A 112701-nucleotide genomic window follows, 5' to 3' on the forward strand; every position below is an offset into this window, starting at 1 on the left:
GGCCGAACGCTGAGGCTGACGTTGTCAAGCGCGTGAACGACAGGCGCGGGTTTGGCCAGCTTGAGCTTGAGCGCGATCTTGGCGGCGAGGTCCGGTTTGGCTCCGAAGCGCTGCGACACGTTCCTCGCTTCGATCAGGGGCGTGGCGATCGCCGTCATCATGCTATCTCTTTCGTAACGGGATGAATGCAGCGGAAAGAGCGGTCGCCTTCCGGCATGAGCGCCGGCATGACCAGACAGCCGTCGGTTGCTCGATCACAGCGCGTACGAAAACTGCATCCCTGCGGGAGGCGGTTGATGGCAGGTGTCATGCCGCGGATCTGGTGAAGGGGCTCTCCGCGTCTGTTTTGCGAAGGCACCGACGCGATCAGACCGGCAGTGTAGGGATGGTGAGGATCAGTCAGAACCTTGCCCACCGGTCCGGTCTCGACGAGGCGGCCGGCATACATGACGGCGATCTCGTCGGCCAATCTTGAAACGATCGCCAGATCGTGGGTGATCCAGATCACCGCCGTATTTCCCTCTTCGGTGAGTTTCTGGAATTCGGAAATGATCTGGCTCTGGATCGTCACATCAAGCGCCGTTGTCGGTTCATCGGCGATGATAAGGTCCGGCTTGTGAAGAAGCGCGATGGCAATCGCCACGCGCTGGCGCATTCCGCCGGAAAATTGATGCGGATAGGCGGCAAGCCTCTCTTCAGGGCTTGGTATTCCGACCTGCGCCAAAGCATCCCGCGCCCGCTGCCGGGCGGCATCCTTCGGGACTCGCTCGTGTGCCTGAACGGCTTCCACCATCTGCGTCCCGACCGTCAGGACCGGGTTGAGCGTCATCGTCGGATCCTGGAATACCATGGCGATCCGCTTGCCGCGCAGCTGCCGCATCTCTTCGTCCGAATATTTCGCGATGTCGGCGCCATCGAAGATGATCCGGCCGCCGGCAACCCGGCCGGGTTTATCGAGGAGCCGCATGATCGAGAAGCCGGTCACCGACTTTCCGGATCCGGATTCTCCCACGAGACCCAGGACCTTGCCGCGTTCAACCGTGAACGACACATCATTGACGGCGCAAAGGCTGGGGCGTCCCCTGCCGCCGCCGAATTCGGTGACAAGATTACTCACTTGCAGCAATGGGATCATGACATGTTCCTCGGGTTGAGCACATCGCGCAGCCGGTCACCGACGAGATTGATCGCCGCGATCGTGACCAGAAGGGCAATGCCGGGAAAGAAGCTGATCCAGTAGAGGCCCGTCAGAAGATACTGGTAGCCCGTCGAGATCAGCATGCCGAGCGAGGGTTCGGTCACAGATGCACCGAGACCGAGGAAGGACAAGGTTGCTTCGAGACCGATTGCCCGGGCGATCTGCATCGTGGCGATGACGATGACCGGCGCAAGACAGTTCGGTAGTAGGTGCCTGAAGAGGATGCGCCATCCGGGCAGGCGCAGCATCCGGGCCGCCTCGATATATTCCTTCTCGCGCTCGACCAGAGCGGTGCCGCGGACGGTTCGGGCATAGGTCGCCCACTCGGCAATGATGAGTGCGATCACGACATTCGGCACGCCCTTGCCAAGCACGGCAAGCATCATGAGCGCCATCAATATTGTGGGAAACGACAGTTGCAGGTCGACGAGCCGCATCATCGCGGTTTCCGTGCGCCCTCCCATGTAAGCAGCGAACAGGCCGGCTGAGGTTCCGATGATGGCAGCGGCGAACGCCGACAGAACGCCCACCAGCAAAGAGGTGCGCAGCCCATAGAGGATGCCGGACAGGATATCGCGGCCCTGGCTGTCGGTACCGAGGTGATAGACGAGCCCGGTCATGGATTCGGACCCCGGCGGCAGTCGTCCATCCATGATGTCGAGCTGCATCAAATCATAGGGATTTTGCGGAGAGATCCATGGCGCAAACAGCGCCAGGCAACAGATGATCAGCAGCGTGAGGAAGGCGATCGCGGCTGCCGGAGAGCTGAAGAAATCCGCGATCCCCTTCGACAGACGACTGGGTTCGGGCGTTGGAGCGCTTGTGTCTTGCGTATGTGGTTCGGCCATGGGGTCAAGCCTTTCCTTCCAGCCGGACCCGCGGATCCAGAAGGGTATAACAGATGTCGATGATGAAATTGAGGACGACGAAGAGCAGCACCATCATCATCAGGTAGGCAACGATGACGGGGCGATCGAGAAGGTTGATCGAGTCGATGATCAACTTGCCCATGCCCGGCCACGCAAAGATGCTTTCGGTGACGACCGAAAAGGCGATGAGTGACCCGAACTCGAGACCGATAATCGTCACCACCGGGATCATCAGGTTCTTCAGAACGTGCACGGAAATGATCCGCCGCTCTCGCAATCCCTTGGCGCGGGCAAACTTCACATAGTCCTGGGGGAGGACCTCCTGCACGCCGGCACGGGTCAGCCGAAGAATGAGCGACGTCTTGAACAGAGCCAGGTTGAAGGCCGGCAATAAAAGGTGCCGGATGCCGTCTGCCGTCAGAAACGACCATTGTGCGCCGAGCAGTTCCTGCGTCGGGCCGCGGCCATTCGTCGGCAACCAGCCGAGCTCGACGGAAAACACCATGATCAGCATCAGACCGACCCAGAAGGTCGGAAGCGAGAAGCCCAGAATCGAGCCGCTCATGATCAGCTTGGAGGAGATCCGATTGGGGTAGAGCCCTGCATACAGCCCAAGCGGCAAGCCGAACAGCAGTGCAATGACAAGAGCCGTGATCGCCAGTTCGAGCGTCGCCGGGAGACGTTCGAGGATCAGACCCAGCGCCGGCCGCCCATAAACGAAGCTGTTGCCGAAGTCCCCGTGCAGAAGCCCTTGGAGAAACAGCAGATACTGTTTCCACAGCGGCTGATCCAGACCGTAATGCGCAATGACGAGTGCCCGCTCCGCCTGATTGGCGTCCGGGTTGATGAGGATGTCGACCGGGTTGCCGATCACATTGACGCCGATAAAGACAATGATCGTCATCGCGACAATGACGAACAGCGCCTGTATCAACCGCCTGATAATGGATGTGACCATTGAACCTCTCCCTACAGCGCAGCGCGTCTTTTCGAGAGCCGCAAAGGACGCTGTAACATTTTTGAATTTAGGCGACAGAGATCGCCATCCCGTCGCGCTGCGGATCGGCCGCGCCTTTCGAGATGCCGCCGTCAATCTTGATCGCGTGGACTGCGGCGAACGCATATGTCTGCGGCGACCGCGCCACCTGATAGCCTTGCGCCCGCAGTTCGTCTTCGACAGAGTGTCGAATGCGATTGCAGATGTCGATCGTGTTTGACACCCCTACGATCCTCGGCGCCGAGACGGCTTCGAGCACCGACATGTCGAAATCGATCATGTTCATCAGGCATTGCGCAACGGCGGGCGCGATATAGCTGCCGCCTGGCGCTCCGATGACGATGCTGGGCTCATCGCCCTTGAAGACGATCGTCGGTGCCGCCGAGCTGGGACGCCGCTTGCCGGGCGCGATGGAGCCGGGCTTGCCCGGAAGCGGATTAAAGCGGCTCATCGTGCCATTGTACATGAAGCCGAGGCCGTCAGTGATCGCGCCCGAGGGACTGCCGAGGGTGTGGGTCATCGCGACGGCATTGCCGTCCTTGTCGATCACCGAGATATGCGTGGTGTCGCGCTGCGACCTATCAAGACGCGAAACACTGGCGATCTCGCGGGCCTTGATCGCGCTGGCATGCGCCTTTGCATGTTCTTTCGACAGCAGCTTCTCATAGGGCACGTCGACATAGACTGGATCGCCCATATGCGCGTCCTTGTCGATCGTCATCCGCTTCATGGCTTCGAACAGGATGCGGACATGATCGGCGCTGCCATGCTGCAGCGAGCCGACGTCGAACTGCTCCATGATATGCAGGAGTTCCAGCATCGGGAAGCCTGAGCCTGGCGGAGGTGAGGTGGCGATGCGGTTGTCGCGGTAGTCGCCCCAAACCGGCTCTACCTTCGACAATTCGTAACGCGCCAGATCCTCCCGATCGATCAAGCCGCCATTTGCCTTGAAATCGTTGGCGATCTGCTCGGCCAGTTCGCCATGATAGAAGATGTCCGAGCCGCCGCTTCGCGCGATGCGTTCGAGGGTCTCTGCCATGTCCTTGTTGACGAGCAGGTCGCCGACATTCTTGAGCGTGCCGTCGTCGTGGAAATAGACTTTCCGGCCGGTTGCAGAAAAGCGCAGCTTGTCGAGCGTGTTGGCAAAACCGTCGTTCGACTGGTCCTTGGCCCAATACCAGTGCATGTGGTTTCGGATCATGAAACCGTCACGGGCAAGTCGGATAGCCGGCTTGATGAGATCGGCCCAATCGAAGGTGCCGTAGTCGCGCAGCGCGGTCTCATAGCCCTTGAGCGAGCCGGGGGTGCAGACGGCAAGATAGCCGATATCGGAAATATTGCCTTCAAGCACATAGCCGAAACCGTCGCGGCTCTGGTGCTTGATCTTGTCGAGCCACATGTCCGGCGCGGCCTTCAACGGCGCGCGCGCATAAAATTCGAGGACCTCGTGCACGCCCTTTTTCGGCATGTAGACATGCATGGAGCCGAAGCCGCCGATGCCAGCCATCTGCGGGTCGACCACACCTTGGACGAAGGCACAGGCGAGTGCTGCGTCGATGGCATTGCCGCCGCGTTCGAGAACTTCCGCACCGGCTTCGACTGCCTCCGGCTGAGGCGCTACGATCGTTGCATTTCTCATTTCGCGCGACGCTCCTCGAGCACCTTTGCCAGGAAGGCTTTGACGTGGCCGAGAACTTTCATCCGGTCGTGAGAGACGCCTGGAACACGATCGAACGTCACATCGACACCCGCTTCGCGGAATGAACTCGCCAGGGCGGCGAGGCGCTCCGGCCGCGTCTTGCCGGCGTCGTTGGCGCCATCCATGTAGTATTTGCCGCCCGGCTTGTGGGTGATTTCCCAGGTCTCCAGATCGGCATCGCCGACGATCATATGCACCGGAACCTTGGCGAGATCTTCGAGCCGGAAGGACTTGCCGAAGCGCGCCTCCAGATCCCGAATGCCGACCCACCAGTCACGCGTCGGATCCAGAAGGGTGACGGAACCAGGTGCGCCGATGGATGCCGCCCAGAGCTTTTCCGGATGCAGGATTGCGAAACGGTGCACGAAATGCCCGCCGCCGGAGAAGCCGAACATGGCGAATTTTGACCAGTCCTGGCGGTATTTGTCGGCCATCTCCTCAACCATGGCGAGGACGACTTGATCGTAGCGGATGTCACCTTCCTCAAGGAACTTGTAGCCGGAACGCGCACCGTCACCGAGAACGCCGACCGGGAATATCGGGCAAAGGATGGCACAGTCGTTGTAGAGCCCGAATTCGGCAAAACCGTCGCGGAAGTCGATGGCCGACGTGCGCCCGGTGCCATGGACCGCGACCAGGAGGTCGAGCTTGCGGCCGTCTGCCGCCGTCGGTGGCACATAAAGCACCATATGGAGGCGGGGATCGGCCTGAGAGGCGAAGATGGCCGTCTGGCCATAGTCATAGATGGCCTTCGCCCGGGCGACGGCTTCGCCCGTTCCAAGTTCCTGCATGAATGACTCCTGGGAGATGAAGAAAGGGACGGCCTTGGTGCGACCCCATGCTGCTGTTTTAAACCGCGTCGCATCGAATGGATCGACGCGACGCACTTCAAATCTTTATTTGTCCCAAAACTGCGGCACGCTTTTGGACGGCATGCATTAGTCCGCCGGCTTCACGTCGTAAGCAAGCGTATATTTGTCGCCGCGCGGGGTGTAGGACACGGTCTTCTTTGCGCCCAGCACGACGTTTTCGTAGTGCATCGGCAGGAGCCAGAGGTTGTTGAAGGTCTCGGTCGACAGTTCCTCGAGAAGGGGCGCGCGTTGGGCTTCATCGAGCGTCGAACTGGCCTTGGCCAGCACCTCGTCGATCTTCGGATCGGACACGCCGCCGCCATTATATCTGCCGGTCCCTTTTTTCTCGTCGCGCGTGGCGACCAGCGCAACAGTCGGATTGGTGGTTTCGCCGGTGTTCACACCCCAGGAGCCGAAATAGGTGCTGTAGGTACCTTTTGAATAGGCTTCCGAATACATCGACCAGGGCAGCACCTCGACTTTCGATTTGATGCCGATGCGCGTGAACATCTGGCCGACCGCCTGCAGAACTTCGGCGTCCTTGACGTAACGGCCAGAGGGGCCATGCAGGGTCAGGCTGAAGCCATCGGGATAACCGGCCTCGGCCAGAAGCGCCTTGGCGGCGGCGGGATCATAACCCACCTTCTCGACTTTTTCGGAATAGCCCGCATAGCCTTGGGCGACGAACTGGTCGGCCACCGTGCCGTTCTTCTGCATGACGCGGTCGACGATTGCCGGCCGGTTGATCGACATCAGCATTGCGCGACGCACCCGTTCATCCTTGAGCGGGTTCTTGTCGAGATCGGAGCCATCCGCAGCCTTCACGAAAGGCGAAACATCGCGGCTGACATCGAGGCCAAGATAAACGAAGCGGGAAGACAGGCCGTTGATGACTTGCAGATTATCGCTCGCTTCCACGCGTGCCATTCCATCGGCAGGAAGGGTTTCGACAATGTCGATCTCGTTGGAAAGAAGCGATGCCAGACGGGCGCCGTCATCGGGCAGGAAGCGCAGCGTGACGTTCGACCAGTGCGAGGGGCCAGCGAAATAGCTGTCATTGCGCTTCAAGGTCAGGTTGCTGCCTGGCGAATAGGAGACGAAGGAATAGGCCCCGGTTCCGATTGCACACTTGCCGTTGTCGAAATCCTGGACTGGCGCCTCCTTGCAATCGGCGCTGATAATGCGAATTCGGCTGACGGAATTCAGCAGGATCGGATCCGGAACCTTTGTCTCGACGACGATGGTATAGGGATCCGTTGCCGTGACATTGACAATATTGCGGGTGTAGGAAGCAAAGCTCTGGCTGGGCTTGTCGCGGGCACGCAGAAGCGAAGCAATGACGTCATCGGCGTTGAACTCGCTGCCGTCATGGAATTTCACGCCCTTCCGCAGCTTGAATTCCCAGTGGGTGGGGTCGACGACCTTCCATTCGGTGGCGAGTTCCGGCGCATTTGCCGACGTTCCCGTGAGGTTTATCAGGCTGTCCCAGATATGGCGCGAGGTCGCATTGTTGGGAGCCGAACTGTCTTCATGGGGATCCAGCGTCGTCGGCGTCGTCGACATCCCGATCGTCAGCGGGGTTTCCTGTGCGACGACCATTGCAGGAATAGCAATCGTTCCAAGCAGCCCGATCGCTGCCCGCGTTAATGTTTTTGCGGCCATTTCTTCCATCCCGGTTTAGCGTTTTTAGGCCGACCCTGCTTGGTCGGTACGAGCAGGTTCCCGTCCACTCTTGACACAAATTGGTAAGGGGCGCTCAAGGGGGCTGTCAAACGGAAAACAAGTGCGTTACGATAAGCGTAACCCGAATCTATGCCAATCCTTCGGCTCTGGTCGCGGAGAAAATTCTGGTCCCATGGACAAAAGACAACCATCAAAAAGCAATATCGTGCAATCTGTTGATGTCTGCATCGAGGTATTGCTGAATGTCGCCAAAAACCCAGATATCAGACTGACCGAGGTGGCGCAGAACCTCGGGGAAACCAAGCCGAGAATTTTGCGCATGTTACGCACACTGGAACGGCGCGGCCTGGTGCGGAAGAGCGAGACGGGCACTTACCGGCTGGGGACGACTGCGATCATTCTCGGGACCGCTGCATCGACACAGGTTGATCTGGTGCGAATAGCCAATCCTATCCTTGAAGAAGTCGGCCAGAAGGCGAACGAAACGACCCAGCTCAGGATCATCGACAATGGGGAATCCCTGTGCATCGCAAAGTTCGAACCGATGCGCGACTTGCGGGTGCAGGCGATGATCGGTCGAAGACGGCCGCTCACGGCGGGCTCGTACAAGGTGCTTCTCGCCTATCTTCAGCCCCAGGTGCAGTTGCAAATGATCCCCGAGACTTTACCGCGGCTGACCAAGCGCACGATCACGGATCGTGGCAAGCTGGTTGCTGAATTGGATAAAATCCGCCGCCAGGGATTTTGTGTGAGTTATGGTGAAGTCAGCGAGCAACTCGTCTCCGTCTCGGTGCCGGTTCTGGCATTCGATGGATCCGTGATCGCCGCGGTGAATGTCGGCGCCCCGGCCTTTCGCACGCAAAAAAGCGATGTCGACCGCTTCATCGTTCTGCTGAAGGAGGCCTCCAGCAAGATATCGGCCCGCCTGGGATGGTAGAGCTTTTCGTTCCGCGCCATATCGGAAAGCCCCTTCTTTAAGCAAACTCAGAGGAAAAGGTCGGGAAGTTCGGAGCGGGCGATGTGTCGCAACCTGACCGCTTCTTCCGTGTCTATCGAACGGTAAGGAAAACGCAGACGGGTGCCTACGGGTCCCCAATTGCCGATGCAGCTCAAAAGCTTGTCGAGAGCGGCGTTCGAATAGCCGAATTGCTGGCGAAAGGGGACGATATGGGCGTCCATGAACATGCAGATGCGTCGTTCCAGATCGAGGGCGGCGTCGAGTTCGTTTCGCATCGACACCGTCCAGGCCTGAGCACCGTGAGGACTAAGGCAGGCCACATTGGAAAAGGAGCCGGCAGCGATCGCTTCCTTGATGCCGGTGGCGAGATGATGGCCGGGGACGAAGAGCGAAATCCCGGATAGATGCCGGCGTGCTTCGGCATACCAGGAAGCGTCTCCATCGGCGAGCTTGATGCCGATAAGCTCAGGCACTGCCGCGCAGAGCATGCTCAGCTCTTTTGGCGCCAGCACCCGTTTTGCATGCGGCGGATTGTAGAGGATGAGCGCAATTCCGCCGGCCGCCTCGGCGGCTCGTTTCAGGAAGTCGACCGCCTCGGCATCGGTGAGCGGCCACCAGTCAGGCAATATGACCTGAATGGCGCGGGGATCGAGTACCGCGGCGCGACGGAGGCGATCGAGCATGATCCGTGGGTCGGGCTGGCAGGCGCCGATCACGAATGGCGTGGAGGAAGCCTTGCAGCGTTCGGCCAGCATCGCCTGGATCCTGTCGAATTCCTCCTCCGTCTGATTGTGGAATTCGCCGGCGGTGCCGTTCGAATAGATGCCGTCGACGCCGGCATCGATGAGTATGTCGATCTCTTCGCCGAGCTTATCGAATTCGATGCTGTCGTCGGCTGCGATCGGCAGAAGCAGGCTCGCCCAGTTTCCGCCGATGGCCGGATGCGGCGTCTTCGCATTCATCTGTTTTCCCCCAGAACAGGATGGTTTTAGGCCCGGTTGGTCTAGGATCTGAATCCTGTTCTAAATTAGAGAGTTAGAGCATGATTTCGCCCGAAAACCGCTCACACTTTTCGGCATCATGCTCTAGATGACGGATCAGTTGAGGTCGTCGCGGATGCAGGCCTTGAAATGGCCGGGCGCGATTTCCCGCAATGGCGGAACGGCGGCGGCACAGGCATCGAGCGCACTCGGACAGCGCGTGCGAAAGACGCATCCGCTCGGCGGATCGGCCGGGCTTGGAATATCGCCTTTCAGGATCTGCCTGTCACGGCGGGCATCCGGATCGGGTGAAGGGATCGCCGAGAGAAGCGCGCGCGTATAGGGATGCTGCGGTCTCGCATAGAGATCGGCACTTGCGGCGATCTCCATGATGCGGCCGAGATAGAGCACGATCACCCGGTCGCAAATATATTCGACGACGGCGAGGTCATGCGAGATGAACAGCATGGTAAGCCCAAGCCGCTGCTGCAGCTCGCGCAAGAGGTTGATCACCTGCGCCTGGATCGAGACGTCGAGGGCCGAGACCGGCTCGTCGGCGACGATGAATTCCGGCGACAAGGTCAATGCCCGGGCGATGCCGATGCGCTGGCGCTGGCCGCCGGAAAATTCATGCGCGTAGCGATGGATCGCATCGGCAGGCAGATCGACCTGGGCCAACGCGGCTTGCGCTCGTTCAAGCCTGTCGCGTGTCGATCCGATCCCCTGGATCTTCAGGCCCTCCGTCAGGATCTCGCCGATCGTCATGCGCGGCGACAAACTGGCGAAAGGGTCCTGGAAAACATACTGCATGCGCGGCCGTTGCCGCCTCAACGCCGAGGCGGAAAGTCCGGTGAGCTCCTGCCCGTCGAAGCGGACACTGCCTGAGGAAGGTTCGACCAGCCGAAGGACGGAACGCCCGATCGTGGTCTTTCCGCTGCCGGATTCGCCGACAAGCCCGACGACCTCCCCCTTGCCGATGTCGAAGGAGATGCCCTCAAGAATGTTCAGCCGCGTGCCGCGGGACGTATAATGTTTCGAGAGGTCGCGGACGGAGAGCAGCGGTGCGCTCATCTAGATCTCCTGCCATCTGATGCAGCGGCTGCGGTGTTGCGGATTGACCTGTTCGAGTACCGGAATCGCGGCGCGACAGGCATCGATGGCGAATTTGCAGCGCGGGGAAAAGGCGCAGCCGCTCGGCATGCTCATCAGGCTCGGGACCATGCCGGGAATGGCAGAGAGTTTTTCGCCCGCCTGTTTCATCCGCGATGCGTCGCCGAGGCGCGGCATGGAGGCAAGAAGGCCCATCGTGTAGGGGTGCTTCGGATTGCGGAAAACCTCGCCGACTGGCCCTTCTTCGACAATCCTTCCGGCATACATCACCGCGACGCGATGGGCGATTTCGGCGACCACGCCGAGATTGTGGGTGACGAAGAGCATGGCCATGCCGCGCTCGCGTTGCAGCTTGAGCAGCAGATCGAGGATCTGGGCCTGGATCGTCACGTCGAGCGCCGTGGTCGGCTCATCGGCGATCAGCAGCGCCGGATCGCAGGCAAGTGCCATGGCGATGGTGGCGCGCTGGCGCATGCCGCCCGACAATTCGTGCGGATATTGGCCGGCGCGGCGCCGGGCGTCCGGTATGCCGACGCTTTCAAGCAGCGTAACGGCTGCGTTCAATGCCGCCTTCCGGTTCGCGCCGCGATGGATGCGGATCGGCTCGGCGATCTGGTCGCCGATCGTGAAAACGGGATTGAGGCTCGACATCGGCTCCTGGAACACCATGCCGATCTCGTCGCCCCTGATCCTGCGCATGCTCTCTTCATCAAGCGAAACAAGATCCCGGACCGTGCCGCTTCTCGTCGTCAGGCGGATGCTGCCGGCGGCGATCACACCGATGTTGCGCGTCAGCAGCCGCATGACCGACAGGCTGGTGACGGACTTGCCGGAGCCGGATTCGCCGACGAGCGCCAGCGTCTCGCCGGCGGCGACGGTCAGGTCTATATCATTGACCGCCGCGATCTCGCCGCCGCGGATGCGGAAGATCGTTCGCAATCCCCTGATGTCGAGCAGCGGTTCGGTCGCCTGTTCCATCGGCCGGCTCAGTTCAACAGGCCGGTTGCGCGCAGTATCTCGTCGATCCGTGCGGTTTCCGCATCGTTGAGGGAGGCGCGCGGTCGCGGCATGACGGCGCTGTCGATGATGCCGAGGCTTTGCATGGCGGTCTTGAACGCGCCGATGCCCGCTGCGCCGCCGCTGACGCGGCCCTGGGCGACCCAGACGATTTCGAACAGGCGGCAGAGCCGCTCCTGCTCTTTCCTGGCTGCGACCCAGTCGCCGCGCTGCGCGGCTTCCCAGAGCCTGACATAGCCGTGCGGATCGACATTGGCGATGCCGGGAACGACGCCGTGGGCGCCCATCAGCAGGGCGGTGTCGACGACGATCTCGGAGCCGGTCATTAGGAAGACGTCCTTGTGCTCGGCGAGATCGAGGAGCGCATAACGAAAGTTGCCGTCGTCGCCGCTGGAATCCTTGAGGCCGATGATGGCGCCTTCCCTGGCGAGCGTGACCACGGTCTGGCGCTGCAGCTTGATATGAACGCAGACCGGAATGTCGTAGGCGATTAGCGGAATGTCCACCGCGTCGCGGATATAGCGGAAGTGGTCGAGGATCTCGGACTGGTTGGTGACCGTATAGAATGGAGCCGTCACCACGACCGCGTCGGCACCGGCGGCCTTTGCGACCTTCGCATGAGCGATGACGCGATCCGTGGTCGGGTCAATGACGCCGACGATCAGCGGCACGCGCCCATTCACCACCTTGGCCGAATGTTCGATGATTTCGCGCCGGGTCTTTTCGTCATGGAAAATCACCTCGCTCGTCGAGCCGAGCACGAATACGCCATGGCAGCCGGCATCGATCAGATGCTCGAGCACGCGTGTATAGGATGGGTAGTCGATGGTGAGATCTGGATTGAGCGGTGTTACGACGGGAGGGACGACACCCTTGAATTTGGTCATTTTCGCTTCTTTCGATTGTCAGTTCAGTTCGGCACGCGGATCGAAGGCATCTCTGAGGCCATCGCCAATGAAGTTGATTGCCAGGACGGCAAGGATCAGCGCGGCGCCGGGGAAGAGCCATTGCCACGGATATTGTTCGAGCACCGCGGTCGAGCGGGCCGCGTTCAGCATGTTGCCCCAGCTTGCCGCCGGCGGGGCGATGCCGAGACCGAGAAAGGATAGGCCCGCCTCGAGCAGGATGGCATTGGCGATTTGCAGCGTCGCGTAGACCACGAGGATATCGATCGAGTTCGGCAGGCCGTGGCGGAAGAGCAGATGTCCGATGCCGGCGCCCATGCCGCGAGCGGCCAGGACGAAGTCGCGCTCGCGCAATTCCAGCAGCCGGGAGCGGATCATCCGGGCCAGCAGCGGCCAGGAGAGCAGTGAGATGACCAGCACCGTCGGCCAGATTCCGGTGCCGGCGATCGAAGCGAGCACGAGCAGGAAGATGACGGGCGGCAGGGTCATCACCAGATCGATGAAGCGCATCGAGACGGCGTCCGCCCACCGGCCCGCAAGTGCCGAGATCGCTCCAAACAGAAAACCGATGACCGCCGAAAGCGCGGTCGATGCGATGGCGACCAGCAGCGAGATCCGGCCGCCTTCGAGCACGCGCGCGAAGACATCGCGGCCGACGCCGTCGGTTCCGAACCAGTGCGTTGTGCTCGGGCCGCTGTTCATCGCCAGAAGATCGATGTCATTCGGCTGGAAAGTCCACCAGAGCGGATAGGAAAGGATCAGCAGCAGCATCGGAACGGCCATGCAGATGCCGGCAACCGCTGCGCGGTTGATCAGGAAACGGCTGGAGGCGCGGGCAAGCGGCCCCGGGCTGCGGCGTTGGGGGGCGCGTGCCAGCATGATCAGCCCACCTTGATGCGCGGGTCGACGACCGCATAGGTGATGTCGGTCAGAAGGTTGACTGTGATAACGCAGGCGCCGATGATCAGCGTCGCGCCCATGATGACGGGGTAGTCGCGCGTCTGTACGGCATCGACGAGCAAAAGACCCATGCCGGGCCAATTGAAAACGCTCTCGATGAAGATGGCGCCGCCGATCGCAAGCCCGATGGTGGAGCCGATCAGGGTGACGATGGGAAGAAGCGCATTGCGCAAGGCATGCTTGGTGATGACCCAGAACTCGCGAACGCCCTTGGCGCGGGCTGTGCGCACGTAATCCTGGTTCAGGACTTCGAGCAGCGAAGCGCGCATGTAACGCATGATCAATGCGGCTTGCGCGACAGACAGAAGTGCCGCCGGCAGGATCAGATGGTGGAGGAGATCGCCCACCGAGAACTCCTCGCCCGGCGTCAGCATGCCGCCTGACGGCATCCAGTGCAGACGGACGGAGAAGATATAGAGGCCGATCAGCGCGCTGAGGAATGCAGGGCTCGAAATGCCGGCAAGCGCTGTCACCGACAAGGAGAGATCGGCAAGCGAATTGCGGCGGACGGCGCCGATCACCCCGCAGGCGATGCCGGCTATGATGGCGAAGGCAAGTGCGGTGCCCATCAACAGCACCGTCGGCCCGATCCGCGACAGTACCAGACCAAGAACTGGCTGGTCGAGACGCTTGATCGAATAACCGAGATTGCCCGCCAGTGCCTGCTGCAGCCAGCCCAGATACTGGACGGGCAAGGGCTGGTCGAGCCCGAGGCGTCGGCGCAGATCGGCAAGATCCGACGGCGACATCGGCAGGTTCGGATCGATATAGGCATCGATCGGATCGCCGGGTGTCAGGCGCAGCAGCAGGAAGATCGGCATGCTCAGGGCGACGAGCATGCCTGTTCCTATGATCAGGCGTCTAAGACTGTATCGGAGCATCGTCAATCCGTCTGTCGGGCCGTCTTGTTGGGCCGTCCTGTCAGGGTGGCCGAAGCCACCCTTGAGCCTTTGCGGAAACCGTTATTCGGCCATCGACCATTTCTGCGGGTCGGCCTGGTAGGGGCCGCCGCCCGGCGCCGGCGTCCAGACAAAATCCTTCGCCTTGGTCGAGACGATGCCGTAACGGTTTGCCACCCAGAGCGTCGCCCAGGGCAGGTTGGTGTTCATCACCCTGCAGACGTCCTGGTAGGCCGCATCTCGCTTGGCGCTGTCGGGCTCGGCAAGCGCGCTATCCAGCGCCTTGGTGAGATCGGGCATACGCACTCTGGCGACATTCGGTCCTGCCGGAGGGATTTGTTTCTCGTTGAGGCCGACATTGATGCTTCCGGCATCAGGCCCGTTCTGCAGCCCGGCGTAAACCATTTGGAACTGGGCAATATCCGGCGTCGCATTGAGCACGATGCTATTATAGGTCGGCGCATCGACGGCGCGCGGCACGATGTTGATACCGACCTGGGCAAGCATCGCCTGGACTGCGGCAAGGACGTTGGTGGCAAGCGGCGTGGTGTAATAGGTCAGAAGCGTGATCGGCTTGCCGCCGTTGATCTGATCCCAGCCGGCTTCCTTAAGCAGTTTCTTGGCCTTCTCGGGATCGTAGGCGTAGCTGTCGATGCCTTGGGGTATCAGCTGTTCGGCGACATAAGCGCAGTTGGCCGGTTTGGCCGCGCCGCCATAGAGGCTCTGGATGATGGCATCGCGATTGATCGCATACATCACCGCCTGGCGGATGCGCAGATCCTTCCAGATCGGGGAATCGTGGTTGAAGCCCAGATAGTTGACCACGAAAGAGTTGCCTTCGATGACCTTGAAGTCCTTGTTGTCCTTGAAGGTCGGCACGTCGTTGGAATCGACATAGGTGAACTGGATTTCGCCGGATCTCAGCGCCGCGATCGCTGCGGCCGGGTTGGCGAAATAGCGATTGATGACGCGCTCCAGTGCCGGTTTGCCACCGCGATAATCGGTGTTTGCGGCAAGCTCGACATACTGATCCGAGACGTATTTGGTGAATTTGAAGGGACCGGTGCCGATCGGCGCGGTGGACCACCAGGTGTTCTTTGCCAACTGGTCGGCCGGTATGGCGGCGAGCGCATGCTCGGGCAGCATCATCACCTTGGTCATCGTGTCGAGAAAACTGCTGCTGGGTGCGCTAAGCTTGATGACGACGGTGTGATCGTCCGGCGTCTCGACGGACGATATGCCCTTCAGCCGGGCCGCGAGCACCGAGCCGGTTTTCGCATCCGTCGCAAGGCCCAGGGTGAATTTCGCATCCTTGGCGGTAAAGGGCTTGCCATCATGCCATTTGGCGTCGGCGAGCTTGAACGTGTAGGTCAGCTGGTCTGGGCTGACCTCGTAGGCGTTCGCCAGCGCGCCGACGACTTTCTGCAACTTCTCGTCATAGGTGATCAGCGGTTCGTAATAGATGCTGAGCCAGGTGAAGCCGGCGGTCGCCGCCAGCGGATTGAAGTTGCCCTGGAAGCCTCCCGGACCGACATCGAAGCCGCCGGACAGGGTGGCGGCCTCAGCCTGAATCGCGGCGCCCGAAACGACAAGAGCCGGAATGGCTGTTGTCGACAGCAGGGCGCCAAGCGCGACAGCGGATAATCTAGACAGTCTTTTCATGCGTTCCTCCCATGTTTGCACTTGTCTTGTTATTGGCGATCACCCGGGCAATTCCCTCGTAATGGCGATCCAGGCGCCGGCGCGCCTCCTCCAGATCCTTTGCCTCGATCGCATCGACGATCGCGGCGTGATCGCGCCACGTCGCCATCGGATCGGTATTTTCGAGGTTGACGAAATCCGACGCCTTGTAGAAGGCGAGCCAGAAGACATCGATCAGCCGTACGAGCGTCTCGTTGTCCTGGCAGCGAAACAGCAGCCGGTGGAACAGCTGGTCGTCTGCCGCAAAGGTTTCGCCGCGCTCGGCATGGGCGCGCATTCGATCGACGGTGGCGCGCAGTTCGCCGATGTCCTCCTCGCCGATCACATCGATCGTCTTGCCGATCAGTCCCACCTCCAGCGTGCGCCGGATTTCGAGCACCTCCTCGATCTGCCGCAGGGCGCCGCCGAGGCCGTAGGCGAGGTTGTCGAGAAGCGGCTCGAAGGAAAACGCCTTCACGAAAATGCCGACGCCGCGCCGTGTCTCCAGCACGCCGAGCGATTCCAGCGCCTTGATGCCCTCCCTCAGCGAATTGCGGCTGACGCCGAGCTGGGTGGCAAGCTCGCCTTCCGCCGGAAGCAGGGTTCCGGGCGCCAGCCCATTGTCGTCGATATAGGCGCGCAGACTTTCCTGCACCGAGACATGCAGCAGGGGTGCGCGCGTCAGCGGCTTCATCGATTTCAATGTCATGCCGGGTCGCTTTCTCGCTTCGTCGATAAGATGCGCACTACATATATACTTGTAGGATATCTGTCAATTGGTCAGGCTGATCGAGGTGAGACGGATGCCGGCGTTGCAGCGGGCGAGGCTTCTGAAAACATTGTCCCGGGAAAGTAACTTCCGCTTCGATGTCTCGATTGGGCGGTTGAAACACAAGCCAGGGTGCGGTCTGCGCCCAGTGATCTGCACAACCTCTTCGGGAATGGCGAAAGCCGTAATTTCGTCGATTAAAAGGTGACGAAAATAATCATCTTATGTTGACAAGAGGCCCCCCGCTCCATAGGTTCCGCCCGCATCCGTGAGGTAGGGACCAAGAATGGCGCGTGTTTTTTTGAACGTTTCTAATATTGTATCGCAAGTTTACAGAAATAGCCTGTTTGCCACGACAGCTTTGGTTGCGATCAGTATTGCAGCCTCGCCGGCTGCCGCCCAGAGCGCGGCGACAGGTGACACCGCGACGGCACTGGAGCCGATCGTCATTCAAGGTGCAGCCTCTGATAGCAAGACGGACCGGACGTCGGTTACGGCCAAGAACAGCTCGGGCGCGACCAAGATCAGCACGCCGCTCGTCGAGACGCCGCGTTCCATCTCGGTCACCACCGAGAAGGAAATCGAGCAGCGCGGCGCCCAAAGCATCATCGAGGCTGTGCGCTATACGGCCGGCGTGACGACCGGGCCGAACGGCTTCGATCCGCGCTTCGATCAGATCTACATTCGCGGCTTCAACATCACGACAGTCGGGGACTTTCGTGACAGCCTGCGCCAGCCCTATATCAATTATGGCATGTTCCGCACCGATCCCTATCAGCTCCAGCGCGTCGAGGTGATCAAGGGACCGGTTTCCGTTCTCTACGGTGCGGGATCGCCGGGCGGCCTCGTCAACAAGATATCGAAGCTCCCGACCGAGGAGCCGATCCGCGAGGTTGGCATTACCTACGGCACCAAGGATCGGGTGCAGGGGATGTTCGATTTCGGCGGGCCGATCAGCGAAGGCAACGACGATTTCCTCTATCGCATCGTCGGCCTCGCTCGTCGTGGCGATACCAATTTCGACATTGCCGACGACCGCTATTTCCTGGCGCCGTCGTTTACCTGGAAGCCTGACGAGGGCACGACTTTCACGGTGTACGGCCTGGCGCAATCGGACGAGACCGACTCCAACGTCGGTGCGATCACGACCTTGGACGGCAAGATCCACGAGCTCAGGGCGAGCGATCCCGACTACGACTACCAGAAGGTCAAGCAGCAGCAGATCGGCTATCAGTTCGAACACGAATTCGACAATGGCCTGACCTTCCGGCAGAACCTGCGTTATTCGCATCTCGACCTGGAGGCCCGCTATCTCGGCGTGACCAGCTGGACCGGGACTGTCGCGCATCGCGGCACGAATGCGATCCGCGACGAAATGAACGTTTTCCAGGTCGACAACCAGCTTGAAGCGAAGTTCGACACGGGCCCGTTGGCTCATACGATGCTGTTCGGGCTCGACTACACCAATCTCCAGTCGAGCTTTGGCTACGGGGCCGGTGCTGCTGATCCGGCGTTCGACTTCGATATCACCAATCCGACCTACGGTGTCTCGGGCGCCACGCCGGACTATAGCATCTTGGCTTCCGATGCCGACCTGCGGCAGCTCGGCATTTACGCCATGGATCAGATCGAGGTCGGGAATTGGCGCTTCAACCTCGGCGGCCGGCAGACCTGGGTGAACCAGACGCGCGATGCGACCTTGCCCGCGGTCAGCTCGGAGGAGGTCGACAAGAACGCCTTCTCCTGGCAAGCCGGTGCCCTCTACCTCTTCGATAACGGCATTGCTCCCTTCGTCTCCTACGCCACATCGTTCGATCCGGTGACCAACCGTTCGACCTCAGGCAAGATCCTGGCGCCGACAGAGGGTGAACAGTACGAGCTCGGCGTGAAATATCAGCCGCCGGGCTCCGACATCCTCCTGTCGGCCGTTGCCTATCACATCGTCGAAAAGAACAAGCCGGTGCTGGTCGATCCGCTGTTGTTTGCCTATGGATCGATCGGTGAAGTGACCGGGAAGGGCATCGAACTCGAAGCCCGCGCGGCGGTAGCCGATGGCTGGGACCTTATTGCGGCCTACACTTATAACCAGTCAGAAGTGACGGGAGGCGGTGAAAACGAGGGCAATACGCCAGCCTTGACACCCTCGCACGTCGCGAGCCTCTGGGCCAATTATACGTTCCAGGAAACCAACCCGTTCCATGGCCTGTCTGTCGGCGCGGGCGTTCGTTATGTCAGCGAGAACTGGACGGATACAGCCAATACGTCGAAGAACCCCTCGAGCTTCTACATCGACGCATCCACCTCATATGATTTCGGCGCGGTCGACAAGAAATACGAAGGCCTGACGGCGGCCTTCAATATCCGCAACATCGCCGACGAACGGGACACCGTCTGCAACGAGGGCTTCTGCTATCTTGGCCAGGGCCGCAACATGACGGGGACGCTTAAGTATCGGTGGTAAGGTAGGGCTGCAGAGCCGAATAGGGCGTCTCGGCGCGCCTTCGATTGTCGATCATCTTGTCGCCCACCAGGCCGTCGACCTTGACGGCCTGGTGGGTGATCAGGCTCTCGAAAGAGTCAAGCAGCGATTTTGAGCGGCCGTAGCACTGCAAAAATCGACAAACAATCGGCGGTCAACCGAGCTATACGGCGGCGTTCGCGAGGGTCCGTGCCTGCTCGGCATATCTCGAGGGCGGCAATCCGACGAAGCGGGTAAAGGCCGTGCTGAACGCACTTGCGGAGCCATAGCCGATGCGCAGCGCTATCTCCTGAATTCCGATCTGGTCCTGCCTCAGCAGATTTTTGGCGAGCGCCATGCGCCACGATATGAGATATTCCATTGGCGCCAGGCCCATAGCGTGCCGAAAGCGAGTGAAAAACGCCGACCGCGACAGGGCCGCCTCATCGGCAAGCTGTTCCACCGTCCATTCCCTGGCTGGGTCTTCATGCAGTCGACGGATGGCCAGGGCCAGACGTGCATCCTTGAGGCCTCGCAGAATTCCGCGAGGCGTCTCCTCCCCGACATCCGACCGCAACGCCTCGACAAGCAGGACTTCCAACAGCCGGGCAAGGATCATGTTCTTTCCCGGCCGCTCAGCACGGGCTTCGTCGGTAACGAGATGAACGATCGCCGACAGCCTGTTATCGCCGCTGATATGGATGATTTGCGGCAGCAGGGAGATCAGCAACGCCGCATCAGGCGAGCCGAAAGAGAAATGGCCGACGAGCAATCGTGCATTCGCTGCACCCTGGGGGTCACCGTGGCGGGTTTCGTCCGGGAGCATTGTCACGGTCAGGGGATCGATCCCGGGCGACAACTCAGCGCCCAGACTCGACATCGTGAAGCAATGAGCCGCCGGGATCAGTACGAAGTCGCCTTCCCGCAGAATAATCCGATCGTCCTCTGCGCTGAGCTGTGAGGCACCCTCCAGGACCACGCAGTAGAATGGCTGGCCAGTCTCCTGGCGATCCACGCGCCACATCCCTGCGCCGCTGACCACCTTCGAATACCGCGCAGCTGGCTGCAGCAGCGTGACGATGTCCGCCAAAGGGTCGCTCATCGATACTCCGGATAATGTAATATGGACGATCCATGATATACAGTATCGATACCGCCGTCTACATCTACGGCCGTCAGCATAGACAGGAGACACATATGAAGACCGTTCTCATCACCGGCTGCTCATCAGGTTTCGGGCTGGAAATTGCCAGCTTCTTTCTCGCGCAGGGCTGGAAAGTGGTTGCCACCATGCGAACGCCGCACCAAGACCTTCTGCCGCCGTCGCAAAATCTCAAGATCCTCGCGCTGGATGTTACGAGCCCTGAAAGCATACATGCTGCGCTTGACGCCGCCGGTCCTGTGGGCGTGCTGGTAAACAACGCCGGCATCGGCTGGCTCAACGCGGTTGAAGGGACGTCGATGGAGACTGCCCGCGATCTTTTCGAGACGAATACGCTCGGAACCATTGCGATGACGCAGGCGGTTTTGCCGCAGATGCGGGAGCGGCAGGAAGGGGTCATCGTCAACGTCACCTCAAGCGTAACCCTTAAGCCGCTTCCGCTCCTCTCGGTCTATACGGCCAGCAAAGCCGCGGTGAATGCTTTTACCGAGTCCGCCGCGCTCGAGCTTGAGGCCTTCAACGTGCGTGTGAGGATCGTCCTTCCCGGACGCGCGCCGCAGACGCGGTTCGGCGATACGGCGCGCTCGCGGCTTCAGAAACAGGGCGGTTTCCCCGAAGCCTATTCATCGGTCGTTGCCGGCGTATTCGCGTCGTGGGAGAAGCAGTCTGAATCGGCCCTGACACAACCCGGCGACGTCGCCGAGGCGGTATGGCGCGCTGCGACCGATCCTTCCTCTCCATTGCGCATTCCCGCAGGCGCCGATGCCGAGGCATTGGCGAGCTAATACCGTCAGGCCATCCTGCTGGAGCCTTATCGGTGCAGGCTGGTGCTGCGGACGGCGGTCAGTTTCTCACGACCGCCGGCGCAGAACGATCAGCAGCATCGGGGCTCCCACAAGGGCCGAGATCAATCCGGCGGGGATCTGATAGGGAAAAGCGATCATGCGCCCCGTCCAGTCGGCGAGGACGAGAAGGGCCGCCCCAATGAGGGCGGCGGCCAGGAGCTGGGCGGCGGGCCGGCGAAGGCCGAGCCCGTGGGCAAGGTGCGGCGCCATCAGGCCGACGAAACTCAATGGGCCGACGACGAGCGTCGCCGCCGCAGTCATGATCCCCGAGAGACCGAATAGCACCGCATGTGCGGGAACGATCCTGAGGCCGAGTTCGCTTGCCGTCTCGGTTCCAAGCTGCAGCAGGGCGAGCCAGCGGCTGGTGAGAAAGGCTACGGCCAGGCAGCCGAGCGCAATGAGAAGGGCGCTTGACGCCACCGCATTGTCGACGAAATAGGTCGAGCCCGCCATCCAGCGGATGAGCGCCAGGCCGCGCGGATCGCCGCTTGCGGCAAGGACGCCGATCCCGGCATCGAGTATCGCGCCGAGGGCGATTCCCGCCAGCAGCACACGGTTCGGGCCGAAGCCGGAATGCGCACTCAGGAGGAAGATCAGGGTCAGCACAACAAGGGCGCCGCCGCCGGCAAAGGCTAGCTGGATCGTTAGGCCAGGTGCCGCAAAGGCGAACATGGCCGCCGCAACGCCGAGCGTCGCCCCCGCCGATACGCCGAGCACCTCGGGGCTTGCCATTTCGTTTCCGGTCAGCCGCTGCAGAATGAGGCCCGTCACGCCGAGCACGGTTCCGGCGCCGAACGCGGCGGCGACCCGCGGCAGCCGAAGGGGAAGGATTCCGTCCCACGCGGCGGTTGGCAGCCATGTCCAGGCGCCGTCGGGTGCGCGGCCGAAGAAGATCGCGGCAGTCGCCAATGCGATGACCAGGACGAGCAGAGCAGCGAAGGATGCCGTTTGGTTGTTGATTGCATGTTGTGGTGACGCCACGCCGGGCAGCGCGCGTGAGGCTGTGGCAAGGCGTGGGAGAAGAGCGATCAGGATCGGGCCGCCAAGCAATGCCGTCACCGCCCCCGTCGGCACGAAGTCGCCTGGAGCAACAAGCTTGATCGCCTGATCCGTCAGGAGCAGAAGGCCGGCGCCTGTAATGGGAGACCAGATCAGCTGGCTGAGGATGCGCCTGGCGCCGGCAAGCCGCACGATCTGCGGAGCGACCAGCCCGATGAAGCCGATGACGCCGACGGCGCTGGTGACGAGGGCGCTGAGCGCAATGGCAATCGCCAGCATGAAACCGCGGGCCCATTTGATCGGCAGACCGAGGCTCGTTGCGCCGGCATCGCCGATCTGGCTCAGCGTCAACGGTCTTGTGGCCAGAAGGGCAAGCGCGGTGAGCAGCGCCACCTTCGGCAGCAACGATGTCGGAATCACCCAGCTTTGCTGCGACAGCGATCCGGCGCCCCAGATGAAGATCCCGGAAAGATACTGATCGTTCATCAGCACCAGGATGGCCGCCGCCGCCCCGCACCAGAGGCCGACGATCATGCCGGACAGGATGAGGGAAAAGGGCGAGAAGCCATGCCGGGCGCTGATCGAAAAGATGGCGAAGGCAGCTGCGGCACTTCCGGCAAGCGCGACCGCGTCCCGGCCCCATCCCGCCAGTGAGGGAACTGCGAGCATGACGGACACCAACGCCAGATTGGCGCCGGTGGAAATACCGAGCGTCGTCGGCGAGGCCAGCGGATTGCGCAGCACCTGTTGCAGGATCGCGCCGGAGAGTGCGAGTGCTGCGCCGGCGATCAGGGCTGTCGCCATGCGCGGCAGTGTCGAATAGAGGAGAAGAAGACGCTCGGCATCATAGCCGTCGGTCGCCGCCTTGAGATGAGGCAGCGCCGTCCAAACCTCCAGCACGGCAAGGGCCAATCCGGAAAAGAGCAGGAGGCCCGCAAGTGCGGGCGCCCCGAAGGGAGAAAATCTGGCCTTCATCTGGCTGAGATCTCCAGCGTATCGACGACCAGGGTCGAAAACCGCAGCGCCTCCTGCACCATTCCGAACATCAGAACGCCTGGAATGACCGAGATCCGCTGCCGCCTGACGAAGGGAAGGCTGGTCCAGAGCGGGCTGTCGGAAAGCTGCATCAGGACGTCGGGTGGAAGCAGCGGCGAAACGATCATGAGATGCGCTTCCCGGTCGAGTTCGGCGAGCTGTTCCAGGCCGATCGTTTGAAATCCCCAGTAACTGGCCTCGCCTTTCCAGGCATTCTCAAGGCCGATGCGCTTCATGGCGCCACTGAAAAGCCCGGGGCCGCCGTAGATGCGCGCATGCCTGTTGTCGATGAAATTGATGACGGCAACGGGGGGCGCAGACAGGTTTTTCGTCTGGTCGCGTAACCGATCGAAGGTGGCATCGGCATGGGATAGAAATGCCTTTGCTTCCTGTGCCCGTCCGATCATCGTGCCGAGCCGTAGCGTTTCGGCGTAGGAACAGTCGAGTGCCTCGTTGTGCTCGGCATAAATGGTGAACCTCTCCATCGGCGCGATCCGCGACAGTTTATCGTCCAGTGCCGCAAGGAAAGGGGTGCTCAGAATGAGCGACGGCCGGATGCTGGTGAGGACTTCGAGATTGATCTCCGACGTGGTGCCGAGATCGACGACGCCGGCCGGCATCGTCGGCGTGACCACCCATTCCCCCCAGTTTCTCAAGGAAACGACGGCACGCGGCGCCTCGCCGAGCGCAAGCATTGTCGATGCCAGCCCGTAGTCGAGCGAAACGACGCCGCCGCCTCCGGCACGCACGCTTGCGGGTGCGCCGGTCATTGCCAGCGCACCAAGCAGAAAGTCTCGTCGTCTCAAAGCGTCGTCTCACCTGCCTGGACGCCGGCAAGCGGCTTGACCATGAACAGGCACGGGTGATCTTCGTGCCATAGCTTTGCAAAGACCTCCGCCCTGATAAAGCCGTTGCGGTCGTAGAAGCGCCGCGTCGCCTCGAATTGCGGTTCCTCGCGGTCGCGCGGGGCGAGCGTCTTGACCGTCAGCAACCGGGCACCCGCTTCATGGCTGAAACGTTCGGCTTCGACGATGAGATGACGTCCGGCGCCGCGGCCGTGATGTTCGGGGCGTGTCGCGATCAGTGCGATTTCGACGGCATCAGGCAGGTGCGGCTTCAGGGCGATCAGCGCGGTGACGACATCCGCTTCGATATAGCCGAAGACCGGCAGCTCCTCGATCGCCTGGGCGCTCGCTTCGATGACTTCGGGTTCCGAAAACCAGTCGGGCAAAGCCCTCATGATCGATCGGCAGAGCTCCGCCTTGCCCGTCAGGATCTCAACTGTCCTTCCCATTTTTCTCGCTTTCACTCCGTCGATTTAAACTTGACTCCTGTTATCACCTTAAAATAAACACTGCAATCAAATCGTGTACTTTCCTGCAAAAAAGAGCGCCACGACTACGTCGACCAGTAACGACAAAGCCTGTTTTCCATTTGTAAAAAGGGTACGGGACAATGCAAGCATTGCATCGCGATGTGAATGGAAATGCCGTTGTCAACGCTATGATCGAAAACAAGGATAAGCTCCTCAAGACGATTGAAAGCGTTGTTAAATCAAGGTCATATTCTGAGGATATCTTTCAGGATGGTGTTATTAAAGCTTACGGGGTCAAAGCCGATGGTATTCGTTGCCCGATCGGTTACGCCTTTCGGATGGTTTATAATCTCGCACTCGACGAAAGCCGCCGCCGCCGTCAGCAGATGAACAACTATAGGTCGATAGATCAGGTTCAGGAGATCACGGCTCCCATCCCAACTGTGCTCGACCAGCTTGTCGCCGCCGAGACGCTGCGCGATGTGCTTGCCTCGCTCGAGGCCTTGCCGAAGCGCACCAACGATGCCTTCATACGGCACCGCCTCAACGGCGTGTCGCAGAAGGATATTGCCGCCGAACTCGGCGTCTCAAGGACCCTCGTCAACTTCATGATCAAGGCGGCGGAGGAGCATTGCCATCTCGCGATGGCCGAACCCCTCCTGCGCCCCGATCATGCGCACCGGCAAGTTGTTAACGTCTCGCAGCGTGCAGCGCCTGCTGCAAATCGTTCCACAGCAGTTCCGGCTCTTCCAGGCCAACGGCGAAACGAACCGTCTGCTCGCTCACGCCGAACCGGATGAAGGAAGTCATCCGGTCGGGGATCTGCAGCGCCACCTTGGCGGGGACCACCAGTGTTTCGGGTCCCCCCCAGCTAACGCCGAGGCGGATGTCGCGGAGACTATTCACAAAACGGGCGACGTCGATATCGGGATTGAGGTCGAAGGCGAACAGCCCGGCATAACCCGACAGCGTCGCCCGACCGGGATGATCCTGAAAGGCCGGGTGACGGACGCGCGCGATCGCCGAATGCTGTTTCAGCCGATCGGCCAGCAGAAGCCCGCTGCGCTCATGTTCCTTCAGCCGGACACGTAGGGTCCGCATGCCGCGCAACAGCAGCCAGGCCTCGAACGGCGAGAGCTTGGCGCCGACATAAGGATAGGAGGTCGCGTTGATCCGCGCGATCGCCTCCTTCGAGCCGACGACGACGCCGGCGACCGTATCGCTGTGGCCGCCGAGATATTTCGAGGCGGCGTGGATGACGATATCGACGCCGTGCTGGATCGGCTTCTGAAACAGCGGCGTTGCCCAGGAATTGTCGATGATGGTGGTAACGCCCGCCTCCTTCGCCATGGCCGACAGCGCCGCAATATCCTGCAGCTCGAAGACGAAGGATGTCGGGTTTTCGAGATAGAGCAGCTTGGCGCCGGAGAGCGCTTTGCGGACCTCGTCGTGGTCGGCGGGATCGACGAAATCGACGGCGACGCCGAGCCGGTCGAGCAGTTTAACCAGAAGACGGTAGACATCATTATAGAGGTGGCGGACGGCGACGACCCGGTCGCCGGCCTGCACCAGGCTCAGAATTGTCGAGGTGATGGCGGCCGTTCCGCTCGAAAAGGCGCGCCCATCCTCGGCGCCCTCGAGGCGGGCGACCAGGAGTTCGAATTCGCGGACGGTCGGATTGTCGCCGCGCGAATAGATGTAGTTGCGGGTGCGGCCGGCGAAAACATCCTCCATCGCCTCGTAACTGTCATAGGTGAAAAGCGAGGTCTGGAAGATCGGCGGCGACACGGCGTTGAATGCCGCCGGATCGACGGGCGTGAAGAGATCGTCGGCGACTGCATGGGCGCCAAGGTCGTGCGGATTGATCGATTGGTTCATGGTCATCCTCTCATGGACAAAAGCTGGATAGGGACGGATGGAGGTCAGACGGCTGGTGGAGCGCTGCCGGAGTGCGCTGAGCGATCTCACCAGGCAGACCGCGGACAGCAGGCCGGTCAGGGCCGAGGCCAGGAACATCGCGGCCAGCAGGCCTGAAAAGCCGAGGAAGGGCGGCAGGAACGCAAGCAGCGGAAAAAGCAAATAGCCGTTCTGCGCCAGGCCGATGGCAACCGCCGCCTTGGGTCTGCCCTGCGCCTGGAAAAGGATCAGCACCGTTTGCCGCAGGCCGAACAGCAGAAGCGGAAGATGGGTTGCGACGATCGCCTGCCCGGCTATCCCGATCGCTGTCGCATCGTTGGTGAAGAAGGAGGCAAGCTCTTTGGAGAAGGCAAGCGCGGTCAGCCCACAGGTGCCACTCACCGCACTCGTGACCGCTGTCAGGATGCGGGTTGCCGACAGCACCCTGGCCATATCGCCTCGACCCCAGGCAAAGCTTAGGATGGACTGGGCCCCAAGCGAGATGCCGATAACGGGAAGTGTTCCGACCGCAAGCAGCCGCAAGGCAATCCCGATGCCGGCAATGCCGGCTTCTCCGTGATAGGTGGCGGCGAGCGACACCATGATCGCAATCGCGCCTGCCGTCGTAAGGCTGGTCAGCGTCGTCGGCGCCCCGACTGCAAGGACGGGCCTGAGAGTGCGGATGTCGGCCAACCGCCAGTCGAGGCTCAGCCGGACCGCCCCAAGCCGCCTGATGTGGTAGGCGCCATAGATGGAAAGCGCGACGAGCTGGGACAGGATGGTGGCGATGGCAACGCCTTCTAGCCCGAGGCCGAATCCGAAAATCATGATCGGGTCGAGGATCATGTTCAAGGCAAAGCAGGCGACCAGCGTCCACATGCTGAAGCGGGCGTTACCCTCGGCGATCGCCAGGAAATCGAGAATGATCTGCGCCATCGTCAGCGGGACCGAGATCGCGATGATCATCAGGTAATGTTGCGCAAGCGGCTCGATCGCGGGCGTGGCGCCGAACAGCAGCAGATCCGGAAAGGCGACGAGTGTGAGCGCACTTGCCGCGCCGAAGGCGACGCCGGCAGCAAGGCTGATCGACGCAATGGCGCCGGCCCGCGAGCGGTTGCCGGCGCCGAGCATCCGCCCGACCTCGGTTGCGACGCCGACGCCGATGCCTTCGCCGAAGGCGGCGATCAGCATCAGGATCGGCAGGACGATCATGATCGCGGCGATCTGGTCTTCGCCGATCATGCCCACGAAGACCATGTTGATCGTGTGATGCGCGGCATTGATCGACAGGCCGAACATGGCCGGCAGTCCTAGCCGCAGCAGCAGCCTGAGAAGTTGAGGATTGGCAAGATCTTCCGGGGCGAGGCGCCGTTTGCGAAGACTGCCGCTCATCTCGCTCATATCGTTCATGATGCGGGCACCCAGAGATGGTCGCCGAAAAAACGCTCGCGGGTCAGCATGACGAGCAGCGCCCGCTTGTGCGGAAAATTGAAATGCTTGACCTTGGCGAAACCCGAGCGATCGAGGTTGCGGATCTGCTGCTCGTGACTGGCGCGCGGCTCGCCGACGATGCGCTTCGTGCGCGGATCGTCTAGGAAGATGAAATGCATCAGCGAGGGAAGCCAGGCGCTGATCCATTTCTTGCCGCGATAATCGGGTTCGCCGATCGCGACATGCCAGCCGCGGTCATAGTCGTCGGCATCGTAGAAGGGGCCGAGCCGGTTTTCCTTGGCCCAGTAGACCTCGAAATAACCGAAGGGGATGTCCGCGAAACTGCCGATCAGCGGCAGGACATGCGGATCGGCGATCCGCTCCTCCAGGATCTCCCGGTGCCTGTCGAGCGAGCCCGCATCCTCCCAGATCGTATTGACCTGCTCGTCGTTCATCCAGCGATGGAAGGCGGCAAGATCGGTCTCGGGATCGGCCACCCGGAAGCTGATGTCGCGTTCCAGCCAGGGAATGAATCGCCGGTAGACCGTGCCCTTCGGCTTTGCCGGCCGGCGCGGATGATAACGGCCGGCGGTCATTTCCTGCACCGGCGGCAGCGGGTAGCTGAGCTGCGGCAGCCAGAGCGACGGCCATTGCCAGAGGATCTCCGAATCCAGCGTGCCGCCGGCGCCGGAAATATGCGGCGGGAGGCTCGCCTGATGCCCGTCGAAGACGACTGATCTGATCGAGCGATCTTCCGCCGTCACGGCTTCGGCGGCCGCCATCAGAAGCTCGGCCGATCGCACGGGATCGCCGTGGTAGAAGGTGAGCGTCGCGGTGTCGGCCTCGACCTCGAATGCGGCCTCGTGGTGACCGTGCGCGGTCTTCAGATGGATAAGATTGGGTGCGAGGCTGATGTAGCTGCGCGACTGCAGAACGCGCCTTTGTTTGGCGGCGTCGAAATCCATGATGTTCTCCTTGATCGACCGGGCTTTTGATGTGGCGAGCATGAAGCCCGCTCTTCTGCCGATCTGGTAGAATGACGATCCATCTCTGGGCGAATTTAGGGGTGAACGAAGAAAAAAATTCTCAGCAATTTTCTAAACCGCAGCCATCGGGATTCGTCATTTGCGCATGACATCAATCACCGCAGGAGCTTTCGATGGACAGTTTTGAGCCTCGCGACGATCTCTGGATCGCCGTCATCGACACCGAGCACCACTACTCGGTCTGGCCGCAGGACAAGCGGATTCCCACGGGCTGGGAGCCGGCCGGCTTTGCCGGTTCACGTCAGGAATGCCTGGCCCATATCCGCGACGTCTGGACGGACCCGCGTCCCCTCTCGCTGCGCTCGGCAATATAAGGCGATGCGCGTCTCTGAATAGCGTCCGGATCCCCAAGATGAACAAGCAAATCACAAATTTCGCCGATGCTTCCCCGACCGATGCTGCAATGGATGCGGTCTTCGAGAGCTTTCCGCTGACGATCGCGCAGAAGCGCATCTGGTCACTGGAGCAGATCGGCAATTACACCGTCTTTCCCGACCAGATCATCGGGCTGCGATTGAGCCCGCCAACCGACCTCGAGATGATTGCCGGCGCCTGCCGGGCGCTCATGGCGCAAAATGCGTCGCTTGCTAGCCGCTTCCGCCGGCTGGCGGGCGGCCGGATCGAGCAATATCGCGGCGCATCGAGCGCGGTGCCGATCGAGATCCTCGGCAGAGACGGCGCGGCCCTTTCCGAGCCGGATGCGTCGGCGGCAAGGAAAGCCTTCCGCGACAAGCGCTTCGATCTGCTAGAGGAGCCCGGTGCACGCATCCAGATCATCCGGCTTGCCCACGGGCAGTCGCTGCTGACGATCGTGCTGCATCCGATTGTCTGCGACGACCACGAAAAATCCGTTCTTGCCAGGTCGCTGGCGCGAATTCTCGATGGCGAGCCCATTGGCGACATGCATCCGCTGGAAATCTCGGCCGGGACGCGGGAGGCCGATTGGCTGGAGACGGACGAAGCGCGGGAAGCCCTTGCCTATTGGCGCGACACCATCGGTCTCGACTATGCGGCCTCGACTTTTCCCACCCGCTTCAACAGCGGCGGGCTGGCAGGCGTGGCGCGCGCGCTGCACCGATTTTCGATCGAGGCCGACCTCTGGAGCAAACTCGAACGGGATGCGGCGGGGAAGGGCGTTCCGGTCGAGCGCGTGCTTCACGCCGCCTTCTGCGCCCTGCTGGCCCGCTACAGCGGCAACTACGCTTTGCTGACCGGCCTTCTCGTTGCACGGTCACATAAGGAGCATTTTGCCAGCCGCGGCCGTGCCGAGCAGGTGCTCCCGCTCATCCTGTCGCTGACCTCGAGACATTCTCTCGACGATATCATCGCGGCGATCTCGTCGGCGAGCGAAGAGGGGCAACGCCGGCTCCTGCCGCTGGAACGCATCACCCAGGAACTGGTCGTCGACGAAGCCGCCGCCCAGGAAGCCGTGGTCAAGGCGCTGTTCGAATTCCGCGGACGCTATGCGGTGCCCAGCCACGCCACAAATCTGGAGCCGCCGGGCGCCCGCGCCGACAGCGAGCTTTCCCTGGTGGTCGAGGCGCATTCGGGCGGCGCATCCGCGCTGATCGACTACGCGCAGGATCTTTATGACGGCGCCCTGGTTGCCCGCATCGCCAGGCATTTCGGCCTCCTACTCGAACAGATGGTCGCCCAGCCGAATGTGAGGATCAAGGATATCGAACTGGTGGGGAGCGAAGAGCTGGACTGGCTGTCGGCGCCTTACGAGGATGATGCCGTCAACGACGACAGGCCGGTGCATGAGCTGATCGCAGCCCATTCGCGCCGCACGCCTGAGAAGACCGCGATCGTCTACGGTGACGAGGAATGGAGCCATGGCTGGCTGGAAGCAAACACCAACCGCCTCGGGCATCGGCTGCGGCAGCTCGGCGTTCGCGCCGAGGTGACGGTCGCCATCTTCATCAAGCGCTCGCCGGAGGCGATCGTCGGCATTCTCGCAACGCTGAAGGCCGGCGGCGCCTATATTCCCGTCGAGCCGGACCACCCGCCGGTACGCAACCACCACATCCTGCGCGACGGGGGCGTCAAGATCGTCCTGACCCATAGCTGGCTGCGCCATCGGCTGCCGGAAGAACTCGACGCCATTATTCTCGAACTCGACAAGATCGACCTCGACGGCGAGCCGGATACGCCGCTCTATAGTCCCACGCACAAGGATCAGCTCGCCTATGTCATGTACACGTCGGGCTCGACCGGATTGCCAAAGGGCGTCGCCGTCGAACACGGGCCGCTGACGCACCATCTGCAAAACACCTCGCGAGTCTACGGCATGAGCTCGGAATCTCGTGAGCTGCCGTTCCTGCCCTTCAGCTCGGATGGCGGCCATGAGCGGTGGATGAACCCGTTGATGGAGGGCGGCAGCATCATCCTTCCCGATCAGCCGCTCTGGACGCCGGAAGAGACATTGACGGCGATGCGCAAGCATGGCGCCAACAATGCCAGCATTCCCACAACCTATCTGCAGCAGCTGGCGGAGTGGGCTGACATCACCGACGGGGCGCCGCCGATGCGGCTTTACTCGTTCGGCGGCGAGGGGCTTGCACAACCGACCTTCGATCTTCTGTCGCGGGCACTGAAGGCGGAATGGCTGATCAACGGTTACGGTCCCACAGAAACCATCATGACGCCGATGGTCTGGAAGGTGAGGGCCGGTACGAAGTTCCAGGGCGTCTATGCGCCGCTCGGCCGCGCCGTCGGGCTGCGGCGCGTCTATGTGCTCGATCCCGATCTCAATCTTTGCCCGATCGGCGTCACCGGCGAACTCTACATCGGCGGCGAGGGCATTGCGCGCGGCTATCTCGGCAAGCCGGATACGACGGCCGATCGCTTCATTCCCGACCCATTCTCCAAGGAGGGCGGCCGGCTCTATCGCTCCGGCGACCTGACGCGTTGGCGTGAGGACGGAACCGTCGAATTCGTCGGCCGCGTCGACCATCAGGTGAAACTGCGGGGATACCGCATCGAGCTCGGCGAGATCGAAGCGGCCCTCCTCCAGCAGCCCGGCGTCGGTGAAGCGCTGGTCGTGCTGCGCGATGACGATGCCGGCGAGAAGGCGCTGGTCGCCTATGTCGTTCCGAAGAAGGACGAGACGTTGAACGTCGAGACCGTCCGCGCCGGCCTCGAACGCAGCCTGCCTTCCTACATGGTGCCGGCGGCGGTGGTCGAACTGGAAAAGATGCCGACCAATCCGAACAGCAAACTCGACCGCTTCGCGCTGCCCGCACCCCAGCCGGTCCGGCGCGAAATCGTCGAGCCGGCGACCACACTCGAAGAGGAGGTACTGGATGTCTGGCGCCAGGTTCTGAAGCTGGAAGCGATCAGTGTCGAGGATAATTTCTTCACGATCGGCGGCAATTCGCTGGGCGCGATCCGCATTCTTTCGCAGCTCAGGCAGCGCCGGCCGAAAACGCCGCTCACCGTCGCCGATATCTTCAATAATCCGACCATCCGCGCCTTTGCCGGCGTGATGGAGCAGGGGACCGAACGGGATCTGTCGCAGGTGATCGTGCTGCGCGCTTCCGGCGCCAAGCCGCGGCTCTATTGCTTCCCGGGGCTTCTCGTCAGCACCCGCGAATATGTGAAGCTGGTCGATTATCTCGGCGCCGACCAGCCGGCGACCGGCTTCATTTGCCATTCGCTGTCCGAAAAGAAGGAAGTCGGCGCGCCGATCGAAGAGATCATCGAGAGCTATGTCGATCATATCAGGACCCACAGCAAAGGCGCGCCTTGCACCTTCCTCGGCTGGTCCTGGGGCGGGCTTCTGGCCTACGAGGCGGCCCGGACGCTCGGCAACGAGGTCGACGTCAGGATGATGGCGATGGTCGATGTTTGCGACCTCGGCTCTGAATTCGCGATCGGCGCCAAGCCGAGGTTCCGGCCGGGCGAGCGCGACGCGCTGCATCGGGACGTGCAGGCATGGCTGCAGAAAACGGCGATGCGCCCCGAATGGGACCGGCTGTTGTCGACGATGGACGCGGATACTTACGAACAGTTCCTGCGTTTCGTCGGCGACGAGAAGGATCCGCTTCCGACCGACGGGCCTGACATCAGCAGCCGCGAGCATACGTTCTGGGTGCTGATCGACAATGCCCTGATCTTCCGCAAGCATCGGCTCGTCCCTCACGATGTGCCGATCTATCCCTGGGCAGCCGACGACAGCCTCAATCGCGGCCTTAACCTGATTGACTGGCGCCGCCTGTCGCCGCGGGCGCATGCGGCCGAAATCATCACCGGCACCAACCATCTGCACATGATCGGGTCTCCCGCCTTCCATTCAAGGCTTGCCCTGCGTCTCAAGGAAACAGAGAAGGATTTCGCATGACCGTCGCTTTTACCCGCAGGGATGCCGTCAACGAGCCGCTCGATCTTGCCGGCATCGGCATCGGACCCTCCAATCTGAGCCTTGCCTGCCTGCTGGAATCGGTGCCCGAAGTTCGCAGCCGCTTCTTCGAGCGGCGGGACGCATTCGACTGGCATCCCGGCATGATGATGCCCGGCGTCGAGTTGCAATCGTCCTTCCTGAAGGACCTCGTCACGCCGGTCCTGCCGACCAGCCGCTGGTCGTTCGTTTCCTATCTGGTGGCGCATAAGAGGCTCTATGCCTTCCTCAACGCCAATTATGACGCCGTTCCGCGGCAGGAATTCGCACGTTATCTCGCCTGGGTCGCCAAGGGCGTGGAGGGACTGCGCTTCGCGACGGAAATCCGCGACGTCGAGCACCGCGACGACCGCTTCGTCCTGCGCTTCGACAACGGCCAGGAGGAGGCGCGAAACCTGGTGATCGGCACGGGTTCCTCGCCCTTCGTACCCGACTGGGCAAAACCCTTCCTGGGCGCCGATTGCTTCCATAACAGCGAGGCGAAATCGCGTATCACCGATCTTCGTGCTGGCCGCATCGTCGTCGTTGGCGGCGGCCAGAGTGGCGGCGAGGTCGTCGAAGCCTTGCTTGCGGACCCCAGTTCGATGAAAGAGCTGACATGGATCAGCCGACGACACAATTTCGAGCCGATCAACGACACGCCGTTTTCAAACCAGGTCTTTTCGCCTGAGTATGTGCAGGCCTATCTGAAGCTCGGCGACGAGCAGAAGCAGGCAGCCTTGAAGAACTCGATCCTGACCAGTGATGGCCTGTCGATTTCGACGATTCATTCGATCTACCGCCGTCTCTATGCATTGCGTTATCTCGAGCCGAGCACGCTGAACGCATCTCTGTCGCCGAGCCGCGACGTGATCCAGATGGAACGGAACGGTAATGCCTATCGGCTCATTGTCAGAAATCAATTCGACGGCGGGATCGAGGTGATGCATGCGGATGCGGTGGTACTGGCAACCGGCTACCGGTTCCGATTGCCGGATGCGCTCGCGTCGCTGGGTGAACGGATAACGCTCGACAGAAACGGCTATCCCATGCTCAACGACGATTACACGATGCAATGGACAGGCCCGCGGGCAAACCGGCTGCTGGCGCAGAATGCAGGTCGATACTCGCACGGTATCGCCGACTCTCAGCTCAGCCTCATGGCCTGGCGCAGCGCGACGATCGTCAACACGCTGCTCGGCCGGCAGCATTTCGACGCGGAACCGGACAATGCGCAATTGGCCTGGGCAACGGAGACGGCGTCCGCAATGCCGCACCACGTCCGGGCCGGCTATTCGGACGGCATGCTGTCGTCCTGAAATAGCCGGGTCGAAACGTGGGGGAGCCCGGATTGGCAGCAGGCAGCCAGCGCGACGACGTGCTGGCTGCCGCTTTCGATGAGACGGTGGTGCCATCGCCGATCGCGGCCGACCATGACGGGGACGCCATCCTTCCAGGCAAAAGCGATGTTACGAGGATCCTCGCGCAGCCCGACGCCCAGCGCCTTCAGATGGCTCTCCTTGAGCGTCCAGAGCGCGACAGCCACTTGCGCGCGTTCGCAAGCAGGCAATTCCGCGAGCCAGCGCCGTTCTTCCCCGCTGCAATAGCTCGCCACTGCCGCCTCTTCGATCTCGGCGTCGATGCGTTCGCAGTCTATTCCGACGTGATCACATCCTGAAGCGACAGCGACCGTCACCAGCCCGTCAGCATTGGCGAGGCTGAATTGCGGCGCATCACGACCATCGAGCCTCAGCTTGCCGTCCTTGTCCGCAGACAAGACCAGCTCGCCTGGCGCTGTCCCGATAGACAAGCTCAACAGCCGTCGCAGGAGGTAGCGGCCGGCCATGAACGAGGCGCGATCGCCTTCGAACCGGTAGGTCGCCGCCCGATCCCGTTCCTCCTGTGAAAGCGACTCCATCCAGCGATTCCAGTGGCGTTCGTTGCTGGAATATTGCCAGAGCGCGATTTCAATTCCGGCAGGGTGATTGTCCGATTGCTGCATGGGTCCATTATCTCTGCGCAACACCGCGTCGCAAGCACCCGATCGTATCGAGAGGATTCAGCGTGGGCAATTTTTTGCTCGCGATGGCTGTTTTTCTTCGGGATTCCAGTAACTTGAGGTCGTGACATCGTGAATTGAACGCGGAAGTAACTGTCCGCGCAAAAGATTTCCGCAAACCAAACAGGGTTCATTGTTTAGTTAATACTAAATTATTGAATCTGGTGCGAGATTTTGCATCAACCGGCAAGCCGGTCGTCCCAGCTCTTCGAGGAGACACGCATGAAGCGCCCGAGCATCAAGCAAGCCCTGATCGTGAAGCTGTCGATCATCAGCCTTTTCATGGTTTGTCTGTCCTATATCTCACTGAGCACGATTTCTACGCTTCGTGCCAATACCGAGCAGATCGGGACCTTCTGGATGCACCGGCTTGTGACCGCGCGGGAGATTAAGGACAACTTCCTCGATCTGAAACTGGTCTACGCTCAGTATCTCCTGGAAGATACGGCGGAGGAACTGAAGGCCGGACAACAGAAAATCGATACCGCTCGGGCCGCGGTTGAGAAAGTTGTTGCGGAATACGAAAAGGGAGTCCGCACCGAGCGCGGGCGCGAACTGATCAATCAGATCAAGCCTGAACTGGACAAGTATAGCGGGCTGGCAGAGCAGATGATTGCGCTGCAAAATAGTGACAAGGCATCCGACGCGGCTCGCTTCTTCAAGGAGAATATGGAACCGCAATCCGTGCTGGTGGATAAGGGCGTCAGCGATCTGGTTGCTTTCATTCTCGGCCAGGCCGAAGGCTTCGTTGCCGCGAGCGACGGTTCCGCGACGTCCGCTTTCATGTTGACGGCCGCAATCGCAGCGCTGGCAGTGCTCATCGCCATGGCTGGTATCGCCTTTGCAGTATTCGGCATCGCCAATCCGATCCGAAGCATCGCATCGGCCATGAGGCGTTTGTCGAACGGTGACCTTGATAGCGCCATACCCGGTGCCGGCCGCGCCGACGAAGTTGGGGAAATGGCCGGTGCTGTCGAAGTCTTCCGCCAGAATGCTCTCAATGTCGTCAGGCTTGAAAAGGAAGCTGCTCTCTCCCGCAGCGAAAGTGAGGCAGTGCGCGCGGCAGCCCAGCAGCGCGCCGAACGCGAGGCCGAACAATTGCGCTTCGCAACCACGACGTTGGGTGGAGGCCTTCGACGGCTTGCGGCAGGCGACATATCTTTCCAGCTTTCGGATCAATTTGCCGCCGAATACGAGACCTTGCGCGAAGACTTCAACGCGTCGCTCCGGCAATTGGGCACGACGATCGGGGCGGTGCTCCAGACGGTACACAGCATAGATAGCGGTAGCGGCGAGATCGCATCCGCTGCGCAGGACCTTTCCAAACGTACCGAACAGCAAGCAGCCTCTCTCGAGGAGACGGCCGCAGCCCTGGACGAAATCACCTCGAATGTGACGATGGCGTCCAAACGCACCGACGAGGCACGCAATGTGGCGCTGGAGGCCGATATCAGCGCTCAGCGGTCGGCAACTGTCGTAGCGGAGGCGGAACAGGCCATGCGACGCATCGAGGATAGTTCGGAGCAGATATCGAACATTATTGGTGCGATCGATGAGATTGCCTTCCAGACCAACCTCCTGGCGCTGAACGCCGGCGTTGAAGCTGCCCGTGCGGGTGAGGCCGGCAAAGGTTTTGCCGTGGTCGCACAGGAAGTCCGTGAGCTTGCTCAACGCGCTGCTCAAGCAGCCAAGGAGATCAAAGGCTTCATTCAGAAGTCCTCGACGGACGTCAAAAATGGCGTCAAACTAGTTCTCGAAACCGGTACGTCGCTGAAAGCGATTGGTGAGCACGTCATACAGATCAACCAGCTCATGGATGCGATTGCCACCTCGGCGCGCGAGCAATCGACCGGGCTTGCCGAGATCAACACCGCCGTCAATCATATGGACCAGGCGACCCAGCAAAATGCGGCAATGGTCGAGCAGTCGACGGCCGCCGCCGCCTCTCTGTCCTCCGAGGCGGGCCGCCTGCGGCATCTGGTCAATCAATTTCAGTTGGACGGCGACAGAAGCACGGTGGGCGTGGAGAACGGCAGCCGGGGCTCCGACAGCGACATGCCGATCCGGCTGGTCGCTCAGCGGCGCGCCATGCAAAGATGAAGCGTGATGTCGGTACGCCGGACGATCTATTGGCCGCTGGCGGCGCAATGACGCGCTAACGCGCGACAACAATGCCCCCGATCGACGCAAGAGGACCCGTTCTATGCAAGGCTTTTCAGGCCCGGCGGCACCGAAGGATCTACCAGCGGAGGAGGCGAGGGCCGGTGACGGCGCCGAGCGCGCCGGTGAGCAGGATGCCCAGCGAATACCAGATCAACACGAAGGGCATGCCGTTCTCGGTGCAGAACCACGAATAGACCCAGGCGCCCGCGGCCCCCGCGGCAATGCCGGCGACGAAGCCCGTCAGCCGCAGATCGGTTGGCGCCGCCTGGCGCAGCGCCCAGACGGCGCCGGCATAGACGGGTAGGGCAAAGCCGAGGATCAGCAGCGGGCAATGGAGCGCCGAAGAGCCGAAGATCAGCACCGGATAAGCCTCGGTTGGAGCCATCATCAGCTGGATGGCAGCGACTGCCGCCATGGCGGCGAAGATTAAGGCAAGCAAGTCGAAAAAACGGCCCTCGGAACCGTCAGGGCGGGAAAGCCGATAGACGGCGAGGAGCGCCACGACTGCAATCAGCGCATTATAGGCCGATTTGATCCAGAAGACCGGCAGCATCAGCACGTCTGATATATCGACCCGCGGACCGAGAATGGTCAGCATCAGCAGCAGGGAGAGCCCGAGCGCCGGCACGATGCCGAGCGCGAAGCGGCGGCGCAGCGCATCGCTCGGCACCGGCTTCAAGTCACCTGCCAGGCGTTCGATGAGGTCGTCCGTTTTTGTCACGATGTGCCTCGCATTCTCTCTGCCAGCGCCTTCAGCGCCCGGTGGATGCCGACCTTCACCGCCGATTCGGACTGGCCCGTGCGGCTTGCGGTGTCGGCGACCGACTGGCCCTCCAATTTCACCTGCCGGATCAGCTCACGTTGTCTCGGTGACAGCCCGTGGAGCAACCGCTCGACATCCATGCTGGCCGTCAGCGCATCCTCGCTGAAGTCGCTTTCGATCTCCTCGCCAAGCTCGGTCTCGGCGAGCCTGCGTCCGCCGCGGCCGCGATGATGGTCGATCAGCTTGTAGCGGGCGATCGAGAAGAACCAGGCCGTGAATGGCCTTTTCCGGTCATAGGTGGATCGGCGCGAATGCAGTGCCAGCAATGTCTCCTGAACCAGGTCTTCCATATCCGCTTTCGCCGCCGCAGCCATTCTGCGGCTGTAGTAACCGACAAGCAGCAGGCGCAAAGCCGCCAGCAAACGCCGATAGGCCGCCTCGTCCCCGTCAAGGGACAGAAGCATCAATGCTTTCAGGGCTTCTTCCGAATGGGCGGTTGTCATGCTGTCAGAGACTTCATTCGATGGAAGCTGCCGATCGGTTACAGGGAAGATGAAAACAATGTTGGTATCACAGCTCTATCACAAGCGCGTGAGGCTGTAACGCATCCCGACGCTCCCCCGAATAGCCAAATGTGAGCCATCGGCAGGCCGCCGGCGGACACGAAAATCCATTTCGGGAGAGTTCCATGACCAAGCTTTTTTCCAGCCTTGCAGCCTGCACCTTCATCGTCGGTCTTTCGCTCGCCGGCGCCGCTTCGGCTGAAGACGCCATGAAGTCCGATACGATGAAAAAGGACACGATGAAGAAGGACACGATGCAGAGCAGCGCCATGTCGAAGGATGCCATGAAGATGTCGGGCACCAAGACGGACTGCATGCACAAGGCCGGCATGGAAAAGGATGCGATGAAAAAGACCGATATGATGAAGGCCTGCGACGCGATGAAGTAGCGTTCGCGTCTGCGCGGCCGCTGAAACTTTCCTACAGCGCCGCGCGTCTTTTTAGACGCGCAAAGGACGCTGTAGCACTTTTGATTGCTGCGGCCGCGTCCCCTCTTTTCGAAACGTCTGACTTTCGGAGAACCATCATGGCGACGATCGATGCCGGCACGAAAACCGGCCGCACGCTTATCTACCGCCACAGCCTTGCCGTGCGCCTGTCGCATTGGGTGAATGTGTTCTGCCTCACCGTGCTGCTGTTCAGCGGTCTGCAGATATTCAATGCGCATCCAGCGCTCTATTGGGGCCAGTACGGTGCCGACAACGACCCGTCCTTCATCGCCATGGAAGCCGTCGAGGGCGGCGACCAGGCGAAGGGGCTGACGCATGTCGGTTCGCTCACCTTCGATACGACAGGCGTGCTCGGTCTTTCGGATGTCGATGGCGAGGCGACAGCAAGGGGTTTTCCAAGCTGGCTCACGCTTCCAAGCTACCAGGATCTATCGGCTGGCCGGCGCTGGCATTTCTTCTTCGCCTGGCTCTTCGTTCTCAACGGCTCCGTCTATCTTCTCTATGGGCTGATCAGCCGGCATTTCCGCCGGGATCTCGCCCCTGAAGGCAAGGAACTGACGCTCGCCCATCTCGGGCATGAGGTCGCCAGCCATGCCCGGCTGCGTTTTCCGAAAGGAGCCGAGGCACGCCACTACAACACTTTGCAGAAGCTGACCTATCTTGCGGTGATCTTTTTGCTGCTGCCGCTGATGGTTGCGACGGGTCTCACCATGTCGCCGGGCTTCAACGCGGTGGCGCCCTGGCTGCTCGATGTCTTCGGCGGCCGGCAATCGGCCCGCACCCTGCATTTCCTCACCGCCTTCTCGCTCGTCGCCTTCGTTGTGGTGCATGTCGCCATGGTGATCCTGTCGGGTGTCTTCAACAATCTGCGCTCGATGATCACCGGCTTTTACGCCATCGAACAGGGAGACGAATGATGAGCCGCCTGATCACCCGCCGCCGCTTCCTGATCGGCTCGACCCTCACCGCCTCCGCATTGGGATTGAGCGGCTGCGACGCAGTGGTCGAGAGCGAGCGGACGAAGACGGTGTTGAAGATCGCCGAAGGCTTCAGCATGAAGACGCAGCGCTTGCTGCTTGGCGACAACGCGCTGGCCCGCGAATTCAGCGAGACGGACCTCTCCCCGGTCTTTCGCTCCAACGGCACCAGCATGCCCGATAACCCGCAATATCTCGACTGGATGAGCCGGCAGTTCTCGACCTGGAGACTGGATGTCGGCGGTCTCGTCGAAAAGCCGTCGCAGTTCTCGCTGGCGCAGCTGAAGGCGATGCCGTCGCGTACCCAGATCACCCGCCACGACTGCGTCGAAGGCTGGAGCGCTATCGGCAAATGGATCGGCCTGCCGCTCGGCGCCTTGCTACAATCGGTCGGGCTGAAGCCCGAGGCGCGCTATATCGTGTTTCATTGCGCCGACGAATACGAAAAGACGCTGGATGGCAGCGGCCGGTATTATGAGAGCATCGATCTGGTCGATGCGCTTCATCCGCAGACGATCCTTGCCTATTCGATGAATGGCCGCGACCTGGAAGTGGCGCATGGAGCGCCGCTGAGGCTCAGGGTCGAGCGGCAGCTCGGCTACAAGCAGGCGAAATATTTGACGCGCATTGAGGCGGTGGCCGATCTCGGTCGGCTTTATGGCGGCAATGGCGGCTTCTGGGAAGATCGCGGCTACGAATGGTATGCCGGCATATGAGTTGCGGGCAGGCTCCGATCTGCCTGTTCGCAAAGCTCATCAACTGAGTTTGCCGGCGTCACGGAAATTCTTGGCGGGCAGAAGCCGCCAAGTACCTCTGTACGCTCAATGATTCTAGATGGTTAGGTTCGCCCACAACGAGGATTGCATTATCATCGATGCGCGGACTGACATGGACGACGAGCAATTGAATTTCCGGAATGAACTCTTATGCGCGATGGGGCCGCAAGAGCGCGAGCTTCTGTTGCTTCACCTGGAGCCTGTCGCTCTGGACGTCCTTTGGTCCTGGAACGGAGAATACCCCGGTTAGCGACGTTTACCTGCTTGAGGCAGGTCTTGCCTCGATCGTGGCAAGATTTCCGGGCGGCCGCGACATTGAAGTGGGGATCGTCGGTCGCGAGTGCATGACCGGCGCCGCCGTTGTGCTCGGCGGTTTCCAATCGGCGAACCGGCGGCAGATCGCCATTCTCAACCGGCGGGGACTGATCGAAGAGGCGCACGGATCCGGTCTGCCGAGGAGGAATACCGGCGTCTGATCGGCAGGCATCTGGCGCGTTAAGTGGTTCGCCGGCCCTGATCCGGCCGCGTGGGTTCCACCATCTCGGCGGAAGGATCGAACGGAAGCCGGCATTGGTACGCTTCCGTACTCGTAGTTGAAATCGAAAATCCGAAGATTAGGATCTCCTTACATACTGGGGAGGAATGCGGATGACCCAGCATTCGGGAATTACGAAGCCGGCGCTGCAGCCTGAAGACATAACCATGTTGCGTGCAGTGCTGAGGCAGTGGTGCCGGGAAAAATCATGCGGGATCGGCAGTCCGGCAGCGCAACATGTTGCGCGGGAACTTGTCTCCTGGTTCGAATGCGGCATTCGCAATCCGCATAAACTCGCTGGCCTGATGCGCCACATGCACGTGGATGGGCCAACGGTCTCGCGCCCAGCCGCGAAAGCGGGCCAGTCAGAGCGTCAGGATGGATAGAATTCTCCGAGCCTCCCTCTCGGTCTGTTCCTCCGGTCTGAGCTTTCCGGAACGGCAGATCGCTCTCAGACAGATCGTCGATGAACTTCAGGAACTCTGCGACGGCGCCCCCGATCCGCGCCCGATCCTCCTTCGTCTGCTTCATACGATCCGCGCTTCGATGACATCGATCGCCGGAGCCGATGACGACTGTTGGGAAGATATTATCCGGGAACCCTTCCAACTGCGGGCGACGATGGTGCGTCTGCGAGCCGAAACGGTTATTGCCATTGATCGGTTTCCCGGATGGGAAGGACGCTGATAGTGTTGCTGTCCGAGTAACAGGCGGGCTCTTTTCTGAGGAAGCGCGCCACGCGTTATGGCATTGATTCTGCGACGGTGAGGCAGCGCATCCCGAGGTTTTATTTCAACGTCGTGTCGGACGCCCCGGTGGTAGTCGATTTGGAAGGTTCGGAACTGGCGACGCTCGCCGATGCCAGACGAGAAGCCGTGCAGGATGCAAGGGCGCTGATGAGCCAGGCGGTGCTTGCAGGAAAAGACATCTCGGCGCGACGGATCCATATCTGCGATGAACTGGGAGGCGTCCTTCTGATCGTGCACTTTGTGGAGACGGTCCGGCGCTCGGATTAGAGCAATACGCCACGCGGTCTTGAGACGACTTGCGCTATTTCATTGTTTGGGATGCGGATGTTCGCAGGCCGGTTAATTTCACATCATCCGGATTTGGCCGGCCGGCGGATCGGTAGGCCGATCAGACGTTCATATTCGCGTTCCGGCACACCATAGCTTCCGGCGGCAATCTCCTCCAGCCGTTCCCGGTCGAGAATCCTGACATTGGCACGGGTCGACTTGATGGCTCTCAGGCCTTCGATGACATGCAGCTCGTTGGTTACGCCGGAGCGTCGAACGCCGAGCATGAGCGCCAGAAATTCATGGGTGAGCGGCAGGTCGCTTCCGGCCAGCCGGTCATGACACATCAGCAGCCAGCGGGCGAGCCGCTCATGCATGTTGTAGCGGCCGTTGGCGAGGGCCGACTGGGCCAGCTGGATGTCGCAGCAATGCACATAGTTGAGGAACAGGGCGTTGATTTCGGGAAAGGCTTTCAGCACCTGTTCGAAGTCCTCGACAGAGACCTGCAGCCCGGTTCCGGCGACCTGCATGAAGGTCCGGTTGGGCGTCGTATCTGTCTTCAGGAGGATATGCGCCCCCGCCATGCCCTCGTAGCCGATATGCCCGACCTCGACCGCCTCGTCTTCGGCATTCGAAGCGACCATCGATGCGAGACCGTCCTCGATGAAGCACACATGGTCGATCGGCTGATCGGCCTCGACCAGCACATGTTTCACCGGCAGCTGGATTGCCTGCGCAGCGGCGAGCAGCATGTCAAAGGCATCGGCAGGCAAGGCCTTCAACAGCAGATTGTGATTGTTGCGCTGATCCGCTGCGGCCATGGACGGTCTCCTGCGGGGAGGAGCCCGTGCTCATACCAGCAGCCTTCATGATCGCGGTATTGAACAGCTTATGCGTCAAAACAGCCGGCATAGCCATATTGATGGGCGGTTCTGTGCGGTTTTGACAATACCGGTGGAGAGGGAAGAATAAGATTATTCGTTAAAAATCATAGCATTAAGAGTAAATTGCAACAGAGCAATGTGTCAGGCGGGTACTTATGCATCTCTCGGCAATCGATGACAAAACCCCTGCCCGGTCGACGACTTTCGATCTGAAGCTCCGCCCTCCAGCTGCTGCACAAGCGCGCGCACCACCTTCATCCCCAGGCTTTTTCCGGCGTTCTCGTCTGATGAAAATTCCGGCGGCAGGCCCCTGCCACTGTCCGATACGCGAGGGGATGTCACCGCAGTCGTTGCGCGCGATGACGGAGACAGCGCCGCCGATATCGGAATAGCCGTGCTTGAAGGCATTCGTCACCAGTTCGTTGACCAGAAGCCGGACGGACACGGTCCGGCCGTCGACGCGAGGCCGGGTCATACGCCTTGCAATCAGGCGGCCCGGGGTCCATAATTCCCATCATCGTTGGCAGACTTCACGGCGCTGGCGGCTGGGAGACGGTGTGCTCTTGCCAAACCAAAGGGCAGGGCCATGCGACGTCTCCACACCCAGAATCTCATCCTAGCGCATCTGTCGGCTCCGGAGCTTCTGGCTCTGGAGACGGTTCTCGAACCGCTCATCCTCCCGCGCGATCTCGATCTCGTCCATACCGGCATGCTGGTCAGTCACTATTACTTTCTGGAAAGCGGTATCGCCTCGATGGTGGCGACGAGTCCGGAGGGCAGAAGGGCGGAGGTCGGCCTGGTCGGCAGGGACGGGGTGTCGCCGCCGACCCTGCTCATGGAGGGGAAACGATCGCCGTTCCAGGTGACGATGCAGGTCGCCGGTCATGGACGCCGTGTCGAAGCCGCTGCCTTGGCGGGGTTCCTGCGCGAGCAACCCGCAGTCCTGTCGCTGCTTTCGCACTTCGTCCATATCTTCTTCACGCAGGTCGCCCACACTGCGCTCTCCAATGCCGTTCACAAGATCGACGTGCGATTGGCGAAGTGGATTCTGATGTGCCACGATCGCCTGGACGGCGAAGAGATCGCGATCACCCACGAATATCTGGCGATCATGCTCGGCGTGAGACGATCGAGCGTCACCGATGCCTTACATATTCTGGAAGGCGAGCGCCTCATTCATTCCAGCCGCGGCCTGGTGATCGTTCGCAATCGCATAGCCCTCGAAAGCTTCGCGGCCGACGCCTACAATCTTCCGGGCATATCCGGGCCCGACCTTCCCGGTATCCGCTATCAATCATCTCGCGCACCGATCGCCGCGCATTGAAGCCTGTCGTCGATACGAAAGCGCGTCGCGGTTAACTTGATTCATGCGGCGCGCTTAGCTTTTTGTTTTTATGCATCTCGTTATCCGGGAACCGCTGCACACTTTCCGGCGACATGCATTAGACGCCGCTGCAATGGCCGAACCCCGGAACTCTTCTCAGTCTGTGGACGCTCGTGTTTTGCGTTTATGCGGCGGATTGACGCGCAACGCCTACGGTGATACCTATGTCTCAATTGGTCAGGCCAGTTGACCAGATGCGCGCTTGAGGAGGCGCCGCCGGGGAGGCCAAAATGTTTTCACCTGTGGAATCGCGCCGCCTCTATCGGCAGGTGGCGGACCAGATTCGTTTGATGATATCACGCGGCGAACTTGCCGTCGGCCAGCGGCTGCCGGCCGAGCGCGACCTGGCCGAGCAACTGTCGGTGTCGCGCCCAACAGTGCGCGAGGCGCTGATCGTCCTGGAGGTCGAGGGCCTCGTCAATATCCGCATGGGATCCGGCATCTACGTGGTGCGCCAGCATGCCGCGACTGCGACGGGAAACGAGCGCGAGCCGGTGGAAGGGCCCTTCGAGCTGCTGCAGGCGCGCGCCATCATCGAGTGCGCCATTGCCGAAGAAGCGGCAGGCTGCGCCGGGCCGGAAGGCATCGCACTGCTCGATGAAGCGCTGACGCGCATGAGCGGCGGCGTCAACGATGCGAGCACGGTGCTTGCCGCCGATCGCTCCTTTCACACCGGCATTGCCGCCATCGTCGGCAATGCGACACTGATCCGTGTGACCGGCGAGATGTTCGACATGCGCATGACCCCTTATTTTGCCAAGCTCGCCAGCCACTTCGAGGGGCCGGGAACATGGCGCAGCGCCGTCGACGAACATCGGGTCATTCGCGATGCGATCGCCGCCGGCGATGGGGCAGGCGCCAAGGCGGCCATGCGCGCCCATCTCACCTTATCGCAGAAGAGGTTTTCCGAGAGCTTCGGGGAGGAGTTTTCGGGAGAGGAGGCGCGTGGCCGCAAGAAGGCGCCCGCGAAAGGAACCGACAAGATTTAACCCAAGCTCGGGAGGAGAGAGCGATGAAGAGCAGACTAGCAACGATACTTTGCACCGCAGCCGCGATCATGGCGACGACGGCGGTCGCACATGCCCAAACGGTACTGAAATGGGCGCATGTCTATGAAACCTCCGAGCCCTTCCACACGGATTCCGTTTGGGCTGCAGAAGAGATCGCCAAGCGCACCGACGGGCGTTACAAGATCGAGGTCTATCCGGCCTCGCAGCTCGGCAAGGAAGCCGACATCAATCAGGGTCTCAAGCTCGGCACGGTCGACATCATCATCTCGGGATCGAGCTTTGCCGCACGCGACTACAAGCCGATCGGCGTGACTTACTTCCCCTATATTTTCCGCGGCCCCGATCACCTGATCGCCTACACCAAGAGCGATGTCTTCAAGCGCCTCGCCAAAGGCTATGAAGACAAGACCGGCAATCACATCGCTGCCGTCAGCTATTACGGCACGCGTCATACGACATCGAACAAGCCGATTGCCAAATGCGCCGACATGCAGGGCCTGAAGATCCGCGTGCCCGACGTTCCGGCCTATCTCGCCATGCCGCGCGCCTGCGGCGCCAACACGACGCCGATCGCCTTTGCCGAAGTCTATCTCGCTCTGCAGAACGGCACGGTCGAAGCGCAGGAAAATCCGCTGACGACGATCGAGGCGAAGAAGTTCTACGAAGTCCAGAAGAACATCATCCTGACGGGCCATATCGTCGATCACCTCAACACCGTGATCTCGAAACAGCTGTGGGCTAAGCTTTCCGACGAGGACAAGAAGATCTTCGGCGAGGTGATGCAGGAGGCCGCCGAGCGTACGACCAAGACGATTGCCGGCAAGGAAAACAGCCTCGTCGCGACCTTCAAGGAAAAGGGTCTCAACGTTGCCGAGGTCGACAAATCAGACTTCGAAAAGAACGTCATGGAAAAGGTGAAGTTCGAGGACTTCGGCTACGAGAAGGCCGATTGGGAAGCCATCCGCGCGATCCAGTAAGGGTCTGGTCCGTTCTCGCCTGCGGCCGCCCCTCACCCTAACCCTCTCCCCGTTTTGACGGGGAGAGGGGACGTGCCCTGCGCGACGTTGGCGAGGGACGGAGACGTTGCCGCATACCCCCTTCGCCCCGTTTACGGGGGTCCGAAGGACGGGTCGAGACCCGTGGCTCGACCCCGGTCGGTGCCGGCAGGCGGATGAGGGGCCACGCCTCCAGCAAGGAACAAGGCTTATCGACAAACCGAAGGTCGCGCCTACACGCCGCGCCCCATCCTCCGCAACCGGAACAAGGCCGATCATGTCGCAAGAAATTCATACGCCAATCACGGCCGAGGAGATCGGTCACGAGTTCGAGGGCCACGCGCCGACAGCGAACATGTCGGACTACGCCATTGAAGACTGGATCACGCTGATCGTCTTCTGGCTGATGGCGGGCTGCGTCTTCCTCCAGTTCTTCACGCGCTATGTGCTGAACGACAGCTATGCATGGACCGAGGAGATCGCGATCAACTGCCTGATCGGGGTCGTCTTCTTAGGCGCCGTCATGTGCGTGCGCACCTCGCGGCATATCCAGGTGGACGTGTTCTATCACTATATGCCGGCAGGGCTGGCGCGCGTGCTCGCCACTTTCGTCGACATCGTCCGCATCGGCTTCTTCGCCTATGGCTGCCACCTGATGTGGCGCTATGTCGATATCGTCGCCGACGAGCAGATGGTTACCGTCGAGCTGCCGCGCAACATCGTCTTCTACTCCGTGCTCGTCGCCTTCGTGCTGATGCTGATCCGCGCGGTCATCGTCTTCATCGCCAATATGCGCCGCGGCTACTCCGTTCTGGAGCGCCCCGAAGAATTCCAGACTGTCGAGGGTTGATCCGATGCTGCTGCTGCTTGGTTCATTTCTGGTGCTGATGCTGATCGGCGTGCCGGTCGCCATTTCGATGGCCGTCGCATCCGTGCTGTATATCGTCCTTTACGGCGTGGCGCCCGACATTATCGTCGCCCAGCGCATGATCGCCGGCGTCGAAAGCTTCCCGCTGCTCGCCGTTCCCTTCTTCATCCTGGCGGGCAATCTGATGAACTCGGCGGGTGTGACTGGCCGCATCTATTCCTTCGCGGTCGCCCTCGTCGGCTGGATGAAGGGCGGGCTGGCGCAGGTCAATATCATTGGCTCCGTGATCTTCTCCGGCATGTCCGGCACCGCACTTGCCGATGCGGCCGGCATCGGCACGATCGAGATCAAGGCGATGAAGGATCACGGCTATCCCGTCGAGGCTGCCGTCGGCGTGACGGCGGCCTCTGCCACGCTCGGGCCGATCTTCCCGCCGTCGCTGCCCTTCGTCATCTATGGCATGATGGCGAACGTCTCGATCGGCGCGCTTTTCATGGCCGGTATCCTGCCCGGCGTCGTCATGACGCTGTTGATGATGATCACCGTTGCCGCCTTCGCCTACAAGAAGCGCTGGGGCTCCGACGCGCCCTTCGATATCAGGCAACTGCTGTCGGCCGGCATGGAAATCGTCGTTGTCCTGATGGTGCCTGTGGCGATCTATCTGATGATGCGGGCCGGCCTATCGATGAATGCCGCGGCCGGCATCGCCCTTCTCTTGCTTCTGGCGCTCGACTGGTATTTCGGCTTTTCCGCCGTCATGGCGCTGATGACTCCGGTCATCCTGATCGGCGGCATGACGATGGGCTGGTTCACGCCGACGGAGGCCGCGGTTGCCGCCGTGCTCTGGTCGCTGTTCCTCGGCCTGGTACGCTACCGCACCATGACGTTTTCGACGCTCGCCAAGGCAAGCTTCGATACGATCGAGACGACGGCATCGGTTCTCTTCATCGTCACCGCCGCCTCGGTCTTCGCATGGCTGCTGACGGTCAGCCAGGCCGCCCAGCTGCTGTCGGATGCGATCCTGTCGATCACCGACAATAAATGGGTATTCCTGATCCTCGTGAACTTGCTGATGCTCTTCGTCGGCTGCTTCCTGGATACGATCGCGGCGATCACCATCCTCGTGCCGATCCTGCTGCCGATCGTCGCCAAATTCGGCATCGATCCGGTTCAGTTCGGCCTGATCATGACCCTGAACCTGATGATCGGGCTGTTGCATCCACCGCTCGGCATGGTGCTTTTCGTGCTGTCCAGGGTCGCGAAACTGTCGGTCGAACGCACCACCATGGCGATCCTGCCCTGGCTGGTGCCGCTCTTCCTGGCGCTGATTATGATTACCTTCATCCCCGCCGTGTCGCTCTGGCTGCCGCAGCAGCTCGGGCTGCTGCGATAGGAGCATATGATGCAGACACGTCTGGCACGGCTTTACCAGAAGGGCGATCTCAGGATCGAGACCGACACCGTTTCGGCCCCCGGTCCAGGCGAGGTGCTGCTCAAAATGGCAGCCGCAGGCATCTGCGGCTCCGACCTGCATTATTACCAGGACGGTGGTTTTGGGCCGGTCAGGGTGCGTGAGCCGATCATCCCAGGCCACGAGGCCTCGGGAACGGTAAGCCAGGCGGGCGAGGGCGTCGACCTTAAAGCCGGCGTGCTGGTGGCGGTCAATCCCAGCCAGCCCTGCGGACATTGCGAATATTGTGAGAAGGGCTTGCCGATCCACTGCCTTGAGATGCGCTTCATGGGCAGCGCCATGCGCCTGCCGCATGAGCAGGGCATGTTCCGGGAATGGCTGGTCGTGCCGGCCAAACAATGCTTCGAAGTGGGTGCCGCGACGACGGCCGCGGAAGCCGCGTGCAGCGAGCCCTTGTCCGTCTGCCTGCACGCTGCATCACGCGCCGGCGATATCATGGGCAAACGCGTCCTAATCACTGGTGCCGGCCCGATCGGCGCGCTGATGGTTGCCGCCGCTCGCTATCACGGTGCCGCCGAGATCGTGGTGACCGATCTTGCGGACGCGGCGCTGGAGAGGGCGAAGGCGATGGGCGCCAGCCGCGCGATCAATGTTTCCCGGGATGCGGCAGCACTTGCCGAATTCGAGACGGGCAAGGGCTATTTCGACCTCGTCTTCGAATGCTCGGCCGCCGCTCCGGCCATCCGCAGTGCGATCGCGGCCATCCGGCCGCGCGGCACGATCGTGCAGGTCGGGGTCGCGGGAGAGATCCCGATCCCGCTCAACGCCATCGTCGGCAAGGAGTTGCATATCCACGGCACGCAGCGCTTCCACGAGGAGTTCGCCACCGCTGTCGCGCTGATCTCAACCCGCAAGATCGATGTGCGGCCGATCATCAGCCACAGCCTGCCGCTGGAAGAGGCCACCGCAGCCTTCGCGCTTGCCGGCGATCGCACGGCCGCCTGTAAGGTGCAGCTTACGTTTTAGCGTAGGGCTCGGCTCCGCCTCACTCCGTCCCGGCCTGCCATTCGCGATAGGCGAGATGGATCTTCGCGCCGATTGTCGTCAGCGGCCGTGGCGGCAGTAAAACCGGTGCCGCCAGGCGGCTGTAGACACGGCCGAGTTCGGAATCGTGCCCGAGCACGCGTTCGGCCGCGGCCATGCCGGCGGCGGTGGAGTTCGATGCGCCGAGGCCGTTGCAGCCGCAGGCGGCGAAAACGCCGCGTTCGATTTCTCCGAAGGCCGGCACATGGTTGCGCGTCAGCGCCATCGCGCCTCCCCAGCGATACTGCATGTCGACACCGGCGAGACCAGGAAAACGACGGGCGAATTTGCTGTCATGCAGACGGCCGGCGCTGCGAATGGCGGCATCGCTGATCTCGATGCCCGGATTGTAGCTGTAGCGCGATCGCACCAGGATCCGGTCGCCGCCGCCGGTGTTGATGCGCCGCACCGTCGTTCCCATCGGCAGCGCCGGGGTCGCCGCCCACTTCCTTTCGCCGCCAAGCCTTGCCGGATCGAACTCCTCCGTCAGGGAGGCATAGGTAAAGACATGCAGAAGACGCCCGCGAAAGAAACCGAAGCTTTCCGCATGGCCGTTATTGGCGAGGATGATCTTGCCCGCCAGCACCGATCCCTTCGGCGTCTTCACCAGCCAGCTATCGCCGGAGCGCTCGAAGGACAGGGCCGGCGTCCGCTCGAACAGCCGCACCGGTTCCTTCAGACAGTCGGCCACCCCTCTGACATAGGCGGCCGGCTGGATGATGATGGTGCCCGGCGAGAACAGAGCGGAGGTGAAGACCCCCGATCCGGTCACTGCCTCGATCTCTTGCCCCTTGAGCAGGCGATGCGCTTCCCCCATTTTCCCAAGCTGCAGCGAATAGGCTTCGAGATGCTTGTCGCCTTCCGTGCTCATCGCGATGCTGTAGCGGCCGCATGGGTCGAACAGTTCCTTCCCCCAGCCGTTTTCGGCAGCGAGTTCGGTCGCGAGCGCAATGGCCGAACGCTGCAGGAGCACGGAGTCGCGGAACTTGCCTTCCGACTCGCCGCTGAAATCGTCGGAGGAAACCTCGTGGGGCAGGTCGATGATGAAGCCGGAATTGGCGCCGGCCGGACCTTCACTGATAATGCCCGCTTCGAGAACAGCGACCCGGACGGTCGGGTCGAGACGCGAAAGGCGGTGGGCCGCCGACAGGCCGGCAAAGCCGCCGCCGATGATCGCGACATCGACGCTGACCGCTTCGGAAAGTGCCGGGCGCGGCGCGCGCGGCGCAAGCGTCGCCACCCATCCCGACACGCCCGCCCGTTTGGGAAGCCTCGATGCGACGAAGACGTTCTTTGCGGCCTCTCTCACGTCAGATCGCTTCCCGCTCCATGAGCGTTTCGAGGGAGTGCCGGAGAGCGGGAAGCTTTTCCGGGGCAAGGGCGCGCAGCGGCTTTCTCGGGGCGCCCGCGCCATAGCCGATCAGCTCGGCGGCTGCGTAGACGGACTGCACGTAATCGCCCTCCCAGATCAGGCCCATGGCCGGCTCCAGGATTTTCCAGAGCGCGCGGACCTCGTCCCATTTGCGCTGAGCGGCCGCCGCAACGAGCGCAACGCAGGTTTTCGGCGCGAAGTTCGCGCCGCCCCAGATCAGGCCGTCGCATCCGGCATAGAGCGCATAGGGGACGAGTGGGTCGGCGCCGTTCATGACGAAGCGGCCGGTGCGTATGAGGGCTGCCTGTTTTCCCAGATCCCCGCTGCTGTCCTTGACGGCTGAAAAGCCTGGAATGTCGTTCAGCTTATCCAAGAGCTCCGGCGTGATGGCGACGCCGACCGCCTGGGGCACGTTATAGCCGATGACCGGAAGGCCAGCCTTGGCGACCTCGGCGTAGAAATCGAGAATGCCCTGGTCGTCGGTCGGCCCTTCGAAGAAGGGCGGAAGCACCATGACGCCTTCGGCGCCGGCGTCGCGGGCGCGGGCGGTCCGCTCGACGACATCTTCCACCAGCAGCGCCGAGGTCTGGGCGATCACCTTGGCGCGGCCATTAACGATCTTCGCGCCGCGACGGACCAGTTCCTCGGATTCTTGTTTGGAGAGATAGACATGCATGCCGGTTCCCGAGCTGAACAGGAAGCTGTCGATGCCTGCGGCGAGATAGTGTTCGACATTGACTTCAAGCCGTCCGTAATCGATGCGGCCGGCATCGTCGAACGGGGTGGTGATTGCGAGATTGAGTCCTGGAAAGGGAAAGGCGGTCATTGATGGAAATCCCGTTGCGTTAGGCCGAAGGTCGATCTGGATTGTCTTGAGCTGCGTGTCTGATTGCCTGACCTAGAGGGTCGGCGCCTGCAGTCCCTCAGGGGCGGCGTACATCGCCATGTTCCGCCTGGAGAGTTCGATATGGAGCCGCGCTAGCTCGCCGGAGGCCTCGGCGTCACGCCGCTCGATGACCTCGATCATCTCGTCGTGCTGAGCCGACGCCAACTCCAGTTCCTCCTGCATGCGCGGCGTGTTCGGGTGCTGGTAGAAGATCTTGCCGATCCTTGCGTGGTCGATCTGCAGGCGGCGCAGGCTCGGAACGACGTAGACATTGTGAGCCATCTCGCCGATCTGGCGGTGGAACTGATCATTGTAGAATACCCGGCCCTCGACATCGCAATCATCGACCGCCTTCCGGAAGGCGCGCTGGATCTCTCTGAGAACCTCCAGTTCCGCAGTCGTCCGGTTCTCGGCCGCGAGCTTGTTGGCGGTAATGTAGATCATCGGCGCGAGCAGGAAAAAGTCGCGCAGCGAGTTGTAGCTCATGGAGCTGACACGGGCGGCGCGGTTCGCCTCAAGCTCGATATAGCCCTCGCCAGCCATCTGCCGCATCAGCTCGCGCACCGGCGGACGTGAAAGCCCGAATTCCTCGCTCAAGGCCACTTCATCAAGCACCGCACCCGGAGGCAGCTGCATCGTCAGGATACGCCTGCGCAGTGCGAGTTCGAGGCTGGACTTGCGGTCCGGAATGGCGACTTCGGCATTCATATCTCAGCTTGCCTCATAATTTCTTTAGAAGACATTATGTAGACATACGGTTGCCGTCAAGTCTTGATAGCTCTGGGGGGTTGTCGGAGCCTGCAAATCGAGGGTTGCTCACGTGAAAGTGCGACACGCACGGAAACAAAAGCGGACCCGGCCTGTTACCGCTTAACCCGCGCAGGCATTCCTGGCCGGGCGTGCACCCGCATGGGAGCAGGATATGGATACAGCAACGCAGTGGGCTCTTCTTCTCGGCGCTCTGACGCTGGCGAGCTGGATCGCGGGCGGGCTGACGGCCGTCTTCGGAAACGTGGAACCCGGTCATCGGCAAAAGGCAGCGGGATATCTGAGCTTCGGGCTCAACGCCGCCGGCCTCATCTCCGCGGCTGCCATGGTTGCGATCCTGGTCATCCGATGAATGTCGATCAGCCGGGTGGCAGGTCGGAATTCGGGCCACACCCTATTCTATATTCTAGCGCCGGGCGGCGATCTGCTCGGTGGCGGAAGGTGCAGCCTGGTGCGGCCGGCGAAAGACGCAGACCTGGTTGCGGCCGGCTTCCTTGGCGCGGTAGAGAGCCATGTCGGCCTCGTGCTGGAGATTGGACAGTGAGATGTCGGTGTCGAGCGCCGATTTCAGGGCGACCCCGACGCTCAGCGTGACCGAGGGGCCAACACCGGAGGACGGATTCGGAAGGGCAGCGGCTTCTACGCTCTCGCGTATTCGCGTGGCCACCGCGATGGCTTCGTCTTCGTCGACATCCGGAAGCACTATCAGGAATTCCTCGCCGCCATGGCGCGAAACCAGGTCGCGATCGGCGCGCACGCAGCTCTGGATGATGCCGGCAACCTTGACGAGGCAGCGGTCGCCCTCGCCATGGCCGAGCTTATCGTTCAGTGCCTTGAAGTGATCGATATCGCACATGAGCATGGCTGCGACGACGCCGGTTTCACCGTCGTTGCGCCACAGGCCCTCGAGCGTTTCTATCATCCAGCGGCGGTTGGCGATCCCCGTCAGTGGATCGGTTCTGGCCAGCCGCTCCAGTCGGGCGTTTGCATCGGCCAGTTCTGCAACCCGGCGCTGGTCCCTGCAATCTAGCAGAAATGTCTTCTGCGCCAGGATGTTCATCGTGCGCCGAGCAACCACGGTGGCGATGATCCCGCAGGAAAAGAACAGGGTCGCGGCGACGACGCTGCCGGCGTCCAGGATCGGGTTGTGCCATTGAAGGATGAAATAGAGACAAAGGGCATAACAGGCGATGGCAACCGTCCACGCCAGCGGCACGCTGAAGATGGTGATTGCGCTCGTCGCGACGAACAGCATGATGCTCAAATGCCGCTCGTAAAATTCACCGCCGGCAAAAACGCCGACAAGTGCCACCGATAGAAGAATAAGGCACATTCCCACAAGCAGCGATGCGCGCTGAACCGCCGCCGCGCGCGGCTTGCTCCAGACGAGCGCTGTCAAAATCGCCGCCGGCGGCAAAAGGCAGGCGGGAGCAACCATCGACAGCACGACCTGTGGGGGAAGTAGAATAGCGTTCAGCGCCAGCGTCAGGATATCGACGAATGCCACCCATATCATCCAGGACCGGATGACCTTCGCGGTCTGCCGCCATGACTTTTCGTCATATCGGCGGCGCAGATCCCCCGTCAGGCGGATATCGCGGGTTCTGCCCGATAAAAGACGTTCGACCTCATCGGCCATCGCACCATTCAGTGGCCGCAACGAGAAGGATCCGGCGGCAGAACCTTCGGAGGACGTGCTTTTGGCATCATTCATCCTTGGATTATGTAGCCGCGATCGGAGGCTCGGCAAGGCGCACGCCCGGATGTCCTGATTCGTATGTTGATATTTTGTAAACAAGATTCCCTGCGTGATCTGGGCCAGATCGTCCCGATCATGCTACGAACCCTCGTCCGAGAGGGAACAGGATGAGACTCAAGCTGGTTGCAGTTGCGGTCGCGGCGCTGGCGCCCGTGGTCGCGATGCTCGCATACAACGAAGTCGCGCTCCGCCATCAGCGCAACGAAGAGGTGCGCGCGTCCGCAGCACAGGCTGCAAGGCAGGCGTCGTCGGAAGTCGAACGGATCGTGGAGGGCCTGCATGCCCTTCTGGTGTCGGTGTCCGCCATGCCTTCCGTCCGGCATCTCGACATCCAGGCGTGCAACGAGGCTCTCAAATCGGTTGCCGAAAGCATTCCGAACATCCGGACCATCTTCGTCGTCAGGCTCGACGGGCGGCCGGTCTGCGGGAGCATGGCTTTTCCGGCCGGCGTGGTGTTCTCCGATCGCGATTACTTCAAGCAGACGCTCGAGACCAAAGACTTTTCCGTCGGCACCTATACGCAGAGCCGCCTTTCCGACCGCCCCGTCCTGCCGCTCGCAATGCCTTTGATCGAAGGCGAGAGCGTCAAGGCCCTCATCGTCAGCGGTATCAGGCTGGACTGGCTGCAAAACCGCATCACCGAGCGCGGCGTCGCTCCCGGTAACGCGGTGACGATCGCCGACGGCAAGGGAACCATCGTCGCGCGCGTTCCCCTTCCGGAACAGTTCGTCGGCACGGTCATACCCGACGAATACCAGCACCTGATCCACGCTGAACAGCCCGATGTGATCGAGGTGACGAGCCAGGACGGAACCGTGCGCATCCTCGGCTATCGCCCGATAGCGCTGCCGTCCAGCCCCCTCTATGTCAGCGCCGGCTTCTCGAAACCGGAAGCTTTCGCGCCGATCAACCGGGCGACGCTGATGAATACGCTCGCCATCATCGGCGGGGCACTTTTCGCCTTTCTGGCCGCGATCTTCATCGGCAACCGCTTCATTCTCGCGCCGATCTCCAGGATCGCGGAGGTGATGGAGAAGTGGCGCAATGGCCAGACGACGGCGCGCACCGGCATGACGGGGCCGGACGAACTGGACATCGTCGGCGCGACCTTCGACCGGTTGCTCGACGAACTCGATGAGCGGAGACGCCGGAACGAACAGGCGGAGGAGGAGCGAACCCTGCTCGTCCGCGAGATGGCGCACCGGGTCAAGAATGGCTTCGCTCTCGTTCAGGCGATCGCCCGGCAGACCTTTTCGCGCTCCAATCCGGAAAGCTACAACGCCTTTGCAGAAAGGCTCGCCGCACTTGCCGGCACATACGATCTCATCCTGTCACGGGAGGGGTCGGCCGCCCCCATCCGGGAAATCATCTCCGCCGCCTTGCGGGCGCACATCGCCTCGCAGGAACGCATTCGTCTCGATGGCCCCGACGTGATTCTTCCGGCCGATATCGCCCTGCCGCTTTCCCTCGTGCTCCACGAGTTGGCGACCAATGCAACGAAGTACGGAAGCCTTGGAAGCGAGCAGGGAACCGTCGCCGTCGAATGGAAGCACGATGACGGCCGCGTCCTCCTTGTATGGACGGAAACCGGCGGGCCGCCGGTTTTGACGCCGACAAAAAGAGGCTTCGGCTCCGTCCTCATAGAGCGGGCCTTTTCCTCCAAGGCGCAGGCGCAATCCAGATCGGATTACAGGTCCGAAGGGCTCGTCTTCGAAGTTGTCTTCTTAACCGGGGAACCCGCAGCGAAGACGGAAGTCGAAGTCCCGATAGGGACATAGTGCCTTCGAGCAGATATGCCGGAAGCATGGCCGGTTTGAAACCAGCCAGGATGCCCATGCGCCCGCCGACACTCCGGCTGGACATTCCTATCTTCCCGCTGCAGGGGGGCGTTGCAAATCGATGCGGCTCGTCACCACGGATTTGCCCGACGTCGGGTCCTGATCGACCGTTTGAAGCCGAAGCCTGTCCTGTCCGACTTTCTCGATCATCAACGTCGCGTTTCGGTCGCCATTGACCACGCGAGCCCAGGTCACTCGAAGATTGAGCGCGTCGCCCTGCCTGCTGCCGACCAGTTTGGAAGGCTGTCCCGATGGCCCGATGTAGTTGCCGGTGTATCGTTGTCCCAATGCCTTGACGTTGGCCGAGAACGCTCTTGTGAAAACCGCAAGGCCGCGGCATTTCCCGTTCATCGAGACTGCGGATTCACTCGCGTCTGATTTGAGCGTGCAGGAAACATTGAAGTTCGTGCCGCCGATCTTGGTGAGAACCATACCGGTCCCGCGCCAATCGCCCGCCAGGGATCGCAAGAATCCCGACTCCGACGCCTTTGCTGTGTGAGGCAGGCAGGACAGCGAGAATATAGCAGCGATCAGAACAGCACGCATGATAGCCTCCCCGTTTAAGCTACCAAACCGCTGAACGCTGCCGATTGTTCCGTAGAGATTCAGGCTCTAGCCGGCACCGCAGCCCAACAATCCGCCGCTGACGAGCGATCCGCAAGGCTGCGGCGTTGAGAATTGATAGAGGCCCGCTGATGGTGCTCGGTCGCGCAATCAAAAACTCCCCGCCTCGAACCTTCGCGCAAGACGGAGAGAGGGATCGTTTTCGAGCCGGAATTCGGCTTTCATTGGCAGGCAGTCAGACCACCCGGATTTCGAATGGCGGCAAAACCGACGCCGTGTTTGGTGATCGCGTTTTAATGCCTGCCTCTGGTGCGCGTCGCCAGAACATTGCGGATCGAGAAGCTGGAATGAATCCGGAGGACGCCCGGTAGGGTCGACAGTATTTCCTTGTGGATGCGCTCGAATTCGCCCGGACTGGCGACCTCCACGCGCAGGAGATAGTCGGAACCGCCCGTCATCAGAAAACATTCCCGGATCTCGGGATGCCGGCGGACCGCCGCCTCGAAGCGATCGAGATGGTCCTCCGTCTGTCGCTCGAGCGTGATGTTGATGATCACGGCGATCATCTCGTCCGCATTGCCGGGGTCCACCAGCGCCGTATAGCCGCGGATCACCCCTGACTTTTCCATGATCTTTATGCGCCTGAGGCAGGCGGACGGCGACAGGCCGATCTCGGCGGCGAGCTTGGCATTGCTCATGCGCGCGTCGAGGCGCAGCAGTCTCAGGATATTGCGATCGATCGAGTCGAGAGCGGTCATGATAGATTATACCAAAAGTTCGCCGATTATGCGGATAATAAGCAAATAATGCGATAAGCAGCTGCTGAATGCTAGGCAATTTCGCGCATTGTTTCATAAACTTTCCTGAGATCGAGAGGGATGGACATGGATAGCGATATTTTGGTTTCCCGCACACGCACCACGACCGCAAAGGGAGCCACGGGCTATCTGACGATCGATCTTGCCGCGCTCGGCCGCAACTACCGCAAGCTCGTATCGATGCTGGCGCCGGTCCGCGCCGGAGCCGTCGTCAAGGCCGACGCCTACGGCCTCGGCGCCGAGCGGGTCGCGGCAACGCTCTACGGCGAAGGCTGCCGGCATTTCTTCGTCGCCCAGTTCGTCGAGGCGGTCAGGCTGCGGCCGACCCTTGCGCATGACGCCCAGATTTTTGTGCTGAACGGCTTGCAGCCGGGCAACGAGATCGCCTGCGCCGAGAGGGGCATCGTGCCGGTTCTCAACTCGCTGGCCCAGTGGCGGCAATGGTCGGCGACGGCGCGGATGCTGAAGCGATGCCTGCCTGCCGTGCTGCAATTCGACACCGGCATGTCGCGGCTCGGCTTTCCCCGGGAAGAACGAGCCGAACTGGCGGCAGCGCTTGGCGACGGCAGCAATGTCGAAATCCTGTTCATCATGAGCCATCTCGCTTCGGCCGACGATATGGAGAGCGACCAGAACGGCGAACAGTTGGCCGAGATGTCCCGCATTGCCGACGAATTTCCCGGCCTCGACATGTCCTTCGCCAATTCCGGCGGAGTCTTCCTCGGTGATGCCTATCATGGTGTGCTCGCCCGCCCCGGCATCGCGCTTTACGGCGGCGCGCCCAACAATGGTGAGGCGAACCCGATGGAGCCGGTCGTCAGCCTCGATGTCGCCGTGGTGCAGACCCGCACCGTGCCGGCAGGCACCAAGGTCGGCTATGGCGGCGCGCATGTCACCCAGCGGGAGATGCGTCTCGCCACCATCGCCGCCGGCTATGCCGACGGTCTGCCCCGGACGCTCAGCGACCGCGGCGCCGTCTATGTCAACGGCATCCGCCTGCCGATCGTCGGCCGGGTCTCGATGGACAGCGTGACCGTCGACGTGTCGGCACTGCCCGAAGGCACGCTGACGCTGGGCAGTCTGGTCGAAGTGCTTGGCCCGAACCAGACGCTCGAGGACATCGCCGGCGATGCCGGCACCATATCTTACGAAATCCTAACCGCTCTGGGCGATCGTTACGACAGGCAATATCGCTGAGAGCCCGGCGGCTCCATCATTTGGGAAGATCATGAAAGTCATTGTTCTGGGTGCCGGTATCGTCGGCGTCACATCCGCTTATCAGCTAGCCAAATCAGGCCATGAGGTCACGGTCGTCGATCGGCAGACAGGCCCGGCGCTGGAAACGAGCTTTGCCAATGCCGGCGAAGTTTCCTTCGGTTATTGCTCGCCATGGGCAGCGCCCGGCATTCCGGCGAAAGCGATGAAGTGGCTGTTCATGAAACATGCGCCCCTCATCCTGCGCCCGAAGCTCGACATGGCCATGCTCTCCTGGATGGCGAGGATGCTGTCGAACTGCACCTCCGAGCGCTACGCGATCAATAAGAGCCGCATGCTGCGCCTTGCCGATTACAGCCGCATCGCGTTGGCCGACCTTCGCGCCGAGACCGGCATCGCCTATGACGAACGCATGCAGGGAACGCTGCAGCTCTTCCGCACGCAGCAGCAGCTCGAGGCCTCGGCCAAGGACGTCAAGGCGCTGGCGGCGGACGGCATTCCCTATGAGGTGCTGAACCGGGACGGCTGCATCCGCTTCGAGCCGGCATTGAAGCACGTGCGCGACAAGATCGTCGGCGGCCTGCTGACGCCGAAGGACGAAACCGGCGACTGCTTCAAATTCACCAATGCGCTGGCCGCCAAAGCCGAGGTGCTCGGCGTCCGCTTTGCCTATGACACGACGATCAAGGCGCTGGATGTCGAGGCCGGCCGCGTACGCGGCGTCATCACCGATCGCGAACGGATGAGTGCGGATGCGGTGGTGGTTGCGCTCGGCAGCTATTCGCCGCTGCTGCTCAAGCCCTTCGGCATCAAATTGCCGGTCTATCCGGTGAAGGGCTATTCGCTCACCATCCCGATCACCGACGCGACGCGCGCTCCGGAATCGACCGTTATGGATGAAACCTTCAAGATCGCAATCACCCGGCTCGGTGACCGCATCCGCGTCGGCGGCATGGCTGAAATCTCGGGCTATACCAACGATCTCGGGTTCGCCCGCCGCAGCACGCTGGAACATTCGGTCACCGATCTGTTCCCCGGCGGCGATGTTTCCAAGGCGTCCTTCTGGTCCGGCCTGCGCCCGATGACGCCGGATGGCACGCCGGTCATCGGCCCGACGAAGGTCAGCGGTCTCTTTCTCAACACCGGCCACGGCACGCTCGGCTGGACGATGAGCACCGGTTCGGCGCGGCTGATCAGCGATCTGGTCGGCGGTCGCACGCCTGAGATCGACGCGCGGGATCTCGCCATCAATCGATATGGCTGAAACCCGTCAAACGGCGCAAAATGCAAAGAAATGATTGCGGCCATCGCTTATTATCGATGGACTTTGTCTTCGAGGTCATGAATGTCCGGTCGTTCCCTTATGCCCGCCAATGGCAGCTCCCTCCACGATCCGACGAGGCAGAGCCCGCCGTTTTGGGAGACGGCGTTCAGCGGCACGGATCCGGACGCACTCTCGGAAATATTGTCGACGCCGAACTCTCCGATCAAGGCTGAGGCGAAAGCCCACGCACCCATCGCCTATCGCTGCAATTTCGTCGCGACGGAAGAGCTGGCCATTGCCGACTGCGCCTACGAAGGCACAATCTCGATCCGGCGGGAGGCGCCCAGTGGCAAGGTGATCATATTCCTGCCGATGGAGGGGGACGCCCTCTTCGATGCGGGCAAGGAGCATATCCATTCCATTCCCGGCCGCGGCGCCATTCTCGGGGCGGGCCGCGTCTCGGGTGCCCGCCTGCTCGGCCCGCGCCGTCATCTCGGCCTGTTCATCGATCAAGCGAGGATCAACAGGCACCTGACACAGATGTTCGAGCGAACGATTATTGGCGACACGGATTTTCGTCCCTCTATCGATCTGACGACCGGTCCAGGGCTCGTGTTGCAGCAACTCGCCGCGAACCTCCATTATGGGCTCAGCGGCGACGGGCCGCTGCAGCAGTCGCCGCTGGCTCTGAACGCGCTCTGCGACGCGACGATCTATCTGCTTCTGGAGACCTGTCCCCATCGCTATTCGGAGGCGCTTGCGCTTCCCGCTCCGGCCCCGGCTCCTCGCCATGTGAAATGGGCGATCGAATTCATGCAGGAATATATCGCCGAGCCGATCTCGCTCAACGATATCGCGACCGCAGCCAAGGTCAGCGTCCGCACTTTGCAACAGGGTTTCCGGCAGTTCAGAGATACCACGCCGATGGCCTACCTGCATGAAATCCGGATGCTTGCCGCCCATCGCGATCTGCTCGAATCCGGCACGCGACAGGCCGTCGCCGACATCGCGCTCCGATGGGGATTTACCCATCTCGGGCGATTTTCAGCAGAATACCGGAAGCGTTTCGGTCAACTGCCGTCACAGGCCCCCAAGCGCTGATCGCCATACTTGCAGCCGGGCGGTTCCGTCGGCGATTCAAATCGCCGACGAGGGACGCCGGACGCAGGTCTATACCACGCGCTTCAGTGCATCGCCGATCGTCGAGACGATCGTGTCGATTTGGCTCTTCTCGATGATGAGCGGCGGCGAGAGCGCGATGATGTCGCCGGTCACGCGGATCAGCAGGCCCTTGTTGAAGCAGTCGACGAAGACGTCGTAGGCCCGGGTTCCCGGCGCGCCGTTGCGAGGCGCCAATTCGACCGCGCCGACCAGGCCGAGATTACGGATGTCGACGACATTGGGGAGGCCTTTCAGCGAATGCAGGGCCTCCTGCCAGTGCTCGGCCAGATCGGCCGCGCGCGTCAGCAGTCCTTCTTCCTCGTAGATGTCGAGGGTTGCAAGCCCGGCGGCGCAGGCGACCGGGTGACCGGAATAGGTATAGCCGTGGAAGAGTTCGATCGCATTTTCCGGGCCGACCATCAGGCCGTCATAGACCTTGCGGCTGGCAAAGACCGCGCCCATCGGGATCGCGCCGTTGGTCAGCCCCTTTGCCGTGGTGACGAGATCCGGCACGACGCCGAAATAATCGACCGCGAAAGGCGTGCCGAGACGGCCGAAGCCGGTGATGACCTCGTCGAAGATCAGCAGGATGCCGTGCTTGTCGGCGGTTGCACGCAGCTTTTCCAGATAGCCTTTCGCCGGCAGGACGACGCCCGCCGATCCCGACATCGGTTCGACGATGACGGCGGCAATGGTTTCGGCGCCGTGCAACTGCACCAGGCGCTCCAGATCGTCGGCCAGTTCCACGCCGTGGGCGGGAAGGCCCTTCGAAAAGGCATTGCGCTCGACGTCGAGCGTATGGCGCATATGGTCGGCCGGTATCTGCGGAAAGACCCGCCGGTTGTTGACGAGGCCGCCGACGGAAATGCCGCCGAAGCCGACGCCGTGATAACCTTTCTCGCGTCCGATGATGCGCGTGCGGGTGCCCTGGCCGATGGCACGCTGATAGGCGATGGCGATTTTCAGCGCCGTATCGACCGATTCCGAACCTGAGCCCGTGAAAAATACCCGGTCGAGCTTGCCGTCCGGGCCGCCCGGCGCGTTCGCGGCCAGCTTGGCGGCGAAGTCGAAGGCGATCGGATGGCCCATCTGGAAGGTCGGAGCATAGTCCATGGTAGAAAGCTGCCGTTCGACTGCCTGGGCGATCTTCTTGCGGCCATGGCCGGCATTGCAGCACCAGAGGCCGGCAGTGCCGTCCAGCACCTGGTTCCCGTCGACGTCGGTGTAATACATGCCCTCTGCTGCGGCCAGGAGGCGCGGCGTAGCCTTGAACTGCCGGTTCGCGGTGAACGGCATCCAAAAATTGTCGAGTACGGGCGCGTTCGGTTTGCTGATCTGGTCCATGCTGGCCTCCTATGGTTGGCGGTGAGAATGGCAATTTCTCCCAGTCAAACAAGTCCTTTTCTTCTGCGGTACAAGTCATTGAAACTGAACGGATGAGCGGATATGTTTTTCGATATTCTGGACAACATAAACGGACCGCATCATGTCAGTCGACATCGGCAGCCGCCTGCGTCATCTGCGCATCGCTCATAAGCTTTCCCAGCGTGAACTGGCCAAGCGCACCGGCGTGCCCAATTCAACGATTTCGCTGATCGAATCGAACGCCTCCAACCCTTCGGTCGGGGCCTTGAAACGGATTCTGGACGGTATCCCGATCGGTCTGGCGGAGTTCTTCGCCTTTGAGCCCGAGCGTCCGAAGAAGGCTTTCTATGCGGCCGAAGAACTGGTGGAGATCGGCAAGGGCGCCATCTCCTACAGGCAGGTTGGAGAAAACCTGTTCGGGCGCAGCCTGCAGATGCTCAAGGAATGTTACCAGCCGGGCGCCGACACCGGTAAGATTCCGCTTGTTCACGAGGGGGAGGAGGGCGGGATCGTCCTCTCGGGAAGGCTTGAGGTGACCGTCGACGACGAGCGGCGTATCCTCGGGCCGGGGGATGCCTATTATTTCGAAAGCCGGCGGCCGCATCGGTTCCGCTGCGTCGGGCCGGTGCCCTGCGAAGTCATCAGCGCCTGCACGCCGCCGACGTTCTAGAGCATGATGCCGAAAAGTGTGAGCGGTTTTCGGACGACATCATGCTCTAACTCTTTAATTTAGCAGGTCACATCTATTCTGAATCGGATCTGCCTATGCATTCGAGAATTGCCGTGCGGCAAACCATGGCCTCTCTTTGCGCCGGAGATTGTTGACGCCAGGCCTTGTCGGCGATCCGGAACTCGATGTCCTTGTAAAAATAGGTCTTTGCTTTCCGTCTGAGGCGGCTCCTGTCCAAAGCCGCCGCCGTCACGACGAGATGGGCGGCAAGCCGCTTGAATTGCCAGGGCGGCGTATGCCGCTCCTTCTCGATCACTTCAAGATGGTAATAGGGATCGTGATCGGCGGGGTCGGGAACCTTGTAGATGGTGGCCCAACGAATGGTCCGTGGTGAGAGGGAGAGAATGACGGTGGAAACGGCCGGTGGTCTTGCCGCCTCGGCATGCGCCAGGACGCTTCCGCCGAGAAGGGCCGCGACGGCTGCAAGGGCGGCGCCGAGACCTGTTCGCATCCATGCCGATGCCATGCGCCTCAGCTCCTGCGGCCCTCGATGCGGGCAAGCACGCCGTCGAGGGCGGCGGTGAGTGCGGCAAGACCGCCCTGCTTGTCGAAGTCCGAAAGAACCTGCTCGTTCAGGCCGCCTTTGGTGGCGAATTCGCGGCTCAGCGCGCTGAACGGCTCGTTGCCGGGGTTGTTGGCTTTCTGCGCCAGGCTTGCAAACAGTGGGGCGATGTAGGCTTGGCCCTTTGCCCTTTCGAGGCCGCTTTTTTCCAGCCAGCCGGTGATCGACTCCATGACGCCGAAATAGGTCGACATGACTGCGCTTGCGGCCGCGAGGAGATCGTATTCCTTCCGCGACTGACACTGGACGGCCGTTCCGAGTGTGTCAAACAGCGCCGCGATGGCGGCATTGGCGGGATAGATGGCAGTAACGCCTTGCCGCTGTGCGACGAAGGGCAGGGGGATGGCCTGGACGAGATCGATATCGGCGCCGATCCAATCGAGTAGGGCTTGCCGCTCCGTCGCCGCGACGAGGCTGACGACCGTCTGGCCGGTCCTGAACGACAGCGCCCGCACGACCTCCTCGGCGATCTGCGGCCTTATCGCCAGGAACACCATGTCGCTGCGATCGACGACAGTCTGGTTGTCCCCGGCAATCCTGACCGAGGCGAACTCTTCTGCCAGCGTGGCGGCAATGTGCGCGCTCCGCGGTGAAACGTGGACCTCGGAGGCGTAAGCCGGTGCGGCCAGAAGCCCGCGAACCATGGCTTCGGTGATGGCGCCGGTGCCGACGAATCCAATGCTGTCGATCATCGCTGTTACTCCGCAGCCCGCAACGGCCCCAACGCGACATCCGTCGTGTAGTTCTCGCGCATGAAGTTGATGAAATTGTCTTGGAATTGGCGCGTATGGGCATGGGCGAGCTCATCGGCGAGCTCGACGTTCTTGTCCCTGATGGCATCGAGCATCAGCGTGTGCTCGTCGGTCAGCAGATAGCCCTCATGGGTCCGCTCCAGATATTCGAAATGCAGGTGGAGCATGCGCTGTCCCTGCGACAGCAATTTCTCGTAGAAGGAGGCGAGGTACTGATTTTTTCCGGCATGGGCGATCGCCATGTGGAATTCCTTGTTGGCCTCCGACATGGCGAGATGATTGCCGGTTTTAACCGCCGCTTCGAAGATCTTCAGCCGCTTGGCGATGGTCTTGAGGTCGGCCTCGGTCCGGAGCGCTGCGGCAAGCCGCGTATTCATTCGCTGCGCGATGTCGAGCGCCTCGACATATTTGGGAAAGGTCGCGACTTCGATCGGCGCGACGATCGTGCTGCGGTTGGAAAGCGTCACTACCAACTCGTCGGCGCCGAGCCGGATCAGCGCTTCACGCACTGGCGAGCGCGACATGTCGAAGCGTTCGGCAAGCGTCATCTCGTCGAGAAGCTGACCGGGCGGCAAAGCAAGCGACAAAATCTCGTTGCGGAGCGTTTCGTAAACGCTCTTCCAGCCGGTCCCGCGGATGCGTTTCACTTCCGATTCATCAGACACTTAAGTCCCTTTCTCCAGGCGCGGATCCCATTGGGCCAGAAAAACAGCGTGTCGGCAATGTAATTTTTCCGCTTGACTTTGTCGACACGCTGTTGACATGATCTGTCCAGTCGACACGCAGCCGACAAAAAACCAATAGAAACGGCCAGAGCCGACGAGTGGAACCGCGCGCTTTCGCGCACAGCAAAAGAGGAATGCCCAATGCTTTCTTTGATAACGTCCGCCTTGCGGGCGCTGCCCGTGCTCGCCCTGATGGCAGGTCTTTCCGCAACCGCCGCACACGCCCAGACCACTGACGGATATTGGCAGGGCGTGCAGAAGGCAGGCACGCTGCGCTGCGGCGCGGCCGTTGCGCCGCCTTATGTCATGCGCGATCCGGCGACGGGCGAGTACACCGGCTTCTTCGTCGATCTCTGCAAGGAATTTGCCAACGTCCTCAAGGTGAAGCCTGAATTCGTCGATACCACCTGGGACAATATCGTTGCGGGTCTGCAGGCGGGCAAATGGGATCTGTCGCTGGCGCTCAACCGGACACCAACTCGCGCCATGGCCGTGCAGTTCTCGATCCCGGCGATGGAGTACCAGATCTCGCTCGCCTACAATAAAAACAATCCGAAGATTACCACCGGTGCCGCTTCGGTGGCCGATATTGACAAATCAGGCGTGACGCTCGCCGTCATGTCCGGCACGGCGCAGGACAAAGCCATTTCCGCTGCGGTGAAGAACGCCACGATCATGCGCCTTCCCGGCAATGACGAGACCCGGCTGGCGGTCACCTCGAAGCGCGCCGACATCCTGGTCGACGCCTCCGATACCAATCAGCTCTTCACCCAGTCGAACCCGGATTGGGCGGTTGCGCTCAACCCGACGCCGGCTCTTGCCAAGCAGGGTGTCGCTTTCGGTCTGCCGCATCAGCTTTCGGCCGCCGATGTCGAAGTGGTCGATATTTTCCTCGAAGAGAAGGTCGCCACCGGTCACGTCGATGAGCTGATCCGCAAGGCGGTCGACGACGTGCTCAAGGGCGCAAAGTAACCTCGCCGGGCCGGTGCGGGGATCGCGCCGGCCCTTCCAGCTTCGATCATCGGAGATTGGCCATGACCACCTCCTTCAGCCTTCCCCTCGTGAAAATGCAGGCGCTCCACAAAAGCTATGGCAACGGAGCAATCCAGGTGCTGAAAGGCATCGACATTGAAATGACGCGCGGCGAACGCGTCGTCGTCATCGGTCCGAGCGGCGGCGGCAAGAGCACGCTACTCAGGGTGATGATGGGCCTGGAGCAGATCGACAGCGGCTCGGTCAGATTCGACGGCAAGGCCTATATTTCTTCCGATGGCGGTGCCAGGAAGACCCAGATCGACACCAATGTCCGCCGCTCGATCGGCATGGTCTTTCAGCACTACACGCTGTTTCCACATCTGAGCGTCATTCAGAACCTGATCCTCGCACCCTGCAAAGTGCGCGGAGAAAGCAAGTCGAAGGCGACCGCTCGCGCCCAGGCTCTGCTCGAGCGCTTCGGGCTCGGCGCCAAGGCCAATGCCTATCCGGCACAGCTTTCCGGCGGCCAGAAGCAGCGCGTCGCCGTCGCCCGCGCATTGATGCTCGATCCGAAGCTGATGCTGTTCGACGAGGTTACCTCGGCGCTCGATCCGGAACTCGTGAGCGAGGTGGAGCAGGTGATCCTGCAGCTCGCCGCCCAGGACATGCCGATGATGATCGTCACCCACGACATGTGGTTCGCCAAGAACATCGCCTCGCGCGTCATCTTCTGCGCCGGCGGCGTGGTCGTCGAGGACGGCCCGCCCGAGCAGGTGCTCGGCGCTCCGCGCGAGGAACGCACCAAGGAATTCATCGACCGCGTCTTCCACATCAAACAGTAGGAGGCACAGATGAACTACACGTTCGATTTCAACGCCGTCTCCATCGCTCCGCTGCTGCAGGGGCTGTGGGTTTCGCTGCAGCTGACAGCGGCTGCGAACGCCCTCGGCATCGTCCTGGGCTTCGGACTCGCCCTCCTGATCATGAGTCCGATCAAGGTCGTGCGGCTGCCGTTCATGCTGTTCGTCGAATTCTTCCGCTGCACGCCGGCGATCGTCCAGATCGTCTGGATATTCTACTGCGTGCCGATGCTGTTCGACGTCTTCCTCGACCCGATGACGATGGGCATCATGGCCCTCGGGCTCAATCTGATGGCGTTCAATGCCGAGGCCTACCGGGCATCCATCCAGGCGGTGCCGCGCGAGCAGCTCGATGCCGGCATCGCGCTCGGTCTCAATCCGCTGCAGCGGGTGCTCTACATCGTCTTCCCGACGGCGTTCCGCGCCTCGATCCCGGTGCTTTTGACCAACGGCATCGTCATTTTCCAGCAGAGCGCGCTGGTCGCGATCGTGGCGATCCAGGACCTGATGTACCAGGGCAAGACTCTGGCGACGGAGACCTATCGCCCGATCGAGACCTTCACGGTCGTGGCGCTCATCTATTTCGCCGTGTCCTTCCCGATCACCCAGATCGTCGGCCTGCTCGAACGCCGCCGCCAGATCCTCGTCAGCTAGGAGGCCAGCATGATGACGCTCGATTTCTCGATCCTGCTGCGCTTCGAAAACGCGCTGCTGCTCGGCCTGTGGATGACGATCAAGCTGACAATCATCTGCATCGTGCTTGGATGCTCTCTCGGCTTTCTCGTCGGTTTGGCCCGCGCGTCGCGCAATTTGGCGCTTCGCGCCATTGCAGGCACCTATGTCGAATTCTTCCGCGGCACGCCGGTCCTTATCCAGCTCTTCTGGATCTTCTTCTGCCTGCCGCTGCTCCTCGGCGTCGAGCTTTCGAATCTCGCATCGGGCGTCATCACGCTGACGCTCTACATGGGCGCGATCACCAGCGAAACGTTCCGCGCCAGCCTCAAATCCATCGGCCGCGAGCAGTTGGATGCCTGCGTCGCACTCGGCCTGCCGCGCAGCGCCCAGGTCGTCAACGTCGTGCTGCCGCAGGCGGTGCTGCGGGCCATCCCGACGCTGCTGTCGAACTGCGTCAGCCTCTTCAAGGAGAGCGCGCTCGTCTCCGCCGTCGGCATGGCGGACCTGATGTTCGTCGGCCAGAACATCTCGAACAACACGGCCCGCCCGGTCGAAGTGCTGACGGTCGTCGCGCTGATCTACTTCGCCATTGCCTTCCCACTGACGCGGGCGGTTTCCCTCATCGAGGGACGCATCCTCAAGAAGCTCGCAATCTGAAAACCGTCATTCCCAGGACAGGAGAATCCCATGAAACTTTCCGGCGTCATGCCCGCCCTCATCACACCCTTCGACGCGAGCAACAAGATTGACGTCAAGGCGTTCGAAAAGCTTCTGACACATCTGCGTGAGGCAGGCGTCACCGGCTGGGTTCCGAATGGGTCCACAGGTGAATATTTCAGCCAATCCAGGGAAGAGCGTCGTGACGTGCTGCAGTTCGTCAAGGAGTTTGCCAGACCGGGCGAAATTCTGATCGCCGGCACCAATGCGCCGGCGACCCGCGAGGTGATCGAGCAGACGGCGATGGCACGCGACATCGGCTATGACACGGTCCTGCTGGCGCCGCCATTCTATACCCGTCCGACGCAGGCGGAGCTCATCAAGCACTACGAAGCCGTGCTCGGTGCTGTCGATGTGAACCTCGTGCTCTATTCCTATCCGGCCAAGGATGGTTCGGACATCGGCTTCGAGCTGATGGATCATTTTGCCGATAATCCGCGGGTGATCGGCATCAAGGAAAGCTCGGGCGTTTTGCAGCGCGCCATCGACATCGCCAGCCGCTATGAGGGCAAGATCCAGCTCGTCAGCGGCTCGGACGATATCGCGCTCGATTTCATGTTCTGGGGCGCGGAAAGCTGGATCTGCGGTCCGTCCAACTGCATGGCCAAGGCGTGCTGCGATCTCGACCGAACCTACAAGGCGGGAGATCTCAGCAAAGCCCGCGAGATGATGAAGACCCTCTATCGGGCGATGAACATCCTGGAGAGCGGCAAGTTCGTGCAGAAGATCAAATATGGCTGCGAGCTGCAGGGCTTGTCCGTGGGGACGTGCCGCGCGCCGCTCGGCGAGCTGACCTCGGAGGAAAAGGCCGAGTTCAGGGCGGCGATGGAGCCGATCCTCAACTGGTAGCAGGAACAGGCCGGGGCGGCCGAACCGCCCCGGGATCTCTGAATTTACGAGGTTCGCCGTGTCATCCATCGTGATCGTCGGCGCCGGCATTATCGGCGCCACCATCGCCTATGAACTCCAGCGCCGGGGAAACGACGTCACCCTGATCGACAGGGCTGCCCCCGGCATGGGCGCCTCCTACGGCAATATGGCGAGCATCGCCGTCACCGAATTCATGCCGGCTTCGCGTCCCGGCATCTGGGCGCAGATGCCGAAATGGCTGCTCGACCCGGAGGGGCCGGTGCGCATCCGGCCCGCCTATCTGCCGAAACTGGTGCCGTGGTTCCTGAGGTTCCTCGCCGCCAGCCGCCCCTCAAAATTGAGGGAGCTGGAAGCGGCCGGCGCCGTGCTCTGCGGCCGCGTCTATGAAGACCTTGACGTGCTGCTCAAGGAGACCGGTCTTGCGCATATGCTGACGGCCGAGGGCTGCCTCAGCCTCTATACTGACGACGCCGAATTCAGGGCGGATCGCGAACATATCGATATTCTGGAGCGTTTCGGCTTCCGGCACGAAATCCTCGGCGGCAACGCCATCCGGGATCTCGAGCCGGCCTTGACCGCTAGGATTGGCAAGGCGGTACTCTTTCCCGACAATCGGTCGATCACCGATCCGTACAAACTCGTCGCCGCCCTCATCGAAAAATTCCAGGCGCTCGGCGGCCGGATCGTCGAGGCCGACGTCGCAGGCTTCGAGCAAAGCGAGGCCGGCGTCTCGGCTCTGCGTCTGGCGGACGGGCGCACCCTTGCGGCGGAGAAGGTGGTGCTCGCGGCCGGTGCCTTCACCGCCCGACTTTCCGCGCTGCTGCGTGAACATATCCCGCTCGAAACCGAGCGCGGCTACCACACGCAGATCATGGAGCCCGGCATTTCGATGCGCCATTCGATCATCTGGCCGGCGCGCGCCTTCATGGTGACGCCGACGGGGGGCGGCATCCGCGTCGGCGGCACGGTCGAAATGGCCGGCCTCGACGCCCCGCCGGATTACCGGCGCGCAAAGATCCTGGTGAAGCGGGCACAGGAAGCATTGCCGGAGCTGAAGGCCGAAGGGGTGACGGAGTGGATGGGGCATCGCCCGGCAGTGCCCGATACCGTGCCGGTCATGGGACTGTCCGCCAAGCACCGCAACGTTTGGTACGCGACCGGCCATGGGCATCTCGGCCTGACCTATGCCGCCACGACCGGCCGGTTGATGGCCGATCTCGTTACGGGCGTTGAACCGCCCGTGGACATGAAACCCTATCGCGTCGACCGCTTCTGAGCGCGGCGCCGACGCAAGGCAAAAGGGAGTGAACATGCGAAGCGAACTCTACATTGATGGACAGTGGGTGAAGCCGGTCAAGGGCGGCGTCTGCACGGTGACGAACCCGGCAACGGAAGAGGTGATCCAGACGATCGGCGCGGCAACGGCCGAGGATGTCGACCTTGCCGTCAAGGCAGCGCGCCGGGCCTTCGACAAGGACGGCTGGCCGAAGTTGACGGGCGCCCAGCGCGCCCGATATCTCCGGGTCATCGCAGATGGCATCCGCGCCCGCCAGGCCGAGATCGCCCGCCTCGAGGTCCTCGACAACGGCAAGCCGTTCCCCGAGGCCGATTGGGACGTCGCCGACGCCGCCGGCTGCTTCGATTTCTACGCGGGTCTCGCCGAACAGCTCGACAACAATCCCGAGGAGACGATCGCGTTTCCCGATCAGCGCTTTACCTCCAAGGCGGTACGCGAGCCGCTCGGTGTCGCCGGCGCGATTATCCCCTGGAACTATCCGCTGCTGATGGCGGCATGGAAAGTCGCCCCGGCACTGGCCGCCGGCTGCACGGTGGTGCTGAAGCCCGCCGAGCTGACATCGCTGACGGCGCTTGAACTGGCGGTGGTTGCCGACAAAGCTGGGCTGCCGCCCGGCGTGCTCAATATCTTGACCGGCGCCGGGTCGGTCGCCGGCCAGGCGATCATCGATCACAAGCAGGTCGACAAGCTCGCCTTTACCGGCTCGGGGCCGGTCGGCTCGAAGATCATGGCGGCGGCCGCCCGCGACATCAAGCGGGTCAGCCTCGAACTCGGCGGCAAGTCGCCCTTCGTCGTCTTCGAGGACGCCGATATCGACAAGGCTGTCGAATGGATCATGTTCGGCATTTTCTGGAACCAGGGTCAGGTCTGCTCGGCAACGTCGCGGGTCCTCGTGCAGGACACCATCTACGAGCGGCTGCTCGCACGACTGATCGAGGAGACGAAGAAGATCAAGATCGGCAACGGTCTCGACGAGGGCGTTCTCCTTGGGCCGCTGGTTTCCAAGCGCCAGCACGAGCAGGTTGTTGCCGCGATCGAAGCGGCGCGGCAGGCCGGTGCGACGGTCGCCTGCGGTGGAGCCCGCCCGGAAGGATTCGACAAGGGCTATTATCTCCAGCCGACCGTTCTGACCGATGTTCCGCTCGACAGCGCCGCCTGGGTGGAGGAGATCTTCGGGCCTGTCGTCTGCATCCGGCCGTTCAGGACCGAGGAAGAGGCGATCGAGCTCGCCAATGATTCCCGTTTCGGCCTCGCCGCCGCTGTCATGTCGAAGGACGACATCAGGGCCGAGCGCGTTGCCGCCGCCTTCCGCGCCGGCATCGTCTGGATCAATTGCTCGCAGCCGACCTTCACCGAGGCGCCCTGGGGCGGCTACAAGGAATCCGGCATCGGCCGCGAACTTGGCCGCTGGGGCCTCGACAACTATCTCGAGACCAAGCAGATCACCCGCTTCGTCGGCGAGGATCCCTGGGGCTGGTACATCAAGCCGGAGGCGGCCGAATGAACTGGAACCGCAGCCTCGACCTGCTGCAGGTCCACTGCCAGGGCGAGATCGGCAAGGTTATCGTCGCAGGCGCGCCCGAAATACCGGGCGCGACCATGCTCGACAAGATGAACCACATCAACACGGTGGACGACAGCCTGCGCCGCTTTGTCACCTTCGAGCCGCGCGCCAACGTTGCCATGTCGGTGAACCTGCTGGTCGAGCCGACCCGCGCCGACGCCGATGCCGGCTTCATCGTGTTGCAGGCCGACCGCGCCCACCCGATGTCCGGCAGCAACTGCATCTGCGTCGTCACCGCACTGCTCCAAAGCGGCCGGGTGCCGATGTCGGAGCCGGAGACGGTGGTGCGGCTGGACACGCCCGCCGGCCTGATCGTCGCGCGCGCCACCTGCCGCGACGGCCGCTGCCTTTCGGTCAGCCTCGACAATGTGCCGAGTTTTGCCGAGGCGCTCGACAGTGAGGTGGAGACGCCGAAATGGGGCCGCATCAAGGTCGATGTCGCCTTCGGCGGCGTCTATTACGCGCTTGTTGATGTCGACCAGCTCGGCCTCGATATCGCTCCGGCCAATGCCCGGCTGCTGGCAGAGGCCGGCATCGAGCTCAAGTCGCTCCTTGCCGGGCAGGTCTCTGTCGCCCATCCCGTTTTAACCGGCGTCAACGAGATCGCCTATGTGATGTTCCGCGGGCGCGAGGCTGACGGGGCGGTCAGGACCTGCACGACGCTGCAGCCCGGCCGCGTCGACCGCTCGCCCTGCGGAACCGGCAGCTCGGCCAATCTGGCGACGCTCTATGCCCGTGGCGAAGTCTCGGTCGGAGACTTGAGAACGTCCCGGTCGATCATCGGCGGCGAGTTTCTGGCGGAGGCGATCGGCGAAGCCGAGGTGGGCGGCCGCCGCGCCGTGTTGCCGAGAATAACCGGCCGCGCCTATGTCTATGGCCGCGAGAAGCTGCGTATGTCCGACGACGATCCCTTCGCCGCGGGCTTTGCGCTCTCTGATACATGGGGGCCGCAGGTCGGCCTGCTCGGATAGGAGCCCGCAATGTCTTACCTTCAACCTCTGGCCGGCCAGACTGTCCTCGTCACCGGGGCATCCGGCGGAATCGGCGCAGCCATCGTCGAGCGCCTTTCGGCCGAAGGCGCGCGACCGGTCATCCATTACGGCCGCGACAGGCAACGTGCGGAAGCCCTGCTCTGCAAGCTTGGCGGAAACGGCCTGATCGTTCAGGCCGACCTCTCCCGTCCGGACGGCGCCTTCGCGCTTTGGGGCGATGCGCTTTCGGCGGCGGGACGGATCCATGCCGTCGTCAACAATGCCGGGGTCCGCAACGAGATTTCGATCGATGCCGATCCGGCCGATTGGCGGGCAGCCTGGCAGAAAGAGTTTCAGGTGAATTTCTTTGCCGCGGCCGATCTCTGCAAAGAGGCGCTCGTGCATTTCAAGCAGCATGACGGCGGGCGGATCGTCAATATGGCTAGCCGCGCCGGTCAGCGCGGGTACGCCGCCGACGCCATGCCTTATGGGGCGACGAAGGCGGCGCTCACCAATCTCACAAAGTCGATCGCGAGGAGCTTCGGTCGCGACGGAGTGGTCGCCGTCTCCGTCGCGCCGGGATGGGTGCGCACCGATATGGCCGAGGATTTCGTGGCAAGGCACGGCAAGGAGGCGGCGGTTGGCGATATTCCGATCGGCGCGATGGCCGAGCCGGGCGAGATCGCCGAGCTGGTCGCCTTCCTGCTTCGTCCGTCGCAGGCATCGGTCAACGGCGCGACATTCGACGTCAATGGCGGCAGCTACATCAGATAGGAGAACGGGATGAAGAGATTTCATGGCAAGGTCGCGGTCGTGACCGGTGGCGGCGGTGGCATCGGCTCCGCCATATCGAAGAGGTTGGCCGAGGAAGGCGCGCTGGTGGTGGTGACCGATGCCAACGCTCAGGCCGCAGGCGAAGTCGCGTCGCTCATCGAGGCGGCGGGCGGATCGGCGACCGCCATTGCGGCCGACATCTCCCGCAAGCCGGAATGTGTGGAACTTATCGAAAAAGCCTTTGCGATCAAGGGGCGGCTGGATGTGCTGGTCAACAATGCCGGCATCAACCGGCGCGGCAATCTGCTGGCGCTCTCGGATGAAGACTGGCAGCTGAGTTTCGCGGTCAATCTGGATTCGATGTTCCATCTCTGCCGCGCGGCCCTGCCGCATATGATCGCCGCCGGTGGCGGCGCGATCATCAACACGGCCTCGCAATGGGGGCTTTACCCCGCGCCGAACCACATCGCGTACAACACCACGAAGGCGGCCGTTGCCGCCTTCACCCAGAACCTCGCCCGCGACTATGCGCCGGACAAGGTGCGCGTCAACGCCGTGTGCCCCGGCGAAATTCGTACGCCGATGCTCGAAGCCGGCGTCAAGCGCTCCGGCCGGACGATCGCCGAACTCGACAGGCTCGTTCCCTACGGCCGCATCGGCCGTCCGGAAGAGGTCGCGGCCCTCGTCGCGTTCCTCGCCTCTGACGAGGCCGCGTTCATGTGCGGCTCTTTGGTGGAGATCACCGGCGCACAGGCCGTATCATAGCGCCCGGACGACTATGTCGAACTTCGGACGACGAGCCGGCCCGGCAGCGTCACAGTCTCCGGTTCGACGGCGCCCTTAATCATGCTGACGACAGCCCGCACCATCTCTTCCCTGGGTTGTTCGTAGGTTGTCAGTCCGTATCCGTATGATCCGCCGAGTTCGTAATTATCGAAGCCGACGATAGCGATGTCCTCGGGAATCTTCAGTCCGAAGTTTCCGCGAATCTCGTCCATTGCTCCCAGTGCGAGAATGTCGTTTTCGCACATCAGGACATCCACCCGCTTTTTCGCCGGCGTGCTCGCGAGATATGCCCGGACGGACGCCGCACCCGCGTCCGCACTGTACCTGTCTGCGGAAAGAAGTGAGATGTTTTGGATGCTGTGCTGGGCCCAGAACTCGAGGTAATGCTGACGTCGCCTCAGCGCCGTCGAGAGAGCGGCGGCCCCACTCATGAAACCGGGTCGCCGATAGCCTCGTTCATAAAGGTGACGGACGATGTCCCGAAGCGCCAGTTCGGCGTCGCATACGACGGCTGGGACGCCGTCGATCTGGCTGTCTCGAGCCAGAACGAACATGGGAGGCATTCCATGGCCGAGCTGCAGGTCGGTCAGCGTCTCATCGCGGAACGCGGTACCGAAGAGAATGATGGCGTCGACCTGACGCTGGTCGGCATGGAGCAGCGCGTTCACATGGTCGAAGTGATTGTTGATGTTGATGAGCATCGCAACCAGCCCCGCCGCCTGTAGCTGCTCCGTCAAGGTTTCGAGGAAAGGGAGTTTTTGCGGGTTGGCAAAATCGTCGACGAACACCGCCACCTGGCGCGTCGAGTTGGTCGCGAGACTGCGCGCCAAAAGGTTCGGCGTGTAGTTGAGCGCGGCTGCCATCTCCAGCACCTTCCGCTTACTCTCCTCGGTGATGGACGCGCCGGGTGTGAAGGCCCTGATGACCGTCCACTTCGATACTCCTGCGGCCTCCGCCACCTGTTTTGCCGTTGCCCGCTTGCGCATTACGCCTCCCGAAGAAAATAGAATAAACATTCCATTTTCTGATTCCGGTGAAATGAATGCTTGCTTTTAGCTTATTCCTGCATATGATGCACCTGCTTTGCACCCGGTAGCAAGCGTTTTGCACCCGGTAGTATTCGTTTTGTCCGTCCTGTGGAGGGGACGGTTGGAGGAGGAAAGGAACTTCAGTCGATCTCCGAGGAGCTTGGCGGAACGATTTGACGCGTCAAAAAAGCGAATTCGGTCCAGCACCTGCGTGCCGGACCACGGACACTCATACCCATGATCAGGGAAGAACCCGCAATGAGCAATTCCATCTCATCCCCCTTTCCATTGGCGGCTTGCGCCGAAATGCTCTGGCGCGATCGGCCCATCGAATGGCGTGCCTCACGGCTCAAGGAACTGGGTTTCGGCGTCGGTCTCTGGAACTGGCCGGAACATGACATTCGCAAGCTGGAGGCGACCGGCGCCACTTTCACCATCATGAACGGCTATCTCACGGGCCGGCTCACCGACGACGAGGGCGCGGATGAACTTCTGAGGACGGCGCGCCAAACTGCTGAGATCGGCAAGCGCCTCGGCGTTCAGCGGCTGAACCTTCACGGCACCGGTCTTGGCGACCGCGGCCTTCCGGTTCAGCCGATAGAGGTCGTCACGGGGGCGATGTGGATGAAGGCGCGCGACACGTTGCGCAGGATCGTCGACTTGGCGGAGGATGAGAATGTCGTCTTCACTCTCGAGAATTTGAACCTGACGGTCGACCACCCAGGTGTGCCGTTCGGGCGCGCGGAGGACACGATGGCGCTCGTTTCCAGCATCGACCATCCCCGTCTTCGCCTGAACCTTGATCTCTATCACGCCCAGATCGGCGAAGGGAACCTGATCGAGCTGTGCCGCAGGTGCTTGCCATGGATTGGCGAGATCCAGGTCGCCGACGTGCCGGGACGCTGCGAACCCGGCACGGGCGAGGTCAACTGGAAAGGGGTCGCCAAAGCGCTGACGACGATGGGCTACGCCGGTCCCGTCGGCTTGGAAGCCTGGGCTGCCGGCGATTCCGACGCCGCGCTCGAAGCCTTCCGCTCAGCATTCACCCTCTGACGTTTCAATCCTACAGGACCCGAACCATGCCCAAGATCAAGTCCGTCAACGTCGGCCTTATCGGCGCCGGCCGCATCGGCTCCTTCCATGGCCAATCCATCGCCCGCCGGCTGGTGGACGCGGAACTTGTCGCCATCGCAGATCCGGCGCCGGGCACCGCAGCGAAGCTCGCAGAGACGCTCGGTGTGGACGCCGCATATGCTGAGGTATCAGAACTCCTTGCCCATCCGGGGCTCGATGCGGTGGTTATCGCCACCCCCGCGCGGTTCCATACAAATGTGCTGGTGCATGCTGCCGAAGCCGGCAAGGCGATCTTCTGCGAGAAGCCGATGGCTTTGACCCTTGAAGATGCGGACCGGGCGATTGCCGCGGCCCATTCGGCCGGCGTGCCGCTCCAGGTCGGGTTCAACCGGCGCTGGGACCAAGCCTTTGCCGAGGGTCGCGCCGCCATCGACGCCGGCAAGATCGGCGCCCCGCAGCTCATCCGCTCCCTGACGCGCGATCCAGGCCCCTTCGGCGCCGATCCCGACCGCATCCCACAGTGGACCATTTTCTACGAGACGCTCATTCACGACTTCGACACCCTGCTTTGGCTCAATGCCAGCGCCAAGCCGGTCGAGGTTTTCGCGATGGCCGACGCGCTCCTCCGCCCGGATGCAAAGGAGAAGGGCTTCATCGACACCGCAGTGGTCAACATCCGCTTCGACAACGGCTCGGTCGCCGTCGCGGAGGCGAACTTCTCGGCACTTTACGGTTATGACATTCGCGGCGAGGTGTTCGGATCCGGAGGTATGGTCACCATGGGCGACGTCCGGCGGTCGAGTATGACCCTCTTCGACGAGGACGGTGTCTCGAACGATACGTGGCGACGGGACACCGATCACTTCGTCCAGGGGTACACCGCCCAGCTCGCCGCGTTCGTCGACGCCGTGCGCAATGGCGAATTCAAGGATGCTCCGACAGGCATGGATGCGCGCAACGCGTTGATGATCGCGCTCGCCAGCATCGAGTCCGTTTCGAAGAATCGGCCCGTGCTTTTGTCATGAAAGCCGGGATGCGCCGCCGAGCCGGCGCATCCCGCCTCAACAAGGAGCCGACACCATGAGCGCCGAGCGGACATTGCAGAAGCCGAACAGCGTCGCCGAACTGAAGGGCATGATTACGGCAGCCGGGTTGCGACTTCCCGAGCAGCAGGAGCGCGTGGCGCGCAAGATGCTGGCACGGCCCGATATCGTCGCCTTCGGAACGATAAGTTCCGTGGCGGGCGAATGCGTGGTGTCCCCTTCCACGGTGGTCCGCGTCGCCAATGCGTTGGGCTTCGACACCTTCAGGGAGCTGAAGTGTTTCTTTCAACAGCATCTGAGATCGATCTCCGGCGCTCCCCGTCCAACCATTTCCAAGACAAGGGCGTCTGCCGCAACGCATTGACGCGCCACAGGGGTTCGCATGAATTCTCTCGATTTCCTGCCCGAAGATGTGCGGCATGCAGTGGCGCTGGCTTCAGCGTGGCACTCCGGCGAATTGGCGGAACGCCGCGTCGATGACGAAATGGCCGCTGTCGCGGCATGCCGACCTTCTCCATGCGATGGACTGCAAGGTAATGATCTACGGCGAGGTCGCCGTGATGACGCCCGGATCGCCTCTCGACGCGCCCATGTCCCAGCGCCTGATCATGTCGGCAGGCGAAGCAGCGGCCTATGCTTCGCACTTGACCGAATTCTCGAAACGTCTGGCGGATGAATACGTTCTCCAGCTGGCCTATCATCATCACCGTTGGTGACGCAGACTTTCGACGAGATCTCCCGCCTGTTCGGCACGACGGGTCGCGAGGTCGGGCTGCTCCTCGATACCGGCTGTGCCGCGAGGACGGGATTCGACTACCACGACTGGGCTTTCGGTCAGCAGAAATAGCGGTCGAAAGGGCCGCCCCATCGGCTCGCACGGTAATTTCTCGGTGAACGCAAAACCGGCGGCTGGATCCAGAGATTACGGGAGCGCAAGCCGCGGCGTGAAAAAGCTGATCGATCTTGAGGAATGAGATCGTCTACGATATCCCAAGCAGGATCTTCGTCCCGGAAACAAGGAGCTTGGGGAATGCCTTTCAACACCGCTCAGGTGACAAATCTCGGGAAGGCCCCCACAGCCTCGGATGTCATCCTGAAGTTCATCCGCGATTCCATTGCGGATGGATCGCTGGATGAAGGCGAGCCGATCCGTCAGGACGATGTCGCCAGGCTGTTCAACGTCAGCAAGATCCCCGTGCGGGAAGCGCTCAAGCGGCTGGAGGCGGAAGGTCTGGTGGAGTTCCACCGCAACAAGGGCGCGATCGTCACGAGCGTTTCGGAGCCTGAGATTGTCCAGATCTTCGAGGTGCGCGCGATCTTGGAATCGAACGCCATCAAACTCTCGATCCCTCATATGACGGAAGAGACCTTTGAAAAGGCGCTTGGCTATTGCGACGCCATCGCAGGGGAAACCGATGTCGCACGGTGGTCGGAATTGAACTGGCGATTCCACAGCTGCCTTTACGAGGATGCGCAACGGCCATTTCTCGTAACCACCATCCGTTCCGTCCACGACCGGCTGGAACGCTATCTCCGGGTGCAGTTGACCCTGTCGCATGGCAAGCAGACGGCGGATCGCGAACATCGCCAGATCCTCGAAGCGTGCCGAGCGCGCGATGAGGAAAAGGCGGCAGGTCTGCTCTACGCCCACATCATGAGCGCCTGCCAATCGCTTCTCGAACATCTTCCGGAAAAGAAGCCCCGTTGAGCGTCATCCCATCGATCGCGGGAAAAGTCAGGTGCCGGCGATCTTTACGACAGCCTCGAAGACGGCGCGCGGCACTTTCAGGCTTTCCGTCGCCGGCCTTGGATATTCGATGCCGCTGACGCCGGGCATGAACACGCCGTGTTGCTGAAGGCGGTCGGCCTGGCGGCGCGCGCGCTCGACAAGGCCATCGTCGGTGCACCCCGGCATCATCGCCACGACGGTCAATCCCACGGCAGGGCTGTCGCTTCCCTCTCTGAACGACGGCGTGTCCAATGACCACGGGCCGCCGGAGAGGCCGGCCGACAGCATTTCCACCATCAGCGCCACATTGGCGCCCTTGCGTCCGCCGAAAGGAAGCAGCGCTCCGCCAAGCGCTCTTGCCGCATCCTGGGTGTCGTTACCGGCTTCGTCGACGGCCCATCCGGCCGGGATGGCGCGTCCCTCGGCTGCGGCGGCGACGATATTGACATAGGCGGTGGCGCTGGAAGCCTGGTCGATGATGAGAGGTAGCGATCCTTCTCCCAGCGGAAAGCCTAAGGCCATCGGGTTCGTGCTGTAAACGGCTGGGCCGCCGGCTTTGGCGACCACCATGGCATTGGCGTTGGTCGCGGCGATGCCGACGATTCCTTCGCCGGCAAGCCTGCGAACATAGTAGCCCAGTTCTCCCGCGGTATAGCTGTTCTTCTGCGTAAACACGGCGACCCCGAAATTGCGCGTGACCGCGACGAGTTCGTCGAAGACGCGATCGAAACCGAGCTGGGCGATGCCGCGATCGGCATCCGCGACGAAGAAGGCGGGATAAGGACGCGTGCAGCTTGGTTCAGCGCCGCCGTTGATGCGGCCCTCGCGAAAGCTGTTGAGGTAATCCACCATGTGCGGAAACCCGAGTGTCGCAGGTCCGTAGAGTGCGGCGGACAAGGTAGCGTCTACGAGGGATCGGGCGGTGGCTTCCGTTGCGCCGGCTGCCAGGCAGGCCCGTATTGCCAGGGCCTCGGCTTCCGCCAGATTGAGCACGACCTCATCAGACATCTGAAATCTCCGTTCTCGTGTTTCCTTGACCGCCGATGCTTTGAAGACATCCGGCGCGGCCCGGTTCTCGGCCGGTCGGTGTTCCGGCCCATGGAGTTCCTTAGCAACAGTCGCGAGACGCCGAAAGGAATAATGTACATTAGTGTCAACAAGCATGACGTTGGTGATTGACAGGTTCGCGGCTTCGGATAAAGGATATCGTATACGATATTACAAAGAGATGGCCCAGTTGCAGGCCGCTGTCTGACGAAGACGGCAATTTCGCAACGATGGAGGAGAACAAGTATGGGATTCAAAAGAACGATCCACGCGGTCGATACGCACGCAGGCACGCCGATGCGCGTGATCACGGGCGGCATTCCGCATATTCCCGGCAATTCCGTCTATGAGAAGATGAAATGGCTGGAGAGCAACGACGATCAGCTGCGCAAGTTGATGCTGCGCGAGCCGCGCGGCTATCCCGCCCATTGCTGCAACATCATCGTGCCGCCCTGTCACCCGGAAGCCGATGCCGGCTATATCATCCTCGAGCAAATCGAATATCCGATGATGTCCGGCGGCAATACCATCTCGGTGGTGACGGTGCTTTTGGAAATGGGCATGCTGCCGATGAAGGAGCCCGTCACCGAGCTGGTGCTCGAGGCGCCCGCCGGCCTGATCCGCGTCACGGCGGAATGCAGCAACGGCAAGGCCAAGAACGTGACCTTCAAAAACGTCCCCGCATTTGCCGCCCATCTCGATGCAGTCATCGATGTGCCGCATCTCGGAAAGGTCACCGTCGATGTCGGCTGGGGCGGCATGTTCTATGTCATCGCCGATGTCAGGCAGTTCAAAGGCCTTGAGCTGATCCCCGCACATGGGCGGGAGATCGCGCGCGTTTCCGCGATGATCCGCCAGGCGGCCATCGAACAGTTGCCGGTTGCCCATCCGCATTACCCCGGCGTCGGCATTACGATCTCACAGCTGTCGGGACCGACGGACGATCCTAACGCCGACTGGAAAAATACGGTGACGATGGCGACGGGTGGTCTGTCCTGGGACGATCCCGCTACCTGGACGGGTGCGCTCGATCGCTGCCCCTGCGGCACCGGCACCTGCGCGAAGGTGGCGGTTCTGCATGCGAAGGGCGAATTGCCGCTCAACCAGGATTTCCGGCACCAAGGCATCCTCGGCAATATCTACACCGGCAGGCTGGTCGAAGAGGCCAGGATCGGCGACAAATCCGCCGTTGTCCCGACGCTGACCGGCACGAGCTGGATCTCCGGCCTGAATACTCTCGTTCTCGACAATGACGATCCCTTCACCGAAGGGTTCACCCCAGGCGACATCTGGGCCTGAACATCGGCGCGCGGCGACATCGTCTGGTGACGTCTTTCGTTTCGGATTTCGGATGTTTACAAGGCTGAGGCATCTCAAAACATTCGACCGGAGGAAAGGCATCGATCGCGAATCTCATGCGTCGCGCGCTGTTAGGGACATTCTGGGCCCTTATCGGCTGGAGACCGGCATCTGCCAAGGAAGCCGGCTCGGATTCCGGCAAGCAAACGATGCAGGCCGAGGCATCGTCGGTGACGCCTCGGCATGTCCTGTGTTTTCTCGGGCCGGACCCCGACCTGAGCCGCCTGTCCGATGCGGCATCGCAGGCAATCCGTGACTTCGCCACCGGTTTCAGCATCGACGAGGATTATTCGCAGGCCGAGCCTGATGATCGCATGAGCCGGTCATTCGACGTCTGCTGGGATCGGGTCGAACCCGATGCCTGGGATCCGGCGGATGAGAAAGCGGTCGCCGATCATCGATCGGTGCTCTACATCCTTGGGCCGAGCATGAAGCAGGCGGAAACGGTGACGGTTTCGATGCTGGCGCTCCGCCTCGTCGAACGGTTGATCGGCGCGGGGGCGGTTGCCGTGAAGGGTGAAAGCGCCGGGATCGCCCATGGGCTCGATCGGTGGAGAGAACTGATCCGGCAGGGAGCCGAGGCGCAGAAATCCGCCGACAGGCTCACCGAGCAGCGGATCGGCCGGCTGGCCTTTGCGAAGCGGCCGCTCTCTGCGCGGGGGTATCTCGAAAGCGTCGGCTTCCATCATGTCGGGCTGCCGGATGTCTATGTGCCTGACACAGAAGGCAGCGAACGGCAGATTGTCGCCATCATGGATGCAGTCGCCGACGAGATCGCCGAGCAGGGGCTCGAATCGACGCTTAAGGCGCGCCGGGCAAGCCTCTCCTTCAATTCCACTTATGAAGTGGACGAATACAAGTTCAATCCATACGGCATCGTCAGGCTCGGCGGCTGAGAGGCGCAACCTTGTGCGGACACCGTTTCAATCGGTCTGCAGCTCCAATGTCTTGGCAAGCTCTTCGTAGTGGCGGGCGGATCCGGGGTTCTTCTCGGCGACATATTGGGCGCTGACCTGCCGCGCCGCCTCGGCCGCGATACGGAAGGCATTGATCCTGTCCTGCGGATCGGACTCCGCTTGCCCGCCGATGTCGTCGCCGCTGAAACTGCCGGCCCTAAATCCGTCAGCCAGATCGACGACGCCGATTTCTGGGACCCCTTCCTTCATCCGGCCGAAAAAGGCGGGGCCGGCCCGCTCGCCGTCCGGCGGCGCAGCATCCCCTCGCCTTATGCCTTCCCGTTGATGCAGGCGCCGATCCAGAACGTCGGGCCGCTGGTCAAGGAGGCTGGTGCTATGAATTTGCATTGGCTGCCCGGATCTTGCGACCACTGCCGATCTCCCGTTGCCGCACCGGCTGGGCCATGCAAACAGAGCGCGGCCACCAGAGCGATCGCCACCGTGACCGGCAACCACCCGATGTCGCTGCGAACCTTTCCTGATGTCATTTCGTGATCCTTGACGCTCTCATCGACCGCAGCAAAGCACCACTGTCGGCCCGGCGACAACCGGCTCGAGCGTTTGGCGGATGGGTTGGCGATCCGGCGGGCGTTCTTCGGCTTACTTGTAAGTGATCGTGTCACTCACGCGCGGACGATTGAAGAAATATCGGTCGAAGCTGTAGCCGTTCTGTCCAGTGAAGTTTGAGAAAAACGCGGAGACCGGTGTCGTCAACGTATATTGAACCCGGGTCAGCACGATCTGCACGCCAGTTTCCTGGATATTGGAGGGGATTGCGACCGCGCTCGCCGTGCCGGAATTCACCGCCGAGGTGTTGAGCGCGGCGGACCAGTTGACGGTCGCGCTGCCGCTCGCGCTGACATCGTTGACCGCGACAGTGATCGTCAGCTCCGTGGTGTCATAGGGCTGCAGGATGAAGCTGGCGCCCGAAAGAAGCTTGGCGACGTCGGACTTCGTCCAGGAACTCTGCTGGGCAATCATATCGCCTGTGGAAGAGGCGATCTCATCTATCTTGCGGCTGACCGTCAGCGCATGGCCGAGATCGGCGGTGCCGAACAACAGCATCACCAGGATCGGCAGCACGAGCGCGAATTCGACGCCCGAAGCAGCCGACCGGTCGCGCACGAAATGACGGATGCGGGACCGCGCGAACCGGAAAAGAGACAGGCTTCGTTTCATCGTCATGTCAGAATGGCTCGTTGCGGAACAGAGCGGAAGATCCAAGGAGATATCGGCCGTCGGAAAGCTTGGCGCTCGACAGGTTGAAGAAACTGACGACGGCCGTCCATGGCATGAACGCCTGAACCAGGATGTAGTCGCTGCCGTTGCCGATATCATAAGTCTCGGTGACCGTGAGATTACCGCTGTCGTCGATCGGATCGGTGTGGGCTGCGGACGACATGTCGGAAAGCACGTTCACCTTGACGACGAGACCGCTGGAGCAGTCGAACGACAGAAGCATGTCGTCGCATATCTTGGCCTTGAAACCGGCCAGTGTAATCTTCGAGGACGCCACCTCGCCGGTGCGGATCATTCGGGAGATCTTGTGCACCGAAGCATCAAGCGCGGAATTGACGAAAAACATCAGCGATACTTCGATAATGCCGAAGAGGATGATGAAGAGCGGCAGGGCCAGGATCGCAAATTCGATCGCAGCAGCCCCCTTCCGGTCGCCGATCAGGCGGCGCAGCGGTGCGAACCGGTTTCCGCGCCTCATTGGGTCAGCCGCACGGAAGAGAGATATTGCGTGAAGAGCGTCGACAGGCCTGCCGTGATCTCGGTGGACGACGAGGCTGACAGGAACAGGCTCTTGGACGACGCGCAGTCAGCCAGTGCATAGGGGATGTAGTCCCGCCTCGTGATGCTGGTCGACACGCCGCTGTCCATGGTACCGCCCCAGGTGCTCTTCCAGTTGGCGCTCGCCATGGTCGAGCCGACGGTCGCGTTATAGCCCCAGTCCGTGGTAATCGGCAGGTATTCTGTGTAGAGCACTGCCATCGTGTTGGATTGATCTTTCAGATAGCCGCACCAATCGGGGTTGAGCGGCGCGACTTTATTCCAGTATGCCCCGGACACCGCCTGCCCGCTCTTCCACACCACGCTGTCGGTCACCCATTCGCGCTTTGACTGAACGCCATCCGTCAACAGCAAAACCAGCTTGAGCGGCGTCCCCGAAGTGGTCCCGTCCCCCCCGGTGCCGACTTTCTGCTTGAGCGTCGCCAGCGAGACGTCGAAATAGGTGGCGGCCGTGGAGGTCGCGCTGGTGAGGCCATAACTTTTGTCCGCGAGACGGGTGCGCGCCGTGTCCGTGCTCAATGTCGGGGCGAGAACTTCCGTCAGCGTATCGCCGAGGCTATACAATCCGACCTTGATCCGTTCATGATTGCTGTCGGACGTATCGATGAGGGAGAGCACGTCCTTGACGGCGTCGCCGGCGACATCGGCGCGCAGTTTTATGTTCTTCGCTGTGCTGTATTCATAGTTGTTGGCGTATGTTTTCTTGCCGACGGTGTGCGCATCACCCGTGTGGCAGGCGAACTGACAGCCAATGCCGGAATACATCGTCGACTGACCTGAGGTCGTTGCAGCCAGGAGCATCGACGGAGAGGTGTCGATGACGATGTAGACGTTGAGATAGGAGGTCGCCGGCCCCTTGACGGCGCTTCCCACGCTGACGGGGACTGTATCGATATTGGCGATCTTCATGAACGTCGTCGGTACGGTGCCGCTTGCCGTCGCCGTGATGTTATGATTGGCGGTATCGATGTCGATTTCGCCAAGCGTGTAGGTGTTTTCCACCTGCGCATGGAACCAGTCGGAGACCTTCTCCTTGAGGGCGTCGGTGTCCTCGGTGTTGTTGATCTGCTTGACCGCGGCGATCAGAGCGGCATCAAGGTCGCTCTGCATCTTCTGCCGGACATTGTAGCTGCGAATATAGTCAAAGCTCGCGCCGACCGCGACGAGCATCGGTACCAGGCTGAGGGCAACGACGATCGCAACGTTACCGGTTCGGTCCCTTCTAAGATCGCGAAGTGTGTGGAAGCATCGACCTAATGAAAATGAAAGAGCTGACTTCAAAAAAATCACCGTCGCGCTGAACATGAAAAAATACTAATGCGAGATGTATCCAGGAAGCTTAAGCCTTTGTTAAAACTTGCAAGTTCCGGCGCAAAATGGATTGCCCGCGCGTCGTTTGCTGCGTGTATCGGACATGTCTGCGAATTATGGATATTCGCGCAACGGCACCTCATCGTCTTTCACTGGAATGACGTTGGTGAGCCGATGGTAGCCGGAAGCGGACTGTCAGGAACTGCGCGAAAACCCTGGATATCCATTTTGCGCAGTCCAATCCGTATCGCGCGCTGAAAGTCATGCCGGCACTGGAGACAGCAGCAATCTCTTAAATCTTGTCTTCGCATATTCAGGGTCAAGCCGAAGTGCCCGGTTCTCGCGGACCGATGCCATTGCGGCCACATCTCGGAGTGCTGGTTTCGCCTCAAATGACTTGGGCGGCTTTCCGAGAAAATTCTCGATTGGATGGATGATGCATTCGGTTGATGCCCATGGTGAGGAGATCCGTCGTGACATTGTCCCAATCGCTTCTGCAGCCGGCCCTTACCGTCGACAACAACGAGCACAAGCAGGCGGAGCGGGAACTCAGGAAGGCGCTCGAATTCGCAGAGGGGATTATCTCCGCCATTCCGGATGTTCTCTTCGAGGTGGACGAGGACGGCCGTTATCTTCAGGTCTGGACAAGAAACCCCGAGCTGCTCGCCCAGCAGAAGGAGATGCTGCTCGGCAAGACGGTCAACGACGTTCTTGCCCCCGATCAGGCGGCCATCGCGATGGAGGCTCTGCGCGAGGCCGGCAGAGAGGGAATTGCCGACGGCCGATGCATTTGCATCTCCCTGCCGAACGGTGAGACGCGCTGGTTCGAGTTGTCAGTCGCCAAGCGGTCGAGCGCTGGTTCGACCACCACACTGCTTGCGCTTTCGCGCGACATTACCGAGCGAAAACGGGCGGAAGAAGCCACCAACTCCATACGGACGCAGCTTCTCAGCGTGCTTCAGACCATGCCTGACATGGTCTGGGTGAAGAACATGGATGGCGTCTATCTCCTGTGCAACCATGCCTTCGAACAACTGACCGGGAAGGCGGAGTCCGAGGTGGTGGGCAAGACGGATTTCGACCTGTTCGCCCCTGAAAGGGCTCGGTATCTCCGAGACACTGATAAAGAGGCGGTCGAGACCGGGGGCATCCTCGTCGGTGAGGAATGGGTGGTTTCCGAGGAGAATGGCCAATCCGTTCTTCTAGAAACACGCAAAGTGCCGGTCATGGATGCAGGGGGAGAGATCGTTGGAGTTCTCGGTGTGGCCCGCGACGTTACCGAGTTGAAGGTCTCGCGCCAGAAAATTCACCAGATGGCGTTTTACGATCCCTTGACCTCGCTGCCGAACCGGGCGCTGTTCAACGATCGGCTGCGGCAGATGATCACCTCAGCCGGATCGCTAGGCCGGCGGGCCGGGGTGATGTTGATCGACATCGATCATTTCAAGGCGGTCAACGATACGATGGGCCATCCCGTCGGCGATGATTTGCTCTGTCAGGCGGGGGGCCGCCTCAATGCCAGCGTTCGCGGCTATGACACCGTCGCCCGTCTCGGCGGCGACGAATTCGCGATCCTGTTGCCGGATATCAGCCAAGGCGACGATCTCGGCCGGATTGCCAATAATATTCTCGATAAGTTCAGGGAGCGCTTCCTGCTGGGTGGCCAGGAGGTCTTCGTATCATGCAGCGTCGGTATCGCGCTCTATCCCAATGACAGCGCCGATGCCAACGACCTTGTGAAATACGCCGACTCGGCGATGTATCTCGCCAAACGCTCCGGGCGAAACAGTTTTCGCTTCTATTCGAAGGACCTGACGGCAAGTGCCGAAGAGCGCATGCGGTTGGAATCGGATTTGCGCCGCGCGATCGAGCGCGGCGAACTGGAATTGCATTACCAGCCGAAGGTGCTTCTGGACAGCGGCGCCATAGTCGGCTGCGAAGCCTTGCTGAGATGGCGCCACCCCGAAATCGGCATGATTCCACCCGCCCGTTTCATTCCGGTTGCGGAAGACACCGGGCTGATCGTGGAACTCGGGCGATGGGTGCTGCGCGAGGCGTGCCAGACGGCGGCCGAGTTGAACGCCGATAGCCGGTCGCCGCATAAGGTGGCGGTCAATCTGTCGGTCAAACAATTCCAATCCGCCGGACTGGTGAGGTCGATCGCCGAAATTCTCGGCGAGACCGGTTGCCGCGCGGAATGGGTCGAAATCGAAATAACCGAAAGCCTCCTGCTCGATCAGAAGGACGAAACGCTGCAGGCGATGTCCGAACTCCGAAGCATGGGATTTTCGATCGCCATCGACGATTTCGGCACCGGCTATTCGGCGCTGAACTATCTCGCGCGCTTTCCGATCGATACGCTGAAGATCGACCGGTCGTTCATCAACAGCACCGACAGACGCAACGAGGAACTGGTGAAAGCGATCCTTTCCATCGCCCGCTGCCTCGGACAGAATGTGGTGGCGGAAGGCGTCGAAACAGCCGAACAGGCAGCTTTCCTCGTGGCAAACGGATGCGGGACGGCGCAGGGATTCCTTTACAGCAAAGCCGTGCCCAAGGCTGATATCATCGCCCTGTGGCTGCGTTCTCCGGAGAGCGGCGCCAACTTGGGCGAGATGCGGTTTTGCGGATGAGTTGCCGTTACAGAGAATATCGTTGAACGGAGTGAGTGCTCAGCTATTGCCTTCGCTGAGGCTGACTTCGAATTTTCCTCTCGGCGGTCCCGGTCTCGGCTCGCGCTTGAAAGCCTCGCCTGAAGTTCGGAAGTCAGCCGTCTCACGGCACGTCCCGGTGGGGTCGCGACGTTGCGGAGCAGGTTTTTATGCCGACCGGACGATGGATCGACATTACTGTATCTGATTGCTAGTCGCGCCGACGCATTGCCGTATTTTGCAGCAGATACGGATCGTTGCCCTGGGCACCACGGATATCATGGTTGTGGTTCTGGAGGGCTCGCTCTAAAAGTTCACCCGGGGCTGGCGAGGGATCTCTAGGGCTGCGACCGCACTCGATCCGATTACCGCTGGACGATCACTCGGGTCCCCGGCTGGACCATATCGTAAAGTTCCTCGACGTCCTCGCGGTACATCCGAAAACAACCGCTCGAAGCATTGGTTCCGATGGAGGAAGGATCATTGGTTCCGTGTATGCGCAGCAGCCCATCGGCAAGGTACATCGCTCGTGTGCCCAGTGGATTGTTGGGGCCGGGTTTCACGACCGTCGGAAGCCTTGGGTTCTTCAGGCGCATGCTAGCGGTTGGCCGCCATTCGGGATGCAATCGCTTCGACACCACCCGCGTTGTTCCGTACCATTGCTTGCCTTCGCGGCCGACAGCGATGGGATAAGCGAACTGCTCTCCGTTTGTCGCCGTGTAAATAAGGGTGTGTTCGCGCGTGGCGATCACGATGGTTCCCCTTGCGCTTCGGGTCGAGGGTTTCCTGCGATCATACAGGGGTTCCTGATAGCGAGGGGCGGGGTCGTAATAAGGTGGAGGTGGATATGGGCTGTACGGGTCATCATAGTCGTAGCCCCCGTATTCGTCATATCCATCATATGGTTCATAAACTTGGGCTTGAGCTTGAACCACCGTTAGTAAAACGGCCACAGCAAGAAGAGCCAACCATCTCATTTTTCGCCATCCGCTTGTTATACAAGCGGTATTGGTCCGAACTCTATGGCGGCACTATGGCGGACGGTTGATCCATACAAGATGAAGGATGGCGAGCGATTGCAGCAGAGGAGGCTTGGCGAATGACGCGAACCGACGCCGCGGCAATCCAAGAGTGTGCTGTCCGATTGTCGCAGATTCACGATCCGCAGGTCCCGGGGCCAACCGTCCGGCAATCCGGAGATGGATCAGATGTTCCAGGCGCGTGCCGGGATCCGGAGTGTTTTAGATGAACTCGATAGACTAAGCGGTGCGCTGCAAGCCTGCTCTTCGCTGACGTGGGCTTAGCGTGGCCGCTATGTCACCCGGATGATTGATCGACAAGCCGAATGGGATGGAGGCCGGCTGTGAGTGGGGGAAGTCGAGCTGATATTGCGAGGCGTCATGGCGTCCGGGCAAGCGCTGCGACGACGCGGTCGGCCATGAAGGCGCAGCGGGCGCCATCGAAGGGGAACAGCGCCGAGAAGGCGCCGGAGAGCCGTTTTTCGATCGACTGGCGCATCAGCCGGCGCGCCCGGTGTAATCGAGTCTTGGCGGTTTCGGGTCTTATGCCGAGATAGGATGCGGCCTCATCCGTGCTCATGCCCTCGACATCGCGCAGCACGAAGATGGCGCGAAAATCGTCCGGGAGTTCGTCGACCGCCTGTTCGAGAAACTGCCGCGCCTGGCTCCGCGACAGCTCGGTTTCCGGATCTGTTGCCGATAGCGAGGACGGAAATTGCACCACCTCCCCACCCGCCGACGTCGCCTGCATGTCGATTTCCTCCAGCCCGGTGGTGTTCTTTCGGGCTCGCACCCGGCCCAGCGCCTCGTTGAGCGCAATTCGGGTCAGCCATGTCGAAAGCTCCGCCTCGCCCCGGAATGCCGCCAGGTTGGTGAAAGCCTTGATATAGGCGGCCTGGACGACATCTTCCGCCTCCACATCGTTGCGAATGACGGCGCGCGCGGTGCGGAACAGGCGCTGATTGTGACGCTGGACGATGGCGCGGACGGCGGGCTCGTCGCCCATTTTTGCGAGTGGCACGAGGTCGGCGTCGGCAAGCGTCGCTAGCACCGGCTGGTGTCGCGCGACGGGAACCGGAATGGCTGTCATGGAAATTTCTCCGCTCTCCAGTTTCCGATCGGAGCCCGGCCTACGGCCGGATGTCCAGTTTACCCGCCATGGCGGGATGAAAGCGGCAATAGAAATCGACCGCTCCCGCTCGGCTGATTGTCATGCGGCCTTCCGATTTGGGCGGCAGATCGATGTCGAAGCTTTTGTCACGCGCCGTCGCCGTATGCCGGAATATATCATCATTACGCCAGACGATCACATCGCCGACATGCAGTTCGGCAGGCGGCGCGCTGAATTTCATTCCTGCAATGGTGACCTGATATTCCGTGGCAGCGGCAACGCCGACGCCTGCCCAAAACAGCGCAAGCAGCAGCGGCAGCGATTTCATCGGCAAACCCATCGCCGGCCTACTTCATCATCGAGGCAAGATGCTCGGCATGCATCTGATGCAGCTTGAACAAGGTCAGGCCCGTCTCCAGGAGTGACTTGAGTTCCTTATTCTTCGCCGAGGGGATCAGCACATTGGCAAGCGCGTCGTTGACCGATTTGTGATAGGCGACTTCGTTTTCGACATAGGCCTTGTCGAAAGCCGCGCCGTCGAGACCGCTGAGCGTCGTCAACTCCTTGCTTGCCTGTGTCGACAGCGACTGGCTGACGGCATTGTCTTCAGGCGTCACCTTCAGCTTTTTGACGAGGGCTAGTGCCTGGTCATTGACGGCCTTGTGGTCGCGTTCCATGGTCTTGGCAAATTCGATGACTTCGGCATTCTTGCTTTTCTTCAATGCCTGCTCAGCGGCGGTGACATCGATCTGCCCCGCGGTATAGGCGATATGGGCGATCTGAGGGTCGGTCGGCTTCGCATCGGCGGCGAGTGAAACCGTGCCGAGCGAGGCCGCTATCAGGGCTGCACCGAAAATCTGTTTCAACATGATCTGTCTCCCTTGTGTCGTATGACGGAATGCCTTCCGCAGCGCCGGCGCGTCTTTGGAAGCAGGCATTGGATGCAGATCCGTCGAAAAGGTTCCCGGAAATTTTTACACAGGGCGGCAGCCTCTCATCGGCGTCGGCCGCCTATATTTCAGTCTTTGCCGAGGAAGCGCTGCAGTACGATCGCGTGATTGTGCCGCAGGTCCTTCGCGGCATAGAGAAGCGTTGCGTCCGATTTTCCGATCTGGCGTTCGAGTTCTTCGACAGCCGACGCGTTCTTTTCGAGCTCGCCTTGGTAGCGGCGCTGGAACTCTGTCCATTTGGCGGGATCGTGCCCGAACCAGCGGCGCAGCGCCGGGCTCGGCGCCACCTCCTTCAGCCAAAGATGGACTGCCGCATCCTGCTTGCTCAGTCCGCGCGGCCAGAGCCTGTCGACGAGAATGCGGATGCCGTCCTTGTCTTGCTTTGGTTCGTAGATTCGCTTGATGTGCACCGTCATTTGCTCACCCGCATTGGTTTCAGAACCAGTTTTCGACCGAAGAGATGAGCGGGGATCTGGTTCCACCTTAAGACATATGGTTGCCAATTAGTCACAGCTGGCTGCCCCTGAGCTGTCACAATTGATTTTTCGCGTGTAACTGGTATTGCTCGCGCTTCCACCGCTGATATTTTCCGATTCTCTCAATATTGCCAAAAGGATAAGTGATGCGAAAGCTGGCGCCGTTCGTCCTGGTTGCAGTTCTCAGTGCCTGCGCTCGGCCAGCCGACGGCCCGACGGCCGGTGGCTTCTACAACGCCACGGCACCTGGAACCAACGAGCGGATTCCTGTCGTCCGGCTTTCGGAAGCGCCGATGGGTCCGGTTTCGGCCGTCCCGCTTGCCTATGCCGCCTCCGATCCCGGCCTCACCGTCATGCGCTCAAGCGGGTTTGCCGATACGAAACTCAGGCGCGGCGACGTCATCGAGGTGACGATCCTCGATCCCGGCGAAGATGGGCTTTTCTCCTCGACTGAGAGCAAGACCCTCAATCTCGGCCGCTTCACCGTCGATTCGACAGGCAATGTGACGCTTCCCTTCGTCGGCAAACAGCGCGTGGTGGATTCCTCGACCGAGGCGCTACAGACGCGCATCGTCACCGGCATGAAGGGTTCGGCCGTCAATCCGCAGGCTGTCGTCACCGTGGTCGACAGGCCCTCCAGCGGCGTCACCGTCAATGGCGACGTGCGCTCCGCCGGCCGTTTCCCGCTTACCGCACGCAAGGAGCGCGTGCTCGATGCCGTCGCGCTTGCCGGCGGCGCTGTCTCCGATCCGGGCTCGGCGAACGTCACGTTGATCCGCGGCAAACAGCGCACCACCGTGCCGCTGCAGCGCGTCATCGACGACAGCAAGCAGAACGTCTACCTGCTGCCGGACGATCAGATCTATGTCGACAAGGACGCCCCGACCTTCACCGCCTTCGGCGCCTTCAAGAGTGTCGGCGAGTTCGAATTCGAGCCGGGCCGGCTGACGCTGGCCCAGGCGCTCGGGCGGGCGGGCGGCCTGCTCGACGACCGGGCCGACGCGAGCAATTTCTATGTGCTGCGCAACCAGGCGGTCTATACGCAGGTGGCGGCGGCGAATGCCAAGACTGCCGCGCCGGTCGTGGTGAGCAGCAAGCCGGTGATCTACCGCGTCAATATGAAGGATGTTTCCAATCTGGCGCTGATGCAGCGTTTCCAGATGATGGACGGCGATATCATCTACGCCAGCAATGCCAGCCTGGTGGACTTCGCCAAGCTCTTCAACGTCTACCAGAAGAGCGTGCCGACGGCCGCTGCTCCAATCCCCGGTTCGAGCGGCAATTAAAAATCGATCGGAGATTTCCAGGGGCCGCCGAGCAGATGCAAGGCGGCCTTTGCATTGTCCGGCCTGTCTTGCGGATCCCGCTGGGACAGGCGGATCGCCAAAGCCTCCAAGCCTTCGTCGCGTTCCGTGCAGTGGCGCAGCAGCAGGGTCAGCAGGAGCCCGGCTGCGTAAAGATCGGATCGTCCGTCGAGTGGTTCACCTGCCGTCTGTTCGGGAGAGCCGAAATCCGGCCGGCCGGCAAAAGCGAGATCGAATTGGCGGTGCCGGCGTCCGGCCTCGAGCGCCACGCCGAAATCGGCGATCTTCAAACGAGAGAAATCGCCCCCGTCAGACAGAAGGTTGAGCGGCGACAGGTCGCAATGCACGAAACCGGCGGCATGGATTGCGTCCAGGCCGGAGAGCACCGATGTCATGAACGAGGCCACGTCGCCGGGGGATAGAGGTCTTTTCTGCAAAAGCTCTGCAAGCCGGCTTCCGATCCATTCCATCACGAGGGCAGGGCGTCCGTCGGCAAGACGCAGAATGGTTTGCGTCGCGACAATGTTGGGATGGCGCAGCGCCATGCCGATTTCCGCCTCGCGCAGCATGAGTTTCCTCAGCACGGGATCGTCGGCATGCTCGAGCCGCGGCATCTTGATCGCGTGAAGCGTACCGAGATCGCGATGGCGGGCGCGGTAGACCTGGATGACTGCGCCATCATGAACCAGCGTCTCCAGCGCGAAACTATTGGCGATGATCGCGGTATCCACATCACTGAGGCGGGACTTGCCTCGATCGAGCGCATCCCGGACCCTGTCTATCAGGATCCTCCTGATGTCAGGCGAATACGCCCTATCCGCATTCAACGCCTGCCAGAGATGCGAAAAGCGCCGCGCGATCTCCTCGAAATCCGCTTCCGGAAGGTCATGGCTCATCGGTCTTCACGTCGATCACGATGGCGCTGAGATTGTCACGGCAATTGGCGATCAGTCCCTCCTGGACGAGGATGTCGGCCGCCTTTTCGATTTTTGCGGCAAGGAGAATTTCGGCGATGCTGCGCTCGGGCACGGCGCTCGGCAGTGGCGCGCTGCAAAGCAGCAGCCGGTCGCCGGGCTGCAATCCGCCGGAGAGCACCTCGGGAACGAGATGCCCGCGCAGTCCGATGGCGCGCGACAGTGTGCGCCGCAGGCCGATCTCGACATGGTCGCGGGTGAGGCAGCGCATCATGCCGTCGCGCAGGAGATAGCAGCGGGCATCGCCGGCCCAGAGCAGAGCGCAGCTCTCCTGAAGCGTGGCCAGCACGACGATACTGGCGGCCGACGGCTCGCGGGTCTCGGAAAGATAGGCCGACTGAAGCAGGCCGTGGGCACGGCCGAGCTTGCCCTTGATCTCCTGCACCAGAGCTTCGATCGTCTGCTGTTTGGCGGTTTCGGCCAGCACATGCACGGTGATCTTGCCGACATCTGCGGCAGCGTTGCTGTCGCCGACGCCATCGGCAACGGCAAAGAGCGAGGGCGTTTCGGAAACGAGCAGCGCGTCGGCATTGACCGAGAGCCGCGTGCCGGCGTGCGTGGCGTGGCTGTTCCGCAATATGAGAGGATGATGCGGTTCGATGCCGACCGGACGCGGTGCCTCAGTCGGTCGTGGGCCTGCCGAAGCGGCGGGGGGATTGTCGTGCAGCAGTTTCGAAAAATGCTCGGGCTCCGGGGCGCCGCTGACCCGAAAGCCTTTGGCGCGTCGCTCTTCGGGACTGATCCGCCACCAGAGCGTGCCGCGGCTGGAGGCGTCCTGCAGTATCTCGTTTTCCGCGAGGTCGGCCGGGCGGAGCGTCCTCAGCCGCTTCAGGCTTGCGGTGAAGTGGTTGATGTCGAAATCCCGCCTGGCCGAGCTTTCGGCGATCGCTTCGGCCGCCGTGAACCACGTGTCGTCGAGATAGAGCTGGCGTGGATGCTCGACAAAACCGTGAAGCTGCGCGGCGATGACGAGGGGAAAACTGCGCCCGACGCGGTCGAGGCTTGGAAGCAGCACGCCGGCAACGGTTGCCGGCCCCCAGAGACCGCGCTCGATGATGAAGCGCCATGCGGGCATCGAGCGGAAGCGGCGTTTCCAATCCTCGCCGAGTTCCTGCTGTGCCGCCTGCAGCCCGGCTTGCATCCAGGCGTCGAGCGCCGATTGCAAGCTGTGGCCAAGGCCCATCGAAACGAAATCGCCATGGCTCGGCAGCTTGCCGTAGAAGCCGATCCTGTCGGCTTCAGCCGGGTTTCGCTCGAGGCTGGCGCGCTCGTTCATATCGGCCGGCTCAGAACTGCGCCGGGCATGAGAAGGCGCCGAGCGCCTCCAGCCGGAATGGATTGAGCACCGAACCGAACTGGACGTCGAACTCCGCTGCCTGGCCGTCCTGCTCAAATTTTGCCCGGAAGAGATCGTCGCCCTGTATCGTGACGCTGGCATCGTCGAACAGCCGGAAGGGCGACCAGTCACCGTTCTCAGTCAAGGCCTGCTGCCAGCCGCCCGGCTGGAAGGCGATGCGCGAGGCGTTGCTGGCTTCCGTCGACGGCCAGGTGAGCGATTTCGACTGGATCGGCCCATGGAAATAGACAACGCGTTCGCCTTCGATCTCCAGCATCACCGCGCTGGCGGCATCGGTCAGCGACACCGGCTTGACGTTGATCGTGATCGAGGGGTTCTCGCTGCCGGCCGGGAAGAAGGCACGGTTGATCTTGTCGGCATTCTCGAACTGGGCGATCGCCGCGCTCGGAATGCTCGCCGCCCCGAAGGTGCCCTTCCAGCCCCATGGCGAAGCGCTGGTATCGACGAAGGCCTCAAGCTTTTCCTTGAAGAAGGTCTTGAACAGACCCTCGGGTCCGAACAGCCTGACAAAGTCGCTCATCGCGACGTCGCGCGCGGATTTTCGATCGAAGGGATAACGGCCGGCCACGACGTTCGAGCAGAAGCCGGCGCCCTCCGCGGCCCAGGCGTTGCTGATGCGCGAACGGGCGGATTTGACCGCCAGCGATCCGACATCGGCGGCGAGCCCCGCCATCCATGTATCGACCGGCGCCGGCAGCTTGCGCGCCTGCTGTAGCAAGTCCTGATTGGCATCGGTCAGCTGGCTGTCGACGTCGAAGACTTTCGCCACTTCGGCGGTGGAGGTCGTCGCCCGCGAAAGCTGCTCCTGTACTTTCTGCAGGATCGGTTCCAGCTGCCCGATCGCCGAGCGCGGCGCCTCCTTCGATTGGTCGGGAAGCGGCGACTGGGCGGCCGGCGCCTTCAGCGCCTCTCGAAGACGGCCGAAGGGATCGGGCGCATCGGCGGCACTGCTAAGCGCCGTTGTTGACACGCTCAAATTGTCGCCGGCAGCCGCGGCGATCTCTGCGCCGGGGCCGCGCAGATCGGTGGCCGCGGCGATTGAATTCGCGATCGTCTCGACGGGGCCGGGCTTGCCGGCCAGGATGCGGGTGGTCTCAGCCGCGTCGCTGATCGTCTGCGAGGGTTTGACCCTGATATCGGTCAGCAGCGTCGACCAGCGTTGATCGAACCTGTCGAAGTAAAGCTGAAGTGTGGCCTGGGCGACGGTGTCGACGGTGACGCCTGCGGGATTGGGATCGCCGCGAACCCATTGCTCGTCGAGTGCCTCGCGCGCGGCGTCGCTGATCTCGGGCAGAACGACGGTCCGGTAGCCGGTGGCGGAAAATAGGCCGGGGATGCTCTCGCTCAGCGGCGCCCTGGAGGTCCGCTCGAACGCCTGTTCGCCGAGCGGACCGAGCGCACCGGCCGGGCTCCAGCCGGGAAGGGCGCGGGAGGCGCGGTATTCCGCCAGGATCTCATAGGCGCGGCTGGCGATGTTCTGCGAGCGGATGATCTCGCGTGCCTTGGCGATCAGCGTCTTGTCGAGCTCAATCGGCGGCAGCGCGCCGCGCGCCATGGCTCCCGCATGGGTGATCAGCGCGTTGCGCGCCGCAATACGGCCTTCGTCGGGATAGAGCCTGGTGAACATGTCTTCCGCTTCCAGAGAGGCGAAATCCACATTCATCGGACCGAGCCCGCCGAGCATGCCGTAGAGCTTCAGCGCGTCGAAGGTCATGTTGATGTCGGTGGTCCCGGTCATCTCCTTCTGGAGCTGCACCAGCATGCGAGGCAGGAGCAGCGTGTTCAGCGCCCGCTGATAGGCTTCGCGCTGGCGGCTCGCGACCTTGCCTTCCTGGTCGAGGCCGAGGCTGACCGGCCAGACGCGCGCCTTGGAAAAATCGGTGCTGACGGCGGCGAGATTGTCGAGCGCCGGCAGGATGCGCAGGAAGTCCGCATCCGAAACGTCGCGCACCGGTACGCCGCGCACCAGTTGCTCATAGGCGTCGATGCGTCTTTCGGCGGCGGCAAGCGCCGTGGTGTTCTGGATGTAGGTGGCGGTCCAGCTCGTCAGCACTACGGCAAGCAGCAGCACAGCAGCGGCGTAGGCAGCGCGGCGGAACAGAAGCTGCCGGCCGGAAAGCCGCTTGTCACGCGCGACCAGCGAAGCCTCGCCGAAGATCACCTCCTTGAACAGGCGCGAGAGAAAATAGCTGCGCCGCGTCCGGGGGACGGCAACCGTCTCGTCTCTCTGTGTGCCGGAGGCGAAATAGATGCCGCGTAAGAGCGGCGCTTCCACCAGTTTCGAACCGGAGCAAAGCTCGGTTACGACGTCCTGCAGGCGCTCTTTCAACGAGACGAGCTCGGCCGGAAAGCGGAAGATGCGGCCGCGCAGCTCCGGATTGGGCTCCTGCTGCAGGCGCTCGATCAGCATGGCGTCGACGCGCTGCTGCAGCAGGGTGAATTCCTCCATGAAGCGTTCCGGCAGGTTCGCCGCCTTATAGCTCTCGTCGAGCCCGAAGGTCGTGCCCCAGACCTGCTCGCGATCGCTTTTGTTGAAGCCGTCGAAGAACTCGACGAAGCCGGTCAGGAGATCGGCCTTGGTCAGGAGCAGATAGACCGGCACGCGCGCATGCAGGAGTTCGTCGAGCTCAGACAGCCGCTGGCGGATTGCCCTGATCTCCTCGCGCTGCGCTTCGGCATCGCGTGTCAAGAGATCGCCGATCGACAGCGTCACCAGCGCGCCGTTGATCGGCTGCGACCGGCGATATTTGCGCAAGAGGCCGAGAAAGCCTTCCCAGCCGGCCTTGGCGGTGCCGTTCAGATCGTCCTGCGTCGTGTAGCGGCCGGCGGTATCGATGAGGATCGCCTCGTCGGTGAACCACCAATTGCAGTGGCGCGTGCCGCCGATGCCCTGGATCGAATTGCTGCCGAGCGCATCGCCGAGCGGGAATTTGAGGCCGGAATTGCTGAGCGCCGTCGTCTTGCCGGAACCCGGCGCGCCGAAGATCACGTACCAGGGCAGCTCGTAGATATAGCCGAAGCGTCGCTTGGTGATGCGGCGCAAGAGCTGCAACGCCTCCTTCAGCCGGCCGTGGATCTCGCTGACTTCAGCCTGCTGACTGGCCGCCGCTTCCGCCTCGGCATCGCGCTCGATCCCTTCGACAAGCTGCTTGTCGCGGCGGCGGTCGCGGACCACGGTGAACAGGAGGTAAGCGAGCCAGGCAGCGAGCACGATGCCGATCAGCGTCAGCCGCGCCGAAGCGCTTGCCAGCGGCTTGAAGTCGCCATAGGCGGCGAGATAGCCGTAGAACCAGATGACGACGCAGATCGCCGCCACCCATATGATCGAGATGAAGCGGCGGCCGAGAAGGCCGGCATAGGCCTCCACATAGGAGCGCAGCGTATAGAAATAACTTAAGGGATTCATCGTGAAGCGCCTCCTGCGGCGGCAGCCGGTGCATTCGGTCCTTCGGCCTCGATCGGCGGTGTCTTGAACCCGGCGTCACTCAGCCGTTCGCTCGGATCGGTCAGCACCAGGATCTCGGTGCGGCGGTTCATCTCCCGGCCCTCCTGCGTGTCGTTGCCGGCGATCGGATCGCTGTCGGCCCGCCCTTCGGTCAGGATCGCGCCCGGCCCGGTGAACGAGCTCAATATGTCGCCGACCGCCTTGGCGCGGGCTTCCGACAGGTGCCAGTTAGAGGGGAACTGGATCGTGCGGATCGGCACATTGTCCGTATAGCCCACGACGACGGCGCGGAATTTCTCCGCGGCGAGCGCGCCGCCGATCCGCTGCAGAAGATCGTGGAACTTCTCGCTGACCTCGGCGCTGCCGGTGGCAAACAGGCCGGAATTGCTGATGCGCACCAAGAGCCTGCCGTTCGAATCCGACAGCGTGACGAGCTTCTTCTCGACCTCCGGCTGGAGGAAGGCGAGCAGATTGTCGAGCCGGCTCGGCGGCTTCACCTGCGGCGGCGGCGGTGGCGGCGGCGTTTGCGCGACGACAACAGGCGGCGGTTCGCGCGGCGGGTCGGGAAGCTTGACCAGCACGCTTGGTGTCTCGCGCGGCGGCAGGTTGGCCAGGCGCTCGAACGTGCCGTCGGAGGCGCGGTTCAGCGAAAGCGTGAAGAACAGGTAGCCGAACGCCAGGATCAGAGTCAGGACGGACAGCAGCGTCCAAAGGGCGGCGGCGGTGCGCAGCGGCTGGTGCCGGGCCGAAACGCCCTTCCAATGCGGGGAAAGCTCTCGCTCGAAGACCCCGTATTGGCCGAGCAGCGTCTTATAGAGACTGTCGCGGATGCGTGCGAGCTCCAGCCCGCCGCGCGCCGAAACGCGGGTGCGGCCCTCGAAGGCGAGCGACAGGCAGAGGTAGATGAGGAGCAGCAAGTCCTTGTTGGCGCCGGGGCTCTGGTGGAAATGGTCGAGCAGGTCGAACACCCGTTCGCCGCCGGTCACATCCATATGGAAAGTGGAGACGAGGCCCGAACGGGCCCAGCCGGCACGCACGCCCCAGGCTTTGCTGAGCACGACGTCGTCGACCGTCGCGCAGACGACATAGTGGGCGGCGCGCGCCCGTTCGGGGCTGATGCGCGCGCTGGCGAGATCCCGCTCGTAGCGGCCGACCGCTGCAATCGCCACCGCCCTGAGTTCATCGATATCGGGCTGCTCTTCCGTGTAGCGCAGGCCATGGGCAAGGTTGAGCAGTGGCGCGGCCGAGCGCACCAGGGTCGGCACGTCTTCGGCGCCGAAACGGAAATCCCGCACGAGCGATTCGACCGATGCTCCGCCCGTCGCGGACGCCGCCGCCGGTCCCGTTCCCTTCCCGCCTTCGGGAAAATCGAGAACGTCGTCCAGCATCTCCGCCATCTTGCGGGCGGATTGCTTTTTCTTCACGCCATCCTCGGTGAGTTCGACGATGGTCGGCAGGCTTTGCCAGGTGGAAGCGGGTTCGTTCTTCATTCTCTAAGGGCCCACAGTTCTATTTCGAGCCCGGGGAAATCGCCGGCGAGATGCACGGCGATGGCGCCGGAGGTATCGAGTTGTTTCCAGAGCGGATTCTTGGTGTCGAGTTCGAAGTAAATGGTGCCGGAGCGATAGGGGAGCTGGCGCGGCAGCACCGGCAGCGGCCGCACGGGAATGCCTGGCAGCGCCACATTGACGAGGTCGGCGATGCGCTCGACCGGCCCGACCTTGATCTGCGCCGGCAGTTTGCGGCGCACGTCCTCGGCCGGCATCTCTGCCCGGACGGCGAGCACGAAGCCGGCATCGCGAAGCAGCGTGCGGTCGTTGATCGTGCCGATCCGGACACCGTGCCGGCGTTCGGCAAGCTCGATCGCAACGGCGGCCTGTTCGAGCACCGAGGAAAGCGAGGCGCGCAGATCGTCGAAGACGGCGGCGAAAGTCGCCTTCAGGTCGTCGTGGCGATAGGGCGGGAAATCGCTGGCGCGTTTGCGCTCGGTCGTGAAGGTGGCGAGCTCGCCGGCAAGCTGGATGCAGTGCTCGTAAAGGACGATCGGGTGGATGCGCGTCGCATTGGCCGAAATATGCTTGAGCATCGGATCGGCACGGTTGAGGATCTGCAGGAGCAGGTAGTCGCCGACTTCCGCCGTGCCGCGAATGGTGGGATCGCCGATGCGTTCAGCGATCGCTTCGGCGCGGTGGCGCACGATGCCGAGAAGCTCGGTGATCAGCTCGTTCAGCCGGCCGGCGGCCGTGCAGTTGAGGCTCGGCAGGATGTAATCGGGATCGAGAATGACGGCCCGGTCGGAACGGACTTCGATGATGCGGGCAAGTCCGATCAGCTCATAGCCGGCAAGCTCGTCGCCGGTCCGGAGATAACGCAGGCTGAGGCGGCCGACATCGATCGGCGCCATGAAATCGGTCTCGACATTGGCATCGGGCGCTTCGTAGGGCGAAGCGACGAGCCGGACGCTGTTGCGCTGGGCGCCGCCGTTCAATGCCACATCGGCCTTGCCCGGCTGACGGGCGGGAAGCGCCAGATAGACGATCGCATTCTTGGTGTTCTCGTCGAGATCGAGCGGCGGCGGCAGGTCGGCATCGACAGGCGCTTCGAACGGCGTTCCGTCGGGCAGCACGCCGCGCAGATTCGACAGCGCGAACTGCCCGATCGCCAGCGCGCCGCGGTCGATACCTATCTCCGATATCCCCCAGGGATAGGGCGCCAGCCCATGCGTGGCGGTGCGCACGAGCCGTTCGGTCCAGCGGTCCGCCTGCTGAAAATGCTGCACGCGAAGGAACATGCCCTCGCTCCAGGCCACCCGGTTCTCATTCCTCATGATGCGCGTCTTGTCCTTCCTGGCTGTCTTGCGGACGAGGCCCTGTGTCTCTGCCGTTCATCGCGGCCAGCATGGCATCGCGAAAAATGTCTTGGATCGACCGGCTTTTGCCGTCTTTTTCGAATTGCGCCCGGTAGGCCCGCCAATAATTCCGGTCCCGACGCCAGGCGCTCGTCTCGACACGCGCTTCCAGGCTGCGCGGCTCCAGCTGTCCCGCCGCCTGGGCGAGGGCGACGAGCGCAGAATTGAGCTGGAGCTGTTGGCCGAGCAGGGTCTCGATGCGGGCAAGCAGCGCCTCCTCCCGGTCAGGAAGGTCCGGCTTGCTCCCGGAGAGCGGTGCATTCATCTCGAAGACGGCATAGGCACTTTCGATCGCCTCCTCGAGCAGGCCGATGAATGGCTCCAGCCTATCGGCGAGGGCTGCAGGCCGGCCGATGGTCAGCGCGGGAAAACCGTCGGATTCGGGCTGCAGATCGTTGTCGTTGACGATATCGATCAGCGCCGCGGCCCGGCGCTGGGCGATGGGGACTGCGACATGGGTGGCGGAGCCGTGTTCCAAATGGCTGCCGTATTCGGTCTCCTCCGAATTCCAGTCTTCCGGCAGAAGCTGGGTCACGATGCGAATCTCCGGTGGGCCGCTCCAGCCGATCTCGACATTGCGGGATGACGCCGCGCCTTTCTTGCCGCCCTGTTCAGACGAGCTCCAATCGTCGGCCGTGCGCTCGCCGAGAATGCCGTTTGCGGTATGACCGCCCGGCGCGATGTCGGCAAGGATTGCGGAAATGGTCAACGGTTCGTCGCTCAAGACGAGGCCGGCATCTGGGTCCTCGATCTCGCGATCCCTGTCGCCGGCGATGTGGACGGAAAAAGCAAGTCCGCCCATCTCCAGCCGCGACCGGTCGGAAAGCCTGGCGATCTGGCCTTCATGCACGGCGACGCCGTCGACACGGGAGCCGTTGGCGCTCTGGTCGCGCAACAGGAAGCCGTCGCGGTCGCGCTCGATGATGCAATGAAGTTTCGAAATCGAGCGCCTGTCCTCCGGCAGCTGCCAGTCGCAATCGGGCGCCCGGCCAAGCGTGCGCCGACCGCGTTCGAAGAACCATTTCGGCCGGCCGGCCATTGTCGCCGCGTCGCCGGTGATCTCTCTCAGTTCGAGCCGCATCCTCATCTCCTCACCGCATCTCGGCCGACAGGCGTTCGACGATGACCGCATCGCCGCTGTCCTTTGCCGCCGGTGCGACCCTCGCCCAGCTGTTCCAGCCGAGACGTGGCAGATCCCCTGCCTGGCCGAGCCGGCAGAAGGGAACGTCCTCCTTCTTCAGCACGACCTGTATGTCGAACTCGAGCGCCGAGCCGACATAGAGTCGGGTCAGGGCGAAGAGTTCGGTGATGGCCCGTCCGCCCGGCGCAAGCGTGAAATAATCGGCGTAACCGAGCGGGCCGATGACGACGCGAAAGCCGCCGCTGAAATCGTGGATGGCTGCACCGGCCGTGGCATTGACCCCGAGCTGCACGCCCTGCGGCTGGCCCATCCGGCTGCGCTCTTCCGGCGGAATGCTCAGCCAGCGGCCGCGGAATAATTCGATCTCGACCGGCAGGCCGCTGAATTCGGCAAGCATGGCGCGGAGGTTGACGGTGTTGCGGTTGCGCGCCGCGAAGAAGCCGGAAAAGCGCAGGATCAACTCCTCGTCGACGCCGCTCTGTTCGACCAGCCGCTTGGTGCCGAAGCCGGTCAGCGACAGCAGCGTGGTGACGAAGGCATTGCTTGCCCAAGCGCCGCCCCAGCGCAGGCGCCTCGCAATCCGGTATTTCTCGCAGGCGTCGGCGAAGAGCTCCGCCATGCGCGCGCCGAACAGATCGAAAAAGCTCGCCAACCCCCGCGATCGGTTGCGCTCCTCGCGCATGATGAGTTCATTATAGGCCGATGGCATGGAGCCGAGCGCTCCGACGAGGCCGGCAAGTGCGCTGCGCACGGTGGCGCGGCCGGCCTTGCGCTTGTAGCCGCTGACCGCAAGCGGCGCCGGCGAGACGCCGACATGGGAGGCGACGTCTAGCCGTCCTTCGCCGACCGACGCCTGCGCGACGCGAAACGCCGTCACCGGCTCGAAGCGGCCGGGGTCGCGTTCGAGTAGGTCGGTAAGCGCGTCTGGCTTGCTGGCGGCTTGCATGTCCATGATCGGCTGGCGTTCCTTTCTCAGAGAAGCGGGCGTTCGGCGGCGCGCGCCGGCCAGCGGGCGATCGGCCTCGACTGTCCCTTCATGCCGACAGTGAGCCGGGTAAAGCTGTTGACCGAGGTGTAGAGGCTGAAGAAACGGTCGAGCACGCTGCCGAACAGGAAGGCCGAAGGCCGGTCGATCGCGGCCGGATCGAATTCCAGCGCGATCTCGGTACCGGGCACCATGCCGCCGCTGCCGAGACGGGCGGTCGAACTGGCGGCCTTGATCCTGACCAGTGCATCGGCGAACTGCTTGGTCTCGGGACTGTCGCGGAAAGCATAGAGCGACAGGATGTCCTTCAATGCGGCCCCCTCATTGTCGAACAGCGACAGATGGTTGAGGAGGAGATGCGACATCAGCCGCCAGTTCCGCCCGTCCTGATCGTTCATTCTGACCGACGGTGTCGGGGGGATCAGCGCCTCGACGCCCGCCACCGCCTCATGGCCGGAGGCGAGCTGCAGCAAGGGGTGGCCGCCGCCGAAGGGAAGCTGTTCCGGCAGGTCGCGGTTGAGGCAGAGCGTATCGACGCTCGCCACCGTATCGACCGGACCGGCCGGCCGGCGCTGCCGATCGACGAAGGCGATGTCCATATCGCTGGTCCTGTCGTCTTCGTCGAAACGGCGAGAGGCCTGCCAGTAGGTCGCGCTCGCGCCTGCGCGTTGCGATCGTCCGAAGAAGGGCTGGCAGAATTCCTCCTGGCCGCGCGATCCGGTCAGCAGTACGCGGTCGATCGAGTAAATCTCGCGGGTCTTCTGACGGCGCGCATCCGGCAGCAGACGGTATTCCGTGCGGGTGCCGTCGACGGCGATCGGCTCGCAGACCTGGCGAAACAGGTTGACGACGGGCGTGGCGTTGAGCGCGAAGTCGCGGGCCGAAACCGCCCGCTCGAGTTTGGCGTCGCTTTCCCCGAGGTAGACGAAGAGTTCCAGCGTTTCCCCTCGCCAGGCGTCGAGCCCTTCGATATCGAGAAACAGGAATTTCCTGGGCAGAGCGAAAAATTCGGTGAGCAGCCGGTAGCCGATGAAGCTCGGCGCCGGATAAGGCAGCATGGCCTCTTCCGGCTCGAAGCCGACGGGTTTCAGGTTGCTTGCCGGCAGGAAGATCGGCGAACGGTCGTCTGTATGTTTGGCAAGCGCGATGCCGAGCGTGTGGTTGGCAAGCAGTTCGTAGATCGCCACGGCCTGCTGCCAGGCAGAGGGAATGTGCAGGCGCAGCCGGCTGACGCCGAGGCTGCCGAAGGGCTTGCGGGCGTCGAGGCTGCGAATGGAGAGCCTGAGGCAGCCGGCAACGCCGGCATAGGCCGAAACCGGCGCATTGATCGGCTGGCCGGAAAGCGCAGCACTGGCGATCTCGATCGGCGCCATCTCGACGTCCTGCGTGGTGCGGAAGCGGCAGGCTTCGCCTCTCACCGGCTCGGCGAGCACCTCCGTGTGGCGGGGCACGGTCTGGACCGAGGCGAGGGTGTCGCCTGGGCGGAACTTGACGATGCTCATCGAGGGCAGGGGTGCGAGATAATGCGGATAGAGCGTTTCAAGCAGGCCGTCGGTCAGTTCGGGAAATTCGTCGTCGAGCTTCTGACGCACGCGCGCGGCCGAATAGGCGAAACTCTGGATCAGGCGTTCCACATGCGGGTCGTCCGCGACGTCGCCGGTCATGCGCAGGCGTCCGGCGATCTTGGGGAAAGCGTCGGCAAAGCGCGCGGCCCGGCGGCGCAGCGCCAGCAATTCCTCATTGTAGCGGTGCAGGAAACCTTCAGCCATGCGCCGCCTCCACGAGGACACGCTGGGTCGACGGATCGATGGTCGATTCGAAGCTGATCGGCGGCATGCCCTCATGCAGGCGGAAGGTCGCCTGGATGCGCATGCGCAGCGCCCGTTCGGTCATCGTCCGGCTTTTCAGGATCGTCACCCTGATATCGGCAAGCCGCGTCTCGAACAGCGCAACCCGCCGCTCGATCGCTTCCGCCAGCTTGAGCTTGGCCTGGTCGGTCATCAGATTTGCTGAGACGATGCCGTCGACGCCGTAGCTCACCAGCGCGTCCCGCAATTCGGAAAGGCCCGTCGGTGGCGTCGTCGGGCATCGCCGCGTATTGAGCAGCGCTTCGAGATCGCGGCGGATCGCCTCCCTGACCTCGCGGACCTGGTCGACGAAGCTCATCGGCGGATCGGCGGCGCGATCCGGGGCCTCGTCGATCAGCCTGTCGAGGATCGAGCGGGACAGGACGCGGTCGCGCAGCCGGTAGCGTTCGAGCGGATCAGCCATGCGCGACCTGCCTGCCGGCAGAGCTTGCCGGCACGATCTCCACACTTTGGGTGTCGTGGAAGGAGACGAGTTCGTCGCCGGCGAGGAAACAGCGCTGGCCGCGGCCGGTGGTGATGCCGCTCGCTTCCTCGACCCATTCGGTTTCGCGTCCGAGCCTCAGCGCCGCATCCTTGCCGGTGCCATGATAAACCGCCGGCAGAAGCACCGATGCAGCGGCGCCGTCGATCAGCGTCAATTCGGCGCGACGGAAGGCGAGATCTCGCGGCCGGGCAATCGGCTCGATCGACAGGGCTGATATCTTGGCGAAGTCGATCCAGAGATAACCGCCGCCGGTCATGATGACTTCGAGAGCGTGCGGCGTGCGGTCGTCGAGGTCGCGGAAATCGGAGACCGCCTTGCCGTTCCAGATCAGCTGGCGCTCGCCCCTGAGGTCTTCGAGCGCAGCGAGCGCCGTTTTCGTCGCCTCCGCATCGCCATCACGATGGGCGATGCCGAGGCGGACGGCGAGCCTGTCGAGTTCGCTCGGCCCTTGCGGAAATTCCGGCAGCGCAGCGCTTTCGAACCACGCGTCGCGTGCCGCCATCGCCCGAAGTTCGTTGCGCAGCAGGGCAAAGCCCATCGTCGCGTCGGGCGAGAGGGTCGCGGCAAGGCTGCATTGATTGTCCGCCCGCTCATATTCCCCGGCAAGGACGAGAAGATCGATATAGAGATGCCGCGCCTCCTGATCGGAGGGCTTGGCCTTCAGATGCGCCTTGACCTCCTCGAGCGCGTCCTCGAGGGCGTTGTCGCTGAGCGATTGGGCGATGCTGGCGGAAAGCGTCATGCGGACATCCTCTCGGGTATGGCAACCGGGCGGCTCAGGATCTGGCCCGTGGTTGCGGTCTCGGCGATGAGATGGAAGCTCGTGGCAACGTCATCGAGCTGGAAATGCGGCTGCAGCCGGACCGTACAGGAGAAGCTGCCGGGCTTTCCCGGGATTTCGGCGACGCCGATGCCGGCCGAGCGCAGCGGAAAGCGGGTGCGCAGCGCAATGTCGGCGTCGTCATTGCCGAGCGTATAGGCGCTCAGCCAGTCCATGAGCTTGCGCTCGATCGAGATCGCATCGGAGAGCTGGCCGATTTCGTCGCGCATGATGACCTTGAGATAATGCGCGAAGCGCGAGGCGCAGAGCACATATTGCAGCATGGCGGCGAGGCGGGCGTTCTGGCGTGCATGCTCATTGGAATAATGCGGCGGTGCATGCAGCGACTGATTGGAATTGAAGATCGCCGCAGAGGAGAGATAGGTGGTCGCGGCCGGGATGATGCCGAGATCGCAGAACTGCTGCTCCTGGCTGCTGGTCAGCTGAATTTCGACCGGCGCCTGGGCTGATAATCCGTTGCTCTCCGTGCCGAAGTCATAAGGCGGCAATTCGCTAGCACCCAGCAGGCCGCCATCGACCGCATCCTGCGTGACGCCGCGGATCTCCGCAAACCAGCCGGACGCGATGAAATTGCGGATGACGACGGTCGCAAAGGCGAAAGCGGCGTTGCCCCAGAGCAGCGAACTGCCGTCGGCGGCAATGCTTTCGCGGAAGGGAAAGGCGTCATTGCGATCGCGCGCATGCGGCGCAAGCGGCGGGCGCATCAGGATGCGCGGCGCGACGAGCCCGAGGAAACGTGAATCCTCGCGGGCGCGAAGACCGTTCCAGCGGATACGGTCCGCCTCGGTGGCTAGCCAGGAAAAGTCGTTGACCCGGTTCATTTCGTGAAAATCCTCAAGCCCGATCGACAGCGGCGCGGCACCCGCGACGAAGGGGCAGAAGGCGGCGGCCGCCACCATGCCGATCTGCGACAGCGTGCTGACTGAATCGCCGTCGGCGGGATCGCGCGGAGAAAGATGATAGTCTCCGACCAGCAGCCCGTAGGGTTCGCCGCCCGGCATGCCGAATTCGCGGCTGTAGATCAGTTCGAAGAGGTGGCTCTGGTCGAAATCGCTGGCACGCTCCATGCTGCGCGCGAGCTCACGCCAGCTGACGCTGAGAAGCTTGACCTTCACCTCGCCGCTGCGGCTTGCCTCGCGCACGAGCATGGCAAGCCCACGCCATCTCGCCTCCATCGCCTGAAAATCGGGATGGTGGAGGATGGCATTGACTTGCCTGTTCAGCGCCTCGTCGATCAGCGTAATCAGCTGATCCGCCCGGCGCCGCCATTCAGTGCTGGAACCCATCGTCGACCTGACCACATGTTTCGGAAGAGCTTGGCGCGGCGGTTTCAGCCGCGCCGGAGCCTGATTTCATCAGTTCTTCGAAGGAATCCGCGCGACCATGCGCAGCGAGGTGGTCAATTCCTCCATCTGCAGCCACGGACGCATCCAGGCCACGGCGTTGTAGGCGCCCGGCCTGCCGGGAATTTCCTGGACAGTGACCTTCGCCTCGCGCAGCGGATATTTCGCCCGCGATTCCTCGCCGGCATCGTCATTGGCGTTGACATAGTTGGAGATCCAGCGATTGAGCCAGGCCTCGCAATCTTCCGCCTCCATGAAGGAACCGATCTTGTCGCGGCCCATGACCTTGAGATAATGGGCGAAGCGCGAGGTCGCCATCATATAGGGCAGACGGGCTGAAACGGCCGCATTGGCAGTGGCTTCGGGCCGGTCGTAGAGCTTCGGCTTGTGCGCCGTCTGTGCCCCGAAGAACACCGCATAGTCGGTATTCTTGTAGTGGCAGAGCGGCAGGAAGCCAAGCTTGCCGAGTTCGGCGTCGCGTCGATCGGTAATGCCGACTTCCGTCGGGCATTTCAGGTCGAGGTCGCCGTCGTCGCTGGAGAAGATGTGCATCGGCAGGCCTTCGACCTTGCCGCCGTTTTCCGCGCCGCGGATCGCGGTGCACCAGCCGTTCTTGGCGAAGGCTTCGGTCAGGCGCGTGCCCATCACATAGGCCGCGTTCATCCAGCAGTAGGAGCCGTGCGGCAGCTCGCCGGTCTTGGAGCCGCCGGTTTCGTCGAAGTTGAATTCTTCGATCGGGCTGGTCTTCGGACCGTAGGGCATGCGGGCGAGCACACGCGGCATGGCGAGCGTCACGAAGCGGGAATCATCGCTTTCGCGCAGGCTCCGCCACTTGGCATATTCGACCGTCTCGAAAATCTTTTCGAGATCGCGGGGCTTTGCCAGCTCGCGGAAATCCTCGAAGCCGAACATGCGCGGGCTTGCCGCCGAGATGAACGGCGCGAAGGCGGCTGCGGCGATCATCGAGACACCCTGCAGAAGCTGGACGTCGTCGAAGGAATTGTCGAATTCGTAATCGCCGATCAGCGCGCCCATCGGTTCGCCGCCCGGCGTGCCGAATTCGTCTTCATAGACCGATTTGAAAAGCCTGGACTGGTCGAATTCGACGGCCTTTGCCAGATCCTTGGCGACATCGCGCTTGGATGCATTGAGCACGCGGATCTTCAGATTGGCGCTGGTCTCTGAATTCTTGACGAGATAGTTCAAGCCGCGCCAGGCTCCTTCGAGCTTGGTGAACTCCGGCGACTGCATGATTGCCGCGAGCTGGCTTGATATCGCCTTGTCGATCTCGGCAATAGCGTTGTTCAAGGTGATCGTCAGGTTCCGATCATAGGTGACGGTGCCCTTCAGGGCTTGATCGGTGAGCGTGCGCAGAAGGTCCTGCGCACGGTCGGGCTCGGTCTGGCGGGTTGCCGCAACCACCTTCGAGAGCAGGTTCTCATCAGGTGTGAAGCCTACTTCTTCCTTTGTCTGCAATTGCGTTTCGGCGGTCATCTATCGATCCTTTTTTGCGAAAGCGGCGGCCCTCGGGGTGTGAGGGGTTCCCTTCAAAAGGGGCCGCTGCCGGACAACGACTCTTCAGGAATTGAGCGCGCGGGCCGCTATCGGTCCGCGATCCCGGGCACTCAGTTCAACACGTCCTTCGCGTCTTCGGCTTTGTCTCCGCCAAGCTGGGCCACCAGCTGCGAGAGATCGGCCTTGTTCTGCAAGATATCCTCGAGCAGACGCTCGAGCTCCTCGGAGCGGTCCGCCTTGCTCATCAGATCGCGCAGCTGGTTGCGGGCGTTGAGCAGTGCCTTCAGCGCCGGCACCTGATCGACGACTGCGCCGGGCTCGAAATCGGCCATGCTTTCGAATTTCAGCGAAACCGGAAGCTCGGTTCCGTCCTTTTCCAGGGTGTTCTCGACCGAGAGCGTCAGGCCCGGCGTCATGCGGCGCATGACGTCGTCGAAATTGTCGCGGTCGACCTGCACGAACTTGCGCTCGCCGAAAGCCTTGAGCGGTTGTGTCGGATTGCCGGAGAAGTCGCCGAGCACGCCGACGACGAAAGGCAGCTCCTTCACCACCATCGCGCCTTCGGTTTCCACTTCATATTTGATATGGACCCGCGGCTTGCGAACCCGTTCCAGTTTCTCATGTACACTTGCCATCGAGGCTCTCCTTCGTCTCATCGGCGGATTGCGAATTGCGGATGCTCCAGATTGCGGCCGGGCAGGGCCCGACCTCAGGCCGCTAGCTCCCCCTGTCGGTTACGGGCTGTATGCCGGCCGCCGTCAGCACTGCATTGCGCGTGTGCTGCTCAGGCAGGAGTTCGGCAAGAAGCTCGGAAAAATCCATGCGGCCGCGGCGCACCAGCGTCTCGATCGACATGGAGATCGGTGAATGGGGTTCGGTACGACGGAAATAGCGCGCAACGGCAGCGAGCAGTTCGAAGGCCTCTTCGCGTGAACGAATCATCTCGGCGCCGACGGGCTGCATGCGGACGGCCTCGGCCTCACCGAGATCGGTTGCCGGCAGCGGCTCGGAGCCTTGCGCGGCAGGGGTTTCGGATATGACCGAGGGAGCCTCGATGCCGGCGAGCATCCGAATTGCAGATGCTGCTTCCTGCAAAGCATTGCGTGTATTCGAACTGGGTGGCGCCTGATCCCCGCAGTGCATGTCAAGTATTTCGATCATGCGGTCGAAAGCGGCGATGCACTCGGTCACCACGCTGAGATGGGCTGACATCTGAGCGACACCGGCTTCTGCCGCCGCCTGCTGCAAGTCCTTGCGCCGCTCGGCTTCGTTCGGCCGCTGCGAAAGCTGGAAATCCCAGAGCGAAAACTGGGCGAATTTTCCGTCCGGGATCAATGAAGTCAAACGAATAGCCTGGATAAGCGTGCCTTCGCCGCCGACGCCGTTAAGACCCGCAAAAGGAGCGAACCGCTCCTCGAAATCGCCGTCTCCGATCGAGTGCAAAGTGTCGAAATACTTGTCTAAAAGCGACGCGGTTGCAACGTAGACGTCGCGCAATCCTGAGAAGCCGCGCAGCCGCAGCTGCGCTTCGGCAAGCCAGGCCAATACTTCTATGTCTTTGCTCCGGGAAGAAAGGATTTGCAATCCAAGATTGCTAACATCGTGCCAAGCGGGTGCAAGCGTAATAACGTCTCCTGGTGA

106 protein-coding genes and 2 pseudogenes (2 of these 108 only partly in view) are annotated in these 112701 nt (G+C 61.9%); 47 read left to right on the forward strand and 61 right to left on the reverse strand.

Annotated elements, in window-relative coordinates:
• From FHX03_RS14660 to FHX03_RS14690, 7 genes are all read right to left on the reverse strand, one after another.
• A protein-coding gene (locus FHX03_RS14660; RefSeq protein WP_183854239.1) for an ABC transporter ATP-binding protein crosses the window boundary here: on the reverse strand, positions 1 to 158 show its 5' end (the start). 847 nt of this gene lie to the left of the window's left edge; only the first 158 of its 1005 coding nucleotides appear in the window; its start codon is at positions 156 to 158; the stop codon falls past the left edge of the window.
• The gene (locus tag FHX03_RS14665; RefSeq protein WP_183854241.1) at positions 158 to 1135 is read right to left on the reverse strand and encodes an ABC transporter ATP-binding protein; all 978 of its coding nucleotides are present in this window, start codon (positions 1133 to 1135) and stop codon (positions 158 to 160) included. Before FHX03_RS14665 ends, FHX03_RS14660 begins: the two co-directional genes overlap by 1 nt.
• Positions 1132 to 2046 carry an ABC transporter permease gene (locus FHX03_RS14670; RefSeq protein WP_183854243.1) on the reverse strand — a complete coding sequence of 305 codons (915 nt, stop codon included), beginning with the start codon at positions 2044 to 2046 and terminating at the stop codon, positions 1132 to 1134. Before FHX03_RS14670 ends, FHX03_RS14665 begins: the two co-directional genes overlap by 4 nt.
• Positions 2047 to 2050: 4 nt before the next feature.
• Positions 2051 to 3025 (reverse strand): ABC transporter permease, encoded by a 975-nt coding sequence (locus tag FHX03_RS14675; protein ID WP_183854245.1) that lies wholly within the window; start codon positions 3023 to 3025, stop codon positions 2051 to 2053.
• Positions 3026 to 3092: 67 nt separating this feature from the next.
• Entirely contained in the window at positions 3093 to 4703 is a 1611-nt protein-coding gene (ggt, locus tag FHX03_RS14680) for a gamma-glutamyltransferase (RefSeq protein WP_183854247.1), read from the reverse strand.
• Positions 4700 to 5554: an alpha/beta hydrolase gene (locus tag FHX03_RS14685; protein WP_183854249.1), complete on the reverse strand. Its 855-nt coding sequence runs from the start codon at positions 5552 to 5554 to the stop codon at positions 4700 to 4702. Before FHX03_RS14685 ends, ggt begins: the two co-directional genes overlap by 4 nt.
• 147 nt (positions 5555 to 5701) lie before the next feature.
• Entirely contained in the window at positions 5702 to 7276 is a 1575-nt protein-coding gene (locus FHX03_RS14690; RefSeq protein ID WP_183854251.1) for an ABC transporter substrate-binding protein, read from the reverse strand.
• A gap of 193 nt (positions 7277 to 7469) precedes the next feature.
• On the opposite strand from FHX03_RS14690, the gene FHX03_RS14695 reads away from it, so the two are divergent.
• Positions 7470 to 8234, forward strand: coding sequence for an IclR family transcriptional regulator (locus tag FHX03_RS14695; RefSeq protein WP_183854253.1), 765 nt, complete (start codon positions 7470 to 7472; stop codon positions 8232 to 8234).
• 47 nt (positions 8235 to 8281) lie between these two features.
• Here FHX03_RS14695 and FHX03_RS14700 read toward each other — a convergent pair whose 3' ends face one another.
• The 8 genes from FHX03_RS14700 to FHX03_RS14735 form a co-directional block, all read right to left on the reverse strand.
• Complete coding sequence (locus FHX03_RS14700) at positions 8282 to 9217, reverse strand: dihydrodipicolinate synthase family protein (protein ID WP_183854255.1); 936 nt, start codon at positions 9215 to 9217, stop codon at positions 8282 to 8284.
• Between the two features lie 135 nt (positions 9218 to 9352).
• A complete protein-coding gene (locus tag FHX03_RS14705) occupies positions 9353 to 10306 on the reverse strand; it encodes an ABC transporter ATP-binding protein (RefSeq protein ID WP_183854257.1) in 954 nt (317 codons plus the stop codon).
• Positions 10307 to 11323, reverse strand: a complete 1017-nt coding sequence (locus tag FHX03_RS14710; protein ID WP_183854259.1) for an ABC transporter ATP-binding protein — start codon at positions 11321 to 11323, stop codon at positions 10307 to 10309.
• Between the two features lie 8 nt (positions 11324 to 11331).
• Positions 11332 to 12249, reverse strand: a complete 918-nt coding sequence (locus tag FHX03_RS14715) for a dihydrodipicolinate synthase family protein (protein ID WP_183854261.1) — start codon at positions 12247 to 12249, stop codon at positions 11332 to 11334.
• An 18-nt stretch (positions 12250 to 12267) separates the two neighbouring features.
• Positions 12268 to 13146: an ABC transporter permease gene (locus FHX03_RS14720; RefSeq protein ID WP_183854263.1), complete on the reverse strand. Its 879-nt coding sequence runs from the start codon at positions 13144 to 13146 to the stop codon at positions 12268 to 12270.
• Between the two features lie 2 nt (positions 13147 to 13148).
• Positions 13149 to 14108 (reverse strand): ABC transporter permease, encoded by a 960-nt coding sequence (locus FHX03_RS14725; protein WP_183854265.1) that lies wholly within the window; start codon positions 14106 to 14108, stop codon positions 13149 to 13151.
• An 81-nt stretch (positions 14109 to 14189) separates the two neighbouring features.
• Positions 14190 to 15788: an ABC transporter substrate-binding protein gene (locus tag FHX03_RS14730; protein ID WP_097624288.1), complete on the reverse strand. Its 1599-nt coding sequence runs from the start codon at positions 15786 to 15788 to the stop codon at positions 14190 to 14192.
• On the reverse strand, positions 15772 to 16515 hold the full coding sequence (locus FHX03_RS14735) for a FadR/GntR family transcriptional regulator (protein WP_097624289.1): 744 nt from the start codon (positions 16513 to 16515) through the stop codon (positions 15772 to 15774). The genes FHX03_RS14730 and FHX03_RS14735 overlap by 17 nt, the downstream gene beginning before the upstream one ends.
• A gap of 346 nt (positions 16516 to 16861) precedes the next feature.
• On the opposite strand from FHX03_RS14735, the gene FHX03_RS14740 reads away from it, so the two are divergent.
• Positions 16862 to 19036 (forward strand): TonB-dependent siderophore receptor, encoded by a 2175-nt coding sequence (locus FHX03_RS14740; protein WP_183854266.1) that lies wholly within the window; start codon positions 16862 to 16864, stop codon positions 19034 to 19036.
• 181 nt (positions 19037 to 19217) lie between these two features.
• On the opposite strand, the gene FHX03_RS14745 is transcribed toward FHX03_RS14740, so the two are convergent.
• Entirely contained in the window at positions 19218 to 20135 is a 918-nt protein-coding gene (locus FHX03_RS14745) for a helix-turn-helix transcriptional regulator (RefSeq protein ID WP_131710609.1), read from the reverse strand.
• A gap of 95 nt (positions 20136 to 20230) precedes the next feature.
• On the opposite strand from FHX03_RS14745, the gene FHX03_RS14750 reads away from it, so the two are divergent.
• Positions 20231 to 20980, forward strand: coding sequence for an SDR family oxidoreductase (locus tag FHX03_RS14750; protein WP_097624292.1), 750 nt, complete (start codon positions 20231 to 20233; stop codon positions 20978 to 20980).
• A gap of 66 nt (positions 20981 to 21046) precedes the next feature.
• Here FHX03_RS14750 and fhuB read toward each other — a convergent pair whose 3' ends face one another.
• Genes fhuB through FHX03_RS14765 form a run of 3 tightly spaced genes read right to left on the reverse strand, consistent with a single transcriptional unit; the run spans position 21047 to position 24368 of the window.
• Entirely contained in the window at positions 21047 to 23014 is a 1968-nt protein-coding gene (gene fhuB / locus FHX03_RS14755; protein WP_183854268.1) for a Fe(3+)-hydroxamate ABC transporter permease FhuB, read from the reverse strand.
• The gene (locus tag FHX03_RS14760) at positions 23011 to 23844 is read right to left on the reverse strand and encodes an iron-siderophore ABC transporter substrate-binding protein (protein ID WP_183854270.1); all 834 of its coding nucleotides are present in this window, start codon (positions 23842 to 23844) and stop codon (positions 23011 to 23013) included. Before FHX03_RS14760 ends, fhuB begins: the two co-directional genes overlap by 4 nt.
• Before the next feature lie 32 nt (positions 23845 to 23876).
• Complete coding sequence (locus tag FHX03_RS14765; RefSeq protein ID WP_183854271.1) at positions 23877 to 24368, reverse strand: GNAT family N-acetyltransferase; 492 nt, start codon at positions 24366 to 24368, stop codon at positions 23877 to 23879.
• A 161-nt stretch (positions 24369 to 24529) separates the two neighbouring features.
• Here FHX03_RS14765 and FHX03_RS14770 point away from each other — a divergent pair, with 161 nt between their 5' ends.
• A complete protein-coding gene (locus tag FHX03_RS14770) occupies positions 24530 to 25189 on the forward strand; it encodes a sigma-70 family RNA polymerase sigma factor (RefSeq protein WP_183854273.1) in 660 nt (219 codons plus the stop codon).
• Here FHX03_RS14770 and FHX03_RS34445 read toward each other — a convergent pair.
• The 3 genes and pseudogenes from FHX03_RS34445 to FHX03_RS14780 form a co-directional block, all read right to left on the reverse strand.
• On the reverse strand, positions 25080 to 26267 hold the full coding sequence (locus FHX03_RS34445) for a PLP-dependent transferase (RefSeq protein WP_245426755.1): 1188 nt from the start codon (positions 26265 to 26267) through the stop codon (positions 25080 to 25082). The genes FHX03_RS14770 and FHX03_RS34445 overlap by 110 nt on opposite strands.
• A gap of 18 nt (positions 26268 to 26285) precedes the next feature.
• Positions 26286 to 27695, reverse strand: a pseudogene (locus FHX03_RS34450) (MATE family efflux transporter); the annotation flags it as partial.
• Positions 27692 to 28681 (reverse strand): GNAT family N-acetyltransferase, encoded by a 990-nt coding sequence (locus FHX03_RS14780; RefSeq protein ID WP_179867084.1) that lies wholly within the window; start codon positions 28679 to 28681, stop codon positions 27692 to 27694. The pseudogene FHX03_RS34450 and the gene FHX03_RS14780, both read right to left, overlap by 4 nt.
• 194 nt (positions 28682 to 28875) lie before the next feature.
• On the opposite strand from FHX03_RS14780, the gene FHX03_RS14785 reads away from it, so the two are divergent.
• The 3 genes from FHX03_RS14785 to FHX03_RS14795 are packed head-to-tail and all read left to right on the forward strand — an operon-like array spanning position 28876 to position 34459.
• Positions 28876 to 29076 (forward strand): MbtH family protein, encoded by a 201-nt coding sequence (locus FHX03_RS14785; RefSeq protein WP_183854275.1) that lies wholly within the window; start codon positions 28876 to 28878, stop codon positions 29074 to 29076.
• A 38-nt stretch (positions 29077 to 29114) separates the two neighbouring features.
• Positions 29115 to 33104, forward strand: coding sequence for a non-ribosomal peptide synthetase (locus tag FHX03_RS14790; protein ID WP_183854277.1), 3990 nt, complete (start codon positions 29115 to 29117; stop codon positions 33102 to 33104).
• Positions 33101 to 34459: a lysine N(6)-hydroxylase/L-ornithine N(5)-oxygenase family protein gene (locus FHX03_RS14795; RefSeq protein ID WP_183854279.1), complete on the forward strand. Its 1359-nt coding sequence runs from the start codon at positions 33101 to 33103 to the stop codon at positions 34457 to 34459. Before FHX03_RS14790 ends, FHX03_RS14795 begins: the two co-directional genes overlap by 4 nt.
• Here the strand turns inward: FHX03_RS14795 and FHX03_RS14800 are convergent.
• A complete protein-coding gene (locus FHX03_RS14800; RefSeq protein ID WP_131710619.1) occupies positions 34432 to 35142 on the reverse strand; it encodes a 4'-phosphopantetheinyl transferase family protein in 711 nt (236 codons plus the stop codon). The genes FHX03_RS14795 and FHX03_RS14800 overlap by 28 nt on opposite strands.
• Before the next feature lie 279 nt (positions 35143 to 35421).
• On the opposite strand from FHX03_RS14800, the gene FHX03_RS14805 reads away from it, so the two are divergent.
• Complete coding sequence (locus tag FHX03_RS14805; RefSeq protein WP_183854281.1) at positions 35422 to 37299, forward strand: methyl-accepting chemotaxis protein; 1878 nt, start codon at positions 35422 to 35424, stop codon at positions 37297 to 37299.
• A 139-nt stretch (positions 37300 to 37438) separates the two neighbouring features.
• On the opposite strand, the gene FHX03_RS14810 is transcribed toward FHX03_RS14805, so the two are convergent.
• On the reverse strand, positions 37439 to 38083 hold the full coding sequence (locus FHX03_RS14810; protein ID WP_097624304.1) for an NrsF family protein: 645 nt from the start codon (positions 38081 to 38083) through the stop codon (positions 37439 to 37441).
• Positions 38080 to 38628, reverse strand: coding sequence for a sigma-70 family RNA polymerase sigma factor (locus tag FHX03_RS14815; protein ID WP_097624305.1), 549 nt, complete (start codon positions 38626 to 38628; stop codon positions 38080 to 38082). Before FHX03_RS14815 ends, FHX03_RS14810 begins: the two co-directional genes overlap by 4 nt.
• A gap of 185 nt (positions 38629 to 38813) precedes the next feature.
• On the opposite strand from FHX03_RS14815, the gene FHX03_RS14820 reads away from it, so the two are divergent.
• From FHX03_RS14820 to FHX03_RS34455, 7 genes are all read left to right on the forward strand, one after another.
• The gene (locus FHX03_RS14820; protein ID WP_131710622.1) at positions 38814 to 39077 is read left to right on the forward strand and encodes a pentapeptide MXKDX repeat protein; all 264 of its coding nucleotides are present in this window, start codon (positions 38814 to 38816) and stop codon (positions 39075 to 39077) included.
• Between the two features lie 137 nt (positions 39078 to 39214).
• Positions 39215 to 40054: a cytochrome b/b6 domain-containing protein gene (locus FHX03_RS14825; RefSeq protein WP_183854283.1), complete on the forward strand. Its 840-nt coding sequence runs from the start codon at positions 39215 to 39217 to the stop codon at positions 40052 to 40054.
• Positions 40054 to 40830, forward strand: coding sequence for a molybdopterin-binding protein (locus FHX03_RS14830; protein ID WP_097624308.1), 777 nt, complete (start codon positions 40054 to 40056; stop codon positions 40828 to 40830). The genes FHX03_RS14825 and FHX03_RS14830 overlap by 1 nt, the downstream gene beginning before the upstream one ends.
• Before the next feature lie 200 nt (positions 40831 to 41030).
• Positions 41031 to 41366 (forward strand): hypothetical protein, encoded by a 336-nt coding sequence (locus tag FHX03_RS14835; RefSeq protein WP_245426715.1) that lies wholly within the window; start codon positions 41031 to 41033, stop codon positions 41364 to 41366.
• A gap of 172 nt (positions 41367 to 41538) precedes the next feature.
• A complete protein-coding gene (locus FHX03_RS14840) occupies positions 41539 to 41811 on the forward strand; it encodes a hypothetical protein (protein WP_097624309.1) in 273 nt (90 codons plus the stop codon).
• Positions 41804 to 42112 (forward strand): hypothetical protein, encoded by a 309-nt coding sequence (locus FHX03_RS14845; protein ID WP_097624310.1) that lies wholly within the window; start codon positions 41804 to 41806, stop codon positions 42110 to 42112. The genes FHX03_RS14840 and FHX03_RS14845 overlap by 8 nt, the downstream gene beginning before the upstream one ends.
• A 77-nt stretch (positions 42113 to 42189) precedes the next feature.
• The gene (locus tag FHX03_RS34455; protein ID WP_239620864.1) at positions 42190 to 42441 is read left to right on the forward strand and encodes a DUF6894 family protein; all 252 of its coding nucleotides are present in this window, start codon (positions 42190 to 42192) and stop codon (positions 42439 to 42441) included.
• Between the two features lie 83 nt (positions 42442 to 42524).
• Here FHX03_RS34455 and FHX03_RS14855 read toward each other — a convergent pair whose 3' ends face one another.
• The gene (locus FHX03_RS14855) at positions 42525 to 43262 is read right to left on the reverse strand and encodes a Crp/Fnr family transcriptional regulator (RefSeq protein ID WP_097624311.1); all 738 of its coding nucleotides are present in this window, start codon (positions 43260 to 43262) and stop codon (positions 42525 to 42527) included.
• A 649-nt stretch (positions 43263 to 43911) separates the two neighbouring features.
• Between FHX03_RS14855 and FHX03_RS14860 the strand changes: the two genes are divergently transcribed.
• The 6 genes from FHX03_RS14860 (at position 43912) to FHX03_RS14885 (ending at position 50019) form a co-directional block, all read left to right on the forward strand.
• On the forward strand, positions 43912 to 44649 hold the full coding sequence (locus tag FHX03_RS14860; RefSeq protein ID WP_097624313.1) for a Crp/Fnr family transcriptional regulator: 738 nt from the start codon (positions 43912 to 43914) through the stop codon (positions 44647 to 44649).
• 290 nt (positions 44650 to 44939) lie between these two features.
• Complete coding sequence (locus FHX03_RS14865) at positions 44940 to 45698, forward strand: FadR/GntR family transcriptional regulator (protein WP_183854285.1); 759 nt, start codon at positions 44940 to 44942, stop codon at positions 45696 to 45698.
• A gap of 23 nt (positions 45699 to 45721) precedes the next feature.
• A complete protein-coding gene (locus tag FHX03_RS14870; RefSeq protein ID WP_097624315.1) occupies positions 45722 to 46696 on the forward strand; it encodes a sialic acid TRAP transporter substrate-binding protein SiaP in 975 nt (324 codons plus the stop codon).
• Between the two features lie 295 nt (positions 46697 to 46991).
• Positions 46992 to 47564: a TRAP transporter small permease gene (locus FHX03_RS14875; protein WP_003592221.1), complete on the forward strand. Its 573-nt coding sequence runs from the start codon at positions 46992 to 46994 to the stop codon at positions 47562 to 47564.
• 4 nt (positions 47565 to 47568) lie between these two features.
• The gene (locus FHX03_RS14880; protein WP_097624316.1) at positions 47569 to 48975 is read left to right on the forward strand and encodes a TRAP transporter large permease; all 1407 of its coding nucleotides are present in this window, start codon (positions 47569 to 47571) and stop codon (positions 48973 to 48975) included.
• 9 nt (positions 48976 to 48984) lie between these two features.
• The gene (locus FHX03_RS14885) at positions 48985 to 50019 is read left to right on the forward strand and encodes an L-idonate 5-dehydrogenase (protein WP_183854287.1); all 1035 of its coding nucleotides are present in this window, start codon (positions 48985 to 48987) and stop codon (positions 50017 to 50019) included.
• A gap of 19 nt (positions 50020 to 50038) precedes the next feature.
• Here the strand turns inward: FHX03_RS14885 and FHX03_RS14890 are convergent, their stop codons facing one another.
• The 3 genes from FHX03_RS14890 to FHX03_RS14900 form a co-directional block, all read right to left on the reverse strand.
• Positions 50039 to 51385, reverse strand: coding sequence for an NAD(P)/FAD-dependent oxidoreductase (locus tag FHX03_RS14890; RefSeq protein WP_183854289.1), 1347 nt, complete (start codon positions 51383 to 51385; stop codon positions 50039 to 50041).
• A gap of 1 nt (position 51386) precedes the next feature.
• The gene (locus FHX03_RS14895; RefSeq protein WP_183854291.1) at positions 51387 to 52274 is read right to left on the reverse strand and encodes a dihydrodipicolinate synthase family protein; all 888 of its coding nucleotides are present in this window, start codon (positions 52272 to 52274) and stop codon (positions 51387 to 51389) included.
• A gap of 72 nt (positions 52275 to 52346) precedes the next feature.
• Positions 52347 to 53042, reverse strand: a complete 696-nt coding sequence (locus FHX03_RS14900) for a GntR family transcriptional regulator (RefSeq protein WP_097624319.1) — start codon at positions 53040 to 53042, stop codon at positions 52347 to 52349.
• Between the two features lie 214 nt (positions 53043 to 53256).
• On the opposite strand from FHX03_RS14900, the gene FHX03_RS14905 reads away from it, so the two are divergent.
• Positions 53257 to 53454: a hypothetical protein gene (locus FHX03_RS14905; RefSeq protein ID WP_097624320.1), complete on the forward strand. Its 198-nt coding sequence runs from the start codon at positions 53257 to 53259 to the stop codon at positions 53452 to 53454.
• A gap of 54 nt (positions 53455 to 53508) precedes the next feature.
• Here FHX03_RS14905 and FHX03_RS14910 read toward each other — a convergent pair whose 3' ends face one another.
• Complete coding sequence (locus FHX03_RS14910) at positions 53509 to 54816, reverse strand: GGDEF domain-containing protein (RefSeq protein WP_183854293.1); 1308 nt, start codon at positions 54814 to 54816, stop codon at positions 53509 to 53511.
• A 152-nt stretch (positions 54817 to 54968) separates the two neighbouring features.
• Between FHX03_RS14910 and FHX03_RS14915 the strand changes: the two genes are divergently transcribed.
• Positions 54969 to 56639, forward strand: coding sequence for a sensor histidine kinase (locus tag FHX03_RS14915; RefSeq protein WP_183854295.1), 1671 nt, complete (start codon positions 54969 to 54971; stop codon positions 56637 to 56639).
• Between the two features lie 87 nt (positions 56640 to 56726).
• Here FHX03_RS14915 and FHX03_RS14920 read toward each other — a convergent pair whose 3' ends face one another.
• Positions 56727 to 57245, reverse strand: coding sequence for a hypothetical protein (locus FHX03_RS14920; RefSeq protein ID WP_003592237.1), 519 nt, complete (start codon positions 57243 to 57245; stop codon positions 56727 to 56729).
• A 311-nt stretch (positions 57246 to 57556) separates the two neighbouring features.
• Positions 57557 to 58021 carry an Lrp/AsnC family transcriptional regulator gene (locus FHX03_RS14925; RefSeq protein WP_097624323.1) on the reverse strand — a complete coding sequence of 155 codons (465 nt, stop codon included), beginning with the start codon at positions 58019 to 58021 and terminating at the stop codon, positions 57557 to 57559.
• A gap of 126 nt (positions 58022 to 58147) precedes the next feature.
• On the opposite strand from FHX03_RS14925, the gene alr reads away from it, so the two are divergent.
• The 3 genes from alr (at position 58148) to FHX03_RS14940 (ending at position 61661) form a co-directional block, all read left to right on the forward strand.
• On the forward strand, positions 58148 to 59278 hold the full coding sequence (alr, locus tag FHX03_RS14930) for an alanine racemase (RefSeq protein ID WP_131710630.1): 1131 nt from the start codon (positions 58148 to 58150) through the stop codon (positions 59276 to 59278).
• Positions 59279 to 59309: 31 nt separating this feature from the next.
• Positions 59310 to 60560: a D-amino acid dehydrogenase gene (locus FHX03_RS14935; RefSeq protein WP_183854297.1), complete on the forward strand. Its 1251-nt coding sequence runs from the start codon at positions 59310 to 59312 to the stop codon at positions 60558 to 60560.
• Positions 60561 to 60641: 81 nt separating this feature from the next.
• Positions 60642 to 61661: an AraC family transcriptional regulator gene (locus FHX03_RS14940; RefSeq protein WP_183854299.1), complete on the forward strand. Its 1020-nt coding sequence runs from the start codon at positions 60642 to 60644 to the stop codon at positions 61659 to 61661.
• A gap of 69 nt (positions 61662 to 61730) precedes the next feature.
• On the opposite strand, the gene FHX03_RS14945 is transcribed toward FHX03_RS14940, so the two are convergent.
• Complete coding sequence (locus FHX03_RS14945) at positions 61731 to 63065, reverse strand: aspartate aminotransferase family protein (protein WP_183854301.1); 1335 nt, start codon at positions 63063 to 63065, stop codon at positions 61731 to 61733.
• A gap of 142 nt (positions 63066 to 63207) precedes the next feature.
• Between FHX03_RS14945 and FHX03_RS14950 the strand changes: the two genes are divergently transcribed.
• The gene (locus FHX03_RS14950) at positions 63208 to 63756 is read left to right on the forward strand and encodes a cupin domain-containing protein (protein WP_054184486.1); all 549 of its coding nucleotides are present in this window, start codon (positions 63208 to 63210) and stop codon (positions 63754 to 63756) included.
• Between the two features lie 73 nt (positions 63757 to 63829).
• Here FHX03_RS14950 and FHX03_RS14955 read toward each other — a convergent pair whose 3' ends face one another.
• The 3 genes from FHX03_RS14955 to FHX03_RS14965 are packed head-to-tail and all read right to left on the reverse strand — an operon-like array spanning position 63830 to position 65795.
• Positions 63830 to 64282, reverse strand: coding sequence for a DUF5086 family protein (locus FHX03_RS14955; protein WP_097624327.1), 453 nt, complete (start codon positions 64280 to 64282; stop codon positions 63830 to 63832).
• Between the two features lie 5 nt (positions 64283 to 64287).
• The gene (locus tag FHX03_RS14960) at positions 64288 to 65070 is read right to left on the reverse strand and encodes a pyrroline-5-carboxylate reductase (RefSeq protein ID WP_097624328.1); all 783 of its coding nucleotides are present in this window, start codon (positions 65068 to 65070) and stop codon (positions 64288 to 64290) included.
• A gap of 5 nt (positions 65071 to 65075) precedes the next feature.
• Positions 65076 to 65795 (reverse strand): GntR family transcriptional regulator, encoded by a 720-nt coding sequence (locus FHX03_RS14965; protein WP_003592247.1) that lies wholly within the window; start codon positions 65793 to 65795, stop codon positions 65076 to 65078.
• A 201-nt stretch (positions 65796 to 65996) separates the two neighbouring features.
• Between FHX03_RS14965 and FHX03_RS14970 the strand changes: the two genes are divergently transcribed.
• The 10 genes from FHX03_RS14970 to FHX03_RS15015 all read left to right on the forward strand — a co-directional run bounded on the left by FHX03_RS14970 (position 65997) and on the right by FHX03_RS15015 (position 75323).
• Positions 65997 to 66827: a substrate-binding periplasmic protein gene (locus FHX03_RS14970; protein WP_183854303.1), complete on the forward strand. Its 831-nt coding sequence runs from the start codon at positions 65997 to 65999 to the stop codon at positions 66825 to 66827.
• Between the two features lie 62 nt (positions 66828 to 66889).
• Positions 66890 to 67672 (forward strand): amino acid ABC transporter ATP-binding protein, encoded by a 783-nt coding sequence (locus FHX03_RS14975; protein ID WP_131710635.1) that lies wholly within the window; start codon positions 66890 to 66892, stop codon positions 67670 to 67672.
• Positions 67673 to 67681: 9 nt separating this feature from the next.
• Positions 67682 to 68344, forward strand: a complete 663-nt coding sequence (locus tag FHX03_RS14980; RefSeq protein ID WP_183854304.1) for an amino acid ABC transporter permease — start codon at positions 67682 to 67684, stop codon at positions 68342 to 68344.
• A 9-nt stretch (positions 68345 to 68353) separates the two neighbouring features.
• Positions 68354 to 69022 carry an amino acid ABC transporter permease gene (locus tag FHX03_RS14985; RefSeq protein WP_183854306.1) on the forward strand — a complete coding sequence of 223 codons (669 nt, stop codon included), beginning with the start codon at positions 68354 to 68356 and terminating at the stop codon, positions 69020 to 69022.
• A 30-nt stretch (positions 69023 to 69052) separates the two neighbouring features.
• Positions 69053 to 69931: a dihydrodipicolinate synthase family protein gene (locus FHX03_RS14990; protein ID WP_183854308.1), complete on the forward strand. Its 879-nt coding sequence runs from the start codon at positions 69053 to 69055 to the stop codon at positions 69929 to 69931.
• 58 nt (positions 69932 to 69989) lie between these two features.
• Entirely contained in the window at positions 69990 to 71228 is a 1239-nt protein-coding gene (locus FHX03_RS14995) for an NAD(P)/FAD-dependent oxidoreductase (RefSeq protein ID WP_183854310.1), read from the forward strand.
• Positions 71229 to 71262: 34 nt separating this feature from the next.
• Entirely contained in the window at positions 71263 to 72753 is a 1491-nt protein-coding gene (locus tag FHX03_RS15000; RefSeq protein ID WP_183854312.1) for an aldehyde dehydrogenase family protein, read from the forward strand.
• Positions 72750 to 73784 (forward strand): proline racemase family protein, encoded by a 1035-nt coding sequence (locus FHX03_RS15005; protein WP_183854314.1) that lies wholly within the window; start codon positions 72750 to 72752, stop codon positions 73782 to 73784. The genes FHX03_RS15000 and FHX03_RS15005 overlap by 4 nt, the downstream gene beginning before the upstream one ends.
• A gap of 9 nt (positions 73785 to 73793) precedes the next feature.
• Positions 73794 to 74558, forward strand: coding sequence for an SDR family NAD(P)-dependent oxidoreductase (locus FHX03_RS15010; protein ID WP_097624335.1), 765 nt, complete (start codon positions 73794 to 73796; stop codon positions 74556 to 74558).
• A 9-nt stretch (positions 74559 to 74567) separates the two neighbouring features.
• Entirely contained in the window at positions 74568 to 75323 is a 756-nt protein-coding gene (locus FHX03_RS15015) for an SDR family NAD(P)-dependent oxidoreductase (protein WP_131710640.1), read from the forward strand.
• Between the two features lie 11 nt (positions 75324 to 75334).
• On the opposite strand, the gene FHX03_RS15020 is transcribed toward FHX03_RS15015, so the two are convergent.
• Positions 75335 to 76330 (reverse strand): LacI family DNA-binding transcriptional regulator, encoded by a 996-nt coding sequence (locus tag FHX03_RS15020; protein ID WP_131710681.1) that lies wholly within the window; start codon positions 76328 to 76330, stop codon positions 75335 to 75337.
• Between the two features lie 300 nt (positions 76331 to 76630).
• On the opposite strand from FHX03_RS15020, the gene FHX03_RS15025 reads away from it, so the two are divergent.
• The 6 genes from FHX03_RS15025 to FHX03_RS15045 all read left to right on the forward strand — a co-directional run bounded on the left by FHX03_RS15025 (position 76631) and on the right by FHX03_RS15045 (position 80197).
• Positions 76631 to 77425: a TIM barrel protein gene (locus tag FHX03_RS15025; protein ID WP_183854316.1), complete on the forward strand. Its 795-nt coding sequence runs from the start codon at positions 76631 to 76633 to the stop codon at positions 77423 to 77425.
• A gap of 26 nt (positions 77426 to 77451) precedes the next feature.
• Positions 77452 to 78471 (forward strand): Gfo/Idh/MocA family oxidoreductase, encoded by a 1020-nt coding sequence (locus FHX03_RS15030; protein ID WP_183854318.1) that lies wholly within the window; start codon positions 77452 to 77454, stop codon positions 78469 to 78471.
• 55 nt (positions 78472 to 78526) lie between these two features.
• Entirely contained in the window at positions 78527 to 78853 is a 327-nt protein-coding gene (locus tag FHX03_RS15035) for a MurR/RpiR family transcriptional regulator (protein ID WP_097624339.1), read from the forward strand.
• 112 nt (positions 78854 to 78965) lie between these two features.
• On the forward strand, positions 78966 to 79205 hold the full coding sequence (locus tag FHX03_RS34460; protein WP_246699242.1) for a hypothetical protein: 240 nt from the start codon (positions 78966 to 78968) through the stop codon (positions 79203 to 79205).
• Complete coding sequence (locus FHX03_RS34920) at positions 79202 to 79336, forward strand: hypothetical protein (RefSeq protein ID WP_281413119.1); 135 nt, start codon at positions 79202 to 79204, stop codon at positions 79334 to 79336. The genes FHX03_RS34460 and FHX03_RS34920 overlap by 4 nt, the downstream gene beginning before the upstream one ends.
• Positions 79337 to 79519: 183 nt before the next feature.
• Complete coding sequence (locus tag FHX03_RS15045; protein WP_183854320.1) at positions 79520 to 80197, forward strand: GntR family transcriptional regulator; 678 nt, start codon at positions 79520 to 79522, stop codon at positions 80195 to 80197.
• Positions 80198 to 80224: 27 nt separating this feature from the next.
• Here the strand turns inward: FHX03_RS15045 and FHX03_RS15050 are convergent, their stop codons facing one another.
• A complete protein-coding gene (locus FHX03_RS15050) occupies positions 80225 to 81226 on the reverse strand; it encodes an Ldh family oxidoreductase (RefSeq protein ID WP_131710644.1) in 1002 nt (333 codons plus the stop codon).
• 285 nt (positions 81227 to 81511) lie between these two features.
• Between FHX03_RS15050 and FHX03_RS15055 the strand changes: the two genes are divergently transcribed.
• Positions 81512 to 82564 (forward strand): proline racemase family protein, encoded by a 1053-nt coding sequence (locus FHX03_RS15055; protein WP_183854322.1) that lies wholly within the window; start codon positions 81512 to 81514, stop codon positions 82562 to 82564.
• Positions 82565 to 82680: 116 nt separating this feature from the next.
• Positions 82681 to 83520 (forward strand): hypothetical protein, encoded by an 840-nt coding sequence (locus tag FHX03_RS15060; protein WP_183854324.1) that lies wholly within the window; start codon positions 82681 to 82683, stop codon positions 83518 to 83520.
• A 27-nt stretch (positions 83521 to 83547) separates the two neighbouring features.
• Here the strand turns inward: FHX03_RS15060 and FHX03_RS15065 are convergent.
• The 4 genes and pseudogenes from FHX03_RS15065 to FHX03_RS15080 all read right to left on the reverse strand — a co-directional run bounded on the left by FHX03_RS15065 (position 83548) and on the right by FHX03_RS15080 (position 86682).
• Positions 83548 to 84068: pseudogene (locus FHX03_RS15065) on the reverse strand (hypothetical protein).
• Positions 84069 to 84180: 112 nt separating this feature from the next.
• Positions 84181 to 84765 carry a TadE/TadG family type IV pilus assembly protein gene (locus FHX03_RS15070; RefSeq protein ID WP_183854326.1) on the reverse strand — a complete coding sequence of 195 codons (585 nt, stop codon included), beginning with the start codon at positions 84763 to 84765 and terminating at the stop codon, positions 84181 to 84183.
• A 1-nt stretch (position 84766) separates the two neighbouring features.
• The gene (locus FHX03_RS15075) at positions 84767 to 85297 is read right to left on the reverse strand and encodes a TadE/TadG family type IV pilus assembly protein (RefSeq protein WP_097624346.1); all 531 of its coding nucleotides are present in this window, start codon (positions 85295 to 85297) and stop codon (positions 84767 to 84769) included.
• Positions 85294 to 86682 (reverse strand): TadE/TadG family type IV pilus assembly protein, encoded by a 1389-nt coding sequence (locus FHX03_RS15080; RefSeq protein ID WP_183781493.1) that lies wholly within the window; start codon positions 86680 to 86682, stop codon positions 85294 to 85296. The genes FHX03_RS15075 and FHX03_RS15080 overlap by 4 nt, the downstream gene beginning before the upstream one ends.
• 461 nt (positions 86683 to 87143) lie before the next feature.
• Here FHX03_RS15080 and FHX03_RS15085 point away from each other — a divergent pair, with 461 nt between their 5' ends.
• Positions 87144 to 89321: a putative bifunctional diguanylate cyclase/phosphodiesterase gene (locus FHX03_RS15085; RefSeq protein WP_409565143.1), complete on the forward strand. Its 2178-nt coding sequence runs from the start codon at positions 87144 to 87146 to the stop codon at positions 89319 to 89321.
• A gap of 383 nt (positions 89322 to 89704) precedes the next feature.
• On the opposite strand, the gene FHX03_RS15090 is transcribed toward FHX03_RS15085, so the two are convergent.
• The 5 genes from FHX03_RS15090 to FHX03_RS15110 all read right to left on the reverse strand — a co-directional run bounded on the left by FHX03_RS15090 (position 89705) and on the right by FHX03_RS15110 (position 92835).
• The gene (locus FHX03_RS15090) at positions 89705 to 90316 is read right to left on the reverse strand and encodes a L,D-transpeptidase (RefSeq protein ID WP_183854330.1); all 612 of its coding nucleotides are present in this window, start codon (positions 90314 to 90316) and stop codon (positions 89705 to 89707) included.
• A gap of 421 nt (positions 90317 to 90737) precedes the next feature.
• A complete protein-coding gene (locus FHX03_RS15095) occupies positions 90738 to 91448 on the reverse strand; it encodes an RNA polymerase sigma factor (protein WP_183854332.1) in 711 nt (236 codons plus the stop codon).
• 40 nt (positions 91449 to 91488) lie between these two features.
• Complete coding sequence (locus tag FHX03_RS15100; protein WP_183854334.1) at positions 91489 to 91809, reverse strand: cupredoxin family copper-binding protein; 321 nt, start codon at positions 91807 to 91809, stop codon at positions 91489 to 91491.
• A gap of 7 nt (positions 91810 to 91816) precedes the next feature.
• The gene (locus tag FHX03_RS15105; RefSeq protein WP_183854336.1) at positions 91817 to 92338 is read right to left on the reverse strand and encodes a DUF4142 domain-containing protein; all 522 of its coding nucleotides are present in this window, start codon (positions 92336 to 92338) and stop codon (positions 91817 to 91819) included.
• A 149-nt stretch (positions 92339 to 92487) separates the two neighbouring features.
• Positions 92488 to 92835, reverse strand: a complete 348-nt coding sequence (locus tag FHX03_RS15110) for a DUF488 domain-containing protein (protein WP_183781472.1) — start codon at positions 92833 to 92835, stop codon at positions 92488 to 92490.
• A gap of 206 nt (positions 92836 to 93041) precedes the next feature.
• On the opposite strand from FHX03_RS15110, the gene FHX03_RS15115 reads away from it, so the two are divergent.
• Positions 93042 to 94181, forward strand: a complete 1140-nt coding sequence (locus tag FHX03_RS15115; RefSeq protein ID WP_183854338.1) for a polysaccharide biosynthesis/export family protein — start codon at positions 93042 to 93044, stop codon at positions 94179 to 94181.
• Here FHX03_RS15115 and FHX03_RS15120 read toward each other — a convergent pair.
• From FHX03_RS15120 to tssA, 14 genes are all read right to left on the reverse strand, one after another.
• The gene (locus tag FHX03_RS15120) at positions 94178 to 95095 is read right to left on the reverse strand and encodes a serine/threonine-protein kinase (protein WP_183854340.1); all 918 of its coding nucleotides are present in this window, start codon (positions 95093 to 95095) and stop codon (positions 94178 to 94180) included. The genes FHX03_RS15115 and FHX03_RS15120 overlap by 4 nt on opposite strands.
• Positions 95085 to 96449: a type VI secretion system-associated protein TagF gene (gene tagF / locus FHX03_RS15125; RefSeq protein ID WP_183854342.1), complete on the reverse strand. Its 1365-nt coding sequence runs from the start codon at positions 96447 to 96449 to the stop codon at positions 95085 to 95087. Before tagF ends, FHX03_RS15120 begins: the two co-directional genes overlap by 11 nt.
• Positions 96450 to 96459: 10 nt before the next feature.
• Positions 96460 to 99936 carry a type VI secretion system membrane subunit TssM gene (tssM, locus tag FHX03_RS15130; protein WP_183854344.1) on the reverse strand — a complete coding sequence of 1159 codons (3477 nt, stop codon included), beginning with the start codon at positions 99934 to 99936 and terminating at the stop codon, positions 96460 to 96462.
• Complete coding sequence (gene tssL / locus FHX03_RS15135; protein ID WP_183854346.1) at positions 99933 to 101465, reverse strand: type VI secretion system protein TssL, long form; 1533 nt, start codon at positions 101463 to 101465, stop codon at positions 99933 to 99935. The genes tssM and tssL overlap by 4 nt, the downstream gene beginning before the upstream one ends.
• Positions 101462 to 102802 carry a type VI secretion system baseplate subunit TssK gene (gene tssK / locus FHX03_RS15140; RefSeq protein WP_183854348.1) on the reverse strand — a complete coding sequence of 447 codons (1341 nt, stop codon included), beginning with the start codon at positions 102800 to 102802 and terminating at the stop codon, positions 101462 to 101464. The genes tssL and tssK overlap by 4 nt, the downstream gene beginning before the upstream one ends.
• The gene (locus FHX03_RS15145) at positions 102792 to 103964 is read right to left on the reverse strand and encodes an FHA domain-containing protein (RefSeq protein WP_183854350.1); all 1173 of its coding nucleotides are present in this window, start codon (positions 103962 to 103964) and stop codon (positions 102792 to 102794) included. The genes tssK and FHX03_RS15145 overlap by 11 nt, the downstream gene beginning before the upstream one ends.
• A gap of 10 nt (positions 103965 to 103974) precedes the next feature.
• A complete protein-coding gene (gene tssG, locus FHX03_RS15150) occupies positions 103975 to 104976 on the reverse strand; it encodes a type VI secretion system baseplate subunit TssG (RefSeq protein WP_183854352.1) in 1002 nt (333 codons plus the stop codon).
• A gap of 20 nt (positions 104977 to 104996) precedes the next feature.
• Positions 104997 to 106778 (reverse strand): type VI secretion system baseplate subunit TssF, encoded by a 1782-nt coding sequence (gene tssF, locus FHX03_RS15155; RefSeq protein ID WP_183854354.1) that lies wholly within the window; start codon positions 106776 to 106778, stop codon positions 104997 to 104999.
• Positions 106771 to 107280 (reverse strand): type VI secretion system baseplate subunit TssE, encoded by a 510-nt coding sequence (gene tssE / locus FHX03_RS15160; RefSeq protein ID WP_183854356.1) that lies wholly within the window; start codon positions 107278 to 107280, stop codon positions 106771 to 106773. Before tssE ends, tssF begins: the two co-directional genes overlap by 8 nt.
• Positions 107273 to 108103 (reverse strand): type VI secretion system accessory protein TagJ, encoded by an 831-nt coding sequence (locus FHX03_RS15165; RefSeq protein WP_183854358.1) that lies wholly within the window; start codon positions 108101 to 108103, stop codon positions 107273 to 107275. The genes tssE and FHX03_RS15165 overlap by 8 nt, the downstream gene beginning before the upstream one ends.
• Positions 108100 to 109536, reverse strand: a complete 1437-nt coding sequence (gene tssC, locus FHX03_RS15170; protein WP_281413122.1) for a type VI secretion system contractile sheath large subunit — start codon at positions 109534 to 109536, stop codon at positions 108100 to 108102. The genes FHX03_RS15165 and tssC (FHX03_RS15170) overlap by 4 nt, the downstream gene beginning before the upstream one ends.
• Before the next feature lie 21 nt (positions 109537 to 109557).
• A complete protein-coding gene (tssC, locus tag FHX03_RS15175) occupies positions 109558 to 111039 on the reverse strand; it encodes a type VI secretion system contractile sheath large subunit (RefSeq protein ID WP_183781428.1) in 1482 nt (493 codons plus the stop codon).
• Positions 111040 to 111170: 131 nt separating this feature from the next.
• Positions 111171 to 111695: a type VI secretion system contractile sheath small subunit gene (gene tssB / locus FHX03_RS15180; RefSeq protein ID WP_183854361.1), complete on the reverse strand. Its 525-nt coding sequence runs from the start codon at positions 111693 to 111695 to the stop codon at positions 111171 to 111173.
• 82 nt (positions 111696 to 111777) lie between these two features.
• A protein-coding gene (tssA, locus tag FHX03_RS15185; RefSeq protein WP_183854363.1) for a type VI secretion system protein TssA crosses the window boundary here: on the reverse strand, positions 111778 to 112701 show its 3' portion. 141 nt of this gene lie beyond the right edge of the window; 924 of the gene's 1065 nt are visible here — the last part of the coding sequence; its start codon lies off the right edge, out of view — the gene reads right to left on this strand; its stop codon occupies positions 111778 to 111780.

Source organism: Rhizobium sp. BK456 (assembly GCF_014194045.1).
GTDB classification, from domain to species: Bacteria; Pseudomonadota; Alphaproteobacteria; order Rhizobiales; family Rhizobiaceae; genus Rhizobium; species Rhizobium redzepovicii.

What these genes read in the sequence shown, in the direction of transcription:
- FHX03_RS14665 (WP_183854241.1), bottom strand. Translation starts at nt 1,135, where the DNA reads ATGATCCCATTGCTGCAAGTGAGTAATCTTGTCACCGAATTCGGCGGC.
- FHX03_RS14670 (WP_183854243.1), bottom strand. Translation starts at nt 2,046, where the DNA reads ATGGCCGAACCACATACGCAAGACACAAGCGCTCCAACGCCCGAACCC.
- FHX03_RS14675 (WP_183854245.1), bottom strand. Translation starts at nt 3,025, where the DNA reads ATGGTCACATCCATTATCAGGCGGTTGATACAGGCGCTGTTCGTCATT.
- ggt (WP_183854247.1), bottom strand. Translation starts at nt 4,703, where the DNA reads ATGAGAAATGCAACGATCGTAGCGCCTCAGCCGGAGGCAGTCGAAGCC.
- FHX03_RS14685 (WP_183854249.1), bottom strand. Translation starts at nt 5,554, where the DNA reads ATGCAGGAACTTGGAACGGGCGAAGCCGTCGCCCGGGCGAAGGCCATC.
- FHX03_RS14690 (WP_183854251.1), bottom strand. Translation starts at nt 7,276, where the DNA reads ATGGCCGCAAAAACATTAACGCGGGCAGCGATCGGGCTGCTTGGAACG.
- FHX03_RS14695 (WP_183854253.1), top strand. Translation starts at nt 7,470, where the DNA reads ATGGACAAAAGACAACCATCAAAAAGCAATATCGTGCAATCTGTTGAT.
- FHX03_RS14700 (WP_183854255.1), bottom strand. Translation starts at nt 9,217, where the DNA reads ATGAATGCGAAGACGCCGCATCCGGCCATCGGCGGAAACTGGGCGAGC.
- FHX03_RS14705 (WP_183854257.1), bottom strand. Translation starts at nt 10,306, where the DNA reads ATGAGCGCACCGCTGCTCTCCGTCCGCGACCTCTCGAAACATTATACG.
- FHX03_RS14710 (WP_183854259.1), bottom strand. Translation starts at nt 11,323, where the DNA reads ATGGAACAGGCGACCGAACCGCTGCTCGACATCAGGGGATTGCGAACG.
- FHX03_RS14715 (WP_183854261.1), bottom strand. Translation starts at nt 12,249, where the DNA reads ATGACCAAATTCAAGGGTGTCGTCCCTCCCGTCGTAACACCGCTCAAT.
- FHX03_RS14720 (WP_183854263.1), bottom strand. Translation starts at nt 13,146, where the DNA reads ATGCTGGCACGCGCCCCCCAACGCCGCAGCCCGGGGCCGCTTGCCCGC.
- FHX03_RS14725 (WP_183854265.1), bottom strand. Translation starts at nt 14,108, where the DNA reads ATGCTCCGATACAGTCTTAGACGCCTGATCATAGGAACAGGCATGCTC.
- FHX03_RS14730 (WP_097624288.1), bottom strand. Translation starts at nt 15,788, where the DNA reads ATGAAAAGACTGTCTAGATTATCCGCTGTCGCGCTTGGCGCCCTGCTG.
- FHX03_RS14735 (WP_097624289.1), bottom strand. Translation starts at nt 16,515, where the DNA reads ATGACATTGAAATCGATGAAGCCGCTGACGCGCGCACCCCTGCTGCAT.
- FHX03_RS14740 (WP_183854266.1), top strand. Translation starts at nt 16,862, where the DNA reads ATGGCGCGTGTTTTTTTGAACGTTTCTAATATTGTATCGCAAGTTTAC.
- FHX03_RS14745 (WP_131710609.1), bottom strand. Translation starts at nt 20,135, where the DNA reads ATGAGCGACCCTTTGGCGGACATCGTCACGCTGCTGCAGCCAGCTGCG.
- FHX03_RS14750 (WP_097624292.1), top strand. Translation starts at nt 20,231, where the DNA reads ATGAAGACCGTTCTCATCACCGGCTGCTCATCAGGTTTCGGGCTGGAA.
- fhuB (WP_183854268.1), bottom strand. Translation starts at nt 23,014, where the DNA reads ATGAAGGCCAGATTTTCTCCCTTCGGGGCGCCCGCACTTGCGGGCCTC.
- FHX03_RS14760 (WP_183854270.1), bottom strand. Translation starts at nt 23,844, where the DNA reads ATGACCGGCGCACCCGCAAGCGTGCGTGCCGGAGGCGGCGGCGTCGTT.
- FHX03_RS14765 (WP_183854271.1), bottom strand. Translation starts at nt 24,368, where the DNA reads ATGGGAAGGACAGTTGAGATCCTGACGGGCAAGGCGGAGCTCTGCCGA.
- FHX03_RS14770 (WP_183854273.1), top strand. Translation starts at nt 24,530, where the DNA reads ATGCAAGCATTGCATCGCGATGTGAATGGAAATGCCGTTGTCAACGCT.
- FHX03_RS34445 (WP_245426755.1), bottom strand. Translation starts at nt 26,267, where the DNA reads ATGAACCAATCGATCAATCCGCACGACCTTGGCGCCCATGCAGTCGCC.
- FHX03_RS14780 (WP_179867084.1), bottom strand. Translation starts at nt 28,681, where the DNA reads ATGGATTTCGACGCCGCCAAACAAAGGCGCGTTCTGCAGTCGCGCAGC.
- FHX03_RS14785 (WP_183854275.1), top strand. Translation starts at nt 28,876, where the DNA reads ATGGACAGTTTTGAGCCTCGCGACGATCTCTGGATCGCCGTCATCGAC.
- FHX03_RS14790 (WP_183854277.1), top strand. Translation starts at nt 29,115, where the DNA reads ATGAACAAGCAAATCACAAATTTCGCCGATGCTTCCCCGACCGATGCT.
- FHX03_RS14795 (WP_183854279.1), top strand. Translation starts at nt 33,101, where the DNA reads ATGACCGTCGCTTTTACCCGCAGGGATGCCGTCAACGAGCCGCTCGAT.
- FHX03_RS14800 (WP_131710619.1), bottom strand. Translation starts at nt 35,142, where the DNA reads ATGCAGCAATCGGACAATCACCCTGCCGGAATTGAAATCGCGCTCTGG.
- FHX03_RS14805 (WP_183854281.1), top strand. Translation starts at nt 35,422, where the DNA reads ATGAAGCGCCCGAGCATCAAGCAAGCCCTGATCGTGAAGCTGTCGATC.
- FHX03_RS14815 (WP_097624305.1), bottom strand. Translation starts at nt 38,628, where the DNA reads ATGACAACCGCCCATTCGGAAGAAGCCCTGAAAGCATTGATGCTTCTG.
- FHX03_RS14820 (WP_131710622.1), top strand. Translation starts at nt 38,814, where the DNA reads ATGACCAAGCTTTTTTCCAGCCTTGCAGCCTGCACCTTCATCGTCGGT.
- FHX03_RS14825 (WP_183854283.1), top strand. Translation starts at nt 39,215, where the DNA reads ATGGCGACGATCGATGCCGGCACGAAAACCGGCCGCACGCTTATCTAC.
- FHX03_RS14830 (WP_097624308.1), top strand. Translation starts at nt 40,054, where the DNA reads ATGAGCCGCCTGATCACCCGCCGCCGCTTCCTGATCGGCTCGACCCTC.
- FHX03_RS14835 (WP_245426715.1), top strand. Translation starts at nt 41,031, where the DNA reads ATGAACTCTTATGCGCGATGGGGCCGCAAGAGCGCGAGCTTCTGTTGC.
- FHX03_RS14840 (WP_097624309.1), top strand. Translation starts at nt 41,539, where the DNA reads ATGACCCAGCATTCGGGAATTACGAAGCCGGCGCTGCAGCCTGAAGAC.
- FHX03_RS14845 (WP_097624310.1), top strand. Translation starts at nt 41,804, where the DNA reads ATGGATAGAATTCTCCGAGCCTCCCTCTCGGTCTGTTCCTCCGGTCTG.
- FHX03_RS14855 (WP_097624311.1), bottom strand. Translation starts at nt 43,262, where the DNA reads ATGGCCGCAGCGGATCAGCGCAACAATCACAATCTGCTGTTGAAGGCC.
- FHX03_RS14860 (WP_097624313.1), top strand. Translation starts at nt 43,912, where the DNA reads ATGCGACGTCTCCACACCCAGAATCTCATCCTAGCGCATCTGTCGGCT.
- FHX03_RS14865 (WP_183854285.1), top strand. Translation starts at nt 44,940, where the DNA reads ATGTTTTCACCTGTGGAATCGCGCCGCCTCTATCGGCAGGTGGCGGAC.
- FHX03_RS14870 (WP_097624315.1), top strand. Translation starts at nt 45,722, where the DNA reads ATGAAGAGCAGACTAGCAACGATACTTTGCACCGCAGCCGCGATCATG.
- FHX03_RS14875 (WP_003592221.1), top strand. Translation starts at nt 46,992, where the DNA reads ATGTCGCAAGAAATTCATACGCCAATCACGGCCGAGGAGATCGGTCAC.
- FHX03_RS14880 (WP_097624316.1), top strand. Translation starts at nt 47,569, where the DNA reads ATGCTGCTGCTGCTTGGTTCATTTCTGGTGCTGATGCTGATCGGCGTG.
- FHX03_RS14885 (WP_183854287.1), top strand. Translation starts at nt 48,985, where the DNA reads ATGCAGACACGTCTGGCACGGCTTTACCAGAAGGGCGATCTCAGGATC.
- FHX03_RS14895 (WP_183854291.1), bottom strand. Translation starts at nt 52,274, where the DNA reads ATGACCGCCTTTCCCTTTCCAGGACTCAATCTCGCAATCACCACCCCG.
- FHX03_RS14900 (WP_097624319.1), bottom strand. Translation starts at nt 53,042, where the DNA reads ATGAATGCCGAAGTCGCCATTCCGGACCGCAAGTCCAGCCTCGAACTC.
- FHX03_RS14905 (WP_097624320.1), top strand. Translation starts at nt 53,257, where the DNA reads ATGGATACAGCAACGCAGTGGGCTCTTCTTCTCGGCGCTCTGACGCTG.
- FHX03_RS14910 (WP_183854293.1), bottom strand. Translation starts at nt 54,816, where the DNA reads ATGAATGATGCCAAAAGCACGTCCTCCGAAGGTTCTGCCGCCGGATCC.
- FHX03_RS14915 (WP_183854295.1), top strand. Translation starts at nt 54,969, where the DNA reads ATGAGACTCAAGCTGGTTGCAGTTGCGGTCGCGGCGCTGGCGCCCGTG.
- FHX03_RS14920 (WP_003592237.1), bottom strand. Translation starts at nt 57,245, where the DNA reads ATGCGTGCTGTTCTGATCGCTGCTATATTCTCGCTGTCCTGCCTGCCT.
- FHX03_RS14925 (WP_097624323.1), bottom strand. Translation starts at nt 58,021, where the DNA reads ATGACCGCTCTCGACTCGATCGATCGCAATATCCTGAGACTGCTGCGC.
- alr (WP_131710630.1), top strand. Translation starts at nt 58,148, where the DNA reads ATGGATAGCGATATTTTGGTTTCCCGCACACGCACCACGACCGCAAAG.
- FHX03_RS14935 (WP_183854297.1), top strand. Translation starts at nt 59,310, where the DNA reads ATGAAAGTCATTGTTCTGGGTGCCGGTATCGTCGGCGTCACATCCGCT.
- FHX03_RS14940 (WP_183854299.1), top strand. Translation starts at nt 60,642, where the DNA reads ATGTCCGGTCGTTCCCTTATGCCCGCCAATGGCAGCTCCCTCCACGAT.
- FHX03_RS14945 (WP_183854301.1), bottom strand. Translation starts at nt 63,065, where the DNA reads ATGGACCAGATCAGCAAACCGAACGCGCCCGTACTCGACAATTTTTGG.
- FHX03_RS14950 (WP_054184486.1), top strand. Translation starts at nt 63,208, where the DNA reads ATGTCAGTCGACATCGGCAGCCGCCTGCGTCATCTGCGCATCGCTCAT.
- FHX03_RS14955 (WP_097624327.1), bottom strand. Translation starts at nt 64,282, where the DNA reads ATGGCATCGGCATGGATGCGAACAGGTCTCGGCGCCGCCCTTGCAGCC.
- FHX03_RS14960 (WP_097624328.1), bottom strand. Translation starts at nt 65,070, where the DNA reads ATGATCGACAGCATTGGATTCGTCGGCACCGGCGCCATCACCGAAGCC.
- FHX03_RS14970 (WP_183854303.1), top strand. Translation starts at nt 65,997, where the DNA reads ATGCTTTCTTTGATAACGTCCGCCTTGCGGGCGCTGCCCGTGCTCGCC.
- FHX03_RS14975 (WP_131710635.1), top strand. Translation starts at nt 66,890, where the DNA reads ATGACCACCTCCTTCAGCCTTCCCCTCGTGAAAATGCAGGCGCTCCAC.
- FHX03_RS14980 (WP_183854304.1), top strand. Translation starts at nt 67,682, where the DNA reads ATGAACTACACGTTCGATTTCAACGCCGTCTCCATCGCTCCGCTGCTG.
- FHX03_RS14985 (WP_183854306.1), top strand. Translation starts at nt 68,354, where the DNA reads ATGATGACGCTCGATTTCTCGATCCTGCTGCGCTTCGAAAACGCGCTG.
- FHX03_RS14990 (WP_183854308.1), top strand. Translation starts at nt 69,053, where the DNA reads ATGAAACTTTCCGGCGTCATGCCCGCCCTCATCACACCCTTCGACGCG.
- FHX03_RS15000 (WP_183854312.1), top strand. Translation starts at nt 71,263, where the DNA reads ATGCGAAGCGAACTCTACATTGATGGACAGTGGGTGAAGCCGGTCAAG.
- FHX03_RS15005 (WP_183854314.1), top strand. Translation starts at nt 72,750, where the DNA reads ATGAACTGGAACCGCAGCCTCGACCTGCTGCAGGTCCACTGCCAGGGC.
- FHX03_RS15010 (WP_097624335.1), top strand. Translation starts at nt 73,794, where the DNA reads ATGTCTTACCTTCAACCTCTGGCCGGCCAGACTGTCCTCGTCACCGGG.
- FHX03_RS15015 (WP_131710640.1), top strand. Translation starts at nt 74,568, where the DNA reads ATGAAGAGATTTCATGGCAAGGTCGCGGTCGTGACCGGTGGCGGCGGT.
- FHX03_RS15020 (WP_131710681.1), bottom strand. Translation starts at nt 76,330, where the DNA reads ATGCGCAAGCGGGCAACGGCAAAACAGGTGGCGGAGGCCGCAGGAGTA.
- FHX03_RS15025 (WP_183854316.1), top strand. Translation starts at nt 76,631, where the DNA reads ATGAGCAATTCCATCTCATCCCCCTTTCCATTGGCGGCTTGCGCCGAA.
- FHX03_RS15030 (WP_183854318.1), top strand. Translation starts at nt 77,452, where the DNA reads ATGCCCAAGATCAAGTCCGTCAACGTCGGCCTTATCGGCGCCGGCCGC.
- FHX03_RS15035 (WP_097624339.1), top strand. Translation starts at nt 78,527, where the DNA reads ATGAGCGCCGAGCGGACATTGCAGAAGCCGAACAGCGTCGCCGAACTG.
- FHX03_RS34460 (WP_246699242.1), top strand. Translation starts at nt 78,966, where the DNA reads ATGACGAAATGGCCGCTGTCGCGGCATGCCGACCTTCTCCATGCGATG.
- FHX03_RS15045 (WP_183854320.1), top strand. Translation starts at nt 79,520, where the DNA reads ATGCCTTTCAACACCGCTCAGGTGACAAATCTCGGGAAGGCCCCCACA.
- FHX03_RS15050 (WP_131710644.1), bottom strand. Translation starts at nt 81,226, where the DNA reads ATGTCTGATGAGGTCGTGCTCAATCTGGCGGAAGCCGAGGCCCTGGCA.
- FHX03_RS15055 (WP_183854322.1), top strand. Translation starts at nt 81,512, where the DNA reads ATGGGATTCAAAAGAACGATCCACGCGGTCGATACGCACGCAGGCACG.
- FHX03_RS15060 (WP_183854324.1), top strand. Translation starts at nt 82,681, where the DNA reads ATGCGTCGCGCGCTGTTAGGGACATTCTGGGCCCTTATCGGCTGGAGA.
- FHX03_RS15070 (WP_183854326.1), bottom strand. Translation starts at nt 84,765, where the DNA reads ATGACGATGAAACGAAGCCTGTCTCTTTTCCGGTTCGCGCGGTCCCGC.
- FHX03_RS15075 (WP_097624346.1), bottom strand. Translation starts at nt 85,297, where the DNA reads ATGAGGCGCGGAAACCGGTTCGCACCGCTGCGCCGCCTGATCGGCGAC.
- FHX03_RS15080 (WP_183781493.1), bottom strand. Translation starts at nt 86,682, where the DNA reads ATGTTCAGCGCGACGGTGATTTTTTTGAAGTCAGCTCTTTCATTTTCA.
- FHX03_RS15085 (WP_409565143.1), top strand. Translation starts at nt 87,144, where the DNA reads ATGGTGAGGAGATCCGTCGTGACATTGTCCCAATCGCTTCTGCAGCCG.
- FHX03_RS15090 (WP_183854330.1), bottom strand. Translation starts at nt 90,316, where the DNA reads ATGAGATGGTTGGCTCTTCTTGCTGTGGCCGTTTTACTAACGGTGGTT.
- FHX03_RS15095 (WP_183854332.1), bottom strand. Translation starts at nt 91,448, where the DNA reads ATGACAGCCATTCCGGTTCCCGTCGCGCGACACCAGCCGGTGCTAGCG.
- FHX03_RS15100 (WP_183854334.1), bottom strand. Translation starts at nt 91,809, where the DNA reads ATGGGTTTGCCGATGAAATCGCTGCCGCTGCTGCTTGCGCTGTTTTGG.
- FHX03_RS15105 (WP_183854336.1), bottom strand. Translation starts at nt 92,338, where the DNA reads ATGTTGAAACAGATTTTCGGTGCAGCCCTGATAGCGGCCTCGCTCGGC.
- FHX03_RS15110 (WP_183781472.1), bottom strand. Translation starts at nt 92,835, where the DNA reads ATGACGGTGCACATCAAGCGAATCTACGAACCAAAGCAAGACAAGGAC.
- FHX03_RS15115 (WP_183854338.1), top strand. Translation starts at nt 93,042, where the DNA reads ATGCGAAAGCTGGCGCCGTTCGTCCTGGTTGCAGTTCTCAGTGCCTGC.
- FHX03_RS15120 (WP_183854340.1), bottom strand. Translation starts at nt 95,095, where the DNA reads ATGAGCCATGACCTTCCGGAAGCGGATTTCGAGGAGATCGCGCGGCGC.
- tagF (WP_183854342.1), bottom strand. Translation starts at nt 96,449, where the DNA reads ATGAACGAGCGCGCCAGCCTCGAGCGAAACCCGGCTGAAGCCGACAGG.
- tssM (WP_183854344.1), bottom strand. Translation starts at nt 99,936, where the DNA reads ATGAATCCCTTAAGTTATTTCTATACGCTGCGCTCCTATGTGGAGGCC.
- tssL (WP_183854346.1), bottom strand. Translation starts at nt 101,465, where the DNA reads ATGAAGAACGAACCCGCTTCCACCTGGCAAAGCCTGCCGACCATCGTC.
- tssK (WP_183854348.1), bottom strand. Translation starts at nt 102,802, where the DNA reads ATGAGGAATGAGAACCGGGTGGCCTGGAGCGAGGGCATGTTCCTTCGC.
- FHX03_RS15145 (WP_183854350.1), bottom strand. Translation starts at nt 103,964, where the DNA reads ATGCGGCTCGAACTGAGAGAGATCACCGGCGACGCGGCGACAATGGCC.
- tssG (WP_183854352.1), bottom strand. Translation starts at nt 104,976, where the DNA reads ATGGACATGCAAGCCGCCAGCAAGCCAGACGCGCTTACCGACCTACTC.
- tssF (WP_183854354.1), bottom strand. Translation starts at nt 106,778, where the DNA reads ATGGCTGAAGGTTTCCTGCACCGCTACAATGAGGAATTGCTGGCGCTG.
- tssE (WP_183854356.1), bottom strand. Translation starts at nt 107,280, where the DNA reads ATGGCTGATCCGCTCGAACGCTACCGGCTGCGCGACCGCGTCCTGTCC.
- FHX03_RS15165 (WP_183854358.1), bottom strand. Translation starts at nt 108,103, where the DNA reads ATGACGCTTTCCGCCAGCATCGCCCAATCGCTCAGCGACAACGCCCTC.
- tssC (WP_183781428.1), bottom strand. Translation starts at nt 111,039, where the DNA reads ATGACCGCCGAAACGCAATTGCAGACAAAGGAAGAAGTAGGCTTCACA.
- tssB (WP_183854361.1), bottom strand. Translation starts at nt 111,695, where the DNA reads ATGGCAAGTGTACATGAGAAACTGGAACGGGTTCGCAAGCCGCGGGTC.